Genomic DNA, 115,064 nt, shown 5'->3' on the forward strand with positions numbered 1-115,064 from the left:
CCTGGTGATCGTCGGCTTCTTCTCGCACACGATGGCCATGTGCTCCTCCGACGCCAACGCGATCGCGGCCGTCTTCACGCGGGACGTGGCGCCCGCGCTCTCCTCGAAGGCGCGGCAGTGGGGCCCGCGCACGGGCCTGCTCGCGGCCCGCCTGACGACGGTGATCTTCCTGGGCCTGTCCATGGCGGTCGCCACGCAGGTCAACTCGCCCACGTTCAAGGACATCATCACGGTGGTCATCAAGTGGGTGGCCGGTCTGATGGGACCGATCGCGATCCCGATGATGCTTGGCCTGCTGCGCCAGTTCCGCCGCTCCGGGCCGACCGCCGCGCTCACCAGCTGGGGCATGGGCCTGCTCGCGTTCTGGCTGGTGAACTACCCGATCAGCTGGAACATCGAGGGCGGCGTGCCGCTCCAGTACCAGGTGTCGATCCCGCTCGCCGTCTCCCTGGTCCTCTACATCCTCATCGGCTACATCAAGCCCGAGGACACCCCGGAGCGCGACGCGATCATCGCGACCATCAACTCCGACGACGACGGCGCTGCTGCGGCGGCGGTACCGGCACCGGCCGGCGCGAGCGACAACGTACTCGGATCACGGGTGAAGGACTGACCGAAGGACCAACCACCACTGGGCCGCACCTTCCGGGGTGCGGCCTACGCCCGCGGGTACCGCGCCAACCACCCCGCCGAAGCCGACCCCGGCCCATGCAGCGCAGCGCCTTGCGTCATCTCCATCGCGAAGTCGTCCGCAAGCTCCAGGATCGTGGGCCGACCCTCCACCTCCGCCACCCACGCGGGCGGCAACGCCGTCTCCCCGTGCAGCGCCCCGAGCAGGCTCCCGCACAACGCGCCGACCTGCGCGGAGGGCCCGTCGTGGTGCACGGCAAGGCCGAGGCCGTGCCGGATGTCGTCGCTGACGAGCGCGCAGTACACGGCGGCCGCGAGCACCCCGGTCGCGTCCCCGTCGCCCACCAGCTCCCCGACCCGCGCCGCGGTCGGCATGCCCTGCCGTACGGCGCCGAGCGCGTGCTTGAGCGCGTCCGCGACGGGCGGGTGCCCGGGGCGCGCGGCGAGCAGGGCAAGCGCGCGCTGCACGGCGGCGTCGAGGGAGTCGCCGCGCGCGAGGGCGTGCACGAGGACCGCGTACGCGCCCGCCGCCAGGTAGGCCTCCGCGGCGCCGTGGGTGTGCACGGCGCACTCGACGGAGAGCTGGAACACGAGCTGCGGCTCCCAGCCGACGAGGAGCCCGAACGGCGCGGAGCGGGTCGCCGCCTCGGCGCCGTCCGCGTCCAGGTTCTTGGGTCGGTCGAGCGTCCCCATGACGTCGTTGCCGAGCCCCAGCAGGCACGCCTGCGCGGCACCCCGCCGCGAGTACAGCCACTCCTCGCGGGCCAGCCAGCCGTCCTCCTTGCGGCGCAGGTCGGGACCCCAGTCGCGCTGGGTCGCCGCCCACCGCAGATAGGCGCGGTGCACATCGGTCGGCGGGTGCCAGGCGCCGGTGTCGCGGCGGACCTGGGCGCGGATGAGCCCGTCGACGGTGAACAGGGTCAACTGGGTGGCGGCCGTGATGGCGCCGGTCCGCCCGTACACGGGCACCAGCTGCTTGAGCCCCTCGTCCCCGTGCTCGGCGTGGATCCCGTCGAGCGTGAGGCCGTCGAGCGGGGCGCCGAGGGTGTCACCGAGTGCGCCACCGAGCAGGGTCCCGCGCACTCTGCTGCGGAAGTCCTGCTGTTCGGTGCGGCCCCAGACGGCCGCCGCGTTGGGCGCTGCGCCCATGGGGGACTCCTCCTGTCACGACCCTCGACCCTTCGGCTTCGAGCACTGTAATCGACCGACGTCGACCAGGAATGTTCACGAAGTGATGGGATCGTGGACGCCTGCGCTCACGCGGAGCACGGGCGGTTGTTCGTGGGTCCCGCCTCGCCCAGATCGATGGTCTGCTCATCGGCGATGAAGGGCTCGTCCCAGACACGGCAGGCCATCGCGATGCGATGGATTCCCTCTCTGATCAGCTCGTCCTCGGACACTCCCAGGCGTCCTGACGCTTCTTTGATCAGCGCGATGTCCGCTTCGTCCGCGTGGACACGTACAAGTTTCAGCCCCATGGCAACTCAGCCGTACCAGGTCACATTGCAGATGTAGACACAGGCGTGCCGGGGAATCGCGAGGAAGCTGATGAATCCGCCACCACTCCCGGCGGAAGCCCTTCCATGACGTACTCGGCGCTCGGGTTGTAGTCCCAGGTCCAGTCGGTCACAACCCGGCCTCTGCCTCAGCCGTCTCCCGGATCGCCCGGATCTCGGCCATGGGGGCGCGCAGGTCTCCCTCTCCCGCATCGACCATGATGCCCGACGACGGTGAACTCGGACATGTGGCGCTCCCGGGAGCGGTGAAGGCCGCGTGGCGGTGTGGCCGAACGGCCGGAATGGGCGCGCGAAGGCGCGCTAATCTGTTGCCCAGACATCGGGAAGCCTCTTTCTTCCTTGGTGGTTAGGCCCTCGTCCGGGATGCCAGTCCCGGCGGGGGCCGCTTTGCATATGCGGCAGAGAGTGCACCACGAACTCGCGTGTTCGCCAGTCGAGTTGGCGATCGTCACTCTCGCGAGTGATGCCCCTCCGGTGGCTTACGTCCGGAGGTGAGGTGGGTGGGTTTGGTTTTTCCCAACCCTTTCTTTGGGGGGTGGCGTACCGGATCACCGGATCTCGCCAACTCGGGTTCCGGAGCGCCATCCACATCCGCGAACCCCGGAAACATTGCCCCGAAAACCGCCCCACCGCCCCTCCCGACGGAGGACCCTGGAAGCACACGTCTTCTGGTGCTGAGGGGCACCGGAAAGGGTGGGACGCCATGGACGCGGACAAGGGGCAGGGTCCTGCGAGCGCGGCCAACCGCTTCACCACGCGTTCCGTGGACGAGGCGCGCGCCGTGCTGTCGCAGCAGTTCTACGACATGAAGCTGGACACGCCCTCGGCACAGGACTTCGAGCTCGACGCCGACGTCGTGGTGCTGGGTGGCGTGACGATCGGGCGCATGTCGTTCGGCGCCTCCATCCGGGTCTACGTCCCCGACCTGGAGGGCTACCACGTCGTGGCGCCGACGACCGGCTCCTTCAGCATCGGTCAGGGCCGGGCGCCCGACACCCCCGTGTCGGCCCGCACGGGCGGCATGATGAATCCCCCGAAGAGCTTCCGGGTCGGCGACTTCTCGCCCGACTGCGACACCCTCACCATCAAGATCGACAAGGCGGCGGTGCACCGACAGCTGGAGGTACTGCTGGGCAGGCCCGCGCACCGCAATGCCGACTTCAGCCCGTCGTTCGACATCTCCCGGGGAGCCGGACGCAGTTGGGCGGGTCTGGCGCGCTGGGCCGCGCTCGACGCGAACAGCCCGGGCGGTCTGCTGCAGAGCCCCATGGTCCGAGGCCGGATCGAACAGACCTTGCTGGAAGGCCTGTTGCTCGCCACCGACCACCGCTACCGCGACGCCCTCGACGCGCCTCCGCTCTCCATGCCCGCCGTCGCTGTGAAGCGCGTCATGGACGCGGTGCGCGACAACCCGGCCGAGCCCTGGGACGCGAACCGGCTCGCCGCCGTCGCCCAGGTCGGCCTGCGCACGCTGCAGGAGGCGTTCCGGTCACAGGCGCGCATGACGCCCATGGGGTACGTGCACGAGGTGCGGATGCAGCACGTGCGGATGGCGCTGCGCGTCGCCGCGCCCGGCGAGACCACGGTCACCGAGGTCGCCTACCGCTGGGGCTTCGCCCACCTGGGCCGGTTCTCCCGGCGCTACCGGGACCGGTTCGGCGAGCCCCCTTCCCGTACGCTCGCCGCCTCGCGAAGCCTCGCGCGAACCGGATAGCGGCCCCGCGCAAAACGGCGAGACCGGCCCCGGGAGCGGGCCGTACCTTCCTGATACCGCCCCGCTCACGGGATGTCGCGGAAGATGGACGGCGTCGGCGCCGCCCACCCGCCGCTCCCCTCCATCCCACGTACGGCGGCGGACTGTGGCGCAGGCAGAGCGGGAGAGCCTGCGCGCTCGGGCCCGGCCGCCCACCCTGTCAGCGGCGGCGGGCCCGGGACCCGACCGTTCTGTGGCGCCCCGCCTCTACGGCTCCAACACCGGCAGCAGCTCCGGCAGATGGCCGTCCGACGCCTGGGCAGCGCCCACCCGCTCCTCGGGCACCTCCCCGTACAAGGTGGTCCGCGGCTTCGACGGGCGGCCCGCCGCGTCCGCGACCGCGATCAGGTCCTTGACCGACTTGTACGAGCCGTAGGACGAGCCCGCCATCCGGGAGATGGTCTCCTCCATGAGCGTGCCGCCCAGGTCGTTGGCGCCCGAGCGCAGCATCTCGGCCGCGCCCTCCGTCCCCAACTTCACCCAGCTGGTCTGGATGTTGGGGATGTGCGGGTGCAGGAGGACGCGGGCCATCGCCGTGACCGCCCGGTTGTCGCGGGTGGTCGGGCCGGGGCGCGCGATGCCCGCCAGGTAGACCGGCGCGTTGGTGTGGATGAAGGGGAGCGTCACGAACTCCGTGAAGCCGCCTGTCTCCTGCTGGATGGACGCCAGAGTGCGGAGGTGGCCGAGCCAGTGGCGGGGCTGGTCCACGTGCCCGTACATCATCGTCGAGGACGAGCGGATGCCCAGCTCGTGGGCGGTCTTGATGACCTCGATCCACGTCGCCGCCGGCAGCTTGCCCTTCGTGAGGATCCAGCGGACCTCGTCGTCGAGGATCTCGGCCGCCGTGCCGGGGATGGAGTCGAGGCCCGCCTCGCGCGCGGCGGTCAGCCACTCGCGGATGGACATGCCGGTGCGGGTCGCGCCGTTGACGACCTCCATCGGCGAGAAGGCGTGGACGTGCATGCCGGGCACGCGCTCCTTGACCGCCTTCGCGATGTCGAAGTACGCCGTACCGGGCAGGTCCGGGTGGATGCCGCCCTGCATGCAGACCTCAACAGCCCCTACGTCCCAGGCCTGTTGGGCCCGGTCCGCGACCTGGTCCAGGGACAGGGTGTACGCGTCGGCGTCCGTGCGGCGCTGCGCGAACGCGCAGAAGCGGCAGCCGGTGTAGCAGACGTTCGTGAAGTTGATGTTCCGCGTGACGATGTACGTGACGTCGTCGCCGACCACCGACTTACGGATGTCGTCCGCGATGCCGCAGAGGGCGTCGAGGGCGGGGCCGTCCGCGTGCAGCAGGGCGAGGGCCTCGTCGTCGGTGAGCTTCGTCGGGTCGTCGGCCGCCTGCTTGAGCGCCTGGCGTACGTCGCCGTCGATACGCGAAGGCACCATGCCGGGGGCCGCCTGCTCGCGCAGCGCCTCCCAGTCGCCGTACACGACGTCGAAGTCGTCGCGACGGTCCTTCGTACGGCCCTCGGTGTCGATGGTGCGGTGCAGATCGGTGCGGCCGCTGGCGGTGAACTCCTCGTCGGGCTCCTGCCAGGGGCGGCCGACGACGGGCGCGTCGGCCACGGCCAGACCGTCGGCGTCGGACAGGGCGTTGACGTGCGGGAGCAGACGCGGGTCCAGCCACGGCTCGCCGCGCGTCACGAACTCCGGGTAGACACACAGCCGTTCACGCAGCTCGAAGCCGACCTCCGCCGACTGCGCCGCCAGCTCCTCCAGCTTCGGCCACGGCTTCTCGGGGTTCACGTGGTCGATGGTCACCGGGGAGACGCCGCCCCAGTCGTCGATCCCGGCGTCGATGAGGCGCGCGTACTCGCCGTCGACGAGGTTCGGCGGGGCCTGGAGGTTCCCCGACGGGCCCATGATGTGGCGGGCCACGGCGACCGTCGCGACGAGGTCGTCGAGTTCGGCGTCCGGCATGCCGCGCATCGCCGTGTCCGGCTTGGCGCGGAAGTTCTGGATGATCAGCTCTTGGATGCCGTGGTACGAGCGGGCGACGCGGCGCAGCGCGAACAGCGAGTCGGCGCGCTCCTCGTACGTCTCCCCGATCCCGATGAGCAGCCCGCTGGTGAACGGCACGGACGAGCGGCCCGCGTCCTCCAACACCCGCAGCCGGACGGCCGGTTCCTTGTCGGGCGAGCCGTAGTGCGGCATCCCCGGCTCGGACCACAGCCGCTCGGCGGTCGTCTCCAGCATCATGCCCATGGAGGGCGCGACGGGCTTGAGCCGCTGGAAGTCCGTCCAGGACATCACCCCGGGGTTGAGGTGCGGCAGCAGCCCGGTCTCCTCCAGGATGCGAATGGATATGGCACGCACGTACGCGATGGTGTCGTCGTACCCGTGCGCGTCCAGCCATTCCCGCGCCTCGGGCCACCGGTCCTCCGGCTTGTCGCCGAGGGTGATCAGCGCTTCCTTGCAGCCGAGTTCGGCACCCTTGCGCGCGATGTCGAGGACCTCGTCGGGCGACATGAACATTCCGTGACCCTCGCGGCGCAGTTTGCCGGGGACGGTCACGAACGTGCAGTAGTGGCACTTGTCACGGCACAGCCGGGTGAGCGGGATGAACACGCTCTTGCTGTACGTGATGACACCCGGCCGGCCCGCCGCCTCCAGGCCCGCGTCGCGCACGCGGGCGGCGGACGTGGTGAGGTCGGCCAGGTCGTCGCCGCGCGCCTGAAGCAGCACGGCGGCCTCCGTGACATCGAGCGCCACACCGTCTCTGGCCCTTTTCAGTGCGCGGCGCATCGCGTTGGCGGTGGGACGGTCTGCCTCGGGGGGCTGCGGTACGGCGTCCTGATCACTCATGAACCGAGCATACGAGCGCCATCCGGACACTACGAGGGCGCCCGCCTGTGCCCTTCCCGACGCCCCCGTCCTCCCCTACGCTCCCGGCATGCTTCTGCGCGCACGACCCACGACCGTACTGATGCTGCTGGGCGGGCTGCTGCTCGGCGGTGTTCCGGCGACCGCATCCGCGTCCGCCCCCACAACCGGGACGACTTCGACAGCTGCTGCCGCGAACAGTCCAGCGACGAAGTCCGCCTCCAAGACGAGCCCACAGGCCACCAACAGGACGGTCATCACGAAGGTCGGCAAGACCGTCAACAAATCGTTCGGCAAGAAGAGCAAGAAGAAAAAGAAGAAGAAGAGCTCATTCGGGGTGATCGGCCTGATCCTGCTCGTGCTGGTCGTCATCGTCGTGCTGCTCGTCCTGACCCGGTTCCTGCGCGGCCGGAAGTCGTAGCCACAGCCGTAGTCGTAGCCGTACGCAATCTGCCGCTCCCCTTCCCTTCGAGGGGAGTTCACGGCTCAATGCCAGGGTCACCCACGTCACATCCGACACCCTGGGGAGCCGCACCATGTGCACCGACGAGACGCCCGGCGACGAACACGGCATCGGCAGACGCGCGCTGCTCACGACGGGGGCCGCGGGGGCGCTTACCCTCACCGGCATGAGCTTCGCCAGCGCAGCCGATGCCGCCGATGCCGCCGAGGGCTCGCAGTCCACCAAGACGCTCAAGGGCACCCTGCCGCCGGGCGCGCCCGACTACGTGTACCTCCCGGTCGAGGTGCCCTCAGGGGTACGCGAGATCAAGGTCTCCTACACGTACGAGAAAGCCACCGGGCTCCCGGCCGGCACCCAGAACAACGCCCTCGACATCGGTGTCTTCGACGAGCGCGGCACGGAGCTCGGCGGCAAGGGCTTCCGCGGCTGGTCCGGCGGCGCCCGCACCGAGTTCTTCGTCCGCGCCGACGACGCGACGCCCGGCTACATCCCTGGCCCGGTCCGCCCCGGCACCTGGAACATCGCGCTCGGCCCGTACACGGTGGCGCCGGAGGGCCTGCCGTACGAGGTGACGGTGACGCTGACGCACGGCGCGCCCGGCAAGACACCCCGCCCGACGTACCCGCCGGAGCGCGCCCGCGGCCGGGGCCGCGCCTGGTACCGCGGCGACTGCCACATCCACACCTGGTACTCGGACGGCCGCCGCACGCCGCAGGAGATCGGCGAACTGGCCCGCGCCGCAGGCCTGGACTTCATCAACACGTCCGACCACAACACGTATTCGTCCCACGCCCACTGGTCGGACGTGGCGGGCGACGACCTCCTCGTGCTGATCGGCGAGGAGATCACCACCCGCAACGGCCACGTGGTCGCCCTCGGCACCGACCCCGGCACGTTCATCGACTGGCGCTACCGGGCCCGCGACAACCGCTGGGCGAAGTACGCGCAGCAGGTCCGCCGCGCGGGCGGCCTGGTCGTCCCCGCCCACCCGCACGCGACGTGCATCGGCTGCGGCTGGAAGTTCGGCTTCGGCGAGGCGGACGCGGTCGAGGTGTGGAACGGCCCGTACACGCCGGACGACGAGGTGTCCCTGGCGGACTGGGACAACACCCTGGTCGCGTACGCCCGTTCAAAGGGCCGCACGGGCTGGATCCCCGCGATGGGCAACAGCGACGCCCACCGCGACCCGGACCGCGTCGGCGGCCCCCAGACCGTGGTCCTGGCCGACGACCTGACCCGCGAGGCCATCCAGGCAGGCATCAAGGCGGGCCACTCGTACGTTGCCGAGTCCTCGTCGGTCGACCTCACCTTCACGGCGACCGGCGGCAAGGGCGAGGTGGCGGGCATCGGCGACCGCCTGACCGTCGCCCCCGACACCCCGGTCACGGTGCACCTGAAGGCCAAGGCAGCCCCCGACTGCACCCTCCACATCGTCACGGACCAGGGCACCCTGTTCACGTCGGCGGCGGGCGCGACCTCGGCGACCTGGACGACGACCGCGTCCTACGCGGCGTACGCACGAGCGGAAATCCGCCACACCCCCACGACACAGGGCCTCCCCGGCCCCCTGGCAGCCTTCACGAACCCGATCTTCCTGGGGGACTGAGGCGCCCTAGGGCTCCTCCACCACCAGCACCGGCGTCTCCCGGTTCAGGATCTCGCCGCGGAAGAACGCCGGGCTGCGGCGGCCCATCACCAGCATGATGACCACGCCGACGAGCAGCAGGCCCACGCCGATCACGAAGACCGAGCCGATGCCGAGGACCGAGGAGCCGCTGCCGTACGCCGGGTTCCACATGTCGACGAGGGTCTTGATGAAGACCGCCGACAGGAGGACGCCGCCGAGCAGGGGGAAGAGGCCCTTGAAGGTGAAGTCGCGGACCGAGCGGCGCAGTTCCGCCTTGAAGTACCAGGCGCAGGCGAAGGCCGTCAGGGCGTAGTAGAAGCAGATCATGAGGCCGAGCGCGTAGATCGTGTCGACGAGGACGTGCTCGGAGACCAGCGTCATGACCGTGTAGAAGACGGCCGTGGCGACGCCCGCCGTGATCGTCGCGCGGCCCGGCGTGCGGAACTTCGGGTGCACGCGCGCGTACGACGCCGGCAGCGCCTCGTACGTCGACATGGCGAGGACCGTGCGGGCGACCGGGATGAACGTCGTCTGGAGGCTGGCCGCGGCCGAGGCGAGGACGGCGAGGAAGAGAAGGATGCCGAGTGTCGGGCCCATCACCGGGCCCGCGAGCGCCGCGAAGACGTTGTCGGACGTTTCCGGGTTGGCGAGTCCGAGGCCCTTGTCGCCCGAGCCGACGATCATCTGCGCCGCGACGCCCGTCGCCAGGTACGAGCCGACCAGGACGACCATCGCGATGAGCGCGGCGCGCCCCGGCGTCTTGTCGCTGCCGATCGTCTCCTCGTTGGCGGTGAGGCAGGTGTCCCAGCCCCAGTACATGAAGATCGAGAGGGACAGGCCCGCCGTGAACGCGCCGAAGGACTGCACCGAGAACGGGTTCAGCCACGACCACGAGAAGTCCACCGCGGTCCCGGCGAAGTCCGCGGAGCCCGCCTTGGCCACCGCCATCACGACGAAGACGGCGAGCACCACCAGCTGGAGCCCGACCAGCGTGTACTGCACGCCCTTCGTCGCGGTCATGCCGCGATAGCTGATCGCCGTCGCCGCGGCGATCAGGGCCAGGCACGTGAGGATGTGGACGGCCTTGTTGTCGTCGAGCGCCGCCACCGAGGCGTTGTTGCTGATCTCGCTCGCGAGCAGCCAGAAGTACGAGGTCGCGACCCCGGCGAGGTTCGACAGGACGATGATCGTCGCGATCACCAGGCCCCAGCCGCACATCCACCCGACGCGCGGCCCGAACGCCTTCACGGTCCAGGTGAAGGACGTGCCGCAGTCCGGCATGACCTTGTTGAGCTCCCGGTACGCGAACGCCACGAGCAGCATCGGCAGAAAGCCCGCGAGGAACACCGCGGGCATCTGGAGGCCGACTTCGCCGGCCGTGGAGCCGAGCGTGGAGGTCAGGCAGTAGACCGGCGCGACCGTGGAGACGCCGATGACGGCGCTGCCGAGCAGCCCGACGGAGTTCCCGCCGAGGCCCTTGCCCCCGCCGCCCCCGGTGGTGTCTGCGGCCCGCCCCGTCGAGGGCCCTGCGTCCAACTGAGTCATGAACAGGACGTTAAGTCCTGCGGTTTCCACATCTAGTTGGATCTGGCGGGAATTGTCACAGCCGCGACGGCTGGTTATCCATGGGCAATTCGGGCGTGCGACCCATCATTTCCAGGCGCACGACTCACCCTACCGGCAGATAGCAAGGCTGCGGGCCCGGCGTTCGATATTCGGTAATCGAAGCCGGGCCCGATTTCGCCCGATTCAAAATTTTCCCGTGCCGATTGCGTCACGCGCGCCCCGCCGGGCGGCCCCCGCCACGGAACCGGCTGACGGCGGTGGGCACCGCGTAGATCAGGGCGAGCGTCAGGAGCGCGAGGATCGCCATCAGCGCGGGCGTCCCGGGCGAGATGCAGAGGGCGAGCACGACCGCGGCCCCCAGACCGGCCCAGAACGCCAAGTACTCGCGGTCGTTGCCACCCCGCCGGTACAACAGGACCGCCCTGGAGATCAGCACGACGACGGCGGCGCCGACGATCAGCGCCGACACGTTGGGGAACTTCACCAGCGCGGCGAACCCCGCGGGCACCAGCCACAAGAGACCGAGCAACGGACGCCCCGGCAGCCCGGGACCCCCGTCGTGCCGCTCGGCGGTACCGCGCGGGGGCGGCCCCGACACCGGCCGCGCCCCGTACGCCGCGGGCTGCTGCCGCCCGTACGAGGAGGACCAGGCATCGACCGTCGACTGCTGAGCGTCGCCGTGGAACCCGGCGTGGCCCCCGTAGGGCGCACCGCCCGGCGGGGTCGAGTACGGCGTCGAGGGCTGGGCCGGGAACGGTGCCGGGGGCGGTGTCGAAGGCGGCGGCGGGGACGCGGGGCCGACTCCCGGCCCCCGCGTGGCCGCGTCGTGGAAGTCCCCGCCGCTCGGCCCGAACACGCCGCCCGCGTCCGGCTGCGTGGACCCGGGGCCGGCCTCGGCCCCGTGCATCACCGTGTCGGCCCGCGCCTCCAGGTTCAGGAGCTGCCCCGACGTGCGGGCGATCAGCGAGACGACCTGCGCGGGCAGCCACGTGTCGCTCGTGGCGTCGCGGGTGCGTGCCTGGGCGACGAGCTGCCCCGCGTCCGGCCGCCGCTCCGGCTCCGGGTCGAGGCAGTGCCGGATGAGGTTGCGCAACTCCTCGACCACGCCCGGGAGCTGCGGGTCGAGGCTGCCCCGGTGCGGCTGGACGCCGGTGGCGGCGAAGGCGAGCGTGAGCCCGTAGCTGTAGACGTCGGTCGCGGCGGTCACCTTCTCGCCGTACGCCTGCTCGGGCGACATGTAGGCCGGGGTGCCGATCCGCGCCCCGGTCGAGGTGAGGCCCGCCGCGCTGAGACCCGCGTCGAGCGCGGCGTGCACGATCCCGAAGTCGATGAGGCGCGGCCCGTCGGCCGACAGCAGCACGTTGGACGGCTTGAGGTCGCGGTGCACGAGCCGGTCGCCGTGCACATGCTCCAGGGTCTGCGCGAGATCGGCCGCGAGCCGCCACAACGATTCTGCGGGCAGCGGTCCGAACCGGTCGACCGAGTCCTGGAGGGAGGGCCCCGACACGTACTCCGACGCGTACCAGGGATGCCGTTCCTCCAGACCGGTGTCGACGACCGGCACCGTCCCCGGCGCCCCGACCCGCCGCACGACGTCCGCCTCGCGCCGGAAGCGCTCACGGAAGCCCGGTTGCGCCGCCATGTCGGCGTGGATGAACTTCAGCGCGACGGAGCGGCCTCCCGCGTTACGGGCGAGATAGACCCGCCCCATACCGCCCTCACCGATCCGGCCGAGCACCCGGTACGCACCGACCGTGCGCGGATCCTGCGCCTCCAGCGCCTGCATGGAACCCCCGGTTCCGCCGTAGTGACCATCTACAATTGCGCATTTTCACATGCTCAGTTGTAGACACGCAGTAGAGCGGTCCGAGGGTTCCGTGGGGCTGGTGGTGCTGTTGCGGCCAGTGGTGTTCTCCCTGCCGATGGCGACGGCGACGGTGGCCGACGGTGATGGTGCGCTATCCCGGCCAGACGATCGACTGCCACTCGCTGTACGCGTGCAGGGCGTACGAGCCGACGTCCCGGCCCACCCCACTCTTCTTGAAGCCGCCGAACGGGGCCTCCATGTTCCGGCCGATGGTGTTCACGCCGACCCCGCCGGCCCGCAACCGCCGCGCGACCCGGAAGGCCCGCGCGACATCGCCCGACCACACGTAGTCGATGAGGCCGTAGTCGGAGTCGTTCGCGAGCGCGATCGCCTCGTCCTCGTCGCCGTCGAACGGGACCACGGCGACGACGGGCCCGAAGATCTCCTCGCGCACCACCCGCATGTCGTTGGTGCAGTCGGCGAGCAGAGTGGGAGCGACGTAGAACCCCTCGTCGAGACCGGCCGGACGCTCGCCGCCCGCGACGACCGTCGCACCCTCCTTGCGCCCCAACTCGACGTAGGACTCGACCCGTTCCCGATGTGCCGCCGAGATGACGGGCCCGACGACGGTCCCCTTCGCGCGCGGGTCACCGACCTTCATATAGCCGATGTACGCGGTGAGCTTGGCGACGAACTCGTCGTACACGGACCGGTGCACGATCGCCCGCGTCGGGGCCGTGCAGATCTGTCCGCTGTAGAAGGCGTACGTGGTGCCGATGCCGGCCACCGCCGAGTCCAGGTCCGCGTCGTCGAGGACGACCGCGGCGCCCTTGCCGCCCAGCTCCATCAACTGCCGCTTCATGGACCGGCCGCAGACCTCGCCGATGCGCTGTCCGACGGCGGTGGAGCCGGTGAAGGACACCATGTCGACGTCCGGGGAGTCGACGGCGGCCTCGCCGACGCCGACCTCGGTCCCGCTGACGACGTTCACGACACCCGCCGGGACGCCCGCCTCCTCAAGGGCCGCCGCCATCCGGAACACGGACAGCGGATCCTGCGGCGCGGGCTTCACGACGACCGTGTTGCCCATGGCGAGCGCGGGGGCGACCTTGCCCGCCGGGTTGGCCCACGGGTTGTTGTAGGAAGTGATGCAGGTGACGACGCCGACCGGCTGACGCACGGCGAGCGCGCCCGTCACGCCCGCCTTCCCCATCGGCCCGGCCTCGTTGATCTGCGGCGTCATCGCCTCCTCGACCGGTTCCAGGGCCCCCTTCGCGTACCGCCGGAACCGCGAGACGCCCACGCCGACCTGCATGCCGCGCGCGGTCCCGGTCGTCGCCCCGCTCTCCGCCTGCGCCAACTCGGCGTTGGCGACGAAGTCCCGCTGCATGAGGTCGGCGGCCCGGCCCAGAATCGCGGCCCGCTCCTCCGGCTTCGTACGCGACCAGGACCCGAAGGCGTCGCGGGCCGCGCGCGCGGCGTCGTACACCTGCTGCCGCGAGGCCTCGGGGGCGTGCCCGACGACGGACTCGCGCGCCGGATCGACGACGTCGTAGTGCCCGGCCTCGGGCTCGACCCACTCGCCGCCGATGAACAGCCGCTGGGATTCGCTCACTTGGTGCTCACCGTCCGCGTATCGGCGCCCGACCGCAGCACCTTCCCGGGCACCGCACCACTCACGACGTCCCCACGCATGGCCTCAACCCCGTTGACCCACACGGCAGTTATGCCGATGGCCTTGGAGTCGAGCCGCGGGCTGTCGCCCGGCAGATCGTGCAGGAGAGTCGCCTTGCCGGCATCGATGGTCTCGGGATCGAACAGTACGAGGTCGGCGTGCCAGCCCTCCTGGATCCGCCCGCGCTCCCGCAGTCCGAAGAGCTGCGCGGGATCGTCGGTGAGCATCTTCACCGCCTCCTCCAGCCCCAGCAGCTTCCGTCCCCGCAGGCAGTCCCCGATGAACCGGGTCGTGTACGGCGCCCCGCACATCCGGTCCAGGTGCGCGCCCGCGTCGGACCCGCCGAGCATGACGTCCTCGTGGTTCCAGGTCTCGGCCCGCAGCGCCCACGAGTCGGGGTCGTTGTCGGTCGGCATCGGCCACAGCACGGTCCTCAGCCCGTCGTTGGCGCAAATCTCGACGAGACACTCGAAGGGCTCCTGCCCCCGCTCGGCGGCGATGTCGTTGACGACCCGCCCGCTCAGACCCTCGTTGGCCTCGGAGTAGGTGTCCCCGATGACGTAGCGCCCGAAGTTCGCGAGCCGCCTGAAGACGCCGGCCTCCTTGCTGTCGGCGCGCCGCAGCATCTCGCCGCGCACGTCGGGGTCGCGGAGCTTGGCGATCCGCTCATCGACGGGCAACGCGAGGATCTCGCCCCACCCGGGTATCAGATTGAGCGCACAGAACGTCCCGAGGGACATGTTCATCGGCGTCAGGATCGGCATGGTCAGCGCGACGATCCGCCCACCCGACTTCCGGGCCCGCTCGCTCGCCTCCAGCTGCCGCGGCACCCGCTCGGGCACGGAGGCATCGATGGTGAGCACGTTCCAGTTGAGCGGCCGGCCGGCAGCAGCGCTCATGTCCACGAACAACTCGATCTCATCATCACTGAACTGATCGAGACACCCGGCCACGATGGCCTCGATCTGCGTCCCCTCGTACTCACCGACCGCCTTGCTCAGCGCGATCAGCTCGGCCGGCTTCGCGTGCCGGGAGGCGACGGGCTCGCCGTCCCCGTCGGAGTGCGAGGACGACTGGGTGGTGGAGAGCCCCCAGGCCCCGGCGTCCATCGCGTCCTTCAACAGCCCGATCATCCGGTCGAGTTGCTCAGGAGTCGGCTGCCCGCCGACGGCCTCGGCCCCCATCACGTACCGCCGCAGGGCGCAGTGCCCCACCATGAACCCGGCGTTGACGGCGATCCGCCCGTCGAGGGCGCCCAGATAGTCCCCGAACGAATTCCACGTCCACGGCGCACCCTCTTCGAGGGCGACCAGCGACATCCCCTCCACGCGGGACATCATCCGCCGCGTGTAGTCGGCGTCACCGGGCTGCTCCGGATTCAACGGGGCAAGCGTGAAACCGCAGTTGCCACCGGCGACCGTCGTCACCCCATGGTTCAACGAGGGCGTGGCGTACGGGTCCCAGAACAACTGGGCGTCGTAATGCGTATGCGGATCGACGAACCCGGGCGCGAGCACGAGCCCCGAGGCATCCTCGGCACTCCGCGCCTCCTCGGCGACCTTTCCGGACTCGGCGACAACGGCAATCCGCCCGTCCCGAATCCCGACATCAGCAACAAACCCGGGCGCCCCGGTCCCGTCGACAACGGTGGCGCCCTTGATGAGGTGGTCGAGCATACGACGACGTCTCCTTCCGGGATTCGGAACACTTCAAGCCCAGCGACGGGCCATCTCACGCCCGCATGACGGGCGCATCTCAAGCCCGGCGACGGGCGCATTTCAAGCCCCTGCGGCGTTTGAGCAGCGGGGTCCGGGGCGGAGCCCCGATCTTTCAAGCCCCGCTCTGGTGACGAGAGCCCGCGGGGCCCGGGGCAGAGCCCCCGCGACGTCAACCACGGCAAGGCCGAGGACCCCGACCTCCGTCCGGGAGGGGAAGCCGGGGCCGGTCCGAGAGGACTACGCAGCCGACCTGAACCTGGTCGTCCGATGCACCGGATCCGTGTCGATCTTCGGAATCACGTGCTCCCCGATCAGCTTGATCGAGTTGAGCGTGTCCTCATGCGACACCCCGATCGGCAACCCGAACGACAGCTGGTCGGCCCCCGCCTGCTCCCACCGCTTGCACTGCTGCAGCACCTCGTCCGGGTCCCCGCAGATCATCAGCTCCTCGGCGATGAGCAGCTCGATGATCTCCTCGGAGTAGTCCGGAAGCAGCTCGGGCCACTCCGGTATCCCCTCCGGCCGCGGGAACGTGTCGTGGTACCGGAACAGCAGCGACTGCAGGTAGTTGAGCCCGCCGCCCACGGCGATCTGCACCGCCTTCTCGTGCGTCTCGGCACAGATCGCCGTGGACGTCACCATGACGTTGTCGTTGACGAAGTCACCGATGGGGTCCGGGTCCTGGATGGCGGTCTTGTACTGCTCGAGCACCCACTCCATGTCGGAGACCTTCTGCACGCTGAAGCCCAGCACGCCGAGCCCCTTCTTGGCCGCCATGGCGTACGACGGCGGCGACCCGGCGGCGTACCACATGGCGGGGTGCGACTTCCCGTACGGCTTGGGCAGGATCTTGCGGGGCGGCAGCTCCCAGTGCTTGCCCTTGAACCCGACGTACTCGTCCTGGAGCCACATCTTCGGGAACTCGCGGATGGTCTCTTCCCAGATCTCCTTGGTGTAGTTCATGTCGGTCACACCCGGCATGAACCCGAGGATCTCGTGGGAGCCGGCGCCGCGCCCGCTGCCGAACTCGAACCGCCCCTCGCTGAGGTGGTCGAGCATGGCCACCTTCTCGGCGACCTTCACCGGGTGGTTGACCGGCGCGAGCGGATTGAAGATGCCGGAGCCCAAGTGAATGCGCTCGGTCGCATGGGCCAGGTACCCGAGGAACACATCGTTCGCGGAAAGGTGCGAGTACTCCTCCAGGAAGTGGTGCTCGGACGCCCAGGCGTACTTGAAGCCGGACTTGTCCGCCTGGATGACGTACTCGGTCTCGTTCATGAGCGCGCGGTGCTCGGCCGTCGGGTCGGTCAGCGCCTGCTTGCCCAAGTATCCCTGTACAAAGAGCCCGAATTCCAAGGAGGTTCACCGTCCTCGTCAGTTTCTGACGCATCGTCAGATTGGTTGGATCGACTGTTCCACCGGACCCGCCCACCGTCAATACCTGACGCATCGTCAGCTACTGCTGGAGAGTTGGCCCGAAGGGTTCAAGCGAGAGTTCGATTCGAAAGGGAACGGGCGGTCACAGCACGCTGACGCCCGCCAGCCACCCGCCGTCCACGACGAACGGCTGCCCGGTGATGTACGCCGAGTCCTCCTCGGAGCTGAGGAAGAGCGCGAGCCGCGCGACCTCCTCCGGCTTCCCGACCCGGCCGAGCGGCACGAGCTTGCGGTACAGGTCGTCGAGCGCCTGGGCCGCCTCCTCGGTGTTGGCCTCGGGGTCGAGCTGGGAGGGGTTGCTCATGGCGGTGTCGATGGCGCCGGGGCAGACGGCGTTGACGCGGATCTTCTGCGCGGCCAGCTCCAGCGCGGCGACCCGCGTGAGCCCCACGATGGCGTGCTTGGTGGCGGTGTACGCGCCGACGTACGCCATGCCCGTCACCCCCGTGTACGAGGAGGTGTTGACGATGGACCCGCCGCCCGCGGCACCGATCTCGGGCGCGACGGTCTTGATCCCCAGAAACGCCCCCACCTGATTGACCTGAATGATCTGCTGAAACTCATCCAGAGGCGTCGAAACCAGCTCGTTGAACCGCAGAATCCCCGCGTTGTTGACGAGCCCGTCGATCTTCCCGAAGGCGGCCTTCGCGGAGCCGACGGCGGCGACCCAGTCCTCCTCCTTGCTCACGTCCAGGTGTACGTAGACGGCGTTGCCGTTGCCGATGTCCTTGGCGACGGCCTCACCCTGATCGTCGAGCACATCGGCGACGACGATCTTCGCCCCCTCCGAGGCGAAGAGCCGTGCCTCCTGCTCCCCCTGTCCGCGCGCCGCACCGGTGATGAGGACCACGCGTCCGTCGAGCTTGCCCATGCGTCAAACCCCTTAACTTGTCGGTCAGTTGACGTCGATCGGATGACGTCGATCAGGTGACGTCGTTCAGGTGCGGAGCGGTATCGGTGGCGAAGGCCGCCATCTGATCGGTGAGTTCCTCGCGCGTCCGGCTGCGGAAGCGGATCTGGATCTGCCGGACGCCCATCGCGGCGTAGGCCCGCAGCGACTCGGCGATCGCCTCGCCCGACCCGGACAGGGTGCGCCGCCCGACGTCCCACGTCGGCTCGCCCATGTACAGCGGCTCGGTGATCGCGCCCACGGTGAGCGGCGCCTCGATCCCGGCCTCGGCGCGCAGCCGCCGCAGCTTTTCGATCTGCTGCGGGAGCCGGTCCCGCGGGTCGCCCTGCGGCAGCCACCCGTCGCCCTTGAGCGCGGCCCGGCGCACGGCGGGGGCGGAGGAGCCGCCGACCCAGATCGGCACGCGCGCCTGGGCGGGCCTCGGCCGCTGCCCAAGCCCCTCGAACCGAAACAACTCCCCCTTGTGCACGGGGAATTCCTCGGGCCCGAGCGCGGCCTTCAACGCGTCCACGCTCTCGTCGAGCACGGCGCCGCGCCGCGCGAAGTCGACGCCGAGCGCCTCGAACTCCTCCTGTACGTGCCCGGCCCCGACGCCCAGGACGAGCCGCCCGCCACTGAGGTGGTCGAGGGTCGCGTACTGCTTGGCCGAGACGAGCGGATGCCGCAGGCCGACGACCGCGACGTGGCTGAGCAGCCGCACGCGTTCGGTGACACCGGCCAGGAAGGCGAGCGTGGCGACGGGGTCGTACCAGGTCGTCGACATGGCGTCGGCGAGCCGGCGCGGGATGGCGACGTGGTCGCAGCTCGCGATGTAGTCGAACCCGCTCCGGTCGGCGGTGCGGGCGACCTCTGCGAGATCCTCCACACCGGCGCCGGCCTCCCAGGGTTCGGCGTAGATGGCGCTCTGGGACTGAATCGGGAGCTGCATCCCGTAGGCGAGCGAAGCCATGAGAACCCCTGCCACTAGGTTTCCTGACGGTCCGTCACATTCGGCGGATGCGCAACATCCTGAGGTCTGACGGTGCGTCAGGCAAGAGTTCTCGCACGGTCCCACGCCACGGGGCTCCGCCCCGGCCCCCCGGGGCGGAGCCCCAAATCAATCCCCGCTCTGGTGACGAGAGCCCGCGGGGCCCCAAATAGAGCCCCTGCGGCGATTGAGCAGCGGGGTATGGGGCAGAGCCCCAAATAAAGCCCCGCCGGCGATTGAGGCGCGGGGTCCGGGGCAGAGCCCCGATCTTTCAAGCCCGGCCGGCGATCGAGGCGCGGGGCCCAAATAAAGCCCCTGCGGCGATTGAGCAGCGGGGCCCGGGGCAGAGCCCCGCGACCGCAACCCCGCCTCCGGGCACCGAGCACCGAGCACCGAGCCCCCGGCCCCCGCCACCCGGCCCCCGCCACCCCACACCCGCCCCCCGATCAGGGCCTCCAGCACCCATCCCGATCCAGACCGAGCAGGTCAATCGCATTGCCCCGCACCAGCCGGTCCACCACATCCGGCGCCAGGTGCCCCATCTGCGCCTCACCGACCTCCTTCGACTTGGGCCACGTCGAGTCCGAGTGCGGATAGTCCGTCTCGTACAGAACATTCCCGACCCCGATCGAGTCGAGGTTCTTCAGCCCGAACGCGTCGTCGAAGAAACAGCCGAAGACGTGCTCGGCGAAGTACTCCGACGGCGGCTTGCGCACCTTGTCGGCGACGCCGCCCCAGCCCCGGTTCTCCTCCCAGACCACGTCGGCCCGCTCGAGGATGTACGGGATCCACCCGATCTGCCCCTCCGCGTACATGATCTTCAGGCTCGGGAACCGCTCGAACTTGCCGCTCATCAGCCAGTCCACCATCGAGAAACAGCAGTTGGCGAAGGTGATGGTCGACCCGACGGCCGGCGGCGCGTCCGGCGACGTCGACGGCATCTTGCTGCTGGACCCGATGTGCATGGCGATGACGGTCCCGGTCTCGGCGCACGCCGCGAGGAACGGGTCCCACTCGTCCGTGTGGATGGACGGCAGCCCGAGATGCGGCGGAATCTCCGAGAACGCGACCGCCCGCACCCCGCGCGCGGCATTGCGCCGCACCTCGGCCGCCGCCAACTCGGGGTCCCACAGCGGTACGAGGGTCAGCGGTATGAGCCGCCCCTGCGCCTCGGGCCCGCACCACTCCTCCACCATCCAGTCGTTGTACGCCCGGACGCCGAGCAGCCCGAGCTCCCGGTCCTTGGCCTCCGTGAACGTCTGCCCGCAGAAGCGCGGGAACGTGGGGAAGCAGAGCGCGGACTGGACGTGGTTGACGTCCATGTCGGCGAGCCGCTCAGGAACGCTGAAGGACCCGGGCCGCATCTGCTCGTACGTGATGACTTCCAGCTTGATCTCGTCCCTGTCGTAGCCCACCGCGGTGTCGAGCCTGGTCAGCGGCCGGTGCAGGTCCTCGTACACCCACCAGTCGCCGATCGGCCCGTCGTCGCCGGGCGCGCCCATGACCGGTGCGAACTTCCCGCCCAGGAAGGTCATTTCCTTCAGGGGGGCGCGGACGATACGGGGCCCGGTGTCGCGGAACTTCTTCGGCAGCCGGTCGGACCAGACGTTCGGCGGCTCCACCGTGTGGTCGTCGACGGAGATGATTCGCGGGAAGTCGGCCGATTCCAGGGGAGTTTGAACGTTTCGGGTGCTTTCTGTCTCCGTGGTCTCCATGCGCTCACGGTAGCGCCGATCTGACGACCCGTCAGCTAGTGGGGACCCAGTGGTTCCCGATGGCCCGTGCGTGAGGTCTCTGTGATGGGTGCCTTCCATGGCTGACGTTTCCGTCAGGAACAAGGCAAACTGACGGGAGTTGTCTTTGATGTGCGCGCGACACGGCGCGCCGGTTGGACGGCGCGGCAGAATGATGTGCGGACGTGGCAGCAGGGAGCAGTGAAGATGGCCGGTGGACCGCGGGTACCGGAGCAGCGGCGTGCCGCCCCGCCCGAGGACCCCTCGGACGCGGCCCCGGCCACCGGCGCCGACCTGCGCTTCAGCGTGCTCGGACCGGTGCGGGCCTGGCGCGGCGGAGAGCCCCTGTCCACCGGCTCCCCGCAGCAGCGCGCCCTCCTCGCCGCCCTCCTGCTGCGCCAGGGGCGCACGGCGACGGCGGCCGAACTCATCGACTCCGTATGGGGCGAGGAGTCCCCGTCGCAGGCGCTGGCCGCGATCCGCACGTACGCCTCGCGGCTGCGCAAGATCCTCGGCCCCGGCGTCCTGGAGACCGAGGCCGGCGGCTACGCGCTGCGGATGGCGCGGCCCGACGCCCTTGACCTCGTGGCGGCCGAGGAGCTGGCGGCGCAGGCCGAGCGGGCGCGGCAGTCCGCCGACCTGTGCCGGGCGCGGACGCTGGTGAACGAGGCGCTCGACCTCTGGGACGGCGAACCGCTGGCCCACGTACCGGGTCCGCACGCGGAGACGGAGCGCGCCCGCCTCGACGAATGGCGCCTCCAACTCCTGGAAAACCGCCTCGACATGGACCTGGAGCAGGGCTGCCACGCGGAGGCGGTCTCGGCCCTCACCGCGCTCACCGCGGACCACCCCCTCCGCGAGCGCCTGCGCGAACTGCTGATGCTCGCCCTCTACCGCTCGGGCCGCCAGGCGGAGGCCCTCGCCGTCTACGCGGACACCCGCCGCCTCCTCGCCGACGAGCTCGGGGTGGACCCGCGCGCCGGCCTCTCGGAGCTCCAGCAGCGCATCCTCCAGGCGGACCCGTCCCTGGCGGAGCCCTCGGCGCAGCCGCCGGAGCCCTCGCAGACACCGCAGCGCCCGGCCCAACTCCCGGCCACAGTCCCGGACTTCACAGGCCGCGCGTCCTTCGTGACGGAACTCAGCGAGACGCTCGCCGCCGCGTCCTCCGAATCGGGCACCGGCTCGGTGATGGCGGTCTCGGCGGTGGCGGGCATCGGTGGCGTCGGCAAGACCACCCTCGCCGTGCACGTGGCGCACGCGGCGCGCGCCGCGTTCCCCGACGGCCAGCTCTACGTGGACCTCCAGGGCACGAGCCCGCGCTGCGCCGAACCCGAGACGGTCCTCGGCTCCTTCCTCCGCGCGCTCGGCGTCCCGGAGTCGGCGGTCCCCGAGTCCCTGGAGGAGCGCTCGGCCCTGTTCCGCTCGACCCTCGACGGCCGCCGGACCCTGGTCCTCCTCGACAACGCGCGGGACGCGGCGCAGGTCAGGCCGCTGCTGCCCGGCACGGCGGGCTGCGCGGCGCTGATCACGGGCCGCGTCCGGATGGTCGACCTGGTGGGCGCGCACCTGGTGGACCTGGACGTCATGTCCCCCGACGAGGCACTGCTCCTCTTCACCCGCATCGTCGGCGAGGAGCGCGTGACATCGGAGCGCAAGGCGGCGCTCGACGTCGTCGCGGCCTGCGGCTTCCTCCCCCTGGCAATCCGCATCGCGGCCTCCCGCCTCGCGGCCCGCCGCACGTGGACGGTCTCGGTCCTCGCCGCGAAGCTCGCGGACGAGCGCCGCCGCCTCGACGAGCTCCAGGCCGGCGACCTCGCGGTCAAGGCCACCTTCGAACTCGGCTACGGCCAACTGGAACCGGCCCAGTCCCGCGCCTTCCGCCTCCTCGGCCTCGCCGACGGCCCCGACATCTCCCTCGCGGCGGCCTCCGCGGTCCTCGACCTCGACATCGAGTCGACGGAGGACGTCCTGGAATCCCTGGTCGACACCTCCCTCCTGGAATCCGCCGCCCCGGGCCGCTACCGCTACCACGACCTCGTACGCCTCTACGCGCGTGCGTGCGCGGAACGGGACGAGACGAGCACGGACCGGGACGGGGCGCTCTCCCGCCTGCTGGACTTCTATCTGGCGACGGCGACGGGCGTCTACGCGATCGAACGGCCGGGCGACCGCCTCGTGGACCACGTGGCCCCCACGACCCACCCGGGCCTGTCCTTCGCGGACCAGGCGACAGCTCTGGACTGGCTGTTCGCAGAGGCCGAATGCCTCCTGGCCTGCCTCCAACAGTCGCTGCGGGCTCCCTTGTTGCGCAGGGCGGCGAGCCTCATTCTCGTGGCCAAGGACCTGTCCGAGTCCGGAGCAAGTTCGCTCCGGTACGAGCATGCGGCGGTCGCGCTCCGCGACACGGCCCATGACCTGGGCGATGCCGTCGCGGAGGCGCGGGCTCGGACGACGCTGTCCCAGGTGTGGGCGTTCGCGGGCCGGTTCGACGACGCGGGCCGGGAAGCAGCGGCGGCCATGGACCTCGACGTCGACGCGGACCCCTGGTCGGACGGCCACGCGCCGCACGAGCGCGGCATCATCGCCTTCTACAGGAACGATCTCGACCAGGCGGAGACGTACCTTCGTACGGCCCTGGAGAACTTCCGGGCGGACAAGAACACTCCCGGTGAGGCCAGCGCGCTCTGCAATCTCTCGCGCATCCACCTGGCCCAGAACAGAACCGGCAGCGCCATAGAACTCGCCGAGCAGGGAATCCAGATCTACGACCGCCTCGGCACGGCCCTGCGCCTGGCCAACGGACGGTACGCCCTCGGGCTGGCACTGACCGCGGCGCGCCGATATGGCGAGGCCCTCGACCAACTCACCGCCGCACTCGGCATCTTCCGCGAGAATCGCCAACCCCTGTGGGAGGGCGTCACACACCTCCGGCTCGCCGAGGTCCATCTCGGGGCCAAGCGGGCCCCGCTCGCCGCCGCCCACGCCGAGCAGGCCATCGCGCTGCGCGGCATCGGTGGCGAGTGGCGCAGGGGAGGCATACTCACCGTCCTGGGCCGGGCGTTGGCGATGCTCGGACAGCCGGATCGGGCCCATGCCTGTTGGAGCGAGGCCCTCGCGATCTACGAGCGTCTCGGTTCCCCCGAGGCCGCCGAGGTCCGGGCGCTGATGAAGCCCGTCGCCGCATAGGCCCGTCGGGCGGCCGTTCATCATTCGTTTATCCCGGAGCGCCACTCTCTTCCTTGCCGACCCGTCGCGTCGGGGGGCAGACGGATTGGCGGTGGGGCCGGCCGTTACGGTGACGGCCCCCACGATGGCCGCCCGGCAACCCACGGGGGAGTTGCCGGGCGGGCGTCTTCCGTACGCACGCCACTCACAGAGGGACCATCGCCATGAGCGACAAGATCAAGCCGCAGGACAGCCACATCTCGAGCGAAGAACTCGACGAGGTGAAGCCGCTCGACAGTCACATCTCGAGCGAAGAACTCGACGAGGTGAAGCCGCAGGACAGCCACATCTCCGGCGGCACCGTCACCCCGCAGGACTCGCACATATCGAGCGAGCCGGCCTGAGAGCCACCACGGAGACGGGGACCGGCCGCGGCGGCTCGGAGGGGGAACCGCCGCGGCCGAGGCGTACCCAAGGACGAGTTCAGGCCATTCGACGGCCGGAACCCTTCGAACACTCGAACATCTCTCCCTCTTGGCACTAGCGTCACTCGCCGACCAGAGTTCGTATCGCGCCCAGAGGAGTAGGTATGACTCGCACCAAGAAGGCCCTCGTCACCGTCGCCGTCGCGATCGCCGCCGTCGGCGGGGCTGCCGCCTCCGCGTCCGCCAACACGCACGTCACCGTGACGCCGAACAACACCCACGTCACGGTGGCGCCGGACAACACCCACGTCACCGGCGCCAATTGATCCACGTCAGGTAACGCGCGCGAAGGCCGGGCCCCGAGCCCGGCCCTTCGTCATGCCGACCGGAACGCGCCCGCCTCCACGCCGCCGATCGAGGAGCAAGGGCCAGGACACGCGCCCCATTCCAGCCCCGCCGGCGCTTGAGGCGCGGGGCCCGGGGCAGAGCCCCGCGACCGCAACCACGTCGCGCCGGAACCCTCAGTCCAGCTTGCGCGCCACTTCCGTGGCCCAGTACGTGAGGATCATGTTCGCGCCGGCCCGCTTGATACCGAGCAGCGACTCCATGATCGACTTGTCCCGCTCGATCCAGCCCCGCTGCGCCGCCGCCTCGATCATCGCGTACTCGCCACTGATCTGGTACGCGGCGACCGGCACGTCCGCCTCGTCGGCCACCCGAGCCAGGATGTCGAGGTACGGACCCGCCGGCTTCACCATCACCATGTCGGCGCCCTCTTCGAGGTCGAGCGCCAACTCCCGCAGGGACTCCCGGATGTTGGCCGGGTCCTGCTGGTACGTCTTGCGGTCACCCTTGAGCGAGGAGCCGACGGCCTCGCGGAACGGGCCGTAGAAGGCGGAGGAGTACTTCACCGAGTAGGCGAGCACGGCGACGTCCTCGCGCCCGATCTGGTCCAACGCGTCGCGTACGACGCCGATCTGACCGTCCATCATGCCGCTCGGGCCCACGATGTGCGCGCCCGCGTCCGCCTGGACCTGCGCCATCTCCGCGTACCGCTCCAGCGTCGCGTCGTTGTCGATCCGGCCCTGCTCGTCGAGGACGCCACAGTGGCCGTGGTCCGTGAACTCGTCCAGGCACAGGTCGGACATGACGAGCAGGTCGTCGCCGACCTCGGAGCGGACGTCGCGCAGCGCGAGCTGGAGGATGCCGTCGGGGTCGGTGCCGACCGTGCCCCGCCCGTCCTTCTTCTCGTCCAGCGGCACGCCGAACAGCATGATCCCGGAGACGCCCGCCTCCGCGGCCTCGGCCGCCGCCTTCTTCAGGGAGTCACGGGTGTGCTGGTACACGCCCGGCATGGAGCCGATCTCCACCGGGGCGTCGATCCCCTCGCGCACGAACGCGGGGAGGATCAGGTCGGACGGATGCAGCCGCGTCTCGGCGACCATGCGCCGCATGGTGGGAGTCGTCCGCAGCCGCCGCGGCCGCGAACCGGGGAAAGAACCGTACCGAGTCACTGAACCTGTCACCTCTACCTACGTGCTGTGTTCTCCCGGGGGACGACCCCCGAACCCCCAGCCGGACAAGCAGGCCGACCGGGGCCCAGGTAGGGCCGTGCCCGGAAAACGGAGTAAACCGGAAGGGCGGGCACCCGGACCCGTAAGCCCGGAAAATGCCCGCCCCACACTCTTCCTTACGGAGCCGCGCGCCTGCGCCGCGACCCGGGTCGCCGCTCGCTGGGCCGGGTGACCGGGTCACCCGCCTCGATCGCGGCAACCCGCCGCTTGGTGCCGAAGTCGGCAAGCGCGGCCGCCAGCTTGAGCACCGACGGCTCCGGAGCCATCACGTCGACCCGCAGGCCGTGCTCCTCGGCCGTCTTGGCGGTCGCCGGGCCGATGCAGGCGATCACCGTCACGTTGTGCGGCTTGCCCGCGATGCCGACCAGGTTGCGCACCGTGCTCGACGACGTGAACAGAACGGCGTCGAAACCGCCGCCCTTGATCGCCTCACGCGTGTCCGCCGGCGGCGGCGACGCGCGCACGGTCCGGTACGCCGTGACGTCGTCGACCTCCCAGCCCAGCTCGATGAGCCCGGCGACGAGGGTCTCGGTCGCGATGTCGGCACGCGGCAGGAAGACGCGGTCGATCGGGTCGAAGACCGGGTCGTACGGCGGCCAGTCCTCCAGGAGACCCGCGGCCGACTGCTCGCCGCTCGGCACCAGGTCCGGCTTCACGCCGAAGGCGATGAGGGCCTGCGCCGTCTGGTCGCCCACCGCCGCGACCTTGATCCCGGCGAAGGCGCGGGCGTCGAGCCCGTACTCCTCGAACTTCTCGCGGACGGCCTTGACCGCGTTCACCGAGGTGAAGGCGATCCACTCGTAGCGGCCCGTCACCAGGCCCTTGACCGCGCGCTCCATCTGCTGCGGCGTGCGCGGCGGCTCGACCGCGATGGTCGGCACCTCGTGCGGCACGGCGCCGTAGGAACGAAGCTGGTCGGAGAGCGAGACCGCCTGCTCCTTCGTCCGCGGGACGAGCACGCGCCAGCCGAACAGCGGCTTCGACTCGAACCACGACAGCTGGTCGCGCTGGGCGGCTGCGGAACGCTCGCCGACCACGGCTATCACCGGGCGGTTGCCCTCCGGCGACGGCAGCACCTTGGCCTGCTTCAGCGTCTGCGCGATGGTGCCGAGCGTCGCCGTCCATGTCTTCTGGCGCGTCGTCGTACCGGCGACCGTCACGGACAGCGGGGTGTCGGGCTTGCGGCCCGCCGCCACCAGCTCACCGGCCGCGGAGCCCACCGAGTCGAGCGTCGTCGACACGACGACCGTGCCGTCGGACGCGCCGACCTCGGTCCAGCAGCGCTCGGAGGCGGTGGCCGCGTCCACGAAGCGGACATCGGCGCCCTGCTGGTCGCGGAGCGGCACTCCGGCGTACGCGGGCACGCCCACGGCCGCCGCGATGCCGGGCACGACCTCGAAGGTGATGCCGGCGGTCGCGCAGGCCAGCATCTCCTCGGCCGCGTACGTGTCGAGGCCGGGGTCCCCGGTGACCGCACGCACGACCCGCTTGCCGCCCCGTGCGGCCTCCATGACAAGATTGGCCCAGTCCCTCAGAGCCGGGACCACGACGGCAGTTGACGAGCCGTCAGCGGTCGCCGGGCGCTCCGGGGCACCCGTGGCGTCGAGGACGGTCACGCCGGCCTTGGCATGCGTCCGCACGACGTCGAGCACTTCGGGCTCGGCGATCAGCACATCCGCTCGGGACAGGGCCTCCACGGCCCTGAGGGTCAGCAGTCCCGGATCTCCGGGACCCGCACCCAGGAAGGTGACGTGCCCAGGTGCCCAGGCGGTCGATACAGCGGTGGTGGGGCTCATCGTGCTCGCTCCCCCATCAGACCGGCCGCACCCTTGGCCAGCATCTCGGCGGCGAGTTCCCGCCCGAGTGCCAGCGCCTCGTCCTCGGACGAGGGCACGGGACCGGTGGTGGTCAGCTGCACCAGCTCGGAGCCGTCGGTGGTACCGACGACGCCGCGCAGGCGCATTTCCTTGGCAGTCTGCCCGTCGGCCAGCAGGTCGGCCAGCGCACCCACAGGTGCACTGCAGCCGGCCTCCAGGGCGGCGAGCAGGGTTCGCTCGGCGGTCACGGCGGCCCGCGTGAGCGGGTCGTCCAACTCGGCGAGCATGGCCACGAGTTCACCGTTGTCGGCGGCACACTCGATGGCCAGTGCCCCCTGGCCGGGGGCGGGCAGAATCATGTCGGTCGGGAGGAACTCGGTGACTTCCTCGCTACGACCGGTACGGCTGAGCCCTGCGGCCGCGAGGACCACCGCGTCCAGCTCGCCCTTCTCGACGAAGCCGATCCGGGTGTCGATGTTCCCACGGATCGGCACGGTCTCGATCCGTATGCCGTGGCTGCGCGCGTACGCGTTCAGCTGCGCCATGCGGCGCGGCGAACCGGTACCCACGCGGGCACCCTCGGGGAGATCGGTGAACTTCAGTCCGTCGCGCGCGATCAGCACGTCCCGCGGGTCCTCGCGCACCGGTACGGCGGCGAGGGCCAGCTCAGCGGGCTGCGCGGTCGGCAGGTCCTTGAGGGAGTGCACCGCGAAGTCGACCTCGCCCCGGGCGAGCGCGTCGCGCAGCGCGGTGACGAAGACTCCGGTGCCGCCGATCTGCGCGAGGTGCTCGCGGGAGGTGTCACCGTACGTGGTGATCTCCACAAGCTCGACCTCGCGGCCGGTCAACTGACGTACGGCTTCGGCCACTTGCCCGGACTGGGCCATGGCCAGCTTGCTGCGCCTGGTGCCCAGCCTCAGGGCTTTCTCGGCGGTCATGCCGGGCCTCGATTCTTGCCTTCTGCTTCGTGGGGGGTGGCCCGGGAAACGGCGGCGACCGTCTCCTGGTCCAGGTCGAACAGGGTCCGCAGGGCGTCCGCGTACCCGGCACCGCCGGGCTCGGCGGCCAGCTGCTTGACCCGTACGGTCGGCGCGTGCAGCAGCTTGTCCACCACGCGCCGCACGGTCTGGGTGATCTCCGCGCGCTGCTTCTCGTCCAGGCCGGGGAGCCTGCCGTCGAGCCGGGCGATCTCGCTCGCCACCACGTCCGCGGCCATCGTGCGCAGCGCGACGACGGTCGGCGTGATGTGCGCGGCCCGCTGCGCGGCACCGAACGCGGCGACCTCGTCGGCCACGATGGTCCGCACCAGGTCGACGTCGGCGGCCATGGGGGCGTCCGCGGAGGCGTCGGCGAGCGACTCGATGTCGACGAGGCGGACCCCGTCGATCCGGTGCGCGGCCGCGTCGACATCGCGCGGCATCGCCAGGTCGAGCAGGGCGAGCGCCACCTGTCGTACGGGCTCGGGGGTGCGCTCGCGGCGCATCTCCGGCACCCGTCCGGCGACGGCGAGGGCGGCGATGGTCTCGGCCTCGGAGAGGCGGACCTGCTCACCGGGCGCGTTGTCGACCCAGGCGCCGTGCTGCTCAAGGGCTGCGGCGTCGAACCCGGCGACCGCGGCCTCGCCCTCGACGGAGAAGCCACCGCGCACCGTCTCGGCGGAGCGGCTGTCGCTTCCGGCCTTGCCTGCGGCGGGAGTCGTGGAGCCGGGCACCTCGCTGCCCGCGGTCGGCGTGCGGCCCGCGACGGCGGAACGTATGGCCTCGGCGGTCAGGACGAGACCGGTCGCGCCGGTGCAGGAGATGGCGACGTCGGCACGTGTCAGTTCGTCCGCCACGGCGTCCATCGCGACCGCACGGGCCGCCGTTCCGGCCTCGTTCAAACTGTGTCCGTAGTTCTCTTCGAGAAGGGCCACGAGGCGGTCGGCGCGCTCCACCGTCCGGTTGGCGACGACGACCTCGGCCACTCCGGCCCGCGCGAGCGTGGCCGCGGCGAGCGAGGACATCGAGCCGGCGCCGATCACGAGCGCCCGCTTGCCCTGCGCCCACGCGTCCACCGACTGCCCGGCGGCGAGCTGCTCGAGGCCGAAGGTGACGAGCGACTGCCCGGCACGGTCGATCCCGGTCTCCGAGTGGGCGCGCTTGCCCACCCGCAGGGCCTGCTGGAAGAGGTCGTTGAGGAGCTTGCCCGCGGAGTGCAGCTCCTGGGCGCGCGCGAGGGTGTCCTTGATCTGGCCGAGGATCTGGCCCTCGCCGACCACCATCGAGTCGAGCCCGCACGCCACCGAGAACAGGTGGTGCACCGCCCGGTCCTCGTAGTGCACATAAAGATAGGGAGTGAGCTCTTCGAGGCCCACACCGCTGTGCTGCGCGAGCAACGTCGACAGCTCGGCGACACCGGCGTGGAACTTGTCCACGTCCGCGTACAGCTCGATGCGGTTGCAGGTCGCGAGCACCGCGGCCTCGGCGGCCGGTTCGGCGGCGAGCGTGTCCTGCAGCAGCTTCGCCTGGGTGTCCGCGTTCAGCGCGGCACGCTCCAGAACGCTGACAGGGGCGCTGCGGTGGCTCAGACCTACGACGAGGAGGCTCATGCCGGCATCACGGCGGGCACGTCCCCGTCGGGTCCCTTGCGCTCGTCGTTGTGCCTCTCGGCGGCGGGCTTGGTGACCTTGGCGGCCGGGCCTTCGAGACCCACCGCGCCCTCGGCCTCCTCCACCGGGCTCTCGCCGGCCTTGCGCTGCTCGTGGAAGGCGAGGATCTGCAGCTCGATGGAGAGGTCGACCTTGCGCACGTCGACGCCGTCGGGAACGGAGAGCACCGTCGGCGCGAAGTTCAGGATGGAGGTGATCCCGGCGGCGACGAGCCGGTCGCAGACCTGCTGCGCGGCACCGGCCGGGGTCGCGATGACGCCGATGGAGACGCCGTTCTCGTCGATGATCTTCTCGAGGTCGTCGGCGTGCTGCACGGCCATGCCCGCGACGGACTTGCCGGTCATCGCCGGATCGGCGTCGATCAGGGCCGCGACGCGGAAGCCGCGCGAGGCGAAACCACCGTAATTGGCAAGCGCCGCACCGAGGTTACCGATACCGACCATCACGATCGGCCAGTCCTGCGTGAGGCCCAGCTCACGTGAGATCTGGTAGACGAGGTACTCGACGTCGTAGCCCACGCCGCGGGTCCCGTACGAACCGAGGTACGAGAAGTCCTTGCGCAGCTTCGCGGAGTTGACCCCCGCGGCGGCCGCGAGCTCCTCGGAGGAGACCGTGGGTACCGAGCGTTCCGACAGAGCGGTGAGGGCTCGGAGGTACAGCGGAAGCCTGGCGACGGTGGCCTCGGGAATTCCTCGGCTGCGGGTCGCCGGTCGGTGAGTTCGGCCAGTTGCCACGGTGCTCCTGCGGGTAGAGCGGGGCTGTGGGCGGCACCCTGCTACTCGACCGCCCCGTCGAATGCAGGCTATGTCTTTGTGAACGCGTGCACAAAGATGGTGTCCGATTTGCCCGGCCAACGTGACCGGGCTCACGCGCGCCCCGCGCGCCTCCCTGGAACCGGCGCGCAGGTAGCTTCGTTGCTCACCTGTGGAGGCCAAAACGGCACACTCTCCTCAACGTTGCCAAGATCCACGCCCCCGAGACCAAAACCGCCCCCGATCCTAAGCGACTTTTGGGACCAGTTGGACTGGTCGGTCAGTGACCTGTGCGACCGGACGACGGCCGGCCGCGACCGACCTGGGGCTTCGTACGCGGACCGTCACCGAGTGAGCGCGTGCCGCAGCCGCTCCTCCTTCACGCGCCAGAAATCGTGCTGCGCTCCGTCGACGAGAACGACCGGGATCTGTTCCCAGTACTTGCGGTACAGCTCCTCGTCCTCGGTGATGTCCTTCTTCTCCCAGGCCGCGCCGACCTCGGCGCACACCTTCTCGATCACCGACTGTGCGTCGTCACACAGATGACAGCCGGGCTTCCCGATCAGCGTGACGATCCGCTCACGCGGATCCTTCTTCTCGCGGTTGCGAAAAATGGGACTCATACCGGCCATTCTCGCCCCACACGCGGCCCTCCTGTCGCCGAGAATTCACGTGCGGACAGGCTCCCGAAACCCGCGCGACTCCGGAACCCCCGAACAGACTGGCTATGCTCACGACATGTCCCGCCCGTCTCCCGACCACCACCCCGGTAGGAGGCACTTCGTGCCGAAGCATGGAATGGGATGGCTCACACCCCGTAGGCGCTCCGCCACCGCGCGGAGCGTGCTGGCAGGCGAGGCTTCGGCCGAGGCCGCCCGCAAGTCCTCCCAGGAGCTGGAGGACCAGGCTCCGCCGGTCGACGAGGACCTACAAGAACCGGAGTTCCCGGTCGCGGGCGACGACAAGGCCGCCGCCTTCTTCGACCTGGACAACACGGTGATGCAGGGCGCGGCGATCTTCCACTTCGGCCGCGGCCTCTACAAGCGGAAGTTCTTCGAGCGCCGGGAGCTGACCCGATTCGCCTGGCAGCAGGCCTGGTTCAGGCTCGCCGGCGTCGAGGACCCCGAGCACATGCAGGACGCGCAGAACAGCGCCCTGTCCATCGTGAAGGGCCACCGCGTCGCCGAGCTGATGTCCATCGGCGAGGAGATCTACGACGAGTACCTGGCCGAGCGGATCTGGCCCGGCACCCGCGCCCTCGCCGAGGCCCACCTGGACGCGGGCCAGAAGGTCTGGCTGGTCACCGCCGCGCCCGTGGAGATCGCCACGGTCATCGCCCGCCGCCTCGGCCTGACCGGCGCGCTCGGCACGGTCGCCGAGTCCATCGGCGGCGTCTACACCGGCAGGCTCGTCGGCGAACCGCTGCACGGCCCCGCGAAGGCCGAGGCGGTCCGCGCGCTCGCCTCCGCCGAGGGCCTGGAGCTCGGCCGCTGCGCCGCGTACAGCGACTCGCACAACGACATCCCGATGCTCTCGCTCGTCGGCCACCCGTACGCGATCAACCCGGACGCGAAGCTGCGCAAGTACGCGCGCGAGCGCGACTGGCGCCTTCGGGACTACCGCACGGGCCGCAAGGCCGCGAAGGTCGGGATCCCCGCCGCGGCCGGCGTCGGCGCGGTCGCGGGCGGCACGGCGGCGGCGATCGCACTGCACAGGCGCCGTCGCTGACGGTCGGTCGCCTACGGTCACCGAGCGGTCGAGGACGACATTCCGACCGTCTTACCCGTGTCCCGCTCCCGCCAGTCCTGTAAGTACCACTCGGCCACAACACGTCACCACCAGAGCCGGAACTTGAACGTAATCGATCAACAAGTGGTCACTCTCTGGTACTTGAAACGCCGTCGAGCGACTACAGAAGTGACGTAATCGGTGATTTGAGCAACTGGGTGTAGTGCTCCCTGCACGAAGCGTTATTCTCCTCAGACGCAAACCGGTACCCACGCGTCAGTACGACGGGTGAACGGTCCCGCACTGCACGTGATGGAAGCTCTGCCTCTGGGAGTCCCGTGTACCCACACGTCGGGGTTGACGCCTCGGGCCTGGCAACGCTGCACGCGACGGTCGTGGACCGCTTGCGCGGTTTCGTCCCCACCGCGTACGCCGTCCCCGCCCTCGCCGCTGCGGCAGCGTCGGCCGTGCCCGCCCCTGCCTCGCCATGTTTCGCCATGGCCGATTCGACCGCGGCCACCGTCGGCAGACGGGCCCGTTCCGGGTCCGCCGGCGCCTCGGGCACCGCGGCCAGGTCGGCCACACCTACGGCCCGCCGTCCCGCGGCCGACAGCGACAGTGCCCGCATGATGGATCTGGTCGAGCGCGCCCAAGGGGGCGAGGCCGACGCGTTCGGCCGGCTCTACGACCAGTACAGCGACACTGTGTACCGCTATATCTATTACCGCGTCGGCGGAAAGGCGACGGCGGAGGACCTCACCAGTGAGACCTTCCTGCGTGCGCTGCGCCGCATCGGCACGTTCACCTGGCAGGGCCGCGACTTCGGCGCCTGGCTGGTCACGATCGCGCGCAACCTGGTCGCGGACCACTTCAAGTCGAGCCGTTTCCGCCTCGAAGTGACCACGGGCGAAATGCTCGATGCGAACGAGGTGGAGCGTTCCCCCGAGGACTCCGTCTTGGAGTCCCTCTCGAACGCGGCGCTGCTCGACGCCGTGCGCCGCCTCAACCCACAGCAGCAGGAGTGCGTCACGCTGCGCTTCCTGCAGGGCCTGTCCGTCGCCGAGACCGCTCGCGCGATGGGCAAGAACGAGGGCGCGATCAAGACCCTCCAGTACCGGGCGGTGCGCACCCTGGCGCGCCTTCTGCCGGACGACGCCCGCTGAGCCCCGGGGCCTCTTCTTCAGCCCTGGGGCCGTTACTGCCCGCAGTCTCCAACTCACCTACGGTGAAAGCGAGATGGGATCGCGCTCGGATCACCTTTCGCGCGTAACCGAAGTACCGAGCCGCTCGTTGTGCGGGATGCAGGCTCCCTGTGGTCACTCCCGACCGGGATTCACTCACTCGTTGGTGTGTATCCGGGTCCGGGGTGCAACCCCAGGACCCCCTGGGAAGTCGACCGTCATGAGTGAGAGGAGGTGCCGCCAGTGATCGCGAACGTCTCGGCACACCGGCGGGCGAACGCCTTCGCCCAGGCCCTGGAGGACCAGTCCGACCAGGACCCGTCGGCGCAGCAACCGGAAGAAGAACCGGCCGCCCGGCGCAGCGATGCGGCGACGGCCGAGGAGGGCGGGCTGCTGTCCCTGGCCGCGGCTCTCGGCGAGCTGCCGAAGCCGGAGTTCGATCCCGAGGTCAAGATGGTGCAGCGGGCGCAGCTCGTCGCCGCCATGGAGGCCATGGTCCAAGAGGGCGGCGCGGCCACCTCCGTACCCAAGCAGCGCCAGGGCAAGGGCGCCCACCGGGCGAGTCCACTGCGGAAGCTGCGGCCCCGCTCCCGTCTGAGCAAGGGCATCGCGGCGGGCGGGCTCACCGTCGGCGTGGCCGCGGGCGCCTTCAGCGGTGTGGCCGCGGCGTCGTCCAGCGCACTGCCGGGCGACCACCTCTACGGCCTCAAGCGCGGCATGGAGGACCTCAAGCTGGGCATGGCGCACAGCGACTCCGACAAGGGGCAGGCCTACCTCGACCAGGCGTCGACGCGGCTGAGCGAGGCGCGGCGGCTCATGGAGCGCGGCCGCACCGGACAGCTCGACCACGAGTCCGTGGGTGAGGTCAGGCGCGCGCTCTCCGGGGTGCAGTACGACGCCTCCGAGGGCCACCGGCTCCTCAGCGACGCGTACAAGCGCGACGGCGCCCTCGGCCCGATCCAGGCCCTGTCCACCTTCTCCGACGCGCACAGGCAGAGCTGGACGGCCCTGAGCGACCGCCTGCCGGTCCAGCTCGGGGACGTACGGGACCAGGTCAGCTCGGTCTTCGACGCCATAGACGAAGAAGTCGGCCCGCTGCGCTCCCTGCTGCCGCGGACCCCGGACGAGAAGGGCGGCGCGACGAGCCCGGGCACCAGCCAGGACGGTACGTCGCCGGGCACCCCGGACACCGGCAGCTCCACCCCGTCCGGATCCGGCTCCGCCTCCGACGACGGCAAGACGTCGACGAAGCCGAAGCCGTCCACGTCCGACACCGGCAAGGACGAGGAGGGCCTGCTCGGCGAGAACACGGGCGGCCTCCTCGACCCGCCGAAGGAAAAGACGACCCCGCCCTCCTCGGACGACAGCCCGGACTCCAACACCGGCACGGGCTCCCCGAAGCCGGACGTGACGGTGCCCCCGCTGCTCCCGGGCCTCCTGCCGGGCCTGGGCGTCGACGGCGAGGACGCGAACTAGCGCACCGCGCAGCAGACAGGGCCCGAGGCTTGCCTCGGGCCCTGTTCTCGTTCAGAAGAACACCGCTTCAGAAGAACACGGCTTCAGAAAAACACCGACCGCCGCTGCACCAGCAACTTGTACAACGTGTGCTGGATCTGTTCGCGGACCTGGTCCGTCAGGTTGAACATCAGCATCGGGTCCTCCGCCGCCTCCGGCGGGTAGCCGTCCGTCGGGATCGGCTCGCCGAACTGGATCGTCCACTTCGTCGGCAGCGGCACCGCACCCAACGGCCCCAGCCACGGGAACGTGGGCGTGATCGGGAAGTACGGGAAGCCGAGGAGCCGCGCCAAGGTCTTGGCGTTGCCGACCATCGGGTAGATCTCCTCCGCCCCGACGATCGAGCACGGCACGATCGGCGTGCCGGCGCGCAGCGCGGTCGACACGAACCCGCCCCGCCCGAAGCGCTGCAGCTTGTACCGCTCGCTGAACGGCTTGCCGACGCCCTTGAAGCCCTCCGGCATGACGCCGACCAGCTCACCGCTCTCGAGCAGCCGCTGCGCGTCCTCCGCGCAGGCCAGCGTGTGCCCGGCCTTGCGCGCCAGCTCGTTGACCACCGGCAGCATGAACACCAAGTCGGCCGCGAGCAGCCGCAGGTGGCGGTTCGCCGGATGGTTGTCGTGCACGGCGACCTGCATCATCAGGCCGTCGAGCGGCAGCGTCCCCGAGTGGTTGGAGACGATCAGGGCCCCGCCCTCGGACGGGATGTTCTCGATGCCCTTCACGTCGACCCGGAAGTACTTCTCCGCGAGCGGCCGGAGCAGCGACATCAGGACCTGGTCGGTGAGTTCCTCGTCGTAACCGAACTCGTCGACGTCGTAGTCCCCGGTGATCCGCCGCCGCAGAAACGCGAGCCCGCCCGCGATCTTCCGCTCCCAGCCGCCGCCCTGCGACGGCTCGCCCGGCTCCTCGGGCCCGGGTTCGGGCGCGGATTCGGACGGTGGCTGCTGCAAGGGCCGCACCTCCCGTACGGCCACGGGTTCGCCCTTGCGTCGCCCGCCGCTCCCCGGGCCCCGGCCGCGGCGCGCGGCACCCTTCGCCGCCGCCCCTCGCGACCTGTCGTCGTCGAACGGAATGACCTTGGCGTCCGCCATCGTTGATGCGCTCCTCAGTTGGCGCTCTGCGTCGGGGGGTGGCTGGGACCTGTGCGGGCACCGCTCAGGAAGGGCAGCGCGGCGATCCGGTCGACGGCCCCCGCGAGGGCCTGCGGCGGCAGCAGTCCCGGGCCCCGGCCGCGTACGAACTCCGCGAAGGCCTCCGCGGTCGTGTACTTGGGCTCAAAGCCCAGTGTGTCGCGCATCTGGACCGTCGACACCATCCGTCCGTGCGTGAGCAGCCGGATCTGCTCGGGCGAGAAGTCCGTCGCCCCCAGCGTACGCAGCGCGCCGCCCACCCAGGTCACGGCGGGAAGGAGAACCGGGACCGTCGGCCGGCCGAGCCGCCGCGAGCACTGCGACAGCAACAGCACACCGTCACCGGCGATATTGAACGTGCCGCTGTTCAACGTGGCGCGGGCCGGCTCGTGCGAAGCGATCCGCAGCACCTCGATCACGTCGTCCTCGTGCACGAACTGAAGCCGCGGGTCGTAGCCGAACACGGTCGGCAGGACCGGCAGCGAGAAGTACTCGGCGAGCGGCGAATCCGCCGTCGGCCCAAGGATGTTGGCGAAGCGCAGCACACACACCGCGACATCGGGACGGCGCCGGGCGAACCCGCGCACATAGCCCTCGACCTCCACGGTGTCCTTGGCGAAGCCTCCGCTCGGCAGCGACTTCGGCGGCGTCGTCTCCGTGAAGACGGCCGGGTCGCGCGGCGCGGAGCCATAGACGTTCGTACTGGACTTCACCACCAGGCGCTTCACGTTCGGCGCCTTCTGGCACGCGCCGAGCAGCTGCATCGTGCCGATGACGTTGGTCTCCTTGACCGTGCCGCGGCCGCCGCTGGCCAGCGGGGTCCCCGTCACGTCCATGTGCACGACCGTGTCCACGGAGTACTCGGCGAGCACCCGCGCGATCGTCGGCTGCCGGATGTCGGCCTGCAGGAAGTCGGCACCGCCCAGATGGTGCGCCGGCGGGACCGCATCCACGCCGATCACCCGGTCCACCTCGGGGTCCCGCTGGATCCTGCGTACGAACCGGCCGCCCAGTTGTCGGGCCACCCCCGTCACGAGCACGACTTTGCCCAAGATCAGCGCCTACCTTCCGTCCCAGCCCCGCCGCGCTCCGCAATCACTGCTTGCGGGCCACGTTAGCGGTTCGATGTTGCGCTGTGATGTCTGCTCGATGCAGGAAGTGACGACGGCCACACTCGCAGGTAACGGGAGGTTCCGAAGTGAACAATTGCCTGTTCAAGGGAGCTGTCTCCCCGTGCCGCCCCCACTCGGTCGCCACCCGGTCCGCACAACGCAATGTGGCCCTCCCACCGGATGGTGGAAGGGCCACAAGGCGCGCTGTACAGCAGCTGCCGCTTACTTCTTGTTGCGACGCTGCACGCGGGTGCGCTTCAGCAGCTTGCGGTGCTTCTTCTTCGCCATCCGCTTACGCCGCTTCTTAATGACAGAGCCCACGACTACCCTCGCTCACTTCTCGGACAACCCCTGCGTTGCAGGGACAATCACTCGGTGCGGGGCTGCATTGGGGCCCACACGACCTACGAGGGGCTAGCCTACCCCGCTCCGAGCGCCGAGCAGAAATCGAGGTCCGCAGGACCCCCTGGATCAGCCTGCGTCCACCCCCACGTAGGAGTCACGGAGGTACTCATGAACCGCATTCTCCGGGACTCGGAATGACCTCCCCACCCGGATCGCGGGCAGATGACCGCTGTGCACCAAGCGGTACACGGTCATCTTCGACACTCGCATCACCGCGGCGACCTCCGCCACGGTCAGGAACGCCACCTCGGATAGAGGCCTCTGGTCAGCAGCCATGACACACCTGAACCTTCCGCACTCGACGGCCACCGGCTTCCCCTTCCGGTGACTCAACGTCGTTGCGTGCTCACTCCCCAATGTAGAGGCGGGTGATGCGAGTGGGGAAGAGGAGCAGCGATCGGCCGCCTACTGTGACAGACACGCTCGATTGAGTACATAGCGAGTAAGCGGTCGGTAGTAATCAGACCGCACAGCGTCATCAAGTGGAACGACGACGGACACCTGTCCCTCGGCCTCACCGACGAACAGGGCGGGATCGTCCGTATCGGCCAGACCGATGGCGTCAAACCCCAACTGACCTGCACCGCAGACCCATCCGTGGTCCCCGATGACCAGCTCGGGCAGCGGCTCGCCGGCCTCCGAAAGCGCACCGAGCACCAGCCGAACCGGGAGTGGTGAGTGGGTGTGCGCGCCGGTCTCACTTCGCACCGGGTACGCGCCCGGTTCTCGCACCAGCGCGACTCCTCGGTCGTAGTCGAGGTTGTACGTGCGTAGGCCGAACCGGGTCGTTATGTCGATACTCCGACCCTGCGCGGGGGTGAGGACGGGGCAGCCCACCGCCGACAGGGCGTCCGCCAACGCGGCGTAGAAACCGAGCAGTCGATGCGGATGACCCGTCCCGAACAGCACTGGGGAACGGCTCTCGGCGGCCTGGCCGAGGCGCTCCGCAAACGCGTCGAGCGCGGCCAGGGTCCGTTCCGGATCAATGACATCGTGCCCCGTGCGGTGCCCCGGGTCCCCGGAAACCCCACACTTGTCCGCCATCAACGCGAGCAGATCCCGGTGCCCCCAAGCCCACTCGGGGTCGAGCCCGAGCATCACTCGCGGATCCCGCGCCTCGAACAGGCGGTAGCTCCGCAGACTCTCCTCACGGGAGGTCGCCACGGGCCCGGCAAGCCGAGCCGCCAACAGATGCGCCCGCAGGGCGCCGACGCTCAACACCCTTGTGATGTTGCGCCATTGCCCCGCCCCGTTCCCCCACTTTCCAGCAAACACCCCACGGTCGGAGTAACGCCCTTCCGCCTTGGGCAATCTGCCTTCCCCAAGCTCTCGAACAACCTCGAGCAGGGGAGACCCCATCGGGCGGCAGGGTGGGCAAGGCGGCACCCCGGTGCAGGCCGCACCTACGGAAGGCGCCGACCCCGGCACCGCTCAAAGACCCCGGCGCCGCCCGCCGATCACGGCAACAGCCCCCGCAAGGGATACGCCGCCTTACGCGTAGCCAGAACCGCCTGGTCGAGCCGGTCCGCGGGGTCGTACCCCGCCTCCCACCCCTGATACGACACGGGCCACCGCCCATCCGTCATCCGCTGCGGAGCCAACTGCCGCGTACGGGCGAACACTTCCTGCCGCCACCCCTCAGGAATCACCGACTCGGGCGCGATCTCCCGCCCCGCCGCGATCCCCACGAGATGCGTCCACGACCGCGGCACCACATCCACCACGGCGTACCCGCCCCCGCCCAGGGCCACCCACCGCCCGTCGGCGTACTCGTGCGCCCACTCGTGGCAAGCGACCTGCACAGCCCGCTGCGCGTCCAAGGAAACGGCCAAATGCGCCAGCGGATCCTCGAAGTGCGTATCGGCCCCGTGCTGCGTCACAAGCACCTGCGGCCGGAACTCCGCCAACAACTCCGGCACCACCGCATGCAGCGCCCGCAGCCACCCCGCATCCCCGGTCCCCGCCGGCAACGCCACATTCACGGCCGTCCCCTCACCGGCCCCGTCCGCCCCGGTCTCCTCGGGCCACCCGGTCTGCGGGAACAACGTACGAGGATGCTCGTGCAACGAAATCGTCAGAACCCGCGGGTCCTCCCAGAACGCCGCCTGCACCCCGTCCCCGTGATGCACGTCCACATCCACGTACACGATCCGCTCGGCGCCCAGCTCCAGCAGCCGCGCGATCGCCAGCGCCGCGTCGTTGTACACACAGAACCCGGACGCCGCCCCGGGCATCGCATGGTGCAGGCCACCCGAGAAGTTCACGGCGTGCAGCGCGTCCCCCCGCCACACACTCTCCGCGGCCCCCACCGACTGCCCGGCGATCAGCGCGGACACCTCGTGCATCCCGGCGAACGCCGGATCGTCCATGGTCCCGAGCCCGTACGCCGGGTCGGCCGCGGCCGGATCGACGGACGCGGCCTTGACCGCCTCCACGTAGTCCTCGCGGTGCACGAGCCGCAACGTCGACTCCCCGGCCGCCTTGGCCGCGACGACCTCCAGGTCCCGGTCGAGCCCGAACGCGTCCACCAGTCTCCGGGTCAGATCAAGCCTGACCGGATCCATCGGGTGTCCGGGCCCGAAGTCATACCCCGCTACCGCCGGGTCCCACATCAATTGCGCGCGGCCGCTCATGCCCGCCACCGTATCGGTCGCCCCGCTCCCGGAACGACGGGGCGTACACCAGCGTCATCAGCACCAATGCCATGGGCACGAGCATCGCCCCGCGGTAACTCCACGCGTCCCCGATGGCCCCCACAAGCGGCGAACCCACCAGAAAGCCCACGTAGTTGAAGATATTGAGCCGCGCCACCGCCGCATCGGACGCCTTCGGGAACAGCCTCCCGGCCGCGGCGAACGTCTGCGGCACGATCACGCACAACCCGAGCCCCAGCAACGTGAACCCGAGGATTCCCACCCACTCCCCCGGCGCCAGCGCCACCACACCGAACCCGCCGGCAGCCACAACAGCCCCGAACCGCACCACGGCCACGGCCCCGAACCGCCGCACCCCCACGTCCCCGACGGACCGCCCCACCAGCGTCATCACCATGTAGACGTTGTACGGAACGGTCGACATCTGCTCCGAACTCCCCAGCACGTCCTGCAGATACTTTGCGCTCCAGTTCGAGACCGTCGAGTCCCCGATGTACGCGAAGGACATCACCAGGCAGAGCGGCAACAGCAGCTTGAAAACGATCCCGCCGCCCTGCTCCTGCTCCCGCGCGGCCGCCTCCCCGTCGGCCGCCCGCCCGTCCACGTACCACCGGCTCGCCACGAGACAGAACGGCAACAGCACGCATGCCACCGGCAGATACGACACGAACAGCGTCAGATCCCAGTGCGCCCCGACCCACGCGAGCGACGCCCCGACGATCCCACCGAGGCTGTACGCGGCATGGAAGCCGAGCATGATGCTGCGCCCGTACGCCCGCTGCAGGCTGACGCCGAGCATGTTCATCGAGGCGTCCAGGGCCCCGACGGAGAGACCGAACGCGGCGAGCGCGACGGCCACTTCGGCCATCGAGTCCCCGGCCCCGACCCCGAGCAGCGCCAGGAGCACGACGGGCTGCGACCACCGCAGCACCCGACTGGGCCGCACCCTCTTCACCAACTGCTCGGTGCCTACGCTCCCGACCCCGGCCAGCACCGGCACCGCGGCCAGAAACACGGGCAGCAGCGCGTCGGATATCCCGTACTGGTCCTGAATGGCGGGGATCCGGGTCACGAGCAACGCGAAAGCGACACCCTGCGCGAAGAAGCTGAACCCCAGCGTCCCGCGACCCCACCGCAGCCGCCCACCCACCGTGCCGGCCGTCCCGGCTGTCCCATCGGTCATGGCGGCACAGCGTAGGCCTCCGCCTTACCCGTGGGTAGATGGATCACAAAACCATGGACCGACCGTGACCTCACTCAAGCAGCCGCGGCAACTCCCGCATGTCGTCGAAGAGTTCATCGGCCCGGTCGAGCCGCTCGGCGGGCGTCATCGCGGTGAACCCGTACACATCCATCCCGGCGGCGACGGCGGCCTGCACACCGAGCGGACTGTCCTCGACGACCAGACACTTCTCGGGCGGAACCCCCATCCGCTCCGCCGCGTACAGAAACAGATCGGGCGCCGGCTTCCCGCGCCCCACATCCTGCGAACTGAAGATCCGCTCGTCCCCGAACCACTTGTCGAGCCCGGTCTTCCGGTGCCCGACACGGATCCGCTCATGGCTCCCGGAGGACGCGACGCAGTACGGCACCCCGTCGGCCGTCAGACTCTCCAGCACCTCGACGACCCCGTCGACCGGCTCCAGCTCCCGCTCGAACGCCGCGAACACCCGCGCATGAAAGACATCGTCGAAGTCCTCGGGAAGCCGCTGCCCGGTCCGCTCGAGAACCACATCGTGCACGCGGTGCATGGCGGCGCCCATGTAGTCCCTCAGGGATTCCTCGTACGAGGTCGGGTGCCCGAGCTCGGTGAGATAGCCGGCCAGGAGCGTATTGGAGATCGGTTCACTGTCGACGAGTACGCCGTCGTTGTCGAAGATGACGAGGTCATAGCGCATTCCCATATCTTCGACCCTAAACGCAGAAAAGCCCCGGACCGTATCCCGGTCCGGGGCTTTTCTTCAAAAATAGTTCGGCGGCGTCCTACTCTCCCACAGGGTCCCCCCTGCAGTACCATCGGCGCTGTGAGGCTTAGCTTCCGGGTTCGGAATGTAACCGGGCGTTTCCCTCACGCTATGACCACCGAAACACTATGAAACTGTCAACCGCACCGTAGTCGTGGCCCGACATACGGGGTTGTTCGTGGTTTCAGAACCAACACAGTGGACGCGAGCAACTGAGGACAAGCCCTCGGCCTATTAGTACCGGTCACCTCCACACCTTGCGGTGCTTCCAGATCCGGCCTATCAACCCAGTCGTCTACTGGGAGCCTTAACCCCTCAAAGGGGGTGGGAATACTCATCTCGAAGCAGGCTTCCCGCTTAGATGCTTTCAGCGGTTATCCTTTCCGAACGTAGCCAACCAGCCATGCCCTTGGCAGGACAACTGGCACACCAGAGGTTCGTCCGTCCCGGTCCTCTCGTACTAGGGACAGCCCTTCTCAATATTCCTACGCGCACAGAGGATAGGGACCGAACTGTCTCACGACGTTCTAAACCCAGCTCGCGTACCGCTTTAATGGGCGAACAGCCCAACCCTTGGGACCGACTCCAGCCCCAGGATGCGACGAGCCGACATCGAGGTGCCAAACCATCCCGTCGATATGGACTCTTGGGGAAGATCAGCCTGTTATCCCCGGGGTACCTTTTATCCGTTGAGCGACGGCGCTTCCACAAGCCACCGCCGGATCACTAGTCCCGACTTTCGTCCCTGCTCGACCCGTCGGTCTCACAGTCAAGCTCCCTTGTGCACTTACACTCAACACCTGATTACCAACCAGGCTGAGGGAACCTTTGGGCGCCTCCGTTACTCTTTGGGAGGCAACCGCCCCAGTTAAACTACCCATCAGACACTGTCCCTGATCCGGATCACGGACCCAGGTTAGACATCCAGCACGACCAGAGTGGTATTTCAACGACGACTCCACAACCACTGGCGTGGCCGCTTCAAAGTCTCCCACCTATCCTACACAAGCCGAACCGAACACCAATATCAAACTATAGTAAAGGTCCCGGGGTCTTTCCGTCCTTCTGCGCGAAACGAGCATCTTTACTCGTAGTGCAATTTCACCGGGCCTATGGTTGAGACAGTCGAGAAGTCGTTACGCCATTCGTGCAGGTCGGAACTTACCCGACAAGGAATTTCGCTACCTTAGGATGGTTATAGTTACCACCGCCGTTTACTGGCGCTTAAGTTCTCAGCTTCGCCACACCGAAATGTGACTAACCGGTCCCCTTAACGTTCCAGCACCGGGCAGGCGTCAGTCCGTATACATCGCCTTACGGCTTCGCACGGACCTGTGTTTTTAGTAAACAGTCGCTTCTCGCTGGTCTCTGCGGCCACCCCCAGCTCATGGAGCAAGTCCAATCACCAGGAATGGCCCCCCTTCTCCCGAAGTTACGGGGGCATTTTGCCGAGTTCCTTAACCATAGTTCACCCGAACGCCTCGGTATTCTCTACCTGACCACCTGAGTCGGTTTAGGGTACGGGCCGCCATGAAACTCGCTAGAGGCTTTTCTCGACAGCATAGGATCATCCACTTCACCACAATCGGCTCGGCATCAGGTCTCAGGCACAAGCTGTCCGGATTTACCTGGACAGCGCCCTACACCCTTACCCCGGGACTACCATCGCCCGGGCTGGACTACCTTCCTGCGTCACCCCATCGCTCACCTACTACCAGCTTGGGCCGGCGGCTCCACCACTTTCCATTCCCCGAAGGGTCCGGAACGGCTTCACGGCCTTAGCATCACTGGATTCGATGTCTTTCGCGTCACAGCGGGTACCGGAATATCAACCGGTTATCCATCGACTACGCCTGTCGGCCTCGCCTTAGGTCCCGACTTACCCTGGGCAGATCAGCTTGACCCAGGAACCCTTAGTCAATCGGCGCACACGTTTCTCACGTGTGTATCGCTACTCATGCCTGCATTCTCACTCGTGAACCGTCCACAACTACCTTCCGGTGCTGCTTCACCCGGCACACGACGCTCCCCTACCCATCCATACAGGCGTTGGCCCTGTTGTATGAATGACACGACTTCGGCGGTACGCTTGAGCCCCGCTACATTGTCGGCGCGGAATCACTTGACCAGTGAGCTATTACGCACTCTTTCAAGGGTGGCTGCTTCTAAGCCAACCTCCTGGTTGTCTCTGCGACTCCACATCCTTTCCCACTTAGCGTACGCTTAGGGGCCTTAGTCGATGCTCTGGGCTGTTTCCCTCTCGACCATGGAGCTTATCCCCCACAGTCTCACTGCCGTGCTCTCACTTACCGGCATTCGGAGTTTGGCTAAGGTCAGTAACCCGGTAGGGCCCATCGCCTATCCAGTGCTCTACCTCCGGCAAGAAACACACGACGCTGCACCTAAATGCATTTCGGGGAGAACCAGCTATCACGGAGTTTGATTGGCCTTTCACCCCTAACCACAGGTCATCCCCCAGGTTTTCAACCCTGGTGGGTTCGGTCCTCCACGAAGTCTTACCTCCGCTTCAACCTGCCCATGGCTAGATCACTCCGCTTCGGGTCTTGAGCGCGCTACTAAATCGCCCTATTCGGACTCGCTTTCGCTACGGCTTCCCCACACGGGTTAACCTCGCAACACACCGCAAACTCGCAGGCTCATTCTTCAAAAGGCACGCAGTCACGACGCATTGAGTAAACTCAATGCGCGACGCTCCCACGGCTTGTAGGCACACGGTTTCAGGTACTATTTCACTCCGCTCCCGCGGTACTTTTCACCATTCCCTCACGGTACTATCCGCTATCGGTCACCAGGGAATATTTAGGCTTAACGGGTGGTCCCGCCAGATTCACACAGGATTTCTCGGGCCCCGTGCTACTTGGGTGTCTCTCAAACGAGCCGTTAATGTTTCGACTACGGGGGTCTTACCCTCTACGCCGGACCTTTCGCATGTCCTTCGCCTACATCAACGGTTTCTTACTCGTCTCACGGCCGGCAGACCGTAAAGAGAGATCCCACAACCCCGCACACGCAACCCCTGCCGGGTCTCACACGTATACGGTTTGGCCTCATCCAGTTTCGCTCGCCACTACTCCCGGAATCACGGTTGTTTTCTCTTCCTGCGGGTACTGAGATGTTTCACTTCCCCGCGTTCCCTCCACACTGCCTATATATTCAGCAGCGGGTGACAGCCCATGACGACTGCCGGGTTTCCCCATTCGGAAACCCCCGGATCAAAGCCTGGTTGACGACTCCCCGGGGACTATCGTGGCCTCCCACGTCCTTCATCGGTTCCTGGTGCCAAGGCATCCACCGTGCGCCCTTAAAAACTTGGCCACAGATGCTCGCGTCCACTGTGCAGTTCTCAAACAACGACCAACCACCCGTCACACACCAAGAACCTTGGTGCTTCACCGGGGCCGGCACTGAAGGCGACCTCACGGCCGTACCTTCAGATACCCAACAGCGTGCCCGGCCCGACCTGTTCACTCTCACGTTCCACGCCGAAGCAGTACTAGTGAAGCCAACCGATCGTGCCGAATAATCAACGTTCCACCCATGAGCAACCACCGTCGAACGTTTGCCGACGTAATGGCCCTGGACCACCAAACAATGTCTGGCGGCCTAGATGCTCCTTAGAAAGGAGGTGATCCAGCCGCACCTTCCGGTACGGCTACCTTGTTACGACTTCGTCCCAATCGCCAGTCCCACCTTCGACAGCTCCCTCCCACAAGGGGTTGGGCCACCGGCTTCGGGTGTTACCGACTTTCGTGACGTGACGGGCGGTGTGTACAAGGCCCGGGAACGTATTCACCGCAGCAATGCTGATCTGCGATTACTAGCAACTCCAACTTCATGGGGTCGAGTTGCAGACCCCAATCCGAACTGAGACCGACTTTTTGAGATTCGCTCCACCTTGCGGTATCGCAGCTCATTGTATCGGCCATTGTAGCACGTGTGCAGCCCAAGACATAAGGGGCATGATGACTTGACGTCGTCCCCACCTTCCTCCGAGTTGACCCCGGCGGTCTCCTGTGAGTCCCCATCACCCCGAAGGGCATGCTGGCAACACAGAACAAGGGTTGCGCTCGTTGCGGGACTTAACCCAACATCTCACGACACGAGCTGACGACAGCCATGCACCACCTGTACACCGACCACAAGGGGGCGCCTGTCTCCAGACGTTTCCGGTGTATGTCAAGCCTTGGTAAGGTTCTTCGCGTTGCGTCGAATTAAGCCACATGCTCCGCTGCTTGTGCGGGCCCCCGTCAATTCCTTTGAGTTTTAGCCTTGCGGCCGTACTCCCCAGGCGGGGCACTTAATGCGTTAGCTGCGGCGCGGACAACGTGGAATGTTGCCCACACCTAGTGCCCACCGTTTACGGCGTGGACTACCAGGGTATCTAATCCTGTTCGCTCCCCACGCTTTCGCTCCTCAGCGTCAGTAATGGCCCAGAGATCCGCCTTCGCCACCGGTGTTCCTCCTGATATCTGCGCATTTCACCGCTACACCAGGAATTCCGATCTCCCCTACCACACTCTAGCTAGCCCGTATCGACTGCAGACTCGGGGTTAAGCCCCGAGCTTTCACAATCGACGTGACAAGCCGCCTACGAGCTCTTTACGCCCAATAATTCCGGACAACGCTTGCGCCCTACGTATTACCGCGGCTGCTGGCACGTAGTTAGCCGGCGCTTCTTCTGCAGGTACCGTCACTTTCGCTTCTTCCCTGCTGAAAGAGGTTTACAACCCGAAGGCCGTCATCCCTCACGCGGCGTCGCTGCATCAGGCTTTCGCCCATTGTGCAATATTCCCCACTGCTGCCTCCCGTAGGAGTCTGGGCCGTGTCTCAGTCCCAGTGTGGCCGGTCGCCCTCTCAGGCCGGCTACCCGTCGTCGCCTTGGTGAGCCATTACCTCACCAACAAGCTGATAGGCCGCGGGCTCATCCTTCACCGCCGGAGCTTTTAACCCCCATCCAGGAGAATGGGAGTGTTATCCGGTATTAGACCTCGTTTCCAAGGCTTGTCCCAGAGTGAAGGGTAGATTGCCCACGTGTTACTCACCCGTTCGCCACTAATCCACCCCGAAGGGCTTCATCGTTCGACTTGCATGTGTTAAGCACGCCGCCAGCGTTCGTCCTGAGCCAGGATCAAACTCTCCGTGAATGTTTCCCCGTCATCGGGGTGACACCACGAGAGCGGAACAGTCGGAGGAATAATCCGACCGTTCACAGCGTCCTCGCTGTGCGCCTGCCGACCCAAAGGCCTGCAGGACTTTTCAAAGGAACCTCGCCCCAGCAGATGCTGGAGACGGGGTATCAACATATCTGGCGTTGATTTTTGGCACGCTGTTGAGTTCTCAAGGAACGGACGCTTCCTTTGTACTCACCCTCTCGGGCTTTCCTCCGGGCGCTTCCCTTCGGTATTTCGTGTTTCCGACTCTATCAGACCGTTTCACCGGCCGATTCCCTCGGGGTCCTGCTGGTCTTTCTCTTCGCTTTCCGGCCTTTCGGCTTTCCGGCGAGTCCGACTCTATCAGATCCTTTCGGGCCTGATTCCCAGTCAGCGGGGCTTGTCTTCGCGGCTGTTGGGCCGTTCCGACGAGTGAGACTTTAGCGGATTCCCGGCCCCCGAGCTAATCGGGGTCGCGTCCTTTCGAACGTGGATTCCTCATTTCGCAAAGACGCACGTAAATGCAGAAGACGACCGAGCAGAAGCCAGTCGTCGAGCGTTTAAGAGGTCTTGCGGAATGGTTGTCCGGGGACCGACCGGGGTCGGCGCTCACGGCGGACAACTCGGAGAACACTACGGATGGGCCCAGGGCGTGTCAACTTCACGCCCCGGGCTCGTACGCAGGTCAGCTGTTGTTGCCGGAGGCCAGTTCGCGGCTGCGGTCGCGGGCGGCTTCGAGGGCGGCGATGAGGGCGGCTCGTACGCCGTGGCTCTCGAGTTCGCGGATCGCGTTGATGGTCGTGCCGGCGGGGGACGTCACGTTCTCGCGGAGCTTGACCGGGTGCTCGCCGCTGTCGCGGAGCATCGTGGCCGCGCCGATGGCGGACTGGACGATGAGGTCGTGGGCCTTGTCGCGCGGGAGGCCGAGGAGGATGCCCGCGTCCGTCATGGCTTCCACCAGGAAGAAGAAGTAGGCAGGGCCCGAGCCGGAGAGGGCCGTGCAGGCGTCCTGCTGGGACTCGGGGACGCGGAGGGTCTTGCCGACCGAGCCGAAGAGTTCCTCGGCGTGCGACAGGTGGGCGCTCGTCGCGTGCGTGCCCGCGGAGATGACGGACATCGCCTCGTCCACCAGGGCCGGGGTGTTCGTCATGACGCGGACCACCGGGGTGCCCTCGGGGAGGCGCTCCTCGAAGAAGGTGGTGGGGATGCCGGCCGCGCCGCTGATCACGAGGCGGTCGGACGGGACGTGCTGGGCCAGCTCGTCGAGGAGCGTGCCCATGTCCTGGGGCTTGACCGTGAGGATCAGGGTGTCGGCCTGCTTGGCCGCTTCCTGGTTGGTGACCGGGGTGACGCCGTAGCGGCTGCGGAGCTCCTCCGCGCGTTCGGGGCGGCGGGTCGTGACCATGAGGTCGCTCGGGGCCCAGCCGCCGCGGATCATTCCGCTGAGCAGGGCTTCACCGATCTTGCCCGTGCCGAGTACGGCGACCTTGTGGCGGGTGTGCTGGCTCATGTGACTGGGGGCCTTCCGTGTGCGGCGTCGTCCTCGTCCCGTCGTTCAGGGGCATCCTCGCATCGGGTGTGCCCGCCGTTCACGGGTGTCCGGTGGGCGGAACGGGCGGGCGCCGGGGGCTCAGGCCGTGCGGCGGCGCAGGGTTGCCGCGCCCAGGCCGAGGACCAGGACGGCGCAGCCGGCGACGATCACGACGTCGCGGAGGTAGGTGGCGGTGAGGTCGGTGTGCTTGAGGACCTCGTTCATGCCGTCGACCGCGTACGACATGGGGAGCACGTTGGAGATCCCCTCGAGGATCGGCTGCATCTGGTCGCGGGCGATGAACAGGCCGCAGAGCAGGAGCTGGGGGAAGATCACCGCCGGCATGAACTGGACCGCCTGGAACTCCGATGCCGCGAAGGCCGAGACGAAGAGGCCGAGGGCCGTGCCGAGCAGGGCGTCGAGGAGGGCGACCAGGAGAAGGAGCCAGGCCGAGCCCGTGACGTCGAGGTCGAGGACCCAGAGGGCGAGGCCCGTGGCGAGGAGGGACTGGACGACGGCGACCGTGCCGAAGGCCAGCGCGTAGCCGCCGATCAGGTCGGCCTTGCCGAGCGGCATGGACAGGAGGCGTTCCAGGGTGCCGCTGGTGCGTTCGCGGAGGGTGGCGATGGACGTCACCAGGAACATCGTGATCAGCGGGAAGATGCCGAGGAGCGAGGCGCCGATGGAGTTGAAGGTGGCCTGGTTGCCGTCGAAGACGTAGCGGAGCAGGAAGAGCATCACGCACGGGACGAGCAGCATCAGGGCGATCGAGCGCGGGTCGTGGCGGAGCTGGCGCAGGACGCGGAGCGCGGTGGCGGTGGTGCGGTACGTGTTCATGGCGGGCTTCCCGGGGCGTCGGCGGGGGCGTCAGTGGGTGGTGGGGCGGGCGGTGTTCGTCGCGTTCGCCTCGTCGACGAGGTGGAGGAAAGCCTCTTCGACGGTGGGGGCGGCGGTGCGCTCGCGCAGGGCGTCGGGGGTGTCGTCGGCGAGCAGTTCGCCCTCGCGCATGAGGAGGAGGCGGTGGCAGCGCTCGGCCTCGTCCATGACGTGCGAGGAGACGAGGATCGTGGCGCCGCGGGTGGCGAGGTCGTGGAAGAGGTTCCACAGGTCGCGGCGGAGGACCGGGTCGAGGCCGACGGTCGGTTCGTCGAGGACCAGGAGCTCGGGGGTGCCGAGGAGGGCGACGGCCAGGGAGACGCGGCTGAGCTGGCCGCCGGAGAGGTTTCCGGCGAGGGCGTCGGCGTGGGAGGTGAGGTCTACGTCGGTGAGGACGCGGTCGACTTCGGCGTTGCGGTGGGCGGCGGCGGACCTGCCGGGGAGCAGGACGGATGCGAAGTAGGCGAGGTTCTGGCGGATCGTGAGGTCGAGGTAGACGGACGGGGCCTGGGTCACGTAGCCGACGCGGGAGCGGAGCTGGGGGTGGCCGGCGGGGTGGTCCAGGACCGTGAGGGTGCCGGTGACCTTGGCCTGGGTGCCGACGACGGCGCGCATGAGGGTCGACTTGCCGCAGCCGGAGGGGCCGAGCAGGCCGGTGATCTGGCCGCGCGGGACGGTGAAGTTCAGGTTGCGCAGGACGGGGTGGGGGCCTCGGACCACGGTGAGGTCGGTGGCTTCGACGGCGGTTTCCGTGGAGGGTGACGGCGACTTATTCATCACACGATGAATAATCCTCCGGAGGGGTGGGGGCGTCAAGGTGTGGGGGTGCGGTGGGGGGCGCTGGGCCGGGGTTTCGGGGCGGCGGCGGGGCTGGGGCCGTTGTGTCGGCGCGCGGCGCCGGGGTTTCGGGGCGGCAGCGGGGCTGGGGCCGTCGTATCGGCGCGCGGCGCCGGGGTGCCGCCTTGCCCACCCTGCCGCCCAAGGCGGCAGATTGCCCAAGGCGGTGGGCGTCGACCGCAGCAGGTGGGGAGCCGTGCGGGGCGGCGGATTACCCAAGGCGGTGGGCGTCGACCGCAGCAAGTGGGGAGCCGTACGGGGCGGCAGATTGCCCAAGGCGGTGGGCGTCGACCGCAGCAAGTGGGGAGCCGTGGTGGGCGTTGCCCAAGGCGGGGGTGGCGTCGACCGTAATGAGTGGGGAGCCGCAGCTGCCGGCGGATTGCCCAAGGCGGTGGCGGTACCCCGTCGGGCCGACGCCCCCGGAGGGGGCGGGTGGTGGGAGGTGGGCGGGGCAAATTAAGCCCCTGCGGCGATTGAGCAGCGGGGTCCGGGGCAGAGCCCCGATCTTTCCAGCCCCGCCGGCGATTGAGGCGCGGGGTCCGGGGCGGAGCCCCGTGGCGTGGGGCCGGAGGGCTACCGGCGCTTCTTCTTGGCCGGGTTGCCTGCGCGGCGCGCCGTGCGGCGGGAGTACTGGGCGCGAGCCGTCTCGTACTCCTCGCGGCGGAGCTTCTCGCCCGGGGCCTCGACCAGGCAGCGCAGGGCGTAGGCGATCAGGACGCCCACGAAGCCGATCGCCAGGAAGCCGCGCAGCGACGCCTGCTTCTCGGGGTCGTGCCGCTCGGTGAAGCCGGTGCGGGTCCGGGCGAAGGCGAGCGCGCTGCAGACCGCGAACATCACGATGAGCAGCAGGTTCACGAGGGATCCGACGTCGGCGATCGCCAGGCCCTCGTAGGCGAAGCGCAGGACGAAGCAGCCGGCGGCCGCCAGGACCAGCGCGCCCACGCCGACCGCGGCCCGGCGCAGGCCGTAGTTGCCGCTGCGGTCGACCCAGGTCGTACCGAAGAAGCGGATCTCCTCGGGCTGGGGCCCCGGGGCCGGGGAGGTGCTGGGGGTGCCGGTTTCGTCGCTCACGCCCCCGATTATCACCGGACCGGGCCGCGGCACCCGCAGCCCGGCCCCCTAGCGCGGCCCCTTTAACGCGGCTCAGGCGCAGCGCGGCGCCACGTAGCCGTCACTGCCCGTCTTCACGTACGTATCGGAGACGTACTCGCCGACGCCAATGTTGTCCCAGACCCGCGACGTGCCGTACGGGCCCGCGACCGTCTCGCCCGGCTTCTGGCAGAAGATCGGCACCTGCGCGCTCAGCGGCAGCACCCGCACCACGCGGTACTGGGTTCCGGGGCCACTGCGGACGTTCACGTTGTAGCCCGGGGCCACCCGGTAGTACATCGCCGCTGCCGCCGCTTCCACGGACTGGCTGGGCCGGCTGGACTGAGCGGACTGTTCGTCTACTGCCATGGCGTGGCGTCTCCCCGTCGAACGAAGCCCGTTCAGCGTTCATTGAGGGCCCGTTGAAATGTATGTGGTGAGCTGTCGAACACGCAGGCTAGCAAGGCTCGTTCGGCTCGTACGAACCATCGACTAGGCTCCGTGCGTCGCGCGCGCACGGAGATCGCGATGTCATCCACGGGGGTGGACATGCCGTCACACAACAGCATCGGGACCGGCGCAGAAGCGGAACTTCCGGAGTACGCCGGGCACTACCGGCTCGAGGAGCGCCTGGGTGCGGGCGGCATGGGCGTCGTACACCTGGCGCGGTCGGCGGCAGGGCTGCCGATCGCGGTGAAGGTGGTGCACGCCGAGTTCGCGGGGGACCCCGAGTTCAGGGGCCGGTTCCGGCAGGAGGTGGCGGCCGCTCGGCGGGTCAGCGGGGCCTTCACCGCGCCGGTCGTCGACGCCGACCCGGAGGCCGAACTGCCGTGGATGGCAACGTTGTTCATCCCAGGCCCGACCCTTGCCGAGCACGTCAAGCGGAACGGTCCGCTGGAGCCCGCCCAGCTGCGGCACCTGACGGCCGGACTGGCGGAGGCGCTGCGCGACATCCATCGCGCCGGTGTCGTGCACCGCGATCTGAAGCCGAGCAATGTGCTGCTCGCCGAGGACAGTCCCAAGGTGATCGACTTCGGGATTTCGCGCCCCAAGGACAGCGAACTGCGCACGGAGACCGGCAAGTTGATCGGTACGCCGCCGTTCATGGCGCCCGAGCAGTTCCGCCGCCCGCGCGAGGTCGGCCCGGCCGCCGACGTGTTCGCGCTCGGCTCGCTCCTGGTGCACGCGGCGACGGGCCGGGGCCCGTTCGACTCCGACAGCCCCTACCTGGTGGCGTATCAGGTGGTGCACGACGAACCGGATGTGTCCGGCGTGCCCGAGGATTTGGCGCCGCTCGTCCTCGCCTGTCTGGCGAAGGAGCCGGAGGAGCGGCCCACGCCGGACGAGCTGATGGCCCGGCTGCGGCACATCTCGGCGCGGTACGACACGCAGGCGTTCATACCCGCACAGCGGGAGCCGGTCGAGCAGACCAGCGCCAACTCCCGTGAAGAGACGTCAAGTTCACCGGCCACCCCGCAGAAGCGCCCCCGACCCCGCACCCTCGTCACCCTCGCCGGCATCCTCGCGCTGAGCGGCGCGCTCACCGTGCCCCTCCTCTGGGGGAGCGACCCCGGCTCGGGCACCGGCACCCGGACCGCCCCGGCCGGCTCCCCCGCCACGTTCCACCCCTGGCAGCGGAAGCTCGGCTCCGGTGCCGTGCCCGCCTGCTCGTACGGGGCCGGGAGCCTGAACTGCACCGTGCCCGGTGCGCTGGCCGTGTCGCTGGATCCGCGGGACGGCTCGGTGCGGTGGAAGCGGAAGGCGTCCGGTGGTGTCTCCGGCGGGGCGGCGCCCGTGGTGTCGGGCGGGCTGGTGCACGCGCTCACCCCGGACGGGGCCCGGCTCGTCGCGATGGCGCCCGATACGGGCAAGTCCCGCTGGTCGATGGACATTTCACGGTTCCAGGGGCAGGTGCGTCAGGCGGCGGGGCGGGTGCTCCTCGCGGCGCCCGACGGGACGCTCAGCGCGGTCGACAGCACGACCGGGAGACCGGTGTGGCGCCACCGGCTCCCCGGGACGTCGACGATCCAGCCCGCCCTCTCGTACGTCGGTGGGGGCCTGGCCTATGCGACGACGCCCGCGCCCGACGGCGCGAACACGCTGGTGAGCGCGGTGGATCCGGAGACGGGTGACGTCCGCTGGCAGCAGCGATCGCCGGGCACGGCGACCCCGATCGGGGTGTCCGACGGGGTCGTCTGGTGCGCGGAGCAGAACGCCTCGGGCGAGACCGTCGCGCTCGTCGGCCATCGCCTCACGGACGGGGCGGTGGCACGTCGCGTACGGCTGTCCCTGCCGCTGCCGTCCGCGACGGTGGCGCTGCACGGCGACACCGCGTATCTGCTCGCGGCGGGCGGCGCGCTGGTGGCGCAGGACCTCGCGTCCGGCAAGCAGGTGTGGCGGTCGGAGACTTCGGTGAGCCGGGGCTCGGCGCCCGCGGTCGACGCCGCCTCGAACCGGGTGTACTTGACGGCCCCCGACGGCCGGCTGCTCTCCGTGGACCGGCGCACGGGCCGTCCGGTAGGCCAGAGCAGCCCCCGGCCCGCGGGCCGCTCGGACCGGGTGGTGGCCGATATTCCGGCGCCGGTCGTGAGCGGCGGCCGGGTGTACGGGAGCGCGCCGGACGGCACCGTTTCCGGCGCCGCCACGGCGGACGATCCCTAGGGCCTCTCTTCGAACTTCGAAGACAGGGACTGGCTTCAAAGCCAGGAACTAGCCGAGCTGCGACACGTCGCGGACCGCGCCCTTGTCGGCGCTGGTGGCCATCGCGGCGTACGCGCGCAGAGCGGCCGAGACCTTGCGCTCGCGGGCCTTGGGAGCGTAGACGCCGCCGAGCGCCTCGCGCCGCGCGGCCAACTCCTCGTCGCTCACGAGGAGTTCGATGCCACGGTTCGGGATGTCGATGCGCACGCGGTCGCCGTCCTCGACGAGCGCGATGACGCCACCGGCGGCGGCCTCGGGCGAGGCGTGGCCGATGGACAGGCCCGACGTACCGCCGGAGAAGCGGCCGTCCGTGACGAGCGCGCAGGCCTTGCCGAGGCCGCGGCCCTTCAGGTACGAGGTCGGGTAGAGCATCTCCTGCATGCCGGGGCCGCCCTTGGGGCCCTCGTAGCGGATGACGACGACGTCGCCCTCCTTGACCTGCTTGAGCAGGATCTTCTCGACGGCCTCCTCCTGCGACTCGCAGACGACGGCCGGGCCCTCGAAGGTCCAGATGGACTCGTCGACACCGGCGGTCTTCACGACGCAGCCGTCCTCGGCGAGGTTGCCCTTCAGGACGGCGAGGCCGCCGTCCTTCGAGTACGCGTGGGCGACATCGTGGATGCAGCCGCCCGCCGCGTCGGTGTCGAGGGTGTCCCAGCGCTCGGACTGCGAGAAGGCCTCGGCGGAGCGCTTGCAGCCGGGGGCCGCGTGCCACAGCTCGTTCGCCTCGTCGGAGGCCGAACCGCTGCGGATGTCCCAGGTGTCCAGCCATTCCTTGACGGAGGCGGAGTGGACGGTGTTGACGTCCTCGTTGAGGAGACCGCCGCGGTACAGCTCGCCGAGGATCGCGGGGATGCCGCCGGCGCGGTGCACGTCCTCCATGTAGTACGTCCTGGAGCCCGCGACGTTCGGCGCGACCTTGGCCAGGCACGGGACGCGGCGCGAGACCGCGTTGATGTGGTCGAGGTTGTAGTCGACCTCGGCCTCCTTGGCGGCGGCCAGGAGGTGCAGGATCGTGTTCGTGGAGCCGCCCATCGCGATGTCCAGCGCCATCGCGTTCTCGAACGCGGCGTGGGTGGCGATGTTGCGCGGCAGGACGGAGTCGTCGTCCTCGCCGTAGTAGCGGTTCGCCAGCTCGACGACCGTGGCGCCCGCGCGCTCGTACAGGCCCTTGCGGGCGGTGTGCGTGGCGAGCACCGAGCCGTTGCCCGGCAGGGCGAGGCCGATGGCCTCGGCGAGGCAGTTCATCGAGTTGGCGGTGAACATGCCGGAACACGAACCGCAGGTCGGGCAGGCGTTCTCCTCGATGCGGAGGATGTCCTCGTCCGACACCTTCTCGTTCACGGCCTCGGACATCGCGTCGACCAGGTCGAGCGTGCGGACCGTGCCGTCGACGAGGGTCGCCCGGCCGGACTCCATCGGGCCGCCCGAGACGAAGATCGTCGGGATGTTGAGGCGGAGCGCCGCCATCAGCATGCCGGGGGTGATCTTGTCGCAGTTGGAGATGCAGATCAGCGCGTCCGCGCAGTGCGCCTCGACCATGTACTCGACCGAGTCGGCGATCAGGTCGCGCGAGGGCAGCGAGTACAGCATGCCGCCGTGGCCCATCGCGATGCCGTCGTCGACGGCGATCGTGTTGAACTCGCGGGCGATGCCGCCCGCCTCGCGGATCGCGTCGCTCACGATGCGGCCGACGGGCGCCAGGTGCGTGTGCCCCGGCACGAACTCGGTGAACGAGTTGGCGACGGCGATGATCGGCTTCCGGCCGATGTCCGCACCGGGTACACCGGAGGCGCGCATAAGGGCGCGGGCGCCCGCCATGTTGCGGCCGTGGGTGACTGTGCGGGACCTCAGCTCGGGCATCGTCGCTCGCTCCTTCAGAGGGATAAAAAATCTGTCTCCCGAGCCTACGCCGCCGATCCAAGCGCTGGACAGGGTGTCCGCATAACGGGATGACTGTCTCACTGAGTGCTCACGGGCCGGTCAGTACGGGGTGCTCACGGCCCGGTCAGATGGCCCTGCACCACGGGGGCGATCCGCCCGATGACCCACTCCGCGTCCGCGGACGCCAGCGGCTCCACCTTGATCACGTAGCGGAGCATCGCCATTCCCACGAGCTGCGCGGCCGCCAGCGACGCCCGCAGCTCGGCCTCGCCCTCCGGCAGGTCGAGCCGCTGGGCGATCCGTGCGAGCAGCTGCGAGGCGACGAGTCCCCGGAAGACGCCCGCGGCCACCTCGTTGTTCAGCGCGGACCGCACGATGGCGAGCAGCGGCGCCCGGGTCGCGGGCGCGTCCCACACACCGAAGAAGAAGCGGGTCATGCGCTCGCCGACCCCGTCCAGGGGCCCGTCCGCCAGGGCCGCGGGGGCCTCCAGGGCCGGTGCGAGGACCATCTCGATCGACGCGGCGAACACCTGCTCCTTGGTGCCGAAGTAGTGGTGCACCAGGGCCGAGTCCACGCCGGCGGCCTTGGCGATGCCGCGCACCGACGCCTTGTCGTAGCCGCGCTCGGCGAATTCCTCGCGGGCCACGTCCAGGATCCGCTCCCGCATGCCCGGACCGGCGTCCTGCTGCGCGCGCGGGGGCCGGCCCCGGCGGCGCACCGGCTCGGTCATGAACGCGGGACCCGCGCGGCCGACGCCAGGTGCAGGCGCGCGAAGGCGAGGGCCTCCGCCAGATCGGCCTCGCGTTCGGCGCTGGACATGGCGCGCCGCGTATTGACCTCGATGACGACGTGCCCGTCGAATCCGTTCACGGCGAGGCGGTCCAGGAGTTCGGCGCAGGGCTGCGTGCCGCGGCCGGGGACGAGGTGCTCGTCCTTGCCCGATCCACCGCCGTCGGCGAGGTGGACGTGGCCGAGACGGTCGCCCATGCGGTCGATCATCTGCATCGCGTCGGTGCGCGCCGTCGCGGTGTGGCTGAGGTCGACCGTGAAGTGCCGGTAGTCGTCCTTGGTGACGTCCCAGTCGGGGGCGTACGCGAGCATTTCGCGGTCCCGGTAGCGCCACGGGTACATGTTTTCGACGGCGAAGCGCACATCCGTTTCGCCCGCCATCCGCCAGATGCCTTGGACGAAGTCCCGTGCGTACTGGCGCTGCCAGCGGAACGGGGGGTGTACGACCACGGTCGACGCCCCGAGCTTCTCCGCGGCGGCCCGCGCGCGCTGCAGCTTCACCCACGGGTCCGTCGACCACACGCGCTGCGTGATCAGCAGACATGGCGCGTGAACGGCGAGGATCGGGATGCGGTGGTAGTCGGAGAGGCGGCGCAAAGCCTCTATGTCCTGGCTGACGGGGTCGGTCCAGACCATGACCTCGACACCGTCGTAGCCCAGGCGCGCGGCGATCTCGAAGGCCGTCGCCGTCGACTCCGGGTAGACGGAGGCCGTGGAGAGCGCGACCTTCGCATCCGGGATGCGCACCACTGGTTCTGCCACGGGGACAGGGTACGGCCCCCGTGGCGGGGCGGGGGCGCCCACCCGGATGATCACGTTGTCCGGGCCCTGGCGCCCGCCCGATCCCACGTCTCGGGGCTCCGCCCCGGACCCCGCTCCTCAATCGCCGGAGGGGCTGAAAATGCTCAATCGCCGGCCGGGCCCGAGTCTGTCGGCATGTGGTCCAGGCGGCGGAGGATGACGCCCTCGCGGAGGGCCCAGGGGCAGATTTCGAGGGTTTCGACGCCGAAGAGGTCCATCGCGCCCTCCGCGACCAGCGCTCCGGCGAGCAGCTGGCCCGCTCGGCCCTCGGAGACTCCCGGTAGTTCGGAGCGTTCCTGCACGGTCATCGCGGCGAGCTGCGGCACCCAGTCCTCCAGGGACTTCCGCTTCAACTCCCGCTGTACGTAGAGGCCTTCCGCCGACCGGGCCGCCCCGGCGAGGCGTGCGAGTTGCTTGAACGTCTTCGATGTGGCCACCACGTGGTCCGGCGCCCCGAACCGGGCGAACTCCCCCACCGTGCGCGCGATCTGCGCCCGCGCATGGCGTCGCAGCGCCTTCACGTCGTCCGGATCCGCCGGGTCCCCCGGCAGCCAGCCGGCCGTCAACCGGCCCGCACCGAGCGGCAGCGACACCATGGCGTCCGGGTCCTCGTCCAGGCCGTACGCGATCTCCAGCGAGCCGCCGCCGATGTCGAGCACCAGCAACTTCCCCGCGGACCAGCCGAACCAGCGCCGCGCCGCAAGGAACGTGAGCCGTGCCTCTTCCTCGCCGCTGAGCACCCGTAGTTCGACGCCTGTGGCGTCCTTGACGCGCGCGAGGACGTCGTCGGCGTTGCTGGCCTCGCGCACCGCCGATGTCGCGAACGGCAGCAGGTCCTCGACGCCCTTGTCCTCGGCGGCCTCCAGGGCCTCTCTGACCGTCCCGACCAGCAGGTCCACGCCGTCCTGCCCGATCGCCCCGCGGTCGTCGAGGAGTTGGGCGAGCCGCAGTTCGGCCTTGTGCGAGTGCGCGGGCAGCGGGCGGGCGCCGGGGTGTGCGTCCACCACCAGTAGATGGACCGTATTCGAACCCACGTCGAGGACACCGAGTCTCATGTAGGGAACGCTACTGCTCTGTACGGCGTGCCCGTCCAGGAAGGTCCTGTAGAAGGCGGCAACGCCTTTACTCTGGAACGGTGCCAAAGACGAAAAAGGCCAAGGCCGACAAGAGCGACAAGAAGACGAAGTCGGCAAAGCAGGAGCTGAAGAAGCAGAAGGACCAGCAGAAGGACCTCCAGAAGCAACCGAAGCAGCGGGCCAAGGCGGACGAGAAGCCCATCGACTTCCCGCGCGCGTGGGTCGAGTTCCCTGATCCGGCGGACGACGAGCAGATCTTCCGCTGCGATCTGACATGGCTGACCTCTCGTTGGAGCTGCATCTTCGGCAGCGGCTGCCAGGGCATCCAGGCGGGCCGCGCCGACGACGGCTGCTGCACGCTCGGCGCCCACTTCTCCGACGAGGACGACGAGAAGCGGGTGGCGGAGAACGTGGCACGCCTCACGCCGGACATCTGGCAGCACCACGACATCGGCACCGAGACCGGCTGGGTGTCGACGGACGAGGACGGGGAGCGTCAGACCCGTCCGTACGAGGGCTCGTGCATCTTCCAGAACCGGCCGGGCTTCAAGGGCGGCGCGGGCTGCTCGCTGCACATCCTGGCGCTCAAGGAGGGCCGCGAGCCCCTGGAGACGAAGCCGGACGTCTGCTGGCAGCTCCCGGTCCGCCGTACGTACGAGTGGATCGAGCGGCCCGACGACACCAAGGTGCTCCAGGTCTCGATCGGCGAGTACGACCGCCGTGGCTGGGGTCCGGGCGGCCATGACCTGCACTGGTGGTGCACGTCGGCGACCTCGGCGCACGGCGCGGGCGACCCGGTCTACGTCAGCTACGGGCCCGAGCTCACCGAGCTGATGGGCAAGGACGGCTACGACAAGCTGGTCGAGCTGTGCGAGGAGCGCCTCGCGGCCGCGCCCAAGGGCCTCCCGCTCATCGCCCCGCACCCGGCCGACCCGGCGTAACTCACACATCCGACAGTCCCGGAGCGGACGTCAGGGGGTCCCCGACGGCGAGCCCGTCCCGGACCCCCCGGTCCCGGAGGGCGACCCCGGGTCGGACGGGGGCGCCGTGTCGGAGGGCTCGGGGTCGCTCGGGCTCGGCGTCGAGCTCCCGGTCGGATCCGGCGTCGGGTCGGGCGAGGAGTGCGTCGGCGTGGGCGTCGGCCTCGGGTGGTTCGGGGACGGCGGGACGGAGTGGGGCGGCGAGGGCCGCGACGTGCCGCCGCCACCTCCACCGGAGCCGGAACCCCCGTACCCCTCAAGGGAGATGACCGCCCCGGAGGGGTCGATCCCGACGTGCGCCGTCCAGTGCCCGCGCGGCTCCCGGTACTCGTTCACGTACACGTGGATGGTGAGCGACTCGCCGGGGCGCAGCGTGCCCGAGGCCTGGCTCAGGTACAGCCATGACGCGTCCGTGGAAGCGGTCCAGTCGACGGGCGTGCGGCCCGAGGCGGTGAGCGTGATCGCCGTCGAGTTCCCGCTGGGCTGCGCCTCCACGGTGATGCGGCCGGGGCCGCGCCCCGCGCGCGTGGGCGGCGATGTGACCTCTACGGAGACGTCGGGCGAGCGGCTGCCCGCGGTGAAGCTCGGGTCGGGGCTCGTCCGCGCGTTCCCCGCGTTCTCGTACGCGCCGCCGGTCCGCTCGCCGTCGAGGCTGTCGGCCGTGCCGTCCTCGCTGGCCGTCACGGAGCGGCCGTCCGCGGCCTCGCCGGTCAGCGGCGCACCCCGGTAGGCGGCCCACAGGGCGAGCACCGGGGCGGCGACCACGGTGGCGACCACGGTCGTCGTCACGGCACGCGAGCGCAGCCGGTCGCGGCGGGCCGCCCGGTCCTTGGGGTCCATCGGGTAGCCGCGCCGGTCGAAGCGCGGGGCGCCCGGGGGCCGGCCGTGCATCGCGTGGTGCAGGGCCGCCCGTGGGGCCTCCACCAGGGGCAGCGCGGCCGGTGTCACCGTGGTGCCCGGCCAGGCGCGGGGCGCGGCGCGCTCGGCGGTGCGGCGGCAGCGCGGGCAGTCGTCGACGTGCCGGACCAGCTCGCGGCGCAGGGCGGCCGAGAGGAGCACCTGGTTGTCCCCCGTGAGGCGGGCGACGCTGGGGCAGGTGCCGGTCTCGACGACGGCGAGGGCGGCGCGGGTCCGCTCGACCTCGCAGGCCGCGGCCGAGAGCAGCTCGCGGGTGGCGGTGGGGTCGGTGCCGAGGACGGCGGCGACCTCGCGCGGCGACAACTGGTGGCGCACGGCCAGCTCCAGGGCCTCGCGCTGCTCCGGGGTCGTGCCCGCGGCTTCCGGCCAGGCGAGCTGGGCGAGCTGCCGCCTGCGCTCCTCCTGGAGGAGACCGTCCTGGGTCTGGGTCCTGCCGCCCTCCTGCGCGCTCTGACGCCGCCGATTGGCCTCGGCCAGACGGCGCAGGCAGGACCAGCGGGCCAGCGCGTAGAGCCAGGCCCTGCGCTCGGCCGGCGAGTCACCGGCAGGGGCGCGGGAGCCGCGCCGCTCGGCGAGCGCGAGGGCGTCGCCGAGCGCCGAGGTCGCCTCGTCGTGATCGCAGAGCACGGAGAGGCAGTAGGTGAACAGGCCGTCCAGACAGGACTCGTAGCGGGCGGGCGGGCGCTGCGGGGCGGTGCGCGGCTCCTGCCGCCTCGCCCCGGTGCGGTGCGCCCGGTGTGCGCCGGTGGTCTGTGTGGGAGTTTCCGGCCTGCTGCTCATCACCGTGCGACCGTAGGCGCACCACGCGGGGGCTTCCTCCCCCTTGAGCACATTTAATCCTTACGGGTGAAACGATCCCTCAAAAGAGGACAGGAACCCGTCATTCCGTGGCCAGCGCGGCTACGCGGGGCGACTTCGCGGCGGTAGGACCATGGGCCGCGCCCGCCCGTTGTCAGTCCTGCCCGCTACGGTTTCGTTCATGGCTGCCCGTACGAAATCCAAGGACCGTCCGTCCTACCGCTGCACGGAATGCGGCTGGCAGACGGCCAAGTGGCTGGGCCGCTGCCCCGAGTGCCAGGCGTGGGGGACGATCGACGAGTACGGCGCGCCCACCGTGCGCACCACCTCACCGGGCCGCGTCACCACGTCGGCGCTGCCCATCGGCCAGGTCGACGGCAAGCAGGCGACGGCCAGGACCACCGGCGTGCCCGAGCTCGACCGGGTGCTCGGCGGCGGCCTGGTGCCCGGCGCCGTGGTGCTGGTCGCGGGCGAGCCGGGCGTCGGCAAGTCCACGCTGCTGCTCGACGTGGCGGCCAAGGCGGCCAGTGACGAGCACAAGACCCTCTACGTGACGGGCGAGGAGTCGGCCTCCCAGGTCCGCCTGCGCGCCGACCGGATCCACGCGATCGACGACCACCTGTACCTGGCCGCCGAGACCGATCTGTCCACCGTCCTCGGCCACTTGGACGCGGTGAAGCCGTCGCTGCTGATCCTGGACTCCGTACAGACGATCGCGTCCGGGGAGATCGACGGGGCGCCCGGTGGGGTGTCGCAGGTGCGCGAGGTCGCGGGCGCGCTCATCCGCGCCTCCAAGGAGCGCGGCATGTCCACGCTCCTCGTCGGCCACGTCACGAAGGAAGGCACGATCGCGGGCCCTCGCCTCCTGGAGCACCTGGTGGACGTCGTCCTCAGCTTCGAGGGCGACCGGCACGCGCGCCTGCGCCTCGTACGCGGCGTCAAGAACCGCTACGGGACGACGGACGAGGTCGGCTGCTTCGAGCTGCACGACGAGGGCATCACGGGCCTCGCCGACCCCAGCGGCCTGTTCCTGACCCGGCGCGCCGAGCCGGTGCCCGGCACCTGTCTGACCGTCACCCTGGAGGGCCGCCGCCCGCTGGTCGCGGAGGTCCAGGCGCTCACCGTGGACTCCCAGATCCCCTCGCCCCGCCGCACCACGTCCGGCCTGGAGACCTCCCGCGTCTCGATGATGCTGGCCGTGCTCGAACAGCGCGGGAAGATCAGCGCGTTGGGCAAGAGGGACATCTACTCCGCGACGGTCGGCGGCGTGAAGCTGACCGAGCCCTCGGCCGACCTGGCCGTGGCGCTCGCCCTCGCCTCCGCCGCGAGCGACACCCCGCTCCCCAAGAACCTTGTGGCGATCGGAGAAGTAGGCCTCGCGGGCGAGGTCAGGCGGGTCACGGGCGTGCAGCGCCGGCTCGCCGAGGCGCACCGGCTCGGGTTCACACACGCGCTCGTTCCGTCCGATCCGGGAAAGGTCCCGGCCGGTATGAAGGTCCTGGAAGTCGCCGATATAGGGGACGCTCTGCGGGTGCTGCCGAAGGGTCGTCGGCGAGAGGCCCCACGGGAGCCGGAGCAGCGCCGGTAGACTTTGCCCTGGTCTCGCCCGTGCGTGCGAACGCGAGGGACGAAGACCCCGAGCCCCAGGGCACCCCAAAGTCTGCGATCCGGAGGAGTGCAGTGGCAGCCAATGACCGGGCGGCAACTCCCGGCAAGTCCGGCGGAAGCTCCGGTGCGGACAGTCTGATGCGCGCCGCGCTGAGTGCCGTCGCGCCCGGAACCGCCCTGCGCGACGGCCTGGAGCGCATCCTCCGCGGCAACACCGGAGGCCTCATCGTCCTCGGCTCCGACAAGACGGTCGAGTCGATGTGCACGGGCGGCTTCATCCTCGACGTGGAGTTCACGGCCACGCGCCTGCGCGAGCTGTGCAAGCTCGACGGCGGCATCGTCGTCTCCTCGAACCTCGACAAGATCCTGCGGGCCGGCGTCCAGTTGGTGCCGGACCCCACGATCCCCACGGAGGAGACCGGCACCCGGCACCGCACGGCGGACCGGGTCTCCAAGCAGGTCGGCTACACCGTCGTCTCGGTCTCCCAGTCGATGCGCCTGATCGCCCTGTACGTGGACGGGCAGCGCCGCGTCCTGGAGGACTCGGCGGCGATCCTGTCCCGGGCCAACCAGGCCCTCGCGACCCTGGAGCGCTACAAGCTGCGCCTCGACGAGGTGGCGGGCACGCTCTCCGCCCTGGAGATCGAGGACCTGGTCACGGTCCGGGACGTCTCGGCGGTCGCGCAGCGCCTGGAGATGGTGCGCCGCATCGCGACCGAGATCGCCGAGTACGTCGTCGAGTTGGGCACGGACGGCCGGCTTCTGGCGCTGCAGCTCGACGAGTTGATCGCGGGCGTCGAGCCGGAGCGCGAGCTGGTCGCGCGGGACTACGTGCCCGAGCCCACCGCCAAGCGTTCCCGCACGGTCCCGGAGGCGCTGGTCGAGCTGGACGCGCTCAGCCACGCGGAACTGCTCGAACTGCCGATAGTGGCACGGGCCCTGGGCTACACCGGCTCACCCGAGGCGCTCGACTCGGCGGTGTCCCCGCGCGGGTTCCGGCTCCTGGCCAAGGTGCCGCGCCTCCCTGGCGCCATCATCGACCGCCTCGTGGAGCACTTCGGCGGCCTGCAGAAGTTGCTGGCCGCGAGCGTGGACGACCTGCAGACGGTCGACGGGGTCGGCGAGGCGCGGGCGCGGAGCGTGCGGGAGGGCCTGTCGCGGTTGGCGGAGTCGTCGATCCTCGAGCGGTACGTGTAGCCCTGTACAGCCCCGCCGGCGTTTGAGGCGCGGGGTCCGGGGCAGAGCCCCGAGACGCCGCGCCGGAGGGGCTTGAGTGGCTCAGTCCTTCTTAAGGACGAACGACGTCTGCGCCGCGGGCAGTTGCGCCGCCTTCACCTCGACCAGGTAGGTCCCCGGCCCCGCCACTCCCGCCGAAGGCGTCGCGCACTGCGGCTCGCTCGGCCGCAGATCCCACGTGTAGTCCCGCTGCACCGTGCCGCCCGCGGGGGCCCGCAGCACCATGCCGCCCGCCCCGGCCGGGCAGTCGTCGGAGGACCAGAACGGCTTGTCGGCCTCCGCCTTGGTGATCGTGACCACCGCGGTCTTCGGCCCGAGGTCGACCTTGCAGGACTTGTCCGCCGTGTTCTTGGCGACGAGTTGGAGCTTCGGCTTGTCCCCGGGCGCGTACGAGTTGTGGACGCTGCGCACCTTCAGGGTCACGCCGCCCGCCGTGCAGTCCGGGAGGCTGGAGCCGGCCGGGACCTGGTCCCCGGAGGACGTACCCCCGCTGCCATTGCCACTGCCGCTGCCGCCGCCGTCACCGGAGTCGCCGCCCGCGGCATCGTCCGAACCACCGGACCCCGCACCCGAACCACCGGAACCCGAGCCCGAGCCGCCGGAGCCGCCGGAACCGCCCGACTCGTCGCGTCCGCCGGGGTGTTCGCTGATCGCGGGTCCCGTGCCGGAGGGGCCCGGCGTGATGGACTCCGTCGGACTCTTGCCGCCTGAGCCGTTGGCGCCGTTGTTCCCGCCGCCACCGCCCAAGGTGACGATCCAGACGATCAGCAGCGCGAGCAGCGCCACCACGGACAGCAGAACAGCCCTCCGTCGCCAATAGATGGAGGAGGGGAGCGGCCCGATCGGATTGCGCAGAGATCCCACGGCTCAAACCTTACGAGAGATCGGGCCGTTGTCCGGTGCTACCCGCCGCCTCGCACACCAAGTTTTCCGGATCATCATCACGCGCACGCCGCCGAACGGGTTCCGGGACCCCTGTCGATCGTCAGGTGGGGCCCGGGACCATCGCTGGATGTGACAAGCCTTGGGTATTGCATACTGTCCGTCACCATGGGAACCATCGACTCCGACCTGTATCGCGGCATCACCGATTTCGCCCACGACACCCCTTCGTGGTTTCAGCACCTCATGGAGGTGTGGACGGAACTGGGTCTGCTGCTGTTCGCCGTGCTCTTCGTCGTCGCCTGGTGGCGGGCGCGGGCCAACGACCCGAAGGCCTTCGCCGTCGCGGTGCTCGCACCGCTGGCCACCGCGGTCGCGTATGTGATCAGCGAGGTGGTCAAGTCGGGGATCGACGAGGAGCGGCCCTGCCGCGCCGTCTCGGGCGCCCTGCCGTCCCTGATCGACTGCCCGGTCTACGGAGACTGGTCCTTCCCCTCCAACCACGCCACGATCGCCGCGGCCGCGGCCGTGGGCCTCGCGCTGGCCTGGCCGAAGGTGGGCTGGTTCACGGTGCCGATGGCGCTCCTCATGGCGTTCTCGCGCGTCTTCGTGGGCGTGCACTACCCGCACGACGTCGCGGTGGGCCTGCTGCTCGGCACGCTGGTCGCGTTCCTCGTCGTACGCCTTCTGACGCGGCCGGGAGCGCGGGTGACCGAGGCGATGCGGGGGTCCGGGAACGGGCTCGTGCGGTGGTTCGCCGGGCCGGGGCCCGCCGGGGCCGGGTACGGCTCGACGCCCGACGGCCGCTCGCGGCGCGGCGCGCACCGGCGCTGAACCTTCTGCTGACGTGGGCTGGACCTTCTGCTGATGTAGGCGGGTCCCGACGCCTGTCCGGGTCGGGACCCGCCTAAGTCGGCAGCCCCGCCCGCATCATCAGTCCCGCCCTACGTCAGCAGTCCCGCCTCGTACGCCACGATGGCCGCCTGCACGCGGTTCTTGACCTCGAGGCGCTCCAGGACCGCGCTGACGTACGCCTTCACCGTCCCCTCCACGAGGTGCAGCCGGTCGGCGATCTCCGGGTTCGACAGGCCCGCGCCGACCAGGCCGAGCACCTCGCGCTCGCGCGGGGTGAGCGCCGCGACGCGCTGCCGGGCGGCGGCCTCGCGGGTCAGCCGCCTGCCGCCGAGCCCGTCGATGACATGCCGGGCCACCTTCGGCGACAGGAACGCGGCGCCGTCCGCCACCGCCCGTACGCCCGCCATCAGTTCGTGCGGATCACCGGACTTGAGCAGGAAGCCGGTCGCGCCGCCGCCGAGTGCCCGCGCCACGTACGCGTCCTCGGAGAACGTGGTCAGCATCGCCGCGGCCGTGCCGGGCACCGTCGCCGTGATCTCCTCCGCCGCCGCGAGGCCGTCCAGGCGCGGCATGCGGATGTCGAGGAGCGCCACATCCGGGCGGTGGGCCTGGGCGAGGCGCACGGCCTCCCGCCCGTCGGCGGCCTCCGCGACGATCTCGAAGTCGCCGCCCGCCGCAAGGATCGCGCCGACGCCGGCCCGGATCATCGCCTCGTCGTCAGCGAGCAGCACCCTGATCCGTCTGCCGGCGCCCGGTTCGCTCAGCGCGCCCATTCACGCTCCTCTTCCTTCACTTGGTCGGCGGTGCCCGCCTTCGGGATCACCGCCTTGTCTACGAGGGTGTGCGCCGTGTCGTCGGCGAAGCAGAGTCTGAAGTGCTCGACGGACACGAACAGTTCACCGCTCGCCCGGTAGTAGCGGCAGTCCGCGTGCGCCGGGGGCGGCGTGGGCGCGCGCTCGACGGGCGGGTCGCTGATCGTGCGCTCGGGCAGCCGCGACTCGACGTCGGCGAGGGGCGCGCCGACACGCAGCTGCGCGTACGCCTGCGGGGTGAGGACGGCGTGCGTCTTCGTGTACGCGTACCAGGTGAACGCCCCGCCGATCAGGACGGTTCCCGCGACCGCGGCCGCTCCGAAGGCCAGGCCCACGCGGCGTCTGGCGGTGCGGCGGGCGTGCCCGAAACCGGCGTCGACGTCGACGGGGGTGCCGCCGAGCGGGGCGCCGGGCGCGGGAAGGCGGGCGCTCACCCGGAAGCCGCCGTCGTGCGGGCCGGCGTCGAAGCTGCCGCCGAGCGCGGTGATCCGGGCCCGCAGGCCGAGCAGTCCGGTGCCGCTGCCGGACGGCGCGGCGGGCGCGTCCGCCGGGCGGGCGTTGGTGACGGTGACGGTCGTGGCGGTGTCGTCCTGCCGCGCCTCTACGGTGACGGGGGCGCCCGGCGCGTACTTGGCGGCGTTGGTCAGGGCTTCTTGGACGACGCGGTAGACGGTGCGGTCTTCGGTGCCGGTGCCGGGGGCGCTCACCAGGTGCACCGGGAGGCCCGATTCGGCGGCCCGGTCGACGAGTTCCGCGACGGTCTCGCCGGGTGGGGCGAGCGGGGCCTGCTCGTCGTCCTCCTCGCGCAGCAGGCCGATGATTCCGTGCAGCCGGTCGGTGGCGTCGGAGGCGGCGGAGCGCAGGTCGGCGGCGGCGTCGCGGTGCTGGTCGGCGAGGCCGGGGGCGACCTGGAGGGCGCCGGCGCGCAGCGCGATGAGGCTGAGTTCATGGCCCAGGGAGTCGTGCATGTCCTGCGCGATCCGGGCCCGTTCGCGCAGCCGGGCGCGGTCCGCGACGATCCGGTGCTCGCGCTCCAACTGCTCGGCCCTGGCCCAGCCGGCGGCGGTCAGTTCGCCGCTCTGCCGCCAGTACCGCCCGATGAGCCAGGGGAAGACGGCGCCGAACAGCAACGTCCCCATGAGCACCAGCCACTCGGCGGCCGGGTCGACCTGCCGGATGCCGATCTTGACGGTGCCGGCGACGGCGAGCGCCCCGAAGGCGAGGAGCGAGGGACGTACGGCCGGTGACCGCAGCCCCATGAGGTACGCGAAGACGGCGAGCGCGCCCCCGTACGAGAGTGTGAACAGGGACGACGCGACGGCGAGGCCCGGGGCGGCCGCGAGCAGGAAGGCGGTGGCGGGGAGCCGACGGTGCAGCGCGGTGGCGGCGCCGAGCGCGGCGATCCCGGTGAGCTGCTGCCAGGTGCTGTCCGGTTCGTGCAGATGCAGCCACTCGACGGCGAGCACCGGGACGGCGAGCGCGCCCCAGAGCGACAGCTCGACCAGCAAGGTACGTCGTCGATCCTCCACGCCCCGACGCTACAAGCGAGCCGGTCCCCGCCACCCCTGCCGATCGTCAGGTCCCCCCGACCACCTTCGGCGAACCTGATCGTCAGATCCCCGACCACCTTCGGCGGACCGCCCCACGCTGCGGCTCCGCCCAGACCACGCCCAAATCCCCCACGGACCATTCGCCGCGCCATCCAGCTCCGTACGATCCCCCATCAGCCGCACCTCACCGCCGGTCGCGACCGACCCCACTTCGGACGACCTACCGCCAGCCACACGGCCGACGCCGCCCCGCCTTGGGCGACCTGTCGCCGGGCGCGGATGCCCACCCGAGCTTGACGCCTCGGGGCTCCGCCCCGGCCCCCGCTGCTCAATCGCCGCAGGGGCTTGAATTACCCACCCGGCGCGGGGCTTGAGGTGCCGCCACCGCCTTGGTGCCGCCCCGCCGCGAGGCTTGAGGGCCGCCACCGCCGGGGCGCCTGAAATGCCGCCACCGCCGCGGGGCTTGAAGGGCCGTCGCCGCCGTGGCGCTTGAAATGCCCGCCGTTGGCCCGCCCCTCTCCCACCCACCCGCCCCCTCCGGGGGCGTCGGCTCGACGGGATACGGGCAGCCGCCGCCCCGCCACAAGTAAGTGACCGCAAGGACGTCTCACCCACCCGCGACGGCGGACCGCCCCCACCTTGGACAATCCGCCGCCCACCACGACTCCCCACCCCTGGCGGTCGACGCCGTCCCCGCCTTGGGCGAACCCCCGCCAGCCGCGGCTCCCCGCCCGTTGCGGTCGACGCTGTCCCGCCTTGAACGAACCTCGCCGGCCGCGGCTCCCCGCCCGTTGCGGTCTGCGCTGCCCCGCCTTGGGCAATCTGCCGCCTGGGGCGGCAGGGTGGGCAAGGCGGCACCCCGGTGCCGCGCACCCAACACCACAGGCGCCGACCCCGGCACAGCAGCCGGGCCCCGGGGAGGCCGAAGCCCCCGGAGGGGCGGGCGAGTGGGAGATGAGCCGGCGGGCGCAGCCTGAACGGGACGGGCCGCGCTTCGCAGCCGAGAGGGCCGACCACGGCAAAGTCCCGGTGCCGCGTGCCCCTCACGGCAGGCCCCCGCCCCGGCGCAGCAACCGGGCCCCGGGCGGGCCGGTGGGAGATAAGCGGGCACCGGCACAGCCGGACAAGGACGGGCTATGCGCGCTCCTCACATCGGCGCCTACCCCGGCAAAGATGCGGGCCCGGTGCCGCGAACACCTCACGACGGGCCCCACCCCAGCACAGCTACCGGATCCCCGAGGGGGCCGAAGCCCCCGGAGGGGGCGGGCGGGTGGGAGATGACCGGGCACCGGCGCAGCCGGGCAGGGATCGGTGCCCGCGCGGCCGAACGCAGGGGCGCCCACCCCGGCAAAGCTCCGGACCCCGGTACCGCGCACCCAGCACCACAGACCTCGCCCCCGGCGCAGCCGGAGAGGGGCCGGTGCAGCGCGCCGATCGCATGGACGTCGACCCCGGCAAAGCCCCGGACCCCAGTGCCGCGCACCGATCGCATGAGCGTCGACCCCGGCAAAGCCCCAGACCCCGGCACCGCACACCGAACACATCGGCGCCCACCCCCGCGCCCCCCGCACCACAGACCCCAACCCCACCCCCGCACAACACCCCACGCTCCCCCGCCCCGGCCCCCGTACATGGCAGGATCGGAGATGCCATGACTGCGCTCACGAAGAACTCCGAGAACGCCGCGACCGCCGCGACCGCCGATCTCCACGCACCGGTCATCGACTGGTTCACCGAGCACGCCCGCGACCTCCCCTGGCGCCGCCGCGACGCGGGCCCGTGGGGCGTGATGGTCAGCGAGTTCATGCTCCAGCAGACCCCCGTCAACCGCGTGCTCCCGGTGTACGAGCAGTGGCTCGCCCGCTGGCCCCGCCCCGCCGACCTCGCCGCGGAGGCCCCCGGTGAGGCCGTCCGCGCCTGGGGCCGGCTCGGCTACCCGCGCCGCGCCCTGCGCCTGCACGGCGCCGCCGTCGCCATAACGGAACGCCACGGCGGCGACGTACCCACCGGCCACGCGCAGCTCCTCGCGCTGCCCGGCATCGGCGAGTACACGGCGGCCGCCGTCGCCTCGTTCGCGTACGGCCAGCGGCACGCGGTGCTCGACACGAACGTGCGGCGGGTGTTCGCCCGCGCCGTCGCCGGCGTGCAGTACCCGCCGAACGCGACGACCGCCGCCGAGCGGAAGCTGGCCCGCGCGCTGCTGCCCGAGGAGGAGGACACCGCCGCCAAGTGGGCCGCCGCCTCCATGGAGTTGGGCGCTCTGGTGTGCACCGCCAAGAACGAGGAGTGCCACCGCTGCCCGATCGCCGCGATGTGCGCGTGGCGGCTCTCCGGGAAGCCCGCGCACGAGGGCCCGCCGCGCCGCGGCCAGACGTACGCGGGCACGGACCGCCAGGTCCGCGGCAAGCTGCTCGCCGTGCTGCGGGACGCCGTCGCCCCGGTGCCGCAGGCCGCGCTCGACCGCGTGTGGGACGAGCCGGTGCAGCGGGCCAGGGCCCTGGACGGCCTGGTCGACGACGGTTTGGTGGAGCCGCTCGCGGGCGGCCTCTACCGGCTTCCGCAAGGCTGAGCCGGGCGCGGAGACCCACACGGCCGACGCGGAGACCCACACGGCCCCCTTCGTTACACAACCGACGGGTAGTCGTGCGTTCGCCGCTGGCCGGAACGGACAACGCCGTGACAACTCCTCCGTAACTTCTTCCTCGTAACCGCACACGACCTGTGCGGACCACGGGGATTGCGGGAAGCGGGAGGCAGTTGATCATGGCGCATGCCGGTGAGGTGCTCGGGTTCGAAGAGTACGTGCGGACGCGGCAGGACGCTCTGCTGCGCAGCGCCCGGCGTCTCGTGCCCGACCCGGTCGACGCCCAGGACCTGCTGCAGACCGCGCTCGTGCGGACGTACGGGCGGTGGGACGGCATAGCGGACAAGCGCCTGGCCGACGCGTATCTGCGCCGGGTCATGATCAACACGCGGACCGAGTGGTGGCGGGCGCGCAAGCTGGAGGAAGTGCCCACCGAGCAGCTGCCCGAGTCCTCGATCGACGACTCGACGGAGCAGCACGCGGACCGCGCCCTGCTGATGGACGTCATGAAGGTGCTGGCTCCGAAGCAGCGCAGCGTCGTGGTGCTGCGACACTGGGAGCAGATGTCCACAGAGGAGACGGCCGCCGCTCTCGGAATGTCGGCCGGAACCGTGAAGAGCACGCTGCACCGGGCCCTCGCCCGGCTCCGTGAGGAGCTGGAGAAGCGGGAGCGCGAGGAACTGGCCGGCCGCGCGCTCGAACGTGAGGAGCGGGAGCGTTGCGCGGCCTAGGCATACGTGCCTCTGGGATTCGTACGTCCCTGATGCGGGGGCGATCCGCCTTGATGCGGAGGCTTTCCGCCCTGATCCGGGGTCTTTCCAACGTGATACGGGGACGTTCCGTCGTGACGCGGGAGCGATCCGCCGTGACGCAGGAGCGTTCCGCCCTGAAGCGGGGCATGAAGGCGGGGGGCGCGGCGATCGCCGGGCTCGCCGCCCTCGGGCTGTTCGCCGGGGGCCTCGCGGCATGCTCGACCGGAGGCACCGGCGCCCGTGACGAGGGCCCCGCCCGCACGGACCCGGTCGGGTCGACGGCGGCGGGCAACGCGAGCCCCTCGGCCTCCGCCTCACCGAGCGCCCCGAGCACCACCCAAGCGGTGCGGCTGGTCAAGCAGGACCCGAAGGTGAGCGCGGACATCAAGCGTGACCTGAAGCCGTGCGTGGCGGACGAGTACCCGGTCGACGTGAGCTACGGAACGCTGACGGGCAGCTCCCGCAGCGACGTCGTGGTCAACGTGATGACCTGCGGAGACGCGGTCGGCATCGGCACGTACGTGTATCGCGACGAGGGCGGCACGTACAAGAATGTCTTCAGGGACGAGGAGCCCCCGGTGTACGCGGAGATCGACCGGGGTGATCTCGTGGTAACCAAGCAGGTGTACGAAAAGGGTGACTCGGTCGCCTCACCGTCGGGCGAGGAGATCCTCACGTACCGATGGAGCGGCCACGGATTCGCCCAGGAGAGCCGCACGCACAACGATTACAGCAACGCGGTGGACGGGGCGAGCCCCGCGCCTTCGGACGACGGCGGCTGAGACACGTGGTGGAGGAGAGAACGGATGGCCGGCATGGGCGGTGAACGCAAGGGCGAGCCGACGCACGTCCTGTTCGTCGAGGACGACGACGTCATCCGCGAGGCCACCCAGCTGGCCCTGGAGCGCGACGGTTTCGTGGTCACCGCGATGCCGGACGGGCTCGCGGGCCTGGAGGCGTTCCGGTCGAACCGGCCGGACATCGCGCTGCTCGACGTGATGGTGCCGGGGCTGGACGGGGTCTCCCTGTGCCGCCGCATCCGCGACGAGTCGACGGTTCCGGTGATCATGCTCTCCGCGCGCGCGGACTCCATCGACGTCGTGCTCGGCCTGGAGGCCGGGGCCGACGACTACGTGACGAAGCCGTTCGACGGGGCGGTGCTCGTGGCCAGGATCCGCGCCGTGCTGCGTCGCTTCGGGCACGCGGGCGGCGCCGCGGCCGCCTCCGGTGCGGCCGAGGAGAGCCTCGCGCCCGACCACGGGGCGCTGCGCTTCGGCGACCTGGAGATCGATACGGACGGCATGGAGGTCCGCAAGGGCGGGGAGCCGGTGGCCCTGACGCCCACCGAGATGCGCCTGCTGCTCGAGTTCTCCTCCGCGCCCGGCTCCGTACTGTCCCGCGACAAGCTCCTGGAGCGGGTGTGGGACTACGGCTGGGGCGGCGACACCCGCGTCGTCGACGTCCATGTGCAGCGGCTGCGTACGAAGATCGGCCAGGACCGGATCGAGACGGTCCGCGGCTTCGGCTACAAGCTCAAGGCCTGACCGGGCTGATGGGACTTGCGCGTATGAGGAAGGGCACCACGGGGACCGGGTCGGAGACCAAGTCGGCGACTTCCGCTTCGGCGTCTACCGCGTCGGCGACTTCCGCTTCGGCGTCCGCCGTCCCGGCGCCGCGCGTCACGGGTACGTCGGGTGCCACTGGCGCCACGGATGCCGCGAAGAAGCCGGCCGCCGCCGGAACATCGGCCGGCGCCCGGAAATCCGCCCGCTCCTGGATCCCGCACGGCCTGCGCACCGGCGTGCGCTGGAAGATCAGCGTCGCCATCGCCTTCGTGGGCGCACTCGTCGCCGTCGCGCTCAGCCTCGTCGTGCACAACGCGGCCCGCGTCTCGATGCTGGACAACGCGCGGGACGTGCAGGACGAGCGGATCCAGTTCGTGCAGCGGCAGTACGAGGCGCGCGGCGGCAATCTGCCCGTCGGCTTCAAGGTGGACGACCCGGCGCTCCCGCCCGACCTGCGCGCGAAGGCCCGCGAGGGCCGCCGTGTCACCTACGTGTCGGAGTCGGCCAGCGGCGTCCCCGACATCTGGGCCGCGGTCCCGCTCAGCAACGGCGGGATCCTCTCGGTGCACACCCGGTTCGCCGACCGCAGCGCCACCGTGATGAAGGACCTCGACAAGGCGCTGCTCATCGGTTCGATCTCCGTTGTGCTCGGCGGCAGCGCGCTCGGCGTCCTCATCGGCGGCCAGCTCTCCCGCCGGCTGCGCAAGGCGGCGAGCGCGGCCCGCGATGTCGCGGCCGGCCAGAGCGACGTCCGCGTCCGCCGCGCCATCGGCGGTGTCGTACTCGACGAGACGGACGATCTCGCGCAGGCCGTCGACGCGATGGCCGACGCCCTGAAGCAGCGCCTGGAGGCCGAGCGCCGGGTCACCGCCGACATCGCGCACGAGCTGCGCACACCGGTCACCGGGCTGCTCACCGCCGCCGAACTGCTGCCTCCCGGGCGGCCCAGCGAACTCGTCAAGGACCGCGCGCAGGCGATGCGTACGCTCGTCGAGGACGTCCTGGAAGTGGCCCGGCTCGACAGCGCCGCCGAGCGGGCCGAGCTGCAGGACATCATGCTCGGCGAGTTCGTGGACCGCCGGATCGCGGCCCGCGCGGGCGACGGCGTCACCGTCCGGGTGATCCACGAGTCCGAGGTGACGACGGACCCGCGCCGCCTGGAGCGCATCCTCCTCAACCTGCTGGCCAACGCCTCCAAGCACGCCCGCCCACCCATCGAGGTCAGCGTCGAGGGCCGGGTGCTCCGGGTGCGCGACCACGGCCCCGGTTTCCCGGAGGAGCTCCTGGAGGAAGGGCCGAGCCGCTTCCGCACCGGCGCCGCCGACCGCGCGGGCCACGGCCACGGCCTGGGCCTGACGATCGCGGCGGGCCAGGCCCGGGTGCTCGGCGCCCGCCTCACGTTCCGCAACATCCGCCCGCAGGGAGCGGACCACGACGCCCCCGCCGAGGGCGCCGTGGCAGTGCTGTGGCTCCCGGAACACGCACCGACGAACACGGGAAGCTTCCCGATGGTGCGCCTGCCGGGCGGCAAGTGAGCCCCGGCTCCGGCCGGCTCTCCCCGCTCTCCCCTGTCGTACGCACGTGAGCCCCCGCCCCGACCGGCTCTCCCACGTCGTACGCACATGAGCCCCCGCCCCGGTCAACTCCCCTGTCGTACAAGGGAGTCCGCGAGCCGTACCGCCTCCGCCTCGCCCAACGGCGCGTGCCCCAGCAGGAATCGGTACCAGAAGACTCCGTAGACCTGGTCCACCATCAGCTCCACGTCGCAGTCGTCCGCCAGCTCGCCGCGCTCCCGCCCCCGCTCCAGTACCTCGCGCAGCGCCGCCCGCCGCGCCCCCGTGAACTCCCGCACCAGGTCCGCCAGATGAGGATCGTTCGCGGCCTCGCGTACGAGCGTGCGCAGGGCCGGGGCGACCGGGTCCCGCTGGGCCCCCGCGAACGTCGCGGCGACCACCGCCCGCAGGTCCCCGCGCAGCGCGCCGGAGTCGGGAGCGGGCACCTCCGCGTCGGCGCGGTCCGTGAGCGCGTCGAGGAGCACCGCACCCTTCGAGGGCCACCACCGGTACAGCGTCTGCTTGCCGACGCCGGCCTCCTTCGCGATGGCGTCCACGCTCACCGCCGCGCCGTCCGCGTCCGCGAGCAGCCGCAGGGCGGCGTCGAGGACGGCGCGGCGCGCCTCCTCGTTGCGCCGGCGTCCGGTGTGGGCGCGCTCTGGGGGCATGCGACTCACCTTCTCCGTACGAGATACGAGATACGAGATACGAGATACGGGAGTTCCGGCGGCCTTTCCGCCGGAAACCTCTTGACGAGACTGACAGTCTCGGCAACACTCACTCTATCGAGACCGACGGTCTCGTCAACCACCCAGGGAACTCCGGGACCAAGAGGACAGGGTCACCATGACTGCTGCAACACCCTCCGGCACACCCACCCACACCGTCGTCATGGGCGGCAGCTCCGGCATCGGCGAGGCCACCGCCGCGCTGTTCGCCGCACAGGGCGCCGAGGTCACCATCACCGGCCGCGATCGGGCCAAGCTCGACGAGGCGGCCGCGCGGATCGGCGGCAAGACCATCACGTACCGCATGGACGCCACCGATCAGGGCGACATCGAGGCCTTCTTCGCCACCACGGCGCCCGTGGACCACCTCGTCGTCGCGGTGAGCGGCGCGGCGGGCAGCGGCCCGTTCGCCGACCTGGACCTCGACGACCTGGCGCACGGCTTCGACGCCAAGTTCTGGCCCCACCTGCGCATCCTGAAGGCGGCGCTGCCGCGGCTGACCGAGCACGCGTCGATCACCCTCATCACGGCGGCCTCTGCCCGCGCGGCCTTCCCCGGCACCTCGGGCCTGGCCGCGATCAACGGCGCGCTGGAGGCGATGATCCCGCCGCTCGCCGTCGAGCTCGCCCCGCGCCGGATCAACGCCGTATCGCCCGGCGTCATCGACACCCCTTGGTGGGGCCGGGTCCCCGAGGAGCAGCGCAAGGAGCTGTTCGCGGGGCTCGCGGCGACCACGCCTGTGGGCCGCGTCGGCCGCCCCGAGGAAGTGGCGCAGGCCATCAACTCCCTTGCCATGAACGGGTTCCTCACCGGCGTGGTCCTGGACTGCACCGGCGGGGCGAACCTGCCGACCGGCCGCTGAACCGCACCCCACGACAGAGCGGTCCCCGGCGCCGTAGGGCACCGGGGACCGCTCGAACCGATCGGAGCCGGGGTCAGCCGGACTTCACCGCGGCCTCATCACTCGGCACGGCGTCCTCGGGGCCGGGAGTCGGCGCCGCGCCTCGCAGTACGACCTCCTTGACGAAGACCGCCGCGAGCAGCGAGCCGAGGGCCACCACGGAGCCCAGCAGGAACGCGGAGTGCGTGCCGGAGGAGACCGCGAACTGGTAGGCCTCCCGCGCCTGTTCCGGCAGCTTCGCCAGGCTTGCCGCGTCCAGCTGCGCCGACTGCTCGGTGACCTTCCCGCCGAGCGCCCCGGCCTTCTCCGCCATGACGTCCTGCACCCGGTTGTTGAACAGCGCGCCCATGATGGCGACGCCGAACGACGAGCCGAGGGTCCGGAACAGGGTGGTGGACGAGGACGCGACGCCCATGTCCTTCATCTCGACGCTGTTCTGCGCGACCAGCATCGTGATCTGCATCAGGCAGCCCATCCCGGCGCCGAGCACGGCCATGTAGAGCCCGGACGTGAACCGCGAGGTCTGGGTGTCCATCTGCGCGAGCAGGAACAGGCCGGTGATCATCAGGATGCTGCCCGCCACCGGGAACACCTTGTACTTGCCGGTGTTGGTGGTGACCCGGCCCGCGATCAGCGAGACGACCATCATCGCGAGCAGCATCGGAAGCAGCAGCAGACCGGAGTTGGTCGCGGACGCGCCCTGTACGGACTGCTGGTACAGCGGCAGGAAGAGCACCGCGCCGAACATCACGAAGCCGGTGATGAAGCCGATCACGGACATCAGCGTGAAGTTGCGGTTGCGGAAGATGTGCAGCGGCACGATCGGCTCGGAGGCCCTGGTCTGCGAGAACACGAACCCGACGAGCGCGGCGACGCCGATCCCGATCAGCTCCATGATCACGGCGGAGTTCCAGGCGTACTCGCTCCCGCCCCACGTGGTCACGAGCACGATCGAGGTGATGCCGACGGTGAGCAGCGCGGCGCCCAGATAGTCGATGGACCCCCCGGACCGCTTCTTCGGCAGATGCAGCACGGCGGTGATCGCCACGAGGGCGAGGATGCCGAGCGGCACGTTGATGTAGAAGGCCCAGCGCCAGCCGAGGTGGTCGGTGAGGGTGCCGCCGACGAGCGGCCCGCCGATCATGGCGAGCGCCATCACGCCGGCCATCATGCCCTGGTACTTGCCCCGCTCACGGGGCGGAATCAGATCGCCGATGATGGCCATGACCCCGACCATCAGACCACCGGCGCCGAGGCCCTGAATGGCTCGGAAGCCGATCAGCTGTCCCATGTCCTGGGCCATTCCGCTGAGCACGGAGCCGAGCAGGAAGATCACGATGGAGGTCAGGAAGGCGCCCTTCCTGCCGTACATGTCGCCGATCTTCCCCCAGAGCGGCGTGGAGGCGGCGGTCGCGAGCGTGTACGCGGTGACGACCCACGACAAGTGCTCGAGCCCGCCCAGCTCGCCGACGATGGTGGGCATCGCGGTGCCCACGATCATGTTGTCGAGCATGGCCAGCAACATGGCGAGCATCAGCGCGAGCAGCACGACGCGTACGCTGCGCGGCTGTTTCACCGACGACTGATCCGATCGATCCGATTGATCCGCTGTCGCGGGCTGTGCCGCCGCCTGTGTCATGGTCCCCACTCCCCCTGCGTCACCCGGGACTTACTTGTCGCCCGGCTAGTTACCTACAATGGGGAAAGTAGAGCGCCAACTAGCCGGGCGTCAAGTAAGTTTTTTCCCAAGGGCTCGACAAGGGCACGAGAGGCAGCAACCGATGGTCACGGGCAGCAGTAAGCCGCAGCAGCGCCGCGGGGACACCCGCCAGCGCATTCAGGACGTGACCTTGGAGCTCATCGCCGAGCAGGGCTACGAGAAGACGTCGCTGCGGGAGATCTCCGAGCGCCTCGGTGTGACGAAGGCCGCGCTCTACTACCACTTCAAGACCAAGGAAGACATCGTCGTCAGTCTGTTCACGGACCTGATGAGGCCGATCGACGACGTGATCGCGTGGGCCGCCGAACAGCCGTCGACGCTGGAGGCCAAGCTCGAGATCCTCGGCCACTACTCGGAGGCGCTGGCCCACGCCGCCCCGCTCTTCCGCTTCATGCAGGAGAACCAGGCGACGATGCGCGAGCTGAGCATCGGCGAGAACTTCAAGGAGCGGATGACGTCACTCCTCGACCATCTGCTCCCCGAGCACGTCACGCTGACCGACCGGGTCCGCTGCTTCAGCGCGCTGTTCTCGATGCACGCCGGAATGTTCGTCCTCAAAGACGTCGAAGGCGACCCCGAGGAGAAGCGCAAGGCCATCCTCGAGGTCGCCTCCGACCTGGTCACCCGGGCCCATCAGAGCTGACGGGCCGGTGCGGTAAGCGTCGTCAGACGCTCACGCCCTCCTTCTTCAGGAAGGAGACGGGGTTGACCGCCGAGCCGTAGTCCGCCGTCGTGCGGATCTCGAAGTGCAGGTGCGGGCCGCTGGAGTTGCCGGTGTCGCCGGACAGCGCGATGTGGTCGCCCGTGCCGACCGTGTCGCCGACCTTCACGTCGATCTTCGACAGGTGCGCGTACTGCGAGTACGTGCCGTCGCTGTGCTTGATGACGATGGCGTTGCCGTACGCGGCGCCGTCACCGGCGCCGTTGCCGCCGGCCTTGACGACGGTGCCGCCGTGCACGGCGGAGACATCGGTGCCGACGGGCACGGCGAAGTCCTGGCCGGAGTGGTGACCGCTGGCCCACATGGCGCCGCCCTGCGAGTAACCGGCGGAGAGCTCGTAGTCCTTGACCGGGTCGATCCAGGACTTGGCCTTCTTCTCCTCGGCCGCCTTCTTCTTGGCCTCGGCGGCCTTCTTCTTCGCCTCGGCCTCCTTCTTCGCCTTCGCGGCGTTGTCGGCGGCCTTGGCCTGGGCGGTGGCCTGGGCCTCGACGGAGGAGGAGGCGATACCGGGGAGGGCGGTGGCGTCTGCGGAGTCGGCGACCGCGGCCCCGGTCCCGAGCAGCGCCGACACTCCGAATCCGGCGGCCACGACGGCGGCACGCTTGCGGAGCATCGACGTACCGGGGCGGTGGGACTGGGTGCGCTTCGACATATGGGCAGACCTCTCGAACTGGGACATGAAGGGGCCCGGCGCACTGCCTCGTGCTGCCGGGCCGGCCATCCCTTGGTAACCCCACCGCCCATCGCCGCCCAAAACGCCCATCTACGACATGTCTTCGTAGACCCACTCCGAGGGTCGTTCCGACCGGACCGCCGCCAGGTCGGGACGAAAGACGCCCGATTTATGCCCTCATCCCTGGTTTAAGCCCACTTCATCGCCGTAAGCCCGGACCGGGCGGGCACACCTCTCCAACCAAACAGACAAATCACTAGAACCCCTCAATCGCGTAACGACCTACCCAGACCCCCCTCATCCCACTATTTCCGTTAGTACGTGACGCACGTCCTGTGCGGCAAGTCACCGACCGGCAAGATCCAACCCCCCGCGGATGTGACCGGGGCTACGCTCCCGAACCATGGATCCCGCTGCCCTCGGCACCCGTCTGGCATCGAGCGTGATCGCCCCGGCGCTCAAGAAACTCCTCGTCCAGGAGGGCCCGGGAGCGGGCCTGACGGACAAGCCGGTACGCATCTCCGGCCTGGTCTCCTTCCGGGGCGAGAAGCGCACCCTTACGGAGGCGGACCTCGAACGGCTCGCCCGCAAGCTGGTCGACGCGGCGGTGGCCGGGCCCGGCGAGCCCCCGTTCCCGTACGAGGAGCAGGAACCGGTCGTCCTCGCCCTGGCCCGCACCCTGCATGCGCTCGGCGACCTGACCATGGACGACGTCCAGGCGGTCCGCCTCGGCCCGCGCGCCCTGGCACACGCCCTGCGCCGCGCGGCGCCCACACCGGAGCTCTCGGCCGACGCGACGTACTTCCTCGACTCGCTCACGGAGTGGTCCTGCGTCCACATCCTGCACTTCTTCACGCAGCGGTCGACCTTTGTGGCGCGGACGCTGGTGGAGCAGAGCCGGGGGCAGGCCGAGGCCCTCGCCAAGACCGACGAGTTGATCGCCCGTACACCGCCCGCCGACGCGGCCGACACCGCCTTCGAGGAGCGCTACGCCCGGCACATCACCGACCGCCACCGGCATCTGACCATCTACGGCATCGACCTGCTCGAGGCCCCCGAGCGCTGGCCCCTGGACGTGGCGTATCTGAGCCTGGAGGCGACAGCGGCGCCGACCGAGGCCTTCGACGAGGCGACCGGGGCACCCGCCGCCGCGACCGTCCGCATCCGCGCGGAGGAGGCGTTCGACACGGATCCGGACCGGGGCCAGGTGCTGCTGCGCGGCGACGCGGGATCCGGCAAGACGACACTCATCCAGTGGCTGGCGACCCGGGCCGCCGCGGACGGGGACCGGATCCCGTTCGTGCTGCCGCTGCGCACCCTGGCGGGGGGACCGTTGCCCGCCCCCGACGCGTTCCTGACGACGGTGTCCTGCCCGCTCACCGCGCCCGAGGGGTGGGTGGGCCGCGTCCTCGCCGCCTCCCGCGCCCTGGTCATGGTGGACGGCCTGGACGAGATCCCCACCGCCGACCGCCACCGGGTGCGCGACTGGCTGCGCGGCCTCGTCGCCGCGTACCCCGGCAACCGCTGGCTGCTCACCTCACGCCCCACCGCCGTACGGTCCGACTGGCTCGCCGACAGTGACTTCCGCGAGGTCCTGCTGCCGCCGATGCGCTCCGCCGACGTCGCCACCTTCGTGCACCGCTGGCACACGGCGGCCGACGCCCTCCCCTACGAGGCGCCGCTCCTGGACTCGCTGCGCACCAAACGCGATCTGGCCCGCCTCGCCACCAATCCCCTGATGTGCGGCCTGATCTGCGCGCTGCACCGCGAACGACGCGGCTATCTGCCCACCGGCCGCAAGGAGTTGTACGACGCGGCGCTGACGATGCTGCTGGCCCGGCGCGACCGGGAGCGCGGGATGGCCGTGCCCGAGCTGAGCGAGGAGGCCCAGGCCGACCTCCTCCAGCACCTCGCGTACGCCCTCGTCCTCAGCGGCCGCACCGAGATGAACCGCGAGCACGCCATCGGCGCGCTGGAGCGCCGGCTGCCCGCCGTGGCCTCGGCGGCGGCGCACGGCGACGCGGCGGCCGTGCTGCGCACCCTGCTGCTCCGCAGCGGCCTGCTACGCGAACCCGCCGACGACACGGTCGACTTCGCGCACCGCACCTTCCAGGACTATCTGGCCGCCCGCTACGCCGTGGAGGAGGGCCACGCGCTTCCCTTCGTGCAGCGCCTCGCGGACGATCCCCAGGGCGAGGACGCGATCCGCATGACGGTCGCCCACGCCCGCCCCGGCGAACGCGCCCAGCTGCTGCGGGACTTGCTCTCCTACGGCACTGCGCGCCTCACCCTCCTCGCGCTCGCCTGTCTGGAACATGCGACGGCCCTGGATCCCTCGGTGCGTGCCGAGGTGGAGCGGGCGGCCGGGGAGCTGATCCCGCCTAGCACCCCCGAGGCCGCCCACGAACTGGCAGAAGCGGGCCCGCTGGCCCTGGAGCTGCTGCCGGGCCCTGACGGACTCGCCGACGCGGAGGCATACGGGGTCGTGATCACGGCCTCACTCCTCGGCAGCGCCGAACCGGCGGGCTCACTCGGGGTGCTGCGCCGCTTCCGGGCCCACCCGTCGTTCGACGTACGGCGTCAACTGGCGGGAACCTGGCGCCGGTTCCCCACGCGGGAGTACGCGGCGGAGGTGCTCGACCACCTGGAGCGCGACAGCCTGTTCGTCACCTGCGAGACCGACGAGCAGCGCGCGGCACTGGCGGGGATGCGGCCCTGGCACCAGCTGGAATTCCGCGGCCCGCACGCGCTGCCCGACGTGGTCGCCGCGATCCCGGCCCCGGACACCGTGAACCTCGTCTACTTCCAGGACAACCCGCTGGCCGGGGATCTCGGCGCCCTGGCCGTGCTCCCCGCCCTGACCGGGCTGTGGGCGGCGGGCTGCCCGGCCGCGCACGGGCTCGGCGCGCTGGCCGGTCTGCCGCTGACCGACCTCACGTACGACCACAGTGACTTCACGGGCCTGTCCGCCCTGAACTCGCTGCGCCGACTGTCCCTGAACGGGGAGCTCACGGCCGGATCGCTCGACGAGGCACTGCCGACCGGAGCCCCACTGGACTTCCTGTTCCTGGGCGGTGACGCCGCCCGCGACACCGGCCTGCGCGGCCTCGGCGCCTGGCCCACGCTGACCACCCTGAGCCTCGGCCGGCTCACGGCCGCGCCGACCGCCGAGGACTGGCGCCACGTCGTCGGGCTCCCCGCCCTGACGCACCTCTACCTGAACTCGGTCCTCTTCACCGACCACGCCGAATCCATCGAGGCCCTGCCCGAGCTCCCCGGCATCGAGGATCTGCGCCTCCCGGCCCTGCACGGCACCGAGGACCTGGGCCCCCTCCCGTACCGCCTGCCCGGCGTGCGCCGCCTCGTCCTGCAGACGGCCCCCGGCGCGGTCTTCCCACCCGAGCGGTACGCCCGGCTGTTCCCGCGCGCGCGGGTCACGGTCGACCAGCGCTGAGGCACGAAAACGGGTGGGCCCGAACCGTTCCGTCAGGAACAGCTCGGGCCCACCCGTATCAGGCTCGCCCCGGAGGGGTTACGCCTCCTTGCTCAGGTTCGGGCCGCCACCGGCAGCCGCGTCCTCGATCGGCGGAGCGTCGGGCAGTGCCGCCTTCTCCTCGCCGCGGAAGGTGAAGGTCTTGTTCTCGCCCTCGCCCTCCGTGTCCACGACCACGATGTGGCCCGGGCGCAGCTCGCCGAAGAGGATCTTCTCCGACAGGCTGTCCTCGACCTCGCGCTGGATCGTGCGCCGCAGCGGACGCGCGCCGAGCACGGGGTCGTAGCCCTTCTTGGACAGCAGCTCCTTGGCGGACTGCGAGAGCTCGATGCCCATGTCGCGGTCCTTGAGGCGCTCGTCCACCTTCGTGATCATCAGGTCGACGATCTCGAGGATGTCGTCCTGGCTGAGCTGCGGGAAGACGACGACGTCGTCGACACGGTTGAGGAACTCGGGACGGAAGTGCTGCTTGAGCTCGTCCGACACCTTGTTCTTCATGCGCTCGTAGTTGGACTTCGAGTCACCCATGGCCGCGAAGCCCAGGTTGAAGCCCTTCGAGATGTCACGGGTTCCAAGGTTGGTCGTCATGATGATGACCGTGTTCTTGAAGTCCACGACGCGACCCTGGGAGTCGGTCAGGCGACCGTCCTCCAGAATCTGCAGCAGCGAGTTGAAGATGTCCGGGTGAGCCTTTTCGACCTCGTCGAAGAGAACCACCGAGAACGGCTTGCGCCGCACCTTCTCCGTCAGCTGACCGCCCTCTTCGTAGCCCACGTAACCGGGGGGCGAACCGAAGAGACGCGACACCGTGTGCTTCTCGCTGAACTCCGACATGTCGAGGGAGATCAGCGCCTCCTCGTCACCGAAGAGGAACTCGGCGAGCGCCTTGGACAGCTCGGTCTTACCGACACCGGACGGACCGGCGAAGATGAACGAACCACCCGGACGCTTCGGGTCCTTCAGACCGGCCCGCGTACGGCGGATCGCCCGCGAGAGCGCCTTGACGGCGTCCTTCTGGCCGATGACCCGCTTGTGGAGCTCGTCCTCCATGCGCAGCAGACGCGAGGACTCCTCCTCGGTCAGCTTGAAGACCGGAATGCCGGTGGCGGTCGCGAGGACCTCGGCGATCAGATCGCCGTCGACCTCGGCGACGACGTCCATGTCGCCGGCCTTCCATTCCTTCTCGCGCTTGGCCTTCGCGGCGAGCAGCTGCTTCTCCTTGTCGCGGAGAGAGGCCGCCTTCTCGAAGTCCTGGGAGTCGATGGCCGACTCCTTGTCGCGACGCACGCCCGCGATCTTCTCGTCGAACTCGCGGAGGTCCGGCGGCGCGGTCATCCGACGGATGCGCATCCGGGAACCGGCCTCGTCGATCAGGTCGATCGCCTTGTCCGGCAGGAAGCGGTCCGAGATGTACCGGTCGGCCAGCGTCGCGGCCTGGACGAGGGCCTCGTCCGTGATCGAGACGCGGTGGTGGGCCTCGTAGCGGTCACGGAGACCCTTGAGGATCTCGATCGTGTGCGGCAGCGACGGCTCCGCGACCTGGATCGGCTGGAAGCGGCGCTCGAGGGCCGCGTCCTTCTCCAGGTGCTTGCGGTACTCGTCGAGCGTCGTCGCACCGATGGTCTGCAGCTCACCGCGGGCCAGCATCGGCTTCAGGATCGAAGCGGCGTCGATGGCACCTTCCGCGGCACCCGCACCGACCAGCGTGTGCAGCTCGTCGATGAACAGGATGATGTCGCCGCGGGTGCGGATCTCCTTGAGCACCTTCTTGAGGCGCTCCTCGAAGTCACCGCGGTAGCGGGAGCCGGCGACCAGCGCGCCGAGGTCAAGCGTGTAGAGGTGCTTGTCCTTCAGCGTCTCGGGCACCTCGCCCTTGACGATCGCCTGGGCCAGTCCCTCGACGACCGCCGTCTTGCCGACGCCGGGCTCACCGATCAGGACCGGGTTGTTCTTGGTCCGGCGCGACAGGACCTGCATGACGCGCTCGATCTCCTTCTCGCGCCCGATCACCGGGTCGAGCTTGGTCTCACGAGCGGCCTGCGTCAGGTTGCGGCCGAACTGGTCGAGCACCAGGGACGTGGAGGGCGTGCCCTCGGCAGGACCGCCACTGGCGCCGGCGGTCTCCTTGCCCTGGTAACCGGAGAGCAGCTGGATGACCTGCTGCCGCACCCGGTTGAGGTCTGCTCCCAGCTTGACCAGGACCTGGGCGGCGACGCCCTCGCCCTCACGGATCAGGCCGAGCAGGATGTGCTCCGTGCCGATGTAGTTGTGGCCCAGCTGAAGGGCCTCGCGGAGCGACAGCTCCAGGACCTTCTTGGCACGGGGGGTGAAGGGGATGTGCCCGGACGGGGCCTGCTGGCCCTGACCGATGATCTCCTCCACCTGCTGGCGGACCGCCTCGAGCGAAATCCCGAGGCTCTCCAGGGCCTTAGCGGCGACACCCTCGCCCTCGTGGATCAAACCCAGGAGGATGTGCTCGGTGCCGATGTAATTGTGGTTGAGCATCCGGGCTTCTTCCTGAGCCAGGACGACAACCCGCCGCGCGCGGTCGGTGAACCTCTCGAACATCGTTAATCGCTCCTCAGAGCGGTCAGGCAGTTAGGGGTCGGTCCCCTCCCTGTCCTTCCGCAGCTTAGTCCCGCAAGCGGGGACCGCTCATTCCATCTGCCGACACCCGTTCATGGTCTCCTGCCCCGAACGCCGACAACTGCTCCAACCCGATGGTGCGAGACGATGTTCCCGCAGGCCAGGCAGATACCCCCACCATCAGTACGCCGATGGCGAACGCGGGCTGCCCGTCCTGCACGTGTCGCCCCTCCCACTAGGGATGTCTTACCCGTAAGGACTGACACTCCATGCGGCGCACCCCGGTTCCCTCCGCTACGGGCGAACAACTTTGCGCCGCCCAGCGCTCCCGTACGCCCCTTTTCCGGACACACTACGCATGCAGTCGGCGACGGTGCGTAACCCCGAAGCGTCGGTGGCTGTTGCTCCTGGCATGGTCACCACCTCCGGCACGACCGTTCCCGCTCCCCGGCACCCGCTGACCGACACCGGACGCGATCCGGTTCGGCGGTGGTACGAGGACGAGCTCGGCTGGGCGACCGCGCCCGGCCCCGACGGCGCACTGCTCCACACCGGGCTGCGCTTCGACGTCCTGGAGGTGCCGGCCGACGCCGGCTTCGCGATGCTGCGCAGACTCGATCCCCGGTCACCGGTGGCCGTGCGCGGGGAAACGATGCGGCTGCTGGTCGCCGCGGGCAGCGCGGACGAGCTGCCGGGGCTGCTCGACTGGCTGGAGTGGGGGGCACTGCCCCTGGACCTCGTGGCCGTCGGGGCGGGCGGTCTCATCGACGCGCCGACGCCTCCGGGGTGGTCCGGCTCGCAGGAGGCCGCCGTCTGGGTGCGGCCCCCCGAGCCCGGCTGCGAGGTGGAACCGGTGCTGCCGGCCCTGACGAGCCTGACGGCCGTCTCGACCTGGTCGGTCGTGGGGGGCGGTGGGGGCGCCCCCGATCTCGTACGCCTCGTGGACACGGCGGCGACACACTGCCACCGGGCCCGGCTGCGTCGCGGCGCGGCTGCGCCGGCGACCACGTCAACAAAGCGACCAATGCGGCCGTCCCGTCAGCCGTTGGCCTTCTCGTAGGCCTCACGGATCGACTGGGGAACCCGGCCGCGGTCGTTGACCTCGTAGCCGTTCTCCTTCGCCCACGCACGGATCTGCGCGGTGTCCTGGTTGCCACCGCCGGACGTGGCGCGCGCCTTGCCCCGGCCGCTCGAGCGGCCACCGGTGCGACGACCGCCCTTGAGGTACGGCTCGAGGAGGCCACGGAGCTTGTCCGCATTGGCGGTGGTGAGGTCGATCTCGTACGACTTACCGTCGAGCGCGAACGTCACGGTCTCGTCCGCCTCGCCACCGTCGAGGTCATCGACAAGAAGGACCTGAACCTTCTGTGCCACCGGATTTCCTTTCATCGAAATCTGAAGGGCGGCCCCGCGACCACGGCCGCTGATTCGCCGTCCCCTTGTTATATGCAGTACTGCAGTACGTCGGAAAGCAAACCGCTTTTGCCCGAAAAACACAAACCCCTGGCTGAGATCGGGTAGAGATCCCGGAGTTGAACACTGCCCGCCCGACCCAAAAACATGCGCGATTCGGACATAGGGAACCGTTGCAAGCACGCATGCCGGAATAGCGCCCGGCGGCGATCACAGATGCAGAAGCATCCGGCTGTTGCCCAAGGTGTTCGGTTTCACTCGTTCGAGACCGAGGAACTCTGCTACGCCCTCGTCATAGGAACGCAGCAGCTCACTGTAGACATCGGTGTCGACCGTATCGACAGGTGTCTCACCGATCTCCACGAAGGCGTGCTTGGCGAAGAACTCGACTTCGAAGGTGAGGCAGAAAACTCGCCGAACACCGATCCAACGCGCGGTCTGAAGAAGCTTCTCGAGCAGAAGATGTCCGACACCGGACCCCTTGACCTGCGGATCCACCGCGAGCGTGCGGACTTCCGCGAGGTCTTCCCACATGACGTGCAGTGCGCCGCAGCCGACGACCGCGGCGTTGTCGTCGCGTTCCGCGACCCAGAACTCCTGGATGTCCTCGTAAAGCGTCACAGTGGCTTTGTCGAGCAGGATCCCCTGTCGGCTGTACGCGTCGAGCAGGCGGCGCACCTCCGGCACATCGGCCGTCCTCGCCCTGCGTACGGTGACTGCTTTACGGGTCGATTCGACGGGTGACGCGACTTCGGGGAGCTCTGCTGGCATGTCCGGACGCTATCGCCCGGCTCCGTCGCCCGCTTCCTCGGGGGCCGAGGGGACTTCGGCCGGTAGTTCGGGCGAGACGATCCGCATGGCATCCCTGAGTGCCTCGCGCTGTCCCTGCGACATCATCCCGAAGAACGCGACGAGGGCCGCGGCCGGGTTGTCGCTCTGCGCCCAGGCCTCGTTCATCAGCGCGGCCGAGTACGCGGCCCGTGTGGAGACCGCCTCATATCTATAGGCCCGGCCTTCCGCTTCGCGGCGCACCCAGCCCTTCTGATGGAGATTGTCCAATACGGTCATGACGGTTGTGTAGGCGATGGACCGTTCCTGTTGGAGGTCCTCCAGGACTTCCCTCACGGTGACCGGGCGGTTCCACTTCCACACCCGCGTCATCACTGCGTCTTCGAGTTCTCCCAAGGGGCGCGGCACGTGAAGCACAATAGTGGGAGAAGTCGGTAATTCAACGTGGGACGTGGCGACGATCGCCAAGCAATGACAAAAGGGGCGCCCGGTGGGCGCCCCTCACTGCCGATTCCGTACCGGTCGCGCCGCTCAGGCGGTCGCGTCCCGCTGCGGGCCGCCACCCTGCCGGGCGGACTCGGCGCGCGCGATGGCGGCGTCGACGGCCGCGTCTTCCTTGGCCTTCTTGTCGCCGCCCTGCGACTTCACGATGGTCACGATCAGACCGATGAAGAACGCGGCCATCACGACCGGGGGCACGAGCGCGGAGACGTAGTCCATGCCCCCAGAGTAGCTACCCGACGGCCAGTCGTTGCGACGGGGCCGGGGGTTGGGCGGGGCGGCGCTTCGGGGGGAAGACCTCGGCGGGGGTGGGGACCGGGCGCTGCGGTGTTTCGGGGGCCGGCTTGGCGGGCTTGCCGCTGTCCGCCGCCGACAGGCCGCCGGGCAGGGCGAGCAGGTGGGTGCGGGAGGCCGGGACGCGGGGCCGGTACAGCGCGTCGAACTTGTCGCGTACGCCCTGTTCGGCCAGGTCGTGGCAGCGGGCGAGGAGGGCCACCGCGGCCGGGTTCGCGGGCAGCGCGCGCAGCGCCGAGAGGTCATCGGCGCCGGGCTTGTGGCCCGCCTCCAGAGCCTCCTTGAGGAGGCTCAGATAGCCGGGGGCGGAGCCGGGCAGGGCGGCCCGGTAGCGGTCGAGGTCGGCGCGGAGGAAGGCGCGCATGCGGATGCCTTCCCGGCTCGCTTCGTCGAGCGACTCCGCGAGTCGCAGGCAGGCCCGGACATCCTCGTCCGAGGCGGGGCTGGGATGGAGGGCGAGGGCGAGGGCGCGTCGGAGCACACGCAGCTCTTCTGCACCGAACGCCAGGCCGCCGCGGTTTCCGTAGGGCGTGGGCATGAAATGACGGTACGGCCTATTACGGACAAATCGGCTTAACCGGCAATTTCCGGGCGCGCCCCGTCGCTCTGTCCCTCAGAGCCGCGAGACGTTCCGCTCGTAGACCAGGCGCAGCCCGATCAGCGTCAGCCACGGCTCGTGCTCGTCGATCACGGTGGCCTCGCCGAGGACCATCGGCGCGAGCCCGCCCGTCGCGATGACGGTCACGTCGTCCGGGTCGTCCGCGAGCTCCTTCGCCATCCGGTTCACGACCCCGTCGACCTGGCCCGCGAACCCGTAGACGATGCCCGCCTGCATCGCCTCGACCGTGTTCTTGCCGATGACGCTGCGCGGCCTGGCCAGCTCGATCTTGCGCAGCTGGGCGCCGCGCATGCCGAGCGCCTCGACCGAGATCTCGATGCCGGGCGCGATCACGCCGCCCGCGTACTCGCCGCGCGCGGACACCGCGTCGAAGGTCGTGGCCGTGCCGAAGTCCACGACGATCGCGGGGCCGCCGAACATCTCGACGGCCGCGACCGCGTTGATGATCCGGTCGGCGCCGACCTCCTTGGGGTTGTCCATGAGGATCGGCACACCGGTCTTGATGCCGGGTTCGACCAGCACGGCGGGTACGTCGCCGTAGTAGCGGCGGGTGACCTCGCGCAGCTCGTGCAGGACCGAGGGGACGGTCGAGCAGATGGCGATGCCGTCGATGCCGTCGCCCAGTTCGTCGCCGAGCAGCGGGTGCATGCCCATCAGGCCCTTGAGCAGGACGGCGAGTTCGTCGGCTGTCTTGCGCGCGTCCGTGGAGATGCGCCAGTGCTCGATGATCTCCTCGCCGTCGAACAGACCGAGGACGGTGTGGGTGTTGCCCACGTCGATGGTGAGCAGCATCAGGCGTCCGCCTCGCGCAGGTCGAGGCCGATGTCGAGGATCGGCGAGGAGTGGGTCAGGGCTCCTACGGCGAGGTAGTCGACGCCCGTCTTCGCATACGTAGCGGCGTTTTCCAGAGTGAGGCGGCCCGACGACTCCAGGAGCGCGCGGCCGTCCGTGATCGCCACGGCCTCCTCCGTCTCACCGGGCGTGAAGTTGTCCAGGAGGATCAGGTCGGCGCCCGCGTCGAGCACCTCGCGCAGCTGGTGCAGGGTGTCGACCTCGACCTCGATCGGCAGACCGGGGAAGCGCTCGCGCACGGCCTGGAAGGCCTGGGCCACGCCGCCGGCCGCGACCACGTGGTTGTCCTTGACCAGGGCCGCGTCCGAGAGGGACATGCGGTGGTTGACGCCGCCGCCCATGCGGACCGCGTACTTCTCCAGGGAGCGCAGGCCCGGGGTCGTCTTGCGGGTGTCGCGGACCTTCGCCTTCGTACCGTCCAGAACGTCCGCCCACGCGCGCGTGGCCGTCGCGATGCCGGAGAGGCGGCACATGATGTTGAGCGCCGTGCGCTCGGCGGTGAGCAGGTCGCGGGTGCGGGTCGTGACGGAGAGCAGCTTCTGGCCCGCCTCGACCCGGTCGCCGTCCTCCGCGTGCCGCTCGACCTCGAACTCGTCCGCGGCCACTACGGAGATGACCGCTTCGGCGACGCGCAGACCCGCCACGATGCCCGCCTCGCGGGCCGTGAAGTCGGCGGTGGCGACGGCCTCTTCGGGGATCGTGGCGACGGTCGTGACGTCCACGCCGCCGTCCAGGTCCTCGGTGATCGCCATGTGGGCGATGTCCTCGATCTCGACCGGGTGCAGGCCGGCGTCGAGCAGCAGCTGCGCGAGCGACGGGTCGAGGCCGCACTCCATGACGTCGGTGCCGTTCTCGTCATTGCCCTGCGCACAGCCGCAGTTGTCGCCGCAGCCGCCGCTGTCGGCGAGGGGGAGGTCGGGGGTGGCGCTCACGTCGGTCACTGCTCCTGAGGGTTTTCTGCCGTTGCCGGAAAGTCTGCCGTGGGTGTGGTGTACGTGGCCAGAGTCCTGTCCGGATTCAGGCGTACGACGATGTGGCGGCGCCACGTGGCATCGTCGCGGTCCGGGTGGTCCTCGCGCCAGTGGCAGCCACGGGTCTCCTCGCGGCGGCGCGCGGCGGCGACCAGGACGCGGGCCACGCACAGGAGGTTGGTGGCCTCCCAGGTGTCGACCCCCGGCTCGGACGTCTTGCCGTTCTCCGTAAGGGAGTTGACCGCTTCGGCGTGGATGCGGCCGAGCTGGGCGGCGGCCCCTGCGAGGGAGTCGGCGGAGCGCAGGACGCCCGCGCCCACCGTCATCACGCGCTGGATGGCGAGGCGGGCCTCCGGGGGAAGCAGCGGGTGCGTCGGGGTCTGCGGGTGCTCCACGGGCGCGGGCACGCGCGCGTGGAGGGCATCTTCCGCGTGCTGCCGCTCGATGTCGTCCGCGATGCGCTCCGCGTAGACGAGGCCTTCCAGAAGGGAGTTGGAGGCCAGCCGGTTCGCCCCGTGGACGCCCGTGCAGGCGGTCTCCCCGCACGCGTACAGGCCCGGCACCGTGGTGCGGCCGTACAGGTCGGTGCGGACGCCTCCGGAGGCGTAGTGCGCGGCCGGGGCGATCGGGATGGGCTCGGTGACCGGGTCGATGCCGTGGGCGCGGCAGGCCGCGAGGATCGTGGGGAAGCGGTGCTCCCACATGTCGGCGCCGAAGTGCCGCCCGTCGAGGTACATGTGGTCGGTGCCCTGCTCCTGCATGCGCCGCGTGATGCCCTTGGCGACGATGTCTCGGGGCGCGAGCTCGGCGAGTTCGTGCTGGCCCACCATGAAGCGCACGCCGTCCGCGTCTACTAGGTGGGCACCTTCGCCGCGTACGGCTTCGGAAACGAGCGGTTGCTGTCCTTCGGCGCCCGCGCCCAGGAACAGCACGGTCGGGTGGAACTGGACGAATTCCAGGTCGCTGACCTCGGCGCCCGCGCGCAGGGCGAGGGCCACGCCGTCGCCCGTGGACACGTGCGGGTTCGTGGTCGCGGAGAAGACCTGGCCCATGCCGCCCGTCGCGAGGACGACCGCCGGGGCGAGGACCGCGCCGACGCCGTCGTGCTGGCCCTCGCCCATGACGTGCAGGGAGACGCCGGCGGTGCGGCCCTCCGCGTCGGTCAACAGGTCCAGTACCAGGGCGTTTTCGACGGTGCGCAGTCCACGCGCGCGTACTGCTTCGACGAGTGCGCGGGAGACCTCGGCGCCCGACGCGTCGCCGCCCGCGTGCGCGATGCGGCGCCGGTGGTGGCCGCCCTCGCGCGTCAGGTCGAGCGAGCCGTCCTCGGCCTCGTCGAAGCGGGCGCCGGTCGCGATCAGGCGGCGTACGGCGCCGGGGCCCTCGGTGACCAGGGTGCGTACCGCGTCCTCGTCGCACAGGCCCACACCCGCGACGAGGGTGTCGTCCAGGTGCTGCTCGGGGGTGTCGCCCTCGCCGAGCGCCGCCGCGACGCCGCCCTGCGCCCAGCGCGTGGAGCCGTCGTCGAGGCGGGCCTTGGTGACGACGACCGTGCGCAGGCCCGCGGCCTGGCAGCGCAGCGCCGCGGTCAGGCCCGCGACTCCGGAGCCGACGACCACGACGTCCGCTTCGAGGTTCCAGCCGGGGGTGGGGGCGTGGAGCCGTATACCGGTGCTGCTCACTAGTGGCCTCCGAAGGTCAGCGGCAGATTGTCGATGAGGCGGGTGGCGCCCACCCGCGCGGCGACCGCGAGCACGGCCTCGCCCTCGAAGCCGTCGGTCACGTCGGTGAAGTCGCGGGGGTCGACGAGGGCCACGTAGTCGAGCTCGATCGGCGGCTGGAGCCGCTTGGCCTCGTCGAGGATCAGGCGGGCCGCCGCGAGGACGGCCGAGGGGCGGCCCGGGGACGCCGTGGCGACGGCGTGCGCGTCGGCGGCGGCACGGGCCTCGCCGATCCTTCCGAGCGCCTTGGCCCGCGCGCGCGGGGTCGGGCTCTCGGCGGCACGCGCGCGCAGGGCCTCCTGCGCCGCATGCCGGTCGCGGCCCGTGAACAGGGCGTCGGAGAGGGCCAGCGCGGTGCGGCGCTCGGCCGGGGACAGGTAGCGGTTGCGGGAGGAGAGCGCGAGCCCGTCGTCCTCGCGGACCGTGGGCACGGCGACGATCTCCACGTCGAAGTTCAGATCGCGCACCATGCGGCGCACCAGGGCGAGTTGCTGCGCGTCCTTCTGGCCGAAGAGGGCCACGTCCGCGCGCGTGAGGTGCAGCAGCTTGGCGACCACGGTGAGCATGCCGTCGAAGTGGCCGGGGCGCGAGGCGCCTTCGAGGCGCTCCCCCATGGGGCCCGCCGTGATGCGGACCTCGGGCTGTCCGCCCGGGTAGACCTCGTCGACGGACGGCGCGAACACGGCGTCGGCGCCCGCCTGTTCGGCGATCTTCACGTCCGCTTCCAGGGTGCGCGGATAGCGGTCGAGGTCCTCGCCCGCGCCGAACTGCAGCGGGTTCACGAAGACGGTGACGACCACTTCGCCGTCCGCCCCCGCGCGGGCCCTGGCCGCGCGGATCAAGGTCGCGTGGCCCTCGTGCAGGGCGCCCATCGTCATGACGACGACGCGCCGGCCGGTACGCGTGCGTGCCCGCATGTCCGCGCCCTTGTGGACGAGCCGCGTGTGCGACGTCTTCGTAGGGCTCGCCTTTATGGAGTCCGTGGGGCTCGTGGGGCTCATCGGGTCTCCTCCGCACCGGTCGCGAGGACACCCAGCAGGTCCTCGGCGAGCTCCGGCTTCAACAGGCCGTGCGCGAGCGCGCGGTCGGCGGTCGCACGGGCCATCGCGAGATAGCCGGCGACGGTCTGCGGCGCGTGCTTGCGCAGCTCCGTGATGTGGGCGGCGACGGTGCCCGCGTCGCCGCGCGCCACCGGGCCCGTGAGGGCCGAGTCGCCGGACCTGAGCGCGTTGTCGAGCGCCGCGCCGAGCAGCGGGCCCAGCATCCGGTCGGGAGCGCCCACGCCCGCCTCGCGGAGCAGCTCCATGGACTCGGCAACCAGGGTGACCAGGTGGTTCGCACCGAGCGCGAGGGCCGCGTGGTAGAGCGCGCGGTTCTCCTCCGCGATCCACTCGGGCTCGCCGCCCATCTCGATGACCAGGGCCTCCGCGGCCATCCGCAGCTCCTCGGGCGCGGTGACACCGAACGAGCAGCCTGCCAGCCGCTGGACGTCGACGGCGGTGCCGGTGAACGTCATCGCGGGGTGCAGCGCGAGCGGCAGTCCGCCCGCGCGCAGCGCCGGTTCGAGGACCTTGGCGCCGTACCGTCCCGAGGTGTGCACGAGCAGCTGTCCAGGGCGTACGGCGCCGGTCTCGGCGAACCCCTCGACCAGCCCCGGCAGGACGTCGTCGGGGACGGTGAGGAGCACCAGATCGGCCTGCGCGAGGACCTCGGCGGGCGGCACCAGGGGCACGTCGGGCAGCAGCGTCGCCGCCCGGCGCACGGAGGCGTCGGAGACTCCTGAGACGGCTACGGGGCGGTGCCCGGCCAGTTGCAGGGACGCGGCGAGCGCGGGACCGACACGGCCCGCACCGACGACGCCCACGGTGAGGCGGGCGGGGCGGTCCTTGGGGTCCATGGGTTCGGATCGTGGGTTCGGAGGGGGTGTTGTCACGAGGCGATGGCCTTCCGTTCCAGTCCGCTCGGGGTACCGGACGATTTCTCGTCATGTTAACGCTATCTGTGGGCACCGGGCCCGGCTGTCCACAGGCTGTGGGCAAGCGCACGCGGGTGCGCCATGATCGACAGATGGACGGAACCGCCGAGAACACTGCCACGCCCGAGAAGACGCAGCCGGAACGCCTGATCACCGCGTTGCGGGGCGCCGAGCGCAGGCTGGCAAGCAGGCCGAAGGAGGCCACGCTGGGTGAGCGGTGGGAGAGCCTGTCCGCCGCGGCGGCGGAGGCCGACCTGTCGGGCGACGTCGACATCTACGGGGACGGCGTCGTGGCCGACCTGGAGGCGAGGGTCGCCGCACTGCTCGGCAAGGAGGCGGCCGCGTTCTTCCCCACCGGCACCATGGCCCAGCAGGTCGCGCTGCGCTGCTGGGCGGGGCGTACCGGCAACTCCACGGTGGCCCTGCACCCGCTGGCGCACCCGGAGGTCCACGAGCGCGAGGCGCTGACCACGGTGGCGGGGCTGCGCACCGTGCACCCCACGCGCGCGGCGCGGCAGATCGACGCCGACGACGTGCACGACATGGGCGAGCCGTTCGGGACGCTGATGCTCGAACTGCCGCTCAGGGACGCCGGGTTCGTGCTGCCCACCTGGGAGGAGCTTGAGGAGGTCTGCGAGGCGGCACGCGCGCGTGACGCCGTGATCCACTTCGACGGGGCCCGCCTGTGGGAGACCACGGTGCACTTCGGGCGCCCGCTGGACGAGATCGCGGAGCTCGCGGACAGCGTCTACGTGTCGTTCTACAAGTCGCTCGGCGGCCTCAGCGGCGCGGTGCTCGCGGGCCCGGAGTCGTTCGTCGGCGAGGCCAGGGCGTGGCGGCACCGCTACGGAGGCCAGGTCTTCCAGCAGTTCCCGCAGGCGATCGCGGCGCTGGCGGGTCTTGAGCGGGAGTTGCCGCGGCTTCCCGATTACGTGGCGCACGCGCGCGTGGTCGCGCAGGCGCTGCGGGAGGGTTTCGCCGAGGCCGGCGTCGCCGGGGCGCGGGTGTTCCCCGAGGTGCCGCACACGCACCAGTTCCGGGTCTGGCTGCCCTACGACGCCGAGCCGCTCACGGAGGCCGGGATCGCGCAGGCGCAGGAGACGCGGACGGCGTTGTTCGCGCAGTGGTCGGACGAGGGTTCGGTGCCGGGGTTCGCGACCACGGAGGTCACGGTCGCCGGGGCGGGTCTGGAGTGGGGCCCGGACGACGTCCGCGCGGCCGTCGCGGACTTCGTGGGGCGGATCCCCTCGTAGGGGACGGATCCCCTAGTAGGGGGCGGGCTCAGCAACTCGTAGGGGCGGGCTGAGCAACCTGTCGGGGCGGGCTCAGCAACCGGCGGGATGGCCGCGGCGCCCCGAGAAGCGGCGTCCCGACAGCCGGCGGGTCAAGGCCGCCCGGATCCGGCCGCGAGCCGGACGGCCGGCCACGACCGCCTTGAACCGGCGGTAGTCGCGCAGCTCCCGGAACGCGGCGACGTCGTTCAGACCGGGCGCCGGCGGGGCCGCATCGCCGCGCTGGGCGGCCCGGTAGAGGTCGATGGCGTACTGCTGGGTGACGCTCATGTCGAACACCTCGCCCTTCATCTCGCTTGTCGCGCTGTGCCCCGTAATCAGCCTGTTTGCTGCTGTTCGGGGCCGATGGGTACGAGATTGCGCCCGGCGTCGCCGCCCGGTCACGTCGATTGACGGGAGTCGTCAATCGACGGCCCGACTGTCAGTGGCGGCGTGCACCATGGGGTCATGAGCGTGAGCATCGACATCACGGGCCTGACGCCCGAGCGCATCGACGTCGTGCCCTCACCCCTGGCCGAGCTGGGCACGGCGCTGCACGCACTGTCGGAGCCCGCCCACCACCCGGGGTTGCAGGGATGGACGACGAGCGTGTCCACGCGCCTGGATCCGTGCCTCGCGGACCGGATGTGCGAGGCCGACTTCCTGTGGCGGACGACGTTCTCCGACGTCTTCATGCCGTTCGCCGGGATACCGGGGCAGCGCACACTGCCGGGTGCCACGCTCGCCGAGGACCTCGACCTGCTCGACAAGCTGTCCGACGAGCAGTTCGTGGACGCCGCCCTGGAGTTCACCTGCCAGCCGTCCTACGGGAGCCCGGACCACAACCGCCTGTCGGACCCGCGCACCCGTGAGCGCGCCCTGGACCTCGCGGCCGCACGCGGGACGCACCAACTGCGGTTCGCCCAGCGGCTCCTGGACGACCCGCCGGCCGTTCGGTCCTGGTTCCGCGAGCTGATGCAGGACTGCGACGAGGCGTTCTTCGCGGACGCGTGGCCCCGCCTGCAGCACCAGTTGGCGGCGGACGCGCGGCACAAGAAGGAGCTGTTGCGCCGCAAGGGCCTGCGGGAGGCGCTCACATCCATGTCCACGGCGGTCTCGGTGGACGAGGCGGGGCACCGCGTCACCGTCGACAAGCTCGTCGAGGGGCGTACGGCGACGGCGGCGCAGGGCGGCCTCGTCCTGCTGCCGACGAGCCTCGGCTGGCCGCACCTGATGGTGCTACACCGGCACGGCTGGCAGCCGGTGATCCACTATCCCGTGGCCTCGCCCGGCCTCACCGCACCGCCCTCCGTGGAGCAGCTGACCCGCCGGATGTCGGCGCTCGCCCACCCGACGCGCATGCGCCTGTGCCGGCACCTGGCCCGCGGCGCGTACACGACGAGCGAGCTCGCCGACGCGCACGGCATGTCCGCACCGGAGATATCCCGGCACCTGTCGGTGCTGAAGAAGGCCGAGCTGATCACGACGCGACGGCGCGGCCGCTATGTGCAGCACCAGTTGGACCTGAGCGTGGTCTCGCGCCTCGGCGGGGACTTCATCGAGGGCGTGCTCCGCTGACCGCCCCGGCCCGGGCGGCCCGGCCTCAGGCCCCGGCGCCGCCGGCCCGGACGAGCCCCGTCTCGTAGGCGAGGACGACGACCTGGACCCGGTCGCGCAGGTCGAGCTTGGTCAGGATGCGGCCCACATGGGTCTTCACCGTGGCCTCGGACAGCACCAGGCGCGCGGCGATCTCCCCGTTCGAGTGCCCCTGGGCGACCAGGACCATGACCTCGCGCTCGCGCTCGGTGAGCCGCTGGAGCCGCTTGTGCTGCGGCTGGTCGGGCCCGCTGGGCAGCATCGGGGCGAACCGGTCGAGCAGGCGCCGGGTCGTGGACGGGGCGACCACCGCGTCGCCGCTGTGCACGGCGCGGATCGCGGTGAGCAGCTCGCCGGGCGGCACGTCCTTGAGCATGAAGCCGGAGGCCCCCGCCCTGAGCCCCGAGAACGCGTACTCGTCGAGGTCGAAGGTGGTCAGGATGAGGACCTTGGGCGGGTCGGTCTCGACGCAGATCCGCCGCGTCGTCTCGACCCCGTCGAGCTTCGGCATGCGGACGTCCATGAGGACCACGTCCACGGAGGTCGAGCGCAGCACCTCCAGCGCCTCGACGCCGTCGCCCGCTTCGGCGACGACCTCCATGTCCGGCTGTGCGGCGAGCACCATCCGGAAGCCGGTGCGCAGCAGCACCTGGTCGTCGACGAGCATGACCTTGATCGACATCGGGCGGTCCTCACTTGTACGTGTCGGTGGACTTGTACGTGTCATCTGTACGCGTCATCAGTGGACTTGTACGTGTCAATGGGCGGGCTTGAGAGGCAGCAGCGCGCTGATACGGAAGCCACCGCCGGGCCGTGGTCCCGCGTCCAGCGTGCCGCCGACCATACCGACGCGCTCGCGCATCCCGATGAGGCCGTGTCCGCGGCCGTCCGGGCCCCCGTCCTCGTACAGCTCGTGCGGGGCGCCCTTGCCGTCGTCCTCGACGAGCAGGCCGAGGCCGTCGTCGAAGTAGACGAGGCGGACGCTGGCGCCCGCGTTCGGACCGGCGTGCTTACGGGTGTTGGTGAGGGCTTCCTGGACGATGCGGTACGCGGTCAGCTCGACGCCGCTGGGCAGCGGGCGCGGGGTGCCCTCCACCCTGAAGTCGACCGGGAGGCCCGCCGTGCGCACCTCGTCGACGAGCTCCTCTATCTGCTCGACGTCGGGCTGCGGAACGTACTCGCCGGCCTCCTCGTGCTCGCCGGTGCGCAGCACGCCGAGCAGCCTGCGCATCTCCGCGAGCGCCTGCCTGCCGGTGCCCGAAATGGTCTCCAGGGCCTTCTTGGCCTGGTCGGGCGCCTGGTCGAGGACGTAGGCGGCGCCGTCGGCCTGCACCACCATCACCGACACGTTGTGCGCGACGACGTCGTGCAACTCGCGTGCGATGCGCGCCCGTTCGGCCGCCACCGCGACCTTCGACTGCGCCTCGCGCTCCTTCTCCAGGCGGTTGGCGCGCTCCTCCAGCTGTGCCAGATACGCGCGTCTGGTGCGCAGCGAGTCGCCGAGCACCCAGGCGAGGGCGAACGGCACCATCTGGAAGACCGTGATGAGGATCTGGCCCGTGGTGCTGATGTCGCCGACGGTGGGCCAGCGGAGCTGGGAGAGCGGCGCCGCGAGCAGGCCGCCGATCAGGCCGAGGCGGGACGCCCAGCGCGGGCCGTTCACCGCGCACGTGTAGATGATGACCAGCATCGCGAAGTCCGACGGATTGACCTTCCCGTCGAACACCAGCTGGCCGAGGCCCGCGGCCACCGCGAGCAGCAGCATCTTGTCCGGCATCAGGCGGCGCAGCGCGACCACCACGGACATCAGGCCGGCGCAGACGAGCAGCGCCACCTCGTTCCCGTACGACGCACCGCCGGTCCCGCTGGCGCCCACCATGGTCACGGACATGCCGAAAAGAATCACGGCCCAGAAGCCGTCGACCCATGTCGGGTGTCTGCGGAGGAAGTCGTAGACGCGCTGCACGTAACCCAGAGTAGGTATGCGTGCAGCGCGCAGGGGTCAACCGGAGGGCCGATCCGGACCCGGCGCGCGTACTCCTGAAGGTGGAGACCTCCCACGGCGCATGCGCCCGGCGCACTTAGCCTTCAGGTGTGGAGAACGGACAACAGGGGGCACCGCGCGGGTGGCGCGCGGCCACCGAAGAGGCGCTGTACGGACCGGCCGGCTTCTACCGGAGGCCCGAGGGTCCTGCCGGGCATTTCCGCACGTCGGTGCATGCGTCGCCGCTGTTCGCCGGGGCCGTCGCCGAGCTGTTGTGCCGGGTGGACGCGGCCCTCGGCGAACCCGCCGATTTGGCGTTCGTCGACATGGCGGCGGGCCGCGGCGAGCTGGTTTCGCGCGTCCTACAGGTGCTGCCGGAAAAAGTGGCGCTACGCGTGCGTGCCTACGCGGTGGAGAAGGCGGAACCTCCCGCCGGGCTCGACCACCGGATCGAGTGGCGGGCCGAGCCGCCCACCGGTGTCACCGGACTCCTCTTCGCGAACGAGTGGCTCGACAACGTGCCCCTGGAGGTCGTCGAGGCGGACGCGGACGGCACGGCCCGGCTGGTCCTCGTACGCGCGGACGGCACGGAGGCCCTCGACTCGACACCCCTCGACGAGGCGTCGGCGAGCTGGCTGCGCCGGTGGTGGCCGCTGTCGCCCGAGCCGGGCCTGCGCGCCGAGGTCGGGCTGCCCCGCGACGAGGCCTGGGCGGCAGCCGTACGCACCCTGGAGCGCGGCCTGGCGGTCGCGGTGGACTACGCGCACACACGCGCCTCCCGGCCGCCCTTCGGCACGCTCACGGGCTTTCGCGAGGGCCGGGAGACGACGCCCGTGCCCGACGGTTCCTGCGACATCACGGCGCACGTGGCGCTGGACGCCTGTGCGACCGCTCCGGACGCCCGACTCCTCACGCAGCGCGCCGCCCTCCAGTCCCTCGGCGTCACCGCGGGCCGCCCGCCGCTGGCCCTCGCCTCGCGGGACCCGGCGGCGTACGTCCGGGCGCTCGCGGGAGCGGGAGAGGCGGCGGAGCTGACCGCGCGCGGCGGGCTCGGCGACTTCGGGTGGCTGGTCGAGCCGGTGGACCTCTCGGCGGACGGCCTACTTGTCGATGTCCCCGACCACGAAGAACAGTGACCCGAGGATCGCCACCATGTCGGCCACGAGCGTCCCCGGAAGCAGCTCGGTCAGCGCCTGGATGTTGTTGTACGAGGCGGAGCGCAGCTTGAGCCGGTACGGCGTCTTCTCGCCCTTGGAGACGAGGTAGTAGCCGTTGATGCCGAGCGGGTTCTCCGTCCACGCGTACGTGTGGCCCTCGGGCGCCTTGAGGACCTTCGGGAGGCGCTGGTTGACCGGGCCCTGCGGGAGATCCGCGATCCGGTCGAGGCAGGCGTCGGCGAGGTCGAGCGCGTTGTGCGCCTGCTCCAGGAGGCACTCGAACCGGGCCAGGCAGTCGCCTTCTTGTCGCGTGACGACCTTCAGGGTGTCCTGCAGCTCTCCGTAGGCGAGGTACGGCTCGTCGCGCCTGAGGTCGAAGTCGACGCCGGATGCGCGGGCGATCGGGCCGCTGACTCCGTAGGAGTGCGCGGCCTCGGCGGACAGCCTGCCCACCCCGCGCGTACGGCCCCGGAAGATCTCGTTGCCGAGGACGAGGTTGTCGTAGACGTCCATGCGGGAGCGCACGCTCGCGACGGCCGCACGCGCGCGGGAGGTCCAGCCGAGCGGCAGGTCCTCCTTGAGGCCGCCGACGCGGTTGAACATGTAGTGCATGCGCCCGCCGGAGACCTCCTCCATGACGTTCTGGAGTTCCTCGCGCTCCCGGAAGGCGTGGAAGACAGGCGTGATTCCACCTAGTTCGAGCGGGTACGAACCCAGGAACATCAGATGGTTGAGCACCCGGTTCAACTCGGCGAGCAGCGTCCGCAGCCACACGGCGCGCTCCGGTACCTCCATGCCCAGCATCCGCTCGACGGCGAGCACGACGCCCAGCTCGTTCGAGAACGCGGACAGCCAGTCGTGGCGGTTGGCGAGCATCACGATCTGTCGGTAGTCGCGCGCTTCGAAGAGCTTCTCCGCACCGCGGTGCATATAGCCGATGACCGGCTCCGCCTGCTGGATCCGCTCGCCGTCGAGCACGAGACGCAGGCGCAGCACACCATGGGTGGAGGGGTGCTGCGGACCGATGTTGAGCACCATGTCGGTGCTCTCCGCGGCACCACCGATGCCGACCGTGGCCTGAGTCGTGGGCGTCATGCCGACAGTGTCTCCTACGTAGGGTGGGCGCATGGAAACAGGGGCAACGGGGACTTCGGGCATCGCGGGCACTCCCCCTGAGACCGAACCCGCGTGGACGGGCCTGCCACCGGGCCTGCTGAAGCTGCGCCGCCTGTTGCTGGTGCTGTGGCTGGTGCCGCTGGCCGCGGCGGTCGGGGCGCTGCTGTGGATCCTCGCGGGGCCGGCCTGGGCCGCGTTCGCGCTGCTGCCCCTGGCGGTGCTGCTGTGGGGCTGGGCGATGCTCGGCCGCAACTGGCGTTCGTGGCGGTACGCGGAGCGGGCCGACGACCTGCTGATCACCCGCGGCATCCTGTGGCACCAGGAGACGATCGTGCCGTACGGGCGGATGCAGCTCGTCGAGGTGACATCCGGGCCGCTGGAGCGGAAGTTCGGCCTGGCCAGCCTGCAACTGCACACCGCCGCCGCGGCCACCGACGCGACGATCCCCGGCCTCGTGCCCGCGGAGGCCGAGCGGCTGCGCGACCGTCTCACCGAACTCGGCGAGGCCCGATCGGCGGGCCTGTGACGGCCTCCGGCGCCCCCGACGGCGCCCCGGCCCAGGAGCCCGCTCAGGACGTGCGAGAGCGGCGCCTGCACCCCGTCACGCCGCTGCGCCGCGCGTGGGCGCCCATCGCGATCCTGCTCGGCTGGGCCGTCCACGACATGGACCAGGCGCAGCGCCAGCTCGCCAACCTCAGCACCGCCGTGCTCCTGATCGGCATCGGAGTACTGGTTCCGGCGGCCGCCCTGTACGGATTCCTCACCTGGTGGTTCACGCACTTCGCGGTGACCGACACCGAACTGCGCATCCGTACGGGCCTGTTGTTCCGCCGCACCGCCCACATCCGGCTCGACCGCCTCCAGGCGGTGGATGTCACGCAGCCGCTTCTCGCCCGCTTCGTAGGCGTGGCCAAGCTGAAACTCGACGTAGTAGGAGCCGAAAAGAAGGACGAACTCGCCTTCCTGGGAGAGCGCGAAGCCGGGAAGCTGCGGGCCGAACTCCTCGCCCGGGCCGCCGGATTCGCGCCCGAGTCGGCGCAGGACGTGGGCGAGGCGCCGGCGCGGCCGATCCTGCAAACGCCCCCGCGGATGCTCGCGGTGGCGCTGCTCCTGACGGGCGCGCCCTGGGCGATGCTGCTCGCCGCGGTCGCCGTCCCGGTGCTCCTGTGGTTCGCCACCCACAACCTGTGGACAGTGATCGCGGTTGCGGTGCCGCTGGTCGGCGGGGCCTTCACCAACAGCGTGGGCCGGTTCATCAAGGAGTACGACTGGACGGTCAGCGAGTCCCAGGACGGGCTGCGCATCGACCACGGGCTGCTCGACCGGGTGCACGAGACGGTGCCGCCGGGGCGGGTGCAGACCGTACGGATCGTCGAGCCGCTGCTGTGGCGGCGCCGCGGCTGGGTCCGCGTCGAGCTGCACGTCGCCGGGTCGTCGAACACCGCGCTCGTCCCCGTGGCGCCGCGCGAGGACGCCGAGGACGTCGTCGCGCGGATCCTGCCGGGGGTCTCGGTGCCGAAGCCGGCCGACTTCGCGGGGGTGCCGCGGCGCGGGCGCTGGTGCGTGCCGGTGTGGTGGCGGAGCTACGGAGTGGCGGTCACGGAAACGGTGTTCGCCGCGCGCCACGGGCTGCTGCAGCGCCGTATCTCGCTCGTCCCGCACGCCAAGGTGCAGAGCGTGCGCCTCACTCAGGGGCCCTGGGAGCGGCACTGGCGGGTCGCCGACCTGCACCTCGACACGGGCGCCAACAAGACGGTGACGGCCCGCCTGAGGGACGTGGACGAGGCGTCCGACCTCCTGCGGGCCCAGGCGGACCGGTCCCGCACGGGGCGGCGCGACGCGCGGCCGGACCGGTGGATGGCGGGGGCGTGAGGGTTTCCTCGACCGGGAGAACGAGTGAGGGGCGAGCCGGCTGTACGCCGACTCGCCCCTCACTCACTCGATCTCACGCCTGACGTGCCACGCCCGAAGCCTCATGCATGCCTGAGCCTCACGCCTGAAGTGCCGACCTCAGCTCGCCCATGTCGATCTGCTCCGTCTCGTCGTGCGCGGTCAGGTCGATGACCTGCTGCTCGCGCTCGGCTTCTTCGGAGGCTTCGGCTTCTTCGGAGGCTTCGGGGGCTTCGGAGGCTTCGGAGGCTTCGGGGGCTTCCGGGGCCTCGGCGCCTTCAGAGGCTTCGGGGGCCCCGGTGTCGTCGGCGTTGCCGCCGTCTTCGGCCTCGGTCTCCACCTCGGCCGCGACCTCCGCCGCCAGCTCCTCGCCCACGACGTCCGCCAGGTCTTCCCCGCCCTGCAGGGAGCTCCCCGCGCCGAAGAAGTCGAAGCCGCCCTGGGGGACCTTCCGCGCGGGTGCCGCGGGTACGACCATCGCGGCGGCAGGCACGGTGAAGTGACCGGCCGCCGCCTCGGACTTCCCCCGGGAATCGGCCTCCTCCGCTGTGTGCGCCGCCGGTTCGGGCCGCGCGAGACGCTTGAGCGCGACATTGGCCTTCCGGTACATCTCCGGGGTCGGCCGGCCCGGCACGGCCGGGGGCACGGGCGGCAGCGCCTTCGCCGGGGAGGCGGCCTCTATCGCGAGCCGGCGACGGCCCTCGAGCGCGCTGGCCCGCTCCGTCTCCGCGTTCGCGTACCGCCGCAGCAGCGCCGCGTGCTCGCCCCGCAGCGCGGCGAGTTCGGCACGCTTCGCCCGCAGCTTGCCCTCCAGGCGGGTACGCAGCTCACGCGACTCGTCGAGGTCGCCCTCCAGCTCCGCCACGGCCTCCTCGTGCCGCCACCGCTCGCTCGCGGCGCCACGCGTCAGCTCGGCGACCCGCTTGCCTGCGAGCCGGTCCCAGCGGCGCATCACCACGGCGCCGATCACCGCAGCCGCGGCGGCCGCCGCGGCGACACCCCGCAGAACGAGCGGATCCTCGGACAGCCAGGCGGCCCCGGCGCAGACGAGAGGCACACCGGCGATCACCGTCGGAGGCAGGAGGCGGTGCAGGGGCGGAGAATGGCGGTGGCGTCCACGTGGCATGGCCAGAAACTTACCGCGCGTAGGCAAATCGCGAAGCCCCGCCCGGCAATATTCGGACACACCCGTCACAGAAACCACCTAACCCCCGTACGGACTGGACCACTTACCGCGGCCGATACCGCTCACCTCTCGCTTCACCTCTCGCTCCGACGACAGGCGCCGATCAAGATCATTTAGCGATGAGGTCCTTGGACTCCAGATACTCCTTCGCGACATCGCCTTCCTTCTGCCGCTCGGCGTCGACCTTCCGGTTCAGCTCGACGAGATCATCGGTCGTGAGCGTCTTCGTCAACTTCCCGAGGGCATCGGCAATCTTCTTGTCGCCCGCATCCTTGGCGTTCACCACCGGAACGATGTTGTCCGCGTTCTGCAGCTTCTTGTCGTCCTTCAGAAGAACGAGCCCGAAGTTCTCCAGCGTGGCGTCGGTCGTGGTCGTCAGGACCAGCTGGTCCGTGCCGTTCTTCACCGCCTGCTTCGACTGCGTGGTGCCGACGCCCTTGGGGTCGATTCCCGTGACATCGATCCCGTACGACTTCTTGAGTCCCGGCGCGCAGAACGGCCGGGTCTCGCATTCGTCACCGGCCGCGATCTTCACCTTCTCGCCCGACTTGCCAAGATCCGAAAGGGTCTTCAACTTGTGCTTCTCGGCAAAGCTCTTGCTCACCGCGAACGCGTTCTGATCGACGGCCTCTCCCGCGTCCAGAACCTTCAGTCCCTGCGGCTCGGCCAGCTTGCGCAGTGCGGTCACCGTGGCATCGACATCGCTCGACGCGACCGGCTTCGCCTTGGACCCGTTCTTCTTCAGGTTGAGGAATTCGGCGAGCGTCGCCGCGTATTCGGGCACCACGTCGATGGCGCCCTTGGCGAGCTGCGGTTCGTAGATCTCGCGGTTCTCCACCGTCTTGACCGACGCGTCGTACCCGGCGTCGGCCAATATCTGCCGGTACAGCTCACCGAGCACCTTGGCCTCGGTGAAACGCGCGGCGCCGATGACGATCTTGCCCTTCCCGCCGCCGCCCGACGCGCTCGCATCGTCCTTGCCCTCGAGGCTGTCGCCACCGCCGCACGCGGTCAGCCCCGCGGTCAGCGCACCCACGGTCACGGCCGCCAGGGCCACTCGACGCGTTCTGCTGTTCATCGCTCTCCTCGTCGCACTGCCGGAACTGACAACAAACACAAGCCCTCGCACCCGGGCTCCGGTCCCTGACCCGGCCCCGGGCCCCTGGTCACGCCCGCCTCCGCATGGGATCGAAGGCCCACCCCGCCGCGACGAACAGGCCCTCCGCGGCCAGCGCGAGCGCGGCCACGAGCACCGCCCCGGCGACCACCTGCGGCGTGTCCTGAAGGCTGAACCCCGCCGTGATGATCCGCCCGAGCCCGCCCTCCCCGGCCATCGCCGCCAACGTCGCCGTCGCGATCACCTGCACCGTCGCGGACCGCAGCCCGGTCATCACCAGCGGGTACGCCAGCGGCAGTTCGACGCGGGCGAAGACCTGGCGGCCGCTCATGCCCATGCCGCGCGCGGCCTCCACCACCGACCGGTCGACCTCGCGCATCCCCACGTACGCGTTGGTGAGCAGCGGCGGCACCGCGAACAGCACCAGCGCGATCAGCGTCGGCACATCGCCGTGCCGGCCGAGCGGGGTGAGCGTGAGCAGCACGAGGACGGCCAGCGTCGGTACCGCGCGCCCCACGTTCGAGATGTTGATCGCGAGCGCGCCGCCCTTGCCCTTGTGCCCGAGCCACAGGGCCAGCGGCAGGGCGATCATGCAGGAGACGGCGAGCGCGACACCGCAGAAGTAGAGGTGCTCGGCGAGGCGGTGCCACACCCCCTTCTCCCCTTGCCAGTTGGCACCCGTGGCCAGCCAGTCGTAGGCCCCCGATATCGCGTTCATGCCACCTTCTCCGGCTCGACGCGCGCCACGTCGTCGCGGCCGCGGAGCCCCCGTATTCGGAACCCGCCCCGGGCGGGCGCCCCCACCCTCGTCCACGGCGTCAGCCATCGCTGCACGCCGAGCAGCAGCAGGTCCGCCACGATCGCGAGCAGCACGCACAGCACGGACGCGGTGAGCACCTGCGCCTTGAAGTCGCTCTGCAGGCCCCCGACGATCAGCGTGCCGAGCCCGCCGTAGTCCACGATCGAGCCGACCGTCGTCAGCGCCACCGTGGAGACCGTCGCGATCCGCACTCCGGCCAGCATCGCCGGGAGCGCCAGCGGCAGTTCGACCTCCCACAGCAGCCGCAGCGGCCCGTACCCCATCCCGCGCGCGGCCTCTCGCGCCTCCTCCGGGACCGCCTGCAGCCCCGCCAATATGTTCCGCACGAGGATCGTCAGGGAGTACAGCACGAGCCCCGTGACCACCAGCGAGGCCGAGAGCCCGAACAGGGGCAGCAGCAGCGAGAACATCGCGAGCGACGGGATCGAGTAGAGCACCGTGGTCACCCCGAGCACCGGCCCCGCGAAGACGCGTGCGCGCCGGGCGAGCAGCGCGAGCGGCAAGGAGATGAGGACGCCGATCAGCACCGCCGCCGCCGTGATGCCGAGGTGCTGGACCGTCGCGTCGACCAACTCCTGGCTGCGGGTGCGCACATACTCCCCGCACACCCAGTCATTGGCCACCAGGCAGTTCTGCTCGCTCACGCCGGCCACCTCCCCCGATTCCCCGAACGTATGTCAGTCGGCCGCACACCCGCATGCACGTTTCCCGACCGCCAACGACCCTAGCCCGACCCACTGACAATGGCCGAGGCCCGGCCGCCCGACGCAACACGCCGTTCACATGACTGCCGCGCCCGGGCATCCCCAACCGGCCCGCATCCCGGCAGAATGGGGTCCCATGATCCGGTTCGAGCACGTCAGCAAGCGGTACGCGGACGGCACCACCGCCGTCGACGATCTGTCCTTCGAGGTGAACGAGGGCGAACTGGTCACGCTCGTCGGCCCGTCGGGCTGCGGCAAAACCACGACGATGAAGATGGTGAACCGGCTCATCGAGCCCACCGCGGGCCGAATATTTCTCGACGGCGACGACATATCCGGGGTCGACCCGGTCCAACTGCGCCGCCGCATCGGCTATGTGATCCAGCAGGTCGGCCTGTTCCCGCACAAGTCGGTCCTCGACAACACCGCGACCGTGCCGCATCTGCTGGGCGTCAAGCGCGCCAAGGCCCGGGAGCGGGCGGCGGAGTTGCTCGATCTGGTGGGCCTCGACCCGAAGGTTTTCGGCGAGCGCTACCCCGAGCAACTCTCCGGCGGCCAGCGCCAACGGGTGGGTGTGGCAAGGGCGTTGGCGGCCGACCCGCCCGTACTGCTGATGGACGAGCCGTTCGGCGCGGTCGACCCCGTGGTCCGCGAGCACCTGCAGAACGAGTTCCTGCGCCTGCAGCAGACGCTCGGCAAGACCGTCCTGTTCGTCACGCACGACATAGAGGAGGCCGTCCGCCTCGGCGACCGTATCGCCGTCTACGGAGACGGTCGCATCGAGCAGTACGACACCCCGTCGGCGGTCCTCGGCACGCCCGCCACCGACTACGTGGCCGACTTCGTGGGCGCCGACCGCGGGCTCAAGCGCCTCTCGGTGACGCCCATCGAGGAGGGCGACCTGGAGCAACCGCCCGTCGTGCACCTCGACGACCCACTGCCCAGGGAGCTCGACGCCCGCTGGGCCGTCGTCCTGGACAACGACAACAACCTGCACGGCTGGATCTCCGCCGAGCACGCGCGCGTGGCCGCGAACAAGGGCGACACCGTGCGCGACCACGCGCGCCGCATGGAGGCCTGGCTGCCCGTGGGCGCCCCGCTCAAGCAGGCGTTCGCGACGATGCTCCAGCACGACGCGGGCTGGATCGCGGTCATCGACGAGCACAGCGAGGGCCGCTTCCTCGGCGTACTGACCCCGGCCCGACTGCACGAGGCGCTGCGCCGCTCCACGGCCGCGGACGCGCGGGACATCACGCGCGCGGAGGTCGAACTGGAGACGGTGGAGCCGCTCCTCCCCCAGTGAAGCCCCACAGGCAGTAAAGCCCCACAGGGGTTCGCCGTTCACGAGTGAACCCCGGTCGCTCCGCTTCCGTCCTACAGGTCGTACGTCACGGATGCGGCATTCGCACCGTGTTCATATGTCTCGCGGGGCGAGCGGCACGAGGAGGCGCGGGGATGCGGCGGATCGCGGGCGCCTGCCTCCTGGCCGGCGGCACGGACATCGCGGCCGGCGTCCTGCCACGGTTCGCACGCGACAGGACGGGCTCCGTCACGGAGGCACTGCCGGGCACGTACGGCCCGTACGCCGCGGCACTGGCGCTCGGCAGCGGCGTGCTGCTCGTCCTGCTCGCGCACATGCTGCGGCGCCGCAAGCGACGGGCCTGGTGGGCGGTGCTCGTGCTGCTGCCGCTCGGCGCCGCCGGGCAGTTCGTGTACCGGGACTCGCCCATGGGAATCGTCGGCATCGCCCTGGCCCTGGTGCCGCTGTGGCTCCTGATACGCGACCGGAAGCAGTTCGACGCGCCGCCCGACCCACGCGGCCGTTGGCACGCCCTGTCCAACTTCGTTCTCCTGGGCGCCGGTTCACTGCTGATCGGCCTCGCCGTCGTCAGCGCGCACCCGGAGCGGCTCGTCGGCGCCCCGAGCCTCGTGGACCGCCTGGAGCACGTCCTGTGCGGTCTGCTCGGCATGGAGGGGCCGCTCGTCTACGTAGGCGGCACGGCGCACACGGTCGCCCTCTCGCTCGGCACCCTCGGCCTGGTCACCGCGCTGACCACGCTCTACCTCGCGTTCCGCCCCGAGGGCCCGGCCGCCCGAGACAAGGGGATCGTCTTCTCGCCCAGCGGCAAGGCGGCGGTCCGCTACCGGGTCGTGTCGGGCGTGATGCTGGCCAAGGGCGACCCCATGGGCGACGTAGAGGCGTGGCCGGGAGCCATGGAGCGCTTCATGGACGAGGCCCGGACCCACTCCTGGACGCCGGCCGTCATGGACTGCTCCGAGACGGGGGGCGCGGTCTGGACCCGCGAGACCGGCCTCGCCGCACGGCCCCGCCGCGAAAGGGGCGGCACCTTCGCAGGCCGCCAAAGCCGCGAGATCCCGCCCGCCGTGAAGGGCCTAGGCTTGAGGCCATGAGCACGTCGCAGGTCCGCCGGGGCCACGTAGCCAACCTCCCCGTTTGGGACCGCTGCGCGGTCATGGGTGTCGTCAATGTGACGCCGGATTCGTTCTCGGACGGCGGCCGCTGGTTCGACACGACCGCCGCGATCAAGCACGGCCTCGACCTGGTCGGCGAGGGCGCCGACCTCGTGGACGTCGGCGGCGAGTCCACCCGTCCGGGCGCCAGCCGCGTCGACGAGGACGAGGAGCTCAGGCGCGTCATCCCCGTCGTACGAGGGCTCGCCTCCGAAGGCGTGACGATCTCGGTCGACACCATGCGGGCCTCCGTCGCCGAGCAGTCCCTCGCCGCGGGCGCCTCCCTGGTCAACGACGTGAGCGGCGGCCTCTCCGACCCGGAGATGGTCCCGGTCGTCGCCGCCACGGGAGCGCCCTTCGTCGTGATGCACTGGCGCGGCCTCCTGGAGGGCACCAATGTGCCCGGCACCTACGAGGACGTCGTCTCCGAAGTCGTGAACGAGCTCCACGCGCGCGTGGAGGCCGCCCTCGAGGGCGGCATCGCCCCCGACCGCATCGTCCTCGACCCGGGCCTCGGCTTCTCCAAGAACGCCGAGCACGACCTCTCCCTGCTCGCCCATCTCGACCGGCTGCACGCGCTCGGCCACCCGGTTCTCGTCGCGGCCTCCCGCAAGCGGTTCCTCGGCCACGTCCTCGCCGGTGAGCAGGGCGCCCCGCCGCCCGCCCGTGAGCGCGACGCCGCCACCGCCGCCGTCTCCGCGCTGGCCGCGCAGGCGGGCGCCTGGGCCGTACGCGTCCACGAGGTGCGGGCCACCGCCGACGCCGTCCGCGTGGCACGCGCGGTCGAAGGAGCCCAGTGACCGAGGCCGACGTCCAAGCCGTCGACACCGCCAACCGCACCTACTACGAAGCCGTCGAACGCGGCGCATTCGAAGAACTCACCGCCCTGTGGCTCGCCCCCGAGGACGTCGAGTACGCCGAGGACGCCGATCCGGACGAGGCCGAGGACACCTCCGTCAGCTGCGTGCACCCCGGCTGGCCGGTGCTCACGGGCCGGGGCGAGGTGCTCCGCTCGTACGCGCTGATCATGGCGAACACGGAGTACATCCAGTTCTTCCTGACCGACGTGCAGATCAGCGTCGTCGCCGACACCGCCCTGGTGACCTGCACGGAGAACATTCTCAGCGGCGGCCCCGCCCCCAAGGAGGGCGACGAGCTCGGCCCGCTCGTCGGCCAGCGCGTCGTCGCCACCAATGTGTTCCGGCGCACCCGCGAGGGCTGGAAGATCTGGTCGCACCACGCCTCCCCCGTGCTCGCCGACGCGGACGACGAATCCGATGAGATGGACAAGGGAGACGACGGCGGATCACCCGCCTGAGTGGGTAGGCGCCCTCACAGAGCACGAAACCCGGATGCGAGATTGCGCTCCTGACCGCCTGGGTATGGGCGGCTACCAGCAGAGAGCGCACCGTGGGGCGGGTGTGCCGGGTGGGATCAGTCATAGCCCCCGCGGGCCGGTGGTGTCAGTGCTCGCAGGTAGATTCGATCGAGGCCGGGACATCGACCGCACATCGATGCGTCCGGCCTTCAACGACGACTGCAGGAGTGATTCGCGTGGATCGTGTCGCGCTGCGCGGCCTCAAGGCCCGTGGGCACCATGGCGTCTTCCCCAAGGAACGCGAGGAAGGCCAGACCTTCATCGTGGACCTGGTGCTCGGCCTGGACACGCGAGCGGCCGCGGCCGACGACGACCTGGCGAAGACCGTGCACTACGGCATCGTGGCGGAGGAGGTCGTGGCCGTTGTCGCGGGCGACCCCGTGGATCTCATCGAGACACTCGCCGAGCGCATCGCCCAGACATGCCTGAAGCACGAAGGCGTCCAGGAGGTCGAGGTCTGCGTCCACAAGCCGGACGCGCCGATCACCGTGCCCTTCGACGACGTGACCGTCACCATCACCCGGAGCCGAGTATGAACAACACTCCGTTCGACCCGACCGTCCAGCCGGTGCCGACCTCCGTGGTGGAGCAGGTCGACGCCGCCGACACCACGCTCTCCAACCCCAAGCGCGCCGTGATCTCCCTCGGCGCGAACCTGGGCAACCGCCTGGAGACCCTCCAGGGCGCAGTCGACGCCCTGGAGGACACCCCCGGCGTCCGCGTCAAAGCCGTCTCGCCCGTCTACGAGACGGAGCCCTGGGGCGTCGACCCGGAGAGCCAGCCCTCGTACTTCAACGCCGTCGTCGTCCTGAAGACGACGCTGCCGCCGTCCTCGCTCCTGGAGCGCGCGCACGCGGTCGAGGAGGCCTTCCACCGGGTACGGGACGAGCGCTGGGGCTCCCGCACCATCGACGTCGACATCGTCGCGTACGCCGATGAGGTCTCGGACGACCCGTACCTCACGCTCCCCCACCCGCGGGCCCACGAGCGGGCCTTCGTGCTCGTCCCCTGGCACGACGTGGAGCCGGAGGCCCAGCTTCCGGGGCACGGTGCGGTCGCCCAGCTGCTCGACGACGTGACCCGCGCGGGCGTCGCGGCACGCGCCGACCTGGAACTCCACCTCCCCGACTAATCGTTAGGGTCTACCGGACACGGTTTACGGCCACTGGAATCAGGGCCATGACGGACGAGGGGCGACCAACCGGGATGAAGCAACTGCGCATCAGGACGTTGGTCGGCCTCTTCGCCGTCGCCGGAGTGCTGTCCTGGGCGGGCGCCCGCCTGTGGGACTCGCTCGGCACGCTGCCGAAGGTCCCGCTGGCCGCGCCCATCGTGCTCGCCGTGATCGCCGTCGTGCTGCTCGCGACGGCCCTGTCCATCCGCTCCCGGCTGCGTGCACAGCGTGAGCGCCGCCCCGAGGCCAAGGGCGTCGACCCCATGATGGCGGCGCGCGCCCTGGTCTTCGGCCAGGCCAGCGCCCTGGTCGCGGCGCTCGTGGCCGGCATGTACGGCGGCACCGGCGTCTTCCTGCTGGAGTCCCTGGACGTCCCGGCCCGCCGCGACCAGGCGATCTACGCCGGACTCTCGGTGCTCGCCGGAATCGGCGTCGTCGCGGCGGCCATGTTCCTGGAGCGCATCTGCAAGCTCCCGGAGGACGAGGACCCCGAGCAGGCGGCACCGGCCGCCTAGGTCCCGCCGCACGCCCCGGAATCGCGCATCAGCGCATCAGCGCATCAGCGCCCGATGATCAGGCTCATCGCCTCGCTGCGGGTGGCGGAGTCGCGCAGCTGACCGCGCACCGCCGACGTGATCGTCTTCGCGCCGGGCTTGCGCACCCCGCGCATCGACATGCACATGTGCTCGCACTCCACGACAACGATCACGCCGCGCGGCTCCAGGATCTCCATCAGGGAGTCCGCGATCTGCGTCGTCAGACGCTCCTGGACCTGCGGACGGCGGGCGTACACGTCGACCAGCCGGGCCAGCTTCGACAGGCCCGTGATCTTGCCGTCGGAGGACGGGATGTAGCCGACGTGGGCGACCCCGACGAAGGGGACCAGATGGTGCTCGCAGCTGCTCTGCACCTCGATGTCCTTCACCAGGACCATCTCGTCGTGCCCCAGGTCGAACGTCGTCGTCAGGACGTCCTCGGGCTGCTGCCACAGGCCCGCGAATATCTCCCTGTACGCGCGGGCGACCCGCCCCGGCGTCTCCCGCAGGCCCTCGCGGTCCGGGTCCTCGCCGACCGCGATGAGCAGCTCACGCACGGCGTTCTCGGCCCGCTTCTCGTCGAACTCGCCGATCGAGCCCTCGCCGTCCAGCGTCACCGGGTCGGTCATCAGGTGCCTCTTTCTCTACTTACATCCCGCGCGGCAGCGCAAAGGCCGCGTCCCCCACACCGTAAAGCGTGGGGGACGCGGCCTGCATTCCGGGTCTGGCCTGCCCAATGAGGGCGGGGTCAGCTCTCGGGGCGCTCTTCCTTCACCGTGTCCACCGGGGTGGTGGACTCGATGGCGGGCGCCGTTCCGTTCGCCCCGTTCGTCAGTGAGAGCTCCTTGGGGGAGAGCACCGGCGGGCGGGTCGAGGGGGTGCGGCGGTTGGAGCCGGTCCACGCGGGGCGGGCCGGGCGCTTCACGATCGGAGCGAAGATCTCTGCGATCTGCTCCTTGTTCAGCGTCTCCTTCTCGAGCAGCGCGAGGACCAGGTTGTCGAGAACGTCGCGGTTCTCGACGAGGATCTCCCAGGCCTCGTTGTGCGCCGTCTCGATGAGCTTCTTGACCTCTTCGTCGACGAGCGCGGCGACCTCTTCCGAGTAGTCGCGCTGGTGACCCATCTCGCGGCCCAGGAAGGGCTCCGAGTTGTCGCCG

Annotated in this window: 97 protein-coding genes, 3 rRNA genes and 1 pseudogene (2 of these 101 cut by a window edge); 36 read left to right on the top strand and 65 right to left on the bottom strand. The window is 70.3% G+C overall.

The window, feature by feature from the left end; genetic code table 11:
• Positions 1–613, top strand: the final stretch of a protein-coding gene (locus OHA73_RS20010) for a sodium:solute symporter family protein (protein WP_266711246.1). Its footprint begins 962 nt before the window's first position; only the last 613 of its 1,575 coding nucleotides appear in the window; the start codon falls outside the window, past its left edge; its stop codon occupies positions 611–613.
• A 44-nt stretch (positions 614–657) separates the two neighbouring features.
• Here the strand turns inward: OHA73_RS20010 and OHA73_RS20015 are convergent, their stop codons facing one another.
• Both OHA73_RS20015 and OHA73_RS20020 read right to left on the bottom strand, forming a co-directional pair.
• Positions 658–1,779, bottom strand: coding sequence for an ADP-ribosylglycohydrolase family protein (locus tag OHA73_RS20015; protein ID WP_266711247.1), 1,122 nt, complete (start codon positions 1,777–1,779; stop codon positions 658–660).
• A gap of 107 nt (positions 1,780–1,886) precedes the next feature.
• Positions 1,887–2,108, bottom strand: coding sequence for a hypothetical protein (locus OHA73_RS20020; RefSeq protein ID WP_266711248.1), 222 nt, complete (start codon positions 2,106–2,108; stop codon positions 1,887–1,889).
• Positions 2,109–2,850: 742 nt separating this feature from the next.
• Here OHA73_RS20020 and OHA73_RS20025 point away from each other — a divergent pair.
• On the top strand, positions 2,851–3,861 hold the full coding sequence (locus OHA73_RS20025; protein WP_327655751.1) for an AraC family transcriptional regulator: 1,011 nt from the start codon (positions 2,851–2,853) through the stop codon (positions 3,859–3,861).
• A gap of 246 nt (positions 3,862–4,107) precedes the next feature.
• Here OHA73_RS20025 and OHA73_RS20030 read toward each other — a convergent pair whose 3' ends face one another.
• Positions 4,108–6,708 (bottom strand): bifunctional FO biosynthesis protein CofGH, encoded by a 2,601-nt coding sequence (locus OHA73_RS20030; RefSeq protein ID WP_327655752.1) that lies wholly within the window; start codon positions 6,706–6,708, stop codon positions 4,108–4,110.
• Between the two features lie 88 nt (positions 6,709–6,796).
• Between OHA73_RS20030 and OHA73_RS20035 the strand changes: the two genes are divergently transcribed.
• A complete protein-coding gene (locus OHA73_RS20035) occupies positions 6,797–7,147 on the top strand; it encodes a hypothetical protein (protein WP_266711251.1) in 351 nt (116 codons plus the stop codon).
• Positions 7,148–7,262: 115 nt separating this feature from the next.
• Positions 7,263–8,795, top strand: coding sequence for a CehA/McbA family metallohydrolase (locus OHA73_RS20040; RefSeq protein WP_327655753.1), 1,533 nt, complete (start codon positions 7,263–7,265; stop codon positions 8,793–8,795).
• Positions 8,796–8,801: 6 nt separating this feature from the next.
• On the opposite strand, the gene OHA73_RS20045 is transcribed toward OHA73_RS20040, so the two are convergent.
• The 8 genes from OHA73_RS20045 to OHA73_RS20080 all read right to left on the bottom strand — a co-directional run bounded on the left by OHA73_RS20045 (position 8,802) and on the right by OHA73_RS20080 (position 20,611).
• On the bottom strand, positions 8,802–10,361 hold the full coding sequence (locus tag OHA73_RS20045; protein ID WP_327655754.1) for an APC family permease: 1,560 nt from the start codon (positions 10,359–10,361) through the stop codon (positions 8,802–8,804).
• Between the two features lie 229 nt (positions 10,362–10,590).
• Positions 10,591–12,168 carry a serine/threonine-protein kinase gene (locus tag OHA73_RS20050; protein ID WP_327655755.1) on the bottom strand — a complete coding sequence of 526 codons (1,578 nt, stop codon included), beginning with the start codon at positions 12,166–12,168 and terminating at the stop codon, positions 10,591–10,593.
• Positions 12,169–12,340: 172 nt separating this feature from the next.
• On the bottom strand, positions 12,341–13,804 hold the full coding sequence (locus OHA73_RS20055) for an aldehyde dehydrogenase family protein (RefSeq protein WP_327655756.1): 1,464 nt from the start codon (positions 13,802–13,804) through the stop codon (positions 12,341–12,343).
• Positions 13,801–15,540 (bottom strand): N-acyl-D-amino-acid deacylase family protein, encoded by a 1,740-nt coding sequence (locus OHA73_RS20060; protein ID WP_327655757.1) that lies wholly within the window; start codon positions 15,538–15,540, stop codon positions 13,801–13,803. Before OHA73_RS20060 ends, OHA73_RS20055 begins: the two co-directional genes overlap by 4 nt.
• Positions 15,541–15,819: 279 nt before the next feature.
• On the bottom strand, positions 15,820–16,938 hold the full coding sequence (locus tag OHA73_RS20065; RefSeq protein WP_266711257.1) for an LLM class flavin-dependent oxidoreductase: 1,119 nt from the start codon (positions 16,936–16,938) through the stop codon (positions 15,820–15,822).
• Between the two features lie 163 nt (positions 16,939–17,101).
• A complete protein-coding gene (locus OHA73_RS20070) occupies positions 17,102–17,890 on the bottom strand; it encodes an SDR family NAD(P)-dependent oxidoreductase (RefSeq protein ID WP_266711258.1) in 789 nt (262 codons plus the stop codon).
• A 52-nt stretch (positions 17,891–17,942) separates the two neighbouring features.
• On the bottom strand, positions 17,943–18,878 hold the full coding sequence (locus OHA73_RS20075) for an LLM class F420-dependent oxidoreductase (RefSeq protein ID WP_327655758.1): 936 nt from the start codon (positions 18,876–18,878) through the stop codon (positions 17,943–17,945).
• 464 nt (positions 18,879–19,342) lie between these two features.
• Positions 19,343–20,611, bottom strand: a complete 1,269-nt coding sequence (locus tag OHA73_RS20080) for an amidohydrolase family protein (RefSeq protein WP_266711260.1) — start codon at positions 20,609–20,611, stop codon at positions 19,343–19,345.
• Between the two features lie 225 nt (positions 20,612–20,836).
• On the opposite strand from OHA73_RS20080, the gene OHA73_RS20085 reads away from it, so the two are divergent.
• The 3 genes from OHA73_RS20085 to OHA73_RS20095 all read left to right on the top strand — a co-directional run bounded on the left by OHA73_RS20085 (position 20,837) and on the right by OHA73_RS20095 (position 24,545).
• Entirely contained in the window at positions 20,837–23,815 is a 2,979-nt protein-coding gene (locus tag OHA73_RS20085; protein WP_327655759.1) for an AfsR/SARP family transcriptional regulator, read from the top strand.
• Positions 23,816–24,018: 203 nt separating this feature from the next.
• Positions 24,019–24,198 carry a hypothetical protein gene (locus OHA73_RS20090; RefSeq protein WP_327655760.1) on the top strand — a complete coding sequence of 60 codons (180 nt, stop codon included), beginning with the start codon at positions 24,019–24,021 and terminating at the stop codon, positions 24,196–24,198.
• 185 nt (positions 24,199–24,383) lie between these two features.
• Positions 24,384–24,545: a hypothetical protein gene (locus tag OHA73_RS20095; protein ID WP_327655761.1), complete on the top strand. Its 162-nt coding sequence runs from the start codon at positions 24,384–24,386 to the stop codon at positions 24,543–24,545.
• A gap of 195 nt (positions 24,546–24,740) precedes the next feature.
• Here OHA73_RS20095 and hemB read toward each other — a convergent pair whose 3' ends face one another.
• The 6 genes from hemB to OHA73_RS20125 all read right to left on the bottom strand — a co-directional run bounded on the left by hemB (position 24,741) and on the right by OHA73_RS20125 (position 31,641).
• Entirely contained in the window at positions 24,741–25,733 is a 993-nt protein-coding gene (hemB, locus tag OHA73_RS20100; protein WP_266711264.1) for a porphobilinogen synthase, read from the bottom strand.
• 176 nt (positions 25,734–25,909) lie between these two features.
• Positions 25,910–27,589 carry a bifunctional uroporphyrinogen-III C-methyltransferase/uroporphyrinogen-III synthase gene (locus tag OHA73_RS20105; RefSeq protein ID WP_266711265.1) on the bottom strand — a complete coding sequence of 560 codons (1,680 nt, stop codon included), beginning with the start codon at positions 27,587–27,589 and terminating at the stop codon, positions 25,910–25,912.
• The gene (hemC, locus tag OHA73_RS20110) at positions 27,586–28,548 is read right to left on the bottom strand and encodes a hydroxymethylbilane synthase (protein WP_266711266.1); all 963 of its coding nucleotides are present in this window, start codon (positions 28,546–28,548) and stop codon (positions 27,586–27,588) included. The genes OHA73_RS20105 and hemC overlap by 4 nt, the downstream gene beginning before the upstream one ends.
• The gene (locus tag OHA73_RS20115; RefSeq protein ID WP_327655762.1) at positions 28,545–30,197 is read right to left on the bottom strand and encodes a glutamyl-tRNA reductase; all 1,653 of its coding nucleotides are present in this window, start codon (positions 30,195–30,197) and stop codon (positions 28,545–28,547) included. The genes hemC and OHA73_RS20115 overlap by 4 nt, the downstream gene beginning before the upstream one ends.
• Positions 30,194–30,991: a redox-sensing transcriptional repressor Rex gene (locus OHA73_RS20120; RefSeq protein WP_266711268.1), complete on the bottom strand. Its 798-nt coding sequence runs from the start codon at positions 30,989–30,991 to the stop codon at positions 30,194–30,196. The genes OHA73_RS20115 and OHA73_RS20120 overlap by 4 nt, the downstream gene beginning before the upstream one ends.
• Before the next feature lie 362 nt (positions 30,992–31,353).
• The gene (locus OHA73_RS20125) at positions 31,354–31,641 is read right to left on the bottom strand and encodes a glutaredoxin family protein (RefSeq protein WP_371590794.1); all 288 of its coding nucleotides are present in this window, start codon (positions 31,639–31,641) and stop codon (positions 31,354–31,356) included.
• Positions 31,642–31,747: 106 nt separating this feature from the next.
• Here OHA73_RS20125 and OHA73_RS20130 point away from each other — a divergent pair, with 106 nt between their 5' ends.
• From OHA73_RS20130 to OHA73_RS20140, 3 genes are all read left to right on the top strand, one after another.
• Positions 31,748–32,737: an HAD family hydrolase gene (locus tag OHA73_RS20130; protein WP_443063099.1), complete on the top strand. Its 990-nt coding sequence runs from the start codon at positions 31,748–31,750 to the stop codon at positions 32,735–32,737.
• 338 nt (positions 32,738–33,075) lie between these two features.
• A complete protein-coding gene (locus tag OHA73_RS20135; protein WP_266711270.1) occupies positions 33,076–33,900 on the top strand; it encodes an ECF subfamily RNA polymerase sigma factor, BldN family in 825 nt (274 codons plus the stop codon).
• Positions 33,901–34,161: 261 nt separating this feature from the next.
• The gene (locus OHA73_RS20140) at positions 34,162–35,394 is read left to right on the top strand and encodes a DUF5667 domain-containing protein (protein ID WP_327655763.1); all 1,233 of its coding nucleotides are present in this window, start codon (positions 34,162–34,164) and stop codon (positions 35,392–35,394) included.
• Positions 35,395–35,477: 83 nt separating this feature from the next.
• Here the strand turns inward: OHA73_RS20140 and OHA73_RS20145 are convergent, their stop codons facing one another.
• From OHA73_RS20145 to OHA73_RS20220, 16 genes are all read right to left on the bottom strand, one after another.
• Positions 35,478–36,527 carry a lysophospholipid acyltransferase family protein gene (locus OHA73_RS20145; protein WP_267070087.1) on the bottom strand — a complete coding sequence of 350 codons (1,050 nt, stop codon included), beginning with the start codon at positions 36,525–36,527 and terminating at the stop codon, positions 35,478–35,480.
• A gap of 14 nt (positions 36,528–36,541) precedes the next feature.
• The gene (locus tag OHA73_RS20150) at positions 36,542–37,618 is read right to left on the bottom strand and encodes an NAD-dependent epimerase/dehydratase family protein (RefSeq protein ID WP_266711273.1); all 1,077 of its coding nucleotides are present in this window, start codon (positions 37,616–37,618) and stop codon (positions 36,542–36,544) included.
• A 282-nt stretch (positions 37,619–37,900) separates the two neighbouring features.
• Positions 37,901–37,999, bottom strand: a complete 99-nt coding sequence (locus tag OHA73_RS20155; RefSeq protein ID WP_003948845.1) for a 30S ribosomal protein bS22 — start codon at positions 37,997–37,999, stop codon at positions 37,901–37,903.
• 150 nt (positions 38,000–38,149) lie between these two features.
• Positions 38,150–38,359: a helix-turn-helix domain-containing protein gene (locus OHA73_RS20160; RefSeq protein ID WP_266711274.1), complete on the bottom strand. Its 210-nt coding sequence runs from the start codon at positions 38,357–38,359 to the stop codon at positions 38,150–38,152.
• Between the two features lie 129 nt (positions 38,360–38,488).
• Complete coding sequence (locus OHA73_RS20165; RefSeq protein WP_327655764.1) at positions 38,489–39,304, bottom strand: phosphatase; 816 nt, start codon at positions 39,302–39,304, stop codon at positions 38,489–38,491.
• 236 nt (positions 39,305–39,540) lie between these two features.
• A complete protein-coding gene (locus OHA73_RS20170) occupies positions 39,541–40,716 on the bottom strand; it encodes an acetoin utilization protein AcuC (RefSeq protein ID WP_267070086.1) in 1,176 nt (391 codons plus the stop codon).
• Complete coding sequence (locus OHA73_RS20175) at positions 40,667–41,920, bottom strand: MFS transporter (RefSeq protein ID WP_443063100.1); 1,254 nt, start codon at positions 41,918–41,920, stop codon at positions 40,667–40,669. The genes OHA73_RS20170 and OHA73_RS20175 overlap by 50 nt, the downstream gene beginning before the upstream one ends.
• Before the next feature lie 70 nt (positions 41,921–41,990).
• Complete coding sequence (locus OHA73_RS20180; protein ID WP_327658491.1) at positions 41,991–42,635, bottom strand: HAD family hydrolase; 645 nt, start codon at positions 42,633–42,635, stop codon at positions 41,991–41,993.
• Between the two features lie 72 nt (positions 42,636–42,707).
• A 5S ribosomal RNA gene (gene rrf, locus OHA73_RS20185) occupies positions 42,708–42,824 on the bottom strand.
• Between the two features lie 91 nt (positions 42,825–42,915).
• Positions 42,916–46,037: ribosomal RNA gene (locus tag OHA73_RS20190) — 23S ribosomal RNA — on the bottom strand.
• Between the two features lie 303 nt (positions 46,038–46,340).
• Positions 46,341–47,866: ribosomal RNA gene (locus OHA73_RS20195) — 16S ribosomal RNA — on the bottom strand.
• The 16S, 23S and 5S rRNA genes sit together here, the layout of an rRNA operon.
• Before the next feature lie 691 nt (positions 47,867–48,557).
• Complete coding sequence (proC, locus tag OHA73_RS20200; RefSeq protein WP_266711277.1) at positions 48,558–49,382, bottom strand: pyrroline-5-carboxylate reductase; 825 nt, start codon at positions 49,380–49,382, stop codon at positions 48,558–48,560.
• A 120-nt stretch (positions 49,383–49,502) separates the two neighbouring features.
• Positions 49,503–50,240 (bottom strand): ABC transporter permease, encoded by a 738-nt coding sequence (locus tag OHA73_RS20205; RefSeq protein ID WP_327655765.1) that lies wholly within the window; start codon positions 50,238–50,240, stop codon positions 49,503–49,505.
• Positions 50,241–50,270: 30 nt separating this feature from the next.
• Complete coding sequence (locus OHA73_RS20210) at positions 50,271–51,056, bottom strand: ABC transporter ATP-binding protein (protein WP_327655766.1); 786 nt, start codon at positions 51,054–51,056, stop codon at positions 50,271–50,273.
• Between the two features lie 633 nt (positions 51,057–51,689).
• Complete coding sequence (locus OHA73_RS20215; RefSeq protein WP_327655767.1) at positions 51,690–52,187, bottom strand: EamA/RhaT family transporter; 498 nt, start codon at positions 52,185–52,187, stop codon at positions 51,690–51,692.
• A 72-nt stretch (positions 52,188–52,259) separates the two neighbouring features.
• Positions 52,260–52,505, bottom strand: coding sequence for a peptidase (locus tag OHA73_RS20220; protein ID WP_443063220.1), 246 nt, complete (start codon positions 52,503–52,505; stop codon positions 52,260–52,262).
• A 249-nt stretch (positions 52,506–52,754) separates the two neighbouring features.
• Between OHA73_RS20220 and OHA73_RS20225 the strand changes: the two genes are divergently transcribed.
• Positions 52,755–54,866 (top strand): protein kinase domain-containing protein, encoded by a 2,112-nt coding sequence (locus OHA73_RS20225; protein ID WP_443063221.1) that lies wholly within the window; start codon positions 52,755–52,757, stop codon positions 54,864–54,866.
• A 48-nt stretch (positions 54,867–54,914) separates the two neighbouring features.
• Here the strand turns inward: OHA73_RS20225 and ilvD are convergent, their stop codons facing one another.
• The 4 genes from ilvD to OHA73_RS20245 form a co-directional block, all read right to left on the bottom strand.
• Entirely contained in the window at positions 54,915–56,768 is a 1,854-nt protein-coding gene (ilvD, locus tag OHA73_RS20230; RefSeq protein ID WP_266711283.1) for a dihydroxy-acid dehydratase, read from the bottom strand.
• A gap of 134 nt (positions 56,769–56,902) precedes the next feature.
• Positions 56,903–57,520: a TetR/AcrR family transcriptional regulator gene (locus OHA73_RS20235; RefSeq protein WP_266711284.1), complete on the bottom strand. Its 618-nt coding sequence runs from the start codon at positions 57,518–57,520 to the stop codon at positions 56,903–56,905.
• Positions 57,517–58,341: a sugar phosphate isomerase/epimerase family protein gene (locus OHA73_RS20240; RefSeq protein ID WP_266711285.1), complete on the bottom strand. Its 825-nt coding sequence runs from the start codon at positions 58,339–58,341 to the stop codon at positions 57,517–57,519. Before OHA73_RS20240 ends, OHA73_RS20235 begins: the two co-directional genes overlap by 4 nt.
• Before the next feature lie 143 nt (positions 58,342–58,484).
• Positions 58,485–59,435, bottom strand: a complete 951-nt coding sequence (locus OHA73_RS20245; protein WP_267070081.1) for a Ppx/GppA phosphatase family protein — start codon at positions 59,433–59,435, stop codon at positions 58,485–58,487.
• An 80-nt stretch (positions 59,436–59,515) separates the two neighbouring features.
• On the opposite strand from OHA73_RS20245, the gene OHA73_RS20250 reads away from it, so the two are divergent.
• Positions 59,516–60,397 (top strand): hypothetical protein, encoded by an 882-nt coding sequence (locus tag OHA73_RS20250; RefSeq protein WP_266711287.1) that lies wholly within the window; start codon positions 59,516–59,518, stop codon positions 60,395–60,397.
• Between the two features lie 30 nt (positions 60,398–60,427).
• Here OHA73_RS20250 and OHA73_RS20255 read toward each other — a convergent pair whose 3' ends face one another.
• On the bottom strand, positions 60,428–62,137 hold the full coding sequence (locus tag OHA73_RS20255; RefSeq protein ID WP_327655769.1) for a BACON domain-containing protein: 1,710 nt from the start codon (positions 62,135–62,137) through the stop codon (positions 60,428–60,430).
• A 196-nt stretch (positions 62,138–62,333) separates the two neighbouring features.
• Between OHA73_RS20255 and radA the strand changes: the two genes are divergently transcribed.
• The gene (radA, locus tag OHA73_RS20260; RefSeq protein WP_267070079.1) at positions 62,334–63,740 is read left to right on the top strand and encodes a DNA repair protein RadA; all 1,407 of its coding nucleotides are present in this window, start codon (positions 62,334–62,336) and stop codon (positions 63,738–63,740) included.
• A gap of 92 nt (positions 63,741–63,832) precedes the next feature.
• Positions 63,833–64,957: a DNA integrity scanning diadenylate cyclase DisA gene (gene disA, locus OHA73_RS20265; RefSeq protein ID WP_266711290.1), complete on the top strand. Its 1,125-nt coding sequence runs from the start codon at positions 63,833–63,835 to the stop codon at positions 64,955–64,957.
• 81 nt (positions 64,958–65,038) lie between these two features.
• On the opposite strand, the gene OHA73_RS20270 is transcribed toward disA, so the two are convergent.
• Positions 65,039–65,860, bottom strand: a complete 822-nt coding sequence (locus OHA73_RS20270) for a hypothetical protein (protein WP_327655770.1) — start codon at positions 65,858–65,860, stop codon at positions 65,039–65,041.
• Positions 65,861–66,046: 186 nt separating this feature from the next.
• Here OHA73_RS20270 and OHA73_RS20275 point away from each other — a divergent pair, with 186 nt between their 5' ends.
• Positions 66,047–66,712 (top strand): phosphatase PAP2 family protein, encoded by a 666-nt coding sequence (locus OHA73_RS20275; RefSeq protein ID WP_266711292.1) that lies wholly within the window; start codon positions 66,047–66,049, stop codon positions 66,710–66,712.
• A gap of 110 nt (positions 66,713–66,822) precedes the next feature.
• Here OHA73_RS20275 and OHA73_RS20280 read toward each other — a convergent pair whose 3' ends face one another.
• Positions 66,823–67,506: a response regulator transcription factor gene (locus OHA73_RS20280; protein ID WP_327655771.1), complete on the bottom strand. Its 684-nt coding sequence runs from the start codon at positions 67,504–67,506 to the stop codon at positions 66,823–66,825.
• The gene (locus tag OHA73_RS20285) at positions 67,494–69,074 is read right to left on the bottom strand and encodes a sensor histidine kinase (protein ID WP_267070077.1); all 1,581 of its coding nucleotides are present in this window, start codon (positions 69,072–69,074) and stop codon (positions 67,494–67,496) included. Before OHA73_RS20285 ends, OHA73_RS20280 begins: the two co-directional genes overlap by 13 nt.
• Positions 69,075–70,746: 1,672 nt before the next feature.
• On the opposite strand from OHA73_RS20285, the gene OHA73_RS20290 reads away from it, so the two are divergent.
• The 5 genes from OHA73_RS20290 to cseC all read left to right on the top strand — a co-directional run bounded on the left by OHA73_RS20290 (position 70,747) and on the right by cseC (position 75,531).
• Positions 70,747–71,664 carry an A/G-specific adenine glycosylase gene (locus OHA73_RS20290; RefSeq protein WP_266711295.1) on the top strand — a complete coding sequence of 306 codons (918 nt, stop codon included), beginning with the start codon at positions 70,747–70,749 and terminating at the stop codon, positions 71,662–71,664.
• A gap of 194 nt (positions 71,665–71,858) precedes the next feature.
• A complete protein-coding gene (locus OHA73_RS20295; protein ID WP_267070076.1) occupies positions 71,859–72,410 on the top strand; it encodes a SigE family RNA polymerase sigma factor in 552 nt (183 codons plus the stop codon).
• 167 nt (positions 72,411–72,577) lie between these two features.
• Complete coding sequence (locus OHA73_RS20300) at positions 72,578–73,213, top strand: hypothetical protein (RefSeq protein ID WP_327658492.1); 636 nt, start codon at positions 72,578–72,580, stop codon at positions 73,211–73,213.
• 33 nt (positions 73,214–73,246) lie between these two features.
• On the top strand, positions 73,247–73,975 hold the full coding sequence (gene cseB, locus OHA73_RS20305) for a two-component system response regulator CseB (protein WP_266718680.1): 729 nt from the start codon (positions 73,247–73,249) through the stop codon (positions 73,973–73,975).
• 23 nt (positions 73,976–73,998) lie between these two features.
• Positions 73,999–75,531 (top strand): two-component system sensor histidine kinase CseC, encoded by a 1,533-nt coding sequence (gene cseC / locus OHA73_RS20310; protein WP_327655772.1) that lies wholly within the window; start codon positions 73,999–74,001, stop codon positions 75,529–75,531.
• A gap of 104 nt (positions 75,532–75,635) precedes the next feature.
• On the opposite strand, the gene OHA73_RS20315 is transcribed toward cseC, so the two are convergent.
• Complete coding sequence (locus OHA73_RS20315; protein ID WP_327655773.1) at positions 75,636–76,217, bottom strand: TetR/AcrR family transcriptional regulator; 582 nt, start codon at positions 76,215–76,217, stop codon at positions 75,636–75,638.
• Positions 76,218–76,395: 178 nt separating this feature from the next.
• On the opposite strand from OHA73_RS20315, the gene OHA73_RS20320 reads away from it, so the two are divergent.
• On the top strand, positions 76,396–77,139 hold the full coding sequence (locus OHA73_RS20320) for an SDR family oxidoreductase (protein ID WP_327655774.1): 744 nt from the start codon (positions 76,396–76,398) through the stop codon (positions 77,137–77,139).
• A 73-nt stretch (positions 77,140–77,212) separates the two neighbouring features.
• On the opposite strand, the gene OHA73_RS20325 is transcribed toward OHA73_RS20320, so the two are convergent.
• Positions 77,213–78,817, bottom strand: coding sequence for an MDR family MFS transporter (locus OHA73_RS20325; RefSeq protein ID WP_443063101.1), 1,605 nt, complete (start codon positions 78,815–78,817; stop codon positions 77,213–77,215).
• A 142-nt stretch (positions 78,818–78,959) separates the two neighbouring features.
• Between OHA73_RS20325 and OHA73_RS20330 the strand changes: the two genes are divergently transcribed.
• Complete coding sequence (locus OHA73_RS20330; RefSeq protein ID WP_266711301.1) at positions 78,960–79,541, top strand: TetR/AcrR family transcriptional regulator; 582 nt, start codon at positions 78,960–78,962, stop codon at positions 79,539–79,541.
• Positions 79,542–79,563: 22 nt separating this feature from the next.
• On the opposite strand, the gene OHA73_RS20335 is transcribed toward OHA73_RS20330, so the two are convergent.
• Positions 79,564–80,271 carry a M23 family metallopeptidase gene (locus OHA73_RS20335; protein WP_266711302.1) on the bottom strand — a complete coding sequence of 236 codons (708 nt, stop codon included), beginning with the start codon at positions 80,269–80,271 and terminating at the stop codon, positions 79,564–79,566.
• Positions 80,272–80,695: 424 nt separating this feature from the next.
• On the opposite strand from OHA73_RS20335, the gene OHA73_RS20340 reads away from it, so the two are divergent.
• A complete protein-coding gene (locus OHA73_RS20340) occupies positions 80,696–83,746 on the top strand; it encodes an NACHT domain-containing protein (RefSeq protein ID WP_327655776.1) in 3,051 nt (1,016 codons plus the stop codon).
• A 78-nt stretch (positions 83,747–83,824) separates the two neighbouring features.
• Here OHA73_RS20340 and OHA73_RS20345 read toward each other — a convergent pair whose 3' ends face one another.
• The gene (locus OHA73_RS20345) at positions 83,825–86,353 is read right to left on the bottom strand and encodes an ATP-dependent Clp protease ATP-binding subunit (protein ID WP_266711304.1); all 2,529 of its coding nucleotides are present in this window, start codon (positions 86,351–86,353) and stop codon (positions 83,825–83,827) included.
• A 430-nt stretch (positions 86,354–86,783) separates the two neighbouring features.
• Between OHA73_RS20345 and OHA73_RS20350 the strand changes: the two genes are divergently transcribed.
• A complete protein-coding gene (locus tag OHA73_RS20350; RefSeq protein ID WP_267072868.1) occupies positions 86,784–87,431 on the top strand; it encodes an SCO3374 family protein in 648 nt (215 codons plus the stop codon).
• Here OHA73_RS20350 and OHA73_RS20355 read toward each other — a convergent pair.
• The 10 genes from OHA73_RS20355 to OHA73_RS20400 form a co-directional block, all read right to left on the bottom strand.
• Complete coding sequence (locus tag OHA73_RS20355; protein WP_266711306.1) at positions 87,410–87,745, bottom strand: histone-like nucleoid-structuring protein Lsr2; 336 nt, start codon at positions 87,743–87,745, stop codon at positions 87,410–87,412. The two genes, OHA73_RS20350 and OHA73_RS20355, sit on opposite strands and share 22 nt — an antisense overlap.
• A 249-nt stretch (positions 87,746–87,994) precedes the next feature.
• A complete protein-coding gene (locus OHA73_RS20360; RefSeq protein WP_266711307.1) occupies positions 87,995–88,555 on the bottom strand; it encodes an amino-acid N-acetyltransferase in 561 nt (186 codons plus the stop codon).
• Between the two features lie 9 nt (positions 88,556–88,564).
• Complete coding sequence (locus OHA73_RS20365; protein WP_266711308.1) at positions 88,565–88,981, bottom strand: BlaI/MecI/CopY family transcriptional regulator; 417 nt, start codon at positions 88,979–88,981, stop codon at positions 88,565–88,567.
• A 123-nt stretch (positions 88,982–89,104) separates the two neighbouring features.
• Positions 89,105–89,293, bottom strand: a complete 189-nt coding sequence (locus OHA73_RS20370; protein ID WP_266711309.1) for a hypothetical protein — start codon at positions 89,291–89,293, stop codon at positions 89,105–89,107.
• Between the two features lie 13 nt (positions 89,294–89,306).
• On the bottom strand, positions 89,307–89,906 hold the full coding sequence (locus OHA73_RS20375) for a hypothetical protein (protein WP_327655777.1): 600 nt from the start codon (positions 89,904–89,906) through the stop codon (positions 89,307–89,309).
• A gap of 75 nt (positions 89,907–89,981) precedes the next feature.
• On the bottom strand, positions 89,982–90,779 hold the full coding sequence (locus OHA73_RS20380; protein WP_266711311.1) for a type III pantothenate kinase: 798 nt from the start codon (positions 90,777–90,779) through the stop codon (positions 89,982–89,984).
• Positions 90,779–91,780, bottom strand: coding sequence for a carboxylating nicotinate-nucleotide diphosphorylase (nadC, locus tag OHA73_RS20385; RefSeq protein ID WP_327655778.1), 1,002 nt, complete (start codon positions 91,778–91,780; stop codon positions 90,779–90,781). Before nadC ends, OHA73_RS20380 begins: the two co-directional genes overlap by 1 nt.
• Positions 91,777–93,492 (bottom strand): L-aspartate oxidase, encoded by a 1,716-nt coding sequence (locus OHA73_RS20390; protein WP_327655779.1) that lies wholly within the window; start codon positions 93,490–93,492, stop codon positions 91,777–91,779. The genes nadC and OHA73_RS20390 overlap by 4 nt, the downstream gene beginning before the upstream one ends.
• Positions 93,492–94,448: a pantoate--beta-alanine ligase gene (panC, locus tag OHA73_RS20395; RefSeq protein WP_327658493.1), complete on the bottom strand. Its 957-nt coding sequence runs from the start codon at positions 94,446–94,448 to the stop codon at positions 93,492–93,494. The genes OHA73_RS20390 and panC overlap by 1 nt, the downstream gene beginning before the upstream one ends.
• Before the next feature lie 80 nt (positions 94,449–94,528).
• Positions 94,529–95,428 carry a Rossmann-like and DUF2520 domain-containing protein gene (locus OHA73_RS20400; RefSeq protein ID WP_327655780.1) on the bottom strand — a complete coding sequence of 300 codons (900 nt, stop codon included), beginning with the start codon at positions 95,426–95,428 and terminating at the stop codon, positions 94,529–94,531.
• Between the two features lie 170 nt (positions 95,429–95,598).
• Here OHA73_RS20400 and OHA73_RS20405 point away from each other — a divergent pair, with 170 nt between their 5' ends.
• On the top strand, positions 95,599–96,759 hold the full coding sequence (locus OHA73_RS20405; protein ID WP_327655781.1) for a threonine aldolase family protein: 1,161 nt from the start codon (positions 95,599–95,601) through the stop codon (positions 96,757–96,759).
• Positions 96,760–96,831: 72 nt separating this feature from the next.
• Here OHA73_RS20405 and OHA73_RS20410 read toward each other — a convergent pair whose 3' ends face one another.
• Positions 96,832–97,068: a hypothetical protein gene (locus OHA73_RS20410; protein ID WP_266711316.1), complete on the bottom strand. Its 237-nt coding sequence runs from the start codon at positions 97,066–97,068 to the stop codon at positions 96,832–96,834.
• A 177-nt stretch (positions 97,069–97,245) separates the two neighbouring features.
• Between OHA73_RS20410 and OHA73_RS20415 the strand changes: the two genes are divergently transcribed.
• A complete protein-coding gene (locus tag OHA73_RS20415) occupies positions 97,246–98,355 on the top strand; it encodes a DUF5937 family protein (RefSeq protein ID WP_266711317.1) in 1,110 nt (369 codons plus the stop codon).
• Positions 98,356–98,380: 25 nt separating this feature from the next.
• Here OHA73_RS20415 and OHA73_RS20420 read toward each other — a convergent pair whose 3' ends face one another.
• Together OHA73_RS20420 and OHA73_RS20425 are read right to left on the bottom strand one after the other, a co-directional pair.
• Positions 98,381–99,055, bottom strand: coding sequence for a response regulator (locus tag OHA73_RS20420; protein WP_266711318.1), 675 nt, complete (start codon positions 99,053–99,055; stop codon positions 98,381–98,383).
• 75 nt (positions 99,056–99,130) lie between these two features.
• On the bottom strand, positions 99,131–100,339 hold the full coding sequence (locus OHA73_RS20425; RefSeq protein WP_266711319.1) for a sensor histidine kinase: 1,209 nt from the start codon (positions 100,337–100,339) through the stop codon (positions 99,131–99,133).
• Positions 100,340–100,467: 128 nt separating this feature from the next.
• Between OHA73_RS20425 and OHA73_RS20430 the strand changes: the two genes are divergently transcribed.
• Positions 100,468–101,493 carry an SAM-dependent methyltransferase gene (locus tag OHA73_RS20430; protein ID WP_327655782.1) on the top strand — a complete coding sequence of 342 codons (1,026 nt, stop codon included), beginning with the start codon at positions 100,468–100,470 and terminating at the stop codon, positions 101,491–101,493.
• On the opposite strand, the gene OHA73_RS20435 is transcribed toward OHA73_RS20430, so the two are convergent.
• The gene (locus tag OHA73_RS20435) at positions 101,458–102,609 is read right to left on the bottom strand and encodes an NADH-quinone oxidoreductase subunit D (protein WP_266711321.1); all 1,152 of its coding nucleotides are present in this window, start codon (positions 102,607–102,609) and stop codon (positions 101,458–101,460) included. The genes OHA73_RS20430 and OHA73_RS20435 overlap by 36 nt on opposite strands.
• A gap of 31 nt (positions 102,610–102,640) precedes the next feature.
• On the opposite strand from OHA73_RS20435, the gene OHA73_RS20440 reads away from it, so the two are divergent.
• A complete protein-coding gene (locus OHA73_RS20440) occupies positions 102,641–103,156 on the top strand; it encodes a PH domain-containing protein (RefSeq protein WP_327655783.1) in 516 nt (171 codons plus the stop codon).
• On the top strand, positions 103,153–104,502 hold the full coding sequence (locus tag OHA73_RS20445; protein WP_327655784.1) for a PH domain-containing protein: 1,350 nt from the start codon (positions 103,153–103,155) through the stop codon (positions 104,500–104,502). Before OHA73_RS20440 ends, OHA73_RS20445 begins: the two co-directional genes overlap by 4 nt.
• Positions 104,503–104,620: 118 nt before the next feature.
• Here OHA73_RS20445 and OHA73_RS20450 read toward each other — a convergent pair whose 3' ends face one another.
• The 4 genes from OHA73_RS20450 to OHA73_RS20465 all read right to left on the bottom strand — a co-directional run bounded on the left by OHA73_RS20450 (position 104,621) and on the right by OHA73_RS20465 (position 108,287).
• The gene (locus OHA73_RS20450) at positions 104,621–105,646 is read right to left on the bottom strand and encodes a hypothetical protein (RefSeq protein ID WP_327655785.1); all 1,026 of its coding nucleotides are present in this window, start codon (positions 105,644–105,646) and stop codon (positions 104,621–104,623) included.
• 169 nt (positions 105,647–105,815) lie between these two features.
• Positions 105,816–106,784 carry an ABC transporter substrate-binding protein gene (locus OHA73_RS20455; protein ID WP_266711325.1) on the bottom strand — a complete coding sequence of 323 codons (969 nt, stop codon included), beginning with the start codon at positions 106,782–106,784 and terminating at the stop codon, positions 105,816–105,818.
• Positions 106,785–106,872: 88 nt separating this feature from the next.
• Positions 106,873–107,541, bottom strand: a complete 669-nt coding sequence (locus OHA73_RS20460) for an ABC transporter permease (RefSeq protein ID WP_267070063.1) — start codon at positions 107,539–107,541, stop codon at positions 106,873–106,875.
• On the bottom strand, positions 107,538–108,287 hold the full coding sequence (locus OHA73_RS20465; RefSeq protein ID WP_266711327.1) for an ABC transporter permease: 750 nt from the start codon (positions 108,285–108,287) through the stop codon (positions 107,538–107,540). The genes OHA73_RS20460 and OHA73_RS20465 overlap by 4 nt, the downstream gene beginning before the upstream one ends.
• A gap of 196 nt (positions 108,288–108,483) precedes the next feature.
• On the opposite strand from OHA73_RS20465, the gene OHA73_RS20470 reads away from it, so the two are divergent.
• The 7 genes and pseudogenes from OHA73_RS20470 to OHA73_RS20500 all read left to right on the top strand — a co-directional run bounded on the left by OHA73_RS20470 (position 108,484) and on the right by OHA73_RS20500 (position 113,886).
• Positions 108,484–109,650 (top strand): ABC transporter ATP-binding protein, encoded by a 1,167-nt coding sequence (locus tag OHA73_RS20470; protein WP_267070062.1) that lies wholly within the window; start codon positions 108,484–108,486, stop codon positions 109,648–109,650.
• Between the two features lie 152 nt (positions 109,651–109,802).
• Positions 109,803–110,669 (top strand): annotated as a pseudogene (locus OHA73_RS20475) (phosphatidylglycerol lysyltransferase domain-containing protein); the annotation flags it as partial.
• An 86-nt stretch (positions 110,670–110,755) separates the two neighbouring features.
• Positions 110,756–111,619: a dihydropteroate synthase gene (folP, locus tag OHA73_RS20480; protein ID WP_266711329.1), complete on the top strand. Its 864-nt coding sequence runs from the start codon at positions 110,756–110,758 to the stop codon at positions 111,617–111,619.
• Complete coding sequence (locus OHA73_RS20485) at positions 111,616–112,137, top strand: nuclear transport factor 2 family protein (protein WP_266711330.1); 522 nt, start codon at positions 111,616–111,618, stop codon at positions 112,135–112,137. The genes folP and OHA73_RS20485 overlap by 4 nt, the downstream gene beginning before the upstream one ends.
• 236 nt (positions 112,138–112,373) lie before the next feature.
• Positions 112,374–112,733: a dihydroneopterin aldolase gene (gene folB, locus OHA73_RS20490; protein WP_267070060.1), complete on the top strand. Its 360-nt coding sequence runs from the start codon at positions 112,374–112,376 to the stop codon at positions 112,731–112,733.
• Positions 112,730–113,329, top strand: a complete 600-nt coding sequence (gene folK, locus OHA73_RS20495) for a 2-amino-4-hydroxy-6-hydroxymethyldihydropteridine diphosphokinase (protein ID WP_267070059.1) — start codon at positions 112,730–112,732, stop codon at positions 113,327–113,329. Before folB ends, folK begins: the two co-directional genes overlap by 4 nt.
• 74 nt (positions 113,330–113,403) lie before the next feature.
• Positions 113,404–113,886 carry a DUF3180 domain-containing protein gene (locus OHA73_RS20500; RefSeq protein ID WP_266718685.1) on the top strand — a complete coding sequence of 161 codons (483 nt, stop codon included), beginning with the start codon at positions 113,404–113,406 and terminating at the stop codon, positions 113,884–113,886.
• Between the two features lie 44 nt (positions 113,887–113,930).
• On the opposite strand, the gene folE is transcribed toward OHA73_RS20500, so the two are convergent.
• Together folE and ftsH are read right to left on the bottom strand one after the other, a co-directional pair.
• Positions 113,931–114,536 carry a GTP cyclohydrolase I FolE gene (gene folE / locus OHA73_RS20505; protein WP_266711333.1) on the bottom strand — a complete coding sequence of 202 codons (606 nt, stop codon included), beginning with the start codon at positions 114,534–114,536 and terminating at the stop codon, positions 113,931–113,933.
• Positions 114,537–114,655: 119 nt separating this feature from the next.
• On the bottom strand, positions 114,656–115,064 hold the 3' end of the coding sequence (gene ftsH / locus OHA73_RS20510; protein WP_327658494.1) for an ATP-dependent zinc metalloprotease FtsH. 1,607 nt of this gene lie beyond the right edge of the window; 409 of the gene's 2,016 nt are visible here — the last part of the coding sequence; its start codon lies off the right edge, out of view — the gene reads right to left on this strand; its stop codon occupies positions 114,656–114,658.

Source organism: Streptomyces sp. NBC_00483 (assembly GCF_036013745.1).
Taxonomy (GTDB): domain Bacteria; phylum Actinomycetota; class Actinomycetes; order Streptomycetales; family Streptomycetaceae; genus Streptomyces.

What these genes read in the sequence shown, in the direction of transcription:
- OHA73_RS20015 (WP_266711247.1), bottom strand. Translation starts at nt 1,779, where the DNA reads ATGGGCGCAGCGCCCAACGCGGCGGCCGTCTGGGGCCGCACCGAACAG.
- OHA73_RS20020 (WP_266711248.1), bottom strand. Translation starts at nt 2,108, where the DNA reads ATGGGGCTGAAACTTGTACGTGTCCACGCGGACGAAGCGGACATCGCG.
- OHA73_RS20025 (WP_327655751.1), top strand. Translation starts at nt 2,851, where the DNA reads ATGGACGCGGACAAGGGGCAGGGTCCTGCGAGCGCGGCCAACCGCTTC.
- OHA73_RS20030 (WP_327655752.1), bottom strand. Translation starts at nt 6,708, where the DNA reads ATGAGTGATCAGGACGCCGTACCGCAGCCCCCCGAGGCAGACCGTCCC.
- OHA73_RS20035 (WP_266711251.1), top strand. Translation starts at nt 6,797, where the DNA reads ATGCTTCTGCGCGCACGACCCACGACCGTACTGATGCTGCTGGGCGGG.
- OHA73_RS20040 (WP_327655753.1), top strand. Translation starts at nt 7,263, where the DNA reads ATGTGCACCGACGAGACGCCCGGCGACGAACACGGCATCGGCAGACGC.
- OHA73_RS20045 (WP_327655754.1), bottom strand. Translation starts at nt 10,361, where the DNA reads ATGACTCAGTTGGACGCAGGGCCCTCGACGGGGCGGGCCGCAGACACC.
- OHA73_RS20050 (WP_327655755.1), bottom strand. Translation starts at nt 12,168, where the DNA reads ATGCAGGCGCTGGAGGCGCAGGATCCGCGCACGGTCGGTGCGTACCGG.
- OHA73_RS20060 (WP_327655757.1), bottom strand. Translation starts at nt 15,540, where the DNA reads ATGCTCGACCACCTCATCAAGGGCGCCACCGTTGTCGACGGGACCGGG.
- OHA73_RS20070 (WP_266711258.1), bottom strand. Translation starts at nt 17,890, where the DNA reads ATGGGCAAGCTCGACGGACGCGTGGTCCTCATCACCGGTGCGGCGCGC.
- OHA73_RS20075 (WP_327655758.1), bottom strand. Translation starts at nt 18,878, where the DNA reads ATGGCTTCGCTCGCCTACGGGATGCAGCTCCCGATTCAGTCCCAGAGC.
- OHA73_RS20080 (WP_266711260.1), bottom strand. Translation starts at nt 20,611, where the DNA reads ATGGAGACCACGGAGACAGAAAGCACCCGAAACGTTCAAACTCCCCTG.
- OHA73_RS20085 (WP_327655759.1), top strand. Translation starts at nt 20,837, where the DNA reads ATGGCCGGTGGACCGCGGGTACCGGAGCAGCGGCGTGCCGCCCCGCCC.
- OHA73_RS20090 (WP_327655760.1), top strand. Translation starts at nt 24,019, where the DNA reads ATGAGCGACAAGATCAAGCCGCAGGACAGCCACATCTCGAGCGAAGAA.
- OHA73_RS20095 (WP_327655761.1), top strand. Translation starts at nt 24,384, where the DNA reads ATGACTCGCACCAAGAAGGCCCTCGTCACCGTCGCCGTCGCGATCGCC.
- OHA73_RS20105 (WP_266711265.1), bottom strand. Translation starts at nt 27,589, where the DNA reads ATGAGCCCCACCACCGCTGTATCGACCGCCTGGGCACCTGGGCACGTC.
- hemC (WP_266711266.1), bottom strand. Translation starts at nt 28,548, where the DNA reads ATGACCGCCGAGAAAGCCCTGAGGCTGGGCACCAGGCGCAGCAAGCTG.
- OHA73_RS20115 (WP_327655762.1), bottom strand. Translation starts at nt 30,197, where the DNA reads ATGAGCCTCCTCGTCGTAGGTCTGAGCCACCGCAGCGCCCCTGTCAGC.
- OHA73_RS20125 (WP_371590794.1), bottom strand. Translation starts at nt 31,641, where the DNA reads ATGGCCGGTATGAGTCCCATTTTTCGCAACCGCGAGAAGAAGGATCCG.
- OHA73_RS20130 (WP_443063099.1), top strand. Translation starts at nt 31,748, where the DNA reads ATGTCCCGCCCGTCTCCCGACCACCACCCCGGTAGGAGGCACTTCGTG.
- OHA73_RS20145 (WP_267070087.1), bottom strand. Translation starts at nt 36,527, where the DNA reads ATGGCGGACGCCAAGGTCATTCCGTTCGACGACGACAGGTCGCGAGGG.
- OHA73_RS20160 (WP_266711274.1), bottom strand. Translation starts at nt 38,359, where the DNA reads ATGGCTGCTGACCAGAGGCCTCTATCCGAGGTGGCGTTCCTGACCGTG.
- OHA73_RS20170 (WP_267070086.1), bottom strand. Translation starts at nt 40,716, where the DNA reads ATGAGCGGCCGCGCGCAATTGATGTGGGACCCGGCGGTAGCGGGGTAT.
- OHA73_RS20175 (WP_443063100.1), bottom strand. Translation starts at nt 41,920, where the DNA reads ATGACCGATGGGACAGCCGGGACGGCCGGCACGGTGGGTGGGCGGCTG.
- OHA73_RS20180 (WP_327658491.1), bottom strand. Translation starts at nt 42,635, where the DNA reads ATGCGCTATGACCTCGTCATCTTCGACAACGACGGCGTACTCGTCGAC.
- proC (WP_266711277.1), bottom strand. Translation starts at nt 49,382, where the DNA reads ATGAGCCAGCACACCCGCCACAAGGTCGCCGTACTCGGCACGGGCAAG.
- OHA73_RS20205 (WP_327655765.1), bottom strand. Translation starts at nt 50,240, where the DNA reads ATGAACACGTACCGCACCACCGCCACCGCGCTCCGCGTCCTGCGCCAG.
- OHA73_RS20210 (WP_327655766.1), bottom strand. Translation starts at nt 51,056, where the DNA reads ATGAATAAGTCGCCGTCACCCTCCACGGAAACCGCCGTCGAAGCCACC.
- OHA73_RS20220 (WP_443063220.1), bottom strand. Translation starts at nt 52,505, where the DNA reads ATGTACTACCGGGTGGCCCCGGGCTACAACGTGAACGTCCGCAGTGGC.
- OHA73_RS20225 (WP_443063221.1), top strand. Translation starts at nt 52,755, where the DNA reads ATGCCGTCACACAACAGCATCGGGACCGGCGCAGAAGCGGAACTTCCG.
- ilvD (WP_266711283.1), bottom strand. Translation starts at nt 56,768, where the DNA reads ATGCCCGAGCTGAGGTCCCGCACAGTCACCCACGGCCGCAACATGGCG.
- OHA73_RS20235 (WP_266711284.1), bottom strand. Translation starts at nt 57,520, where the DNA reads ATGACCGAGCCGGTGCGCCGCCGGGGCCGGCCCCCGCGCGCGCAGCAG.
- OHA73_RS20245 (WP_267070081.1), bottom strand. Translation starts at nt 59,435, where the DNA reads ATGAGACTCGGTGTCCTCGACGTGGGTTCGAATACGGTCCATCTACTG.
- radA (WP_267070079.1), top strand. Translation starts at nt 62,334, where the DNA reads ATGGCTGCCCGTACGAAATCCAAGGACCGTCCGTCCTACCGCTGCACG.
- OHA73_RS20275 (WP_266711292.1), top strand. Translation starts at nt 66,047, where the DNA reads ATGGGAACCATCGACTCCGACCTGTATCGCGGCATCACCGATTTCGCC.
- OHA73_RS20280 (WP_327655771.1), bottom strand. Translation starts at nt 67,506, where the DNA reads ATGGGCGCGCTGAGCGAACCGGGCGCCGGCAGACGGATCAGGGTGCTG.
- OHA73_RS20290 (WP_266711295.1), top strand. Translation starts at nt 70,747, where the DNA reads ATGACTGCGCTCACGAAGAACTCCGAGAACGCCGCGACCGCCGCGACC.
- OHA73_RS20295 (WP_267070076.1), top strand. Translation starts at nt 71,859, where the DNA reads ATGGCGCATGCCGGTGAGGTGCTCGGGTTCGAAGAGTACGTGCGGACG.
- OHA73_RS20300 (WP_327658492.1), top strand. Translation starts at nt 72,578, where the DNA reads ATGAAGGCGGGGGGCGCGGCGATCGCCGGGCTCGCCGCCCTCGGGCTG.
- cseB (WP_266718680.1), top strand. Translation starts at nt 73,247, where the DNA reads ATGGGCGGTGAACGCAAGGGCGAGCCGACGCACGTCCTGTTCGTCGAG.
- cseC (WP_327655772.1), top strand. Translation starts at nt 73,999, where the DNA reads ATGAGGAAGGGCACCACGGGGACCGGGTCGGAGACCAAGTCGGCGACT.
- OHA73_RS20315 (WP_327655773.1), bottom strand. Translation starts at nt 76,217, where the DNA reads ATGCCCCCAGAGCGCGCCCACACCGGACGCCGGCGCAACGAGGAGGCG.
- OHA73_RS20320 (WP_327655774.1), top strand. Translation starts at nt 76,396, where the DNA reads ATGACTGCTGCAACACCCTCCGGCACACCCACCCACACCGTCGTCATG.
- OHA73_RS20325 (WP_443063101.1), bottom strand. Translation starts at nt 78,817, where the DNA reads ATGACACAGGCGGCGGCACAGCCCGCGACAGCGGATCAATCGGATCGA.
- OHA73_RS20330 (WP_266711301.1), top strand. Translation starts at nt 78,960, where the DNA reads ATGGTCACGGGCAGCAGTAAGCCGCAGCAGCGCCGCGGGGACACCCGC.
- OHA73_RS20335 (WP_266711302.1), bottom strand. Translation starts at nt 80,271, where the DNA reads ATGTCGAAGCGCACCCAGTCCCACCGCCCCGGTACGTCGATGCTCCGC.
- OHA73_RS20340 (WP_327655776.1), top strand. Translation starts at nt 80,696, where the DNA reads ATGGATCCCGCTGCCCTCGGCACCCGTCTGGCATCGAGCGTGATCGCC.
- OHA73_RS20345 (WP_266711304.1), bottom strand. Translation starts at nt 86,353, where the DNA reads ATGTTCGAGAGGTTCACCGACCGCGCGCGGCGGGTTGTCGTCCTGGCT.
- OHA73_RS20350 (WP_267072868.1), top strand. Translation starts at nt 86,784, where the DNA reads ATGGTCACCACCTCCGGCACGACCGTTCCCGCTCCCCGGCACCCGCTG.
- OHA73_RS20360 (WP_266711307.1), bottom strand. Translation starts at nt 88,555, where the DNA reads ATGCCAGCAGAGCTCCCCGAAGTCGCGTCACCCGTCGAATCGACCCGT.
- OHA73_RS20370 (WP_266711309.1), bottom strand. Translation starts at nt 89,293, where the DNA reads ATGGACTACGTCTCCGCGCTCGTGCCCCCGGTCGTGATGGCCGCGTTC.
- OHA73_RS20375 (WP_327655777.1), bottom strand. Translation starts at nt 89,906, where the DNA reads ATGCCCACGCCCTACGGAAACCGCGGCGGCCTGGCGTTCGGTGCAGAA.
- OHA73_RS20380 (WP_266711311.1), bottom strand. Translation starts at nt 90,779, where the DNA reads ATGCTGCTCACCATCGACGTGGGCAACACCCACACCGTCCTCGGTCTG.
- panC (WP_327658493.1), bottom strand. Translation starts at nt 94,448, where the DNA reads ATGCGGGCACGCACGCGTACCGGCCGGCGCGTCGTCGTCATGACGATG.
- OHA73_RS20400 (WP_327655780.1), bottom strand. Translation starts at nt 95,428, where the DNA reads ATGGACCCCAAGGACCGCCCCGCCCGCCTCACCGTGGGCGTCGTCGGT.
- OHA73_RS20405 (WP_327655781.1), top strand. Translation starts at nt 95,599, where the DNA reads ATGGACGGAACCGCCGAGAACACTGCCACGCCCGAGAAGACGCAGCCG.
- OHA73_RS20410 (WP_266711316.1), bottom strand. Translation starts at nt 97,068, where the DNA reads ATGAGCGTCACCCAGCAGTACGCCATCGACCTCTACCGGGCCGCCCAG.
- OHA73_RS20415 (WP_266711317.1), top strand. Translation starts at nt 97,246, where the DNA reads ATGAGCGTGAGCATCGACATCACGGGCCTGACGCCCGAGCGCATCGAC.
- OHA73_RS20420 (WP_266711318.1), bottom strand. Translation starts at nt 99,055, where the DNA reads ATGTCGATCAAGGTCATGCTCGTCGACGACCAGGTGCTGCTGCGCACC.
- OHA73_RS20435 (WP_266711321.1), bottom strand. Translation starts at nt 102,609, where the DNA reads ATGACGCCCACGACTCAGGCCACGGTCGGCATCGGTGGTGCCGCGGAG.
- OHA73_RS20440 (WP_327655783.1), top strand. Translation starts at nt 102,641, where the DNA reads ATGGAAACAGGGGCAACGGGGACTTCGGGCATCGCGGGCACTCCCCCT.
- OHA73_RS20450 (WP_327655785.1), bottom strand. Translation starts at nt 105,646, where the DNA reads ATGCCACGTGGACGCCACCGCCATTCTCCGCCCCTGCACCGCCTCCTG.
- OHA73_RS20455 (WP_266711325.1), bottom strand. Translation starts at nt 106,784, where the DNA reads ATGAACAGCAGAACGCGTCGAGTGGCCCTGGCGGCCGTGACCGTGGGT.
- OHA73_RS20460 (WP_267070063.1), bottom strand. Translation starts at nt 107,541, where the DNA reads ATGAACGCGATATCGGGGGCCTACGACTGGCTGGCCACGGGTGCCAAC.
- OHA73_RS20470 (WP_267070062.1), top strand. Translation starts at nt 108,484, where the DNA reads ATGATCCGGTTCGAGCACGTCAGCAAGCGGTACGCGGACGGCACCACC.
- folP (WP_266711329.1), top strand. Translation starts at nt 110,756, where the DNA reads ATGAGCACGTCGCAGGTCCGCCGGGGCCACGTAGCCAACCTCCCCGTT.
- folK (WP_267070059.1), top strand. Translation starts at nt 112,730, where the DNA reads ATGAACAACACTCCGTTCGACCCGACCGTCCAGCCGGTGCCGACCTCC.
- OHA73_RS20500 (WP_266718685.1), top strand. Translation starts at nt 113,404, where the DNA reads ATGAAGCAACTGCGCATCAGGACGTTGGTCGGCCTCTTCGCCGTCGCC.
- folE (WP_266711333.1), bottom strand. Translation starts at nt 114,536, where the DNA reads ATGACCGACCCGGTGACGCTGGACGGCGAGGGCTCGATCGGCGAGTTC.